The sequence below is a fragment of the Pseudomonas sp. B1-22 genome (assembly GCF_050474425.1).
In the GTDB taxonomy this organism is placed as follows: Bacteria; Pseudomonadota; Gammaproteobacteria; order Pseudomonadales; family Pseudomonadaceae; genus Pseudomonas.
This window is the reverse complement of record NZ_JBCHVH010000004.1, coordinates 558,312-670,471: the sequence shown is the minus strand read 5'-3', so window position 1 is coordinate 670,471 and position 112,160 is coordinate 558,312. Positions and strand designations below refer to the sequence as shown.

The window sequence follows — 112,160 nt, the reverse complement described above, 5'->3', positions numbered from 1 at the left end:
GCGCCGTGTGCACCGGAAGCTGGGCCCTGGCCCGCGCCGGCCTACTCGACGGCTACGACTGCTCCGTGCACTGGGAATGCCTGGCCGCCATGCAGGAAGCCTTCCCCCGCGTGGCCATGAGCACCCGCCTGTTCTCCATCGACCGCAACCGCTTCACCTCCTCCGGCGGCACCGCGCCGATGGACATGGTGCTGCACCTGATCGGTCGCGAGCACGGCCGCGAACTCTCCGCCGCTATCTCCGAGATGTTCATTTACGAACGCATCCGCAACGAACAGGACCACCAGCGCGTGCCGCTCAAGCACATGCTCGGCACCAACCAGCCGAAGCTGCAGGAAATCGTCGCGCTGATGGAAGCCAACCTCGAAGAGCCCATCGACCTTGACGAACTGGCCGTCTACGTCAACGTCTCGCGCCGCCAGCTCGAGCGCCTGTTCCAGAAGTACCTGCACTGCTCGCCGTCGCGCTACTACCTGAAGCTGCGCCTGATCCGTGCGCGCCAGCTGCTCAAGCAGACCTCCATGTCGATCATCGAAGTCGCCTCGGTCTGCGGCTTCGTCTCCACTCCGCACTTCTCCAAGTGCTACCGCGAATACTTCGGCATCCCGCCGCGCGACGAGCGCCAGGGCCAGCCGATCGGGCAGCCGGTCATGGTCATGCCGATCCCGCAGGACCTGGCGCTGATGCCCAACTCCTCGGCCATCTCCGCCCTCAGCCAGGCCCAGGGCGAATCCACCTTCGCCAGCGTACGCGTGCTCTGAGTACCACCGGCTAACGCCTGGGCAACCCCTCACACCGAACAGCTCCCTCTCCCTTCGGGAGAGGGTTGGGGTGAGGGCCGCCCGTACGCAAGACGCCCCCTGTAGGAGCGGGCCATGCCCGCGATCGCGCCCATGGGGCGCTCCTACAGGCCAACTCCGCTGCGCCTACCGCCCCTCCGACTCCATCAACCGCGCCGCATCCACCACCCGCATCCACAGCCGCCCTTGCCAATCCAGCACCGCCACCTCCTGCCCCTGCATCTGCCGGAACTGATGGCGCGGCAACAGCGCATTGTGCTGCTCCGCCTCGCGCAACACCGGCACCACCTCATTGCTCAGCCATTGCCGCAGGCTGCGGTTCTCCGGGTGATAGAAGTGCAGCATCAGCAACGCATACACACCGCTCTCGCTCACCAGCAGCTCATCCTCCTCCGCCCCCGCCAGCCGCTCCCAGCGCGACTGGTCCGGGTCCAGCTTCTGCGCCACGCGCGGGCCCAGGTGGCTGGCCGTGAGCTTGGCCAGGTCGCGCAGGACGAACCACGCCTGCTGATCGAGCAGCACGCCGCGCAGCCGCCGGCTGTAACGTACGAAGGAATGGGTTGTCAGGCCGTCAGCGGCCGGGGAAGACATCGAAGTGTTCATGCCGTAGCTCCTTGCTCATGAAAGAAGCCGCCGCCCGAAACATCCGAAAGAGGGAGGCGGACCGTGCAAGGGTGGAAAACCGGCTACCGCAATAGGACCGGCCGGGCCGAAGCCCGCCTTACACGGTCCGCCATAGACAACCAGAGCCGATCAGGCCCCGGTGGGCCTGATCTTCTCTGCTACGGCGATATTGCGGTAAGGGCAGGTTTCCACACCTGACCACGCCGAGACGTGGTGCCAGGAACGCTACGCAGAGGGCTTGTAAGACCGCAACGCCGGCGCAGTGTAGGGCGTTTCCCGAATCCTCCAAGGCAACAAGCCAAGACCGGAAAGGATTTGGCGCGCCGGGAGAACCCCGTCTCAGCAGAACACCGAATGCCCTTGTAGGAGCGGGCCATGCCCGCGATCGCGCCCATGGGGCGCTCCTACAGGTCAGCTCCGCGCTTGATCCCGTAGGAGCGGACCTTGTCCGCGAAATCCATCGCGGAAGAATCCTTGGCCAAAGGAGATCGCCGCCGTACGGCGCCCGCTCCTACAGCCCAACCCCACCGCCTACAGCGCCAGGCTCAACTGCCACGACACCCCGAACCTGTCGCTCACCCAGCCAAAGCGCCGGCTGAAACCGTAGTCCCCGAGCGGCATATAGACCCGCCCACCCTCGGCCAGCACATCGAAGATCCGATCCAGCACATCCTGCGAATCGAACTCCACGAAGATCGAACTGGCCGGCGTGAAATCGAAGTCATGCTTCACCGGGCTGTCCGAGCACATGAACGCCTGCCCGCACACCTGAAAGCGCGCTACCTTGATCGTCCCCTCCGGCCCTGGATCACCGGCGGCGTAACGCTCAACGTGCAACACGCGGGAATCAGGAAAGGTGGCGAGATAAAGGTCCAGCGCCGACTGCGCGACGCCGCCCTGGAACATGAGGAAGGGGGTGGCTCTGGTCATGACGGCTCTCCTTCGGTTGAAGGGGGCAGTCTAGGTCACCACGCGATTGGCGCAGAAAGACGTGATAAGCGGGGATGGAAACAGCCAGGAGGAATTCCCGGTAGGCCGTTTGCGAAACGATGCGTTTGCCATCGGTCCACTACTTCAGGGAGTCCTTCATGAGTTGCAGTCTCTCGACAATCCCCTGGCTGGCACCAGGCCCGGCCGCCAGGTCGCATTCATCCCAAGGCACCACCCTGCCGTCCACTTCATCGACCATCATGGGGCGCAGCGGCCTTCCTGAAGCCCTGTCCACAACCTGTACGGCGATCTCATCCGAGACGAAGTGCTGATTGCCCCAGGCAATCAATGCATAAAGCACGACCTGGAGATCCCTCCCTTTTCCGGTCGGGATGTACTCATGTCGGAGCGGTTTGACGCAGTAGGCGCGGCGCTCCAGCAGCCCGGCCTCCACGAGCGCGTTGAGCCTGCGGGTCAGCATGTTGGGAGCGATGTTCAGGCTCCTGGAGAACTCGTCGAACCGGGACACCCCCTGCAGCGCATCGCGCATGATCAGCAGGCTCCACCATTCGCCAACCTGCTCCAGGCTGAGGGCGATCGGACATAGGGAGTCAGAGAAGGTCTTACGCTGCATAGGCATCGCTCATGGTTGTCCGGAAAAAATCCGCTCCGGATGTGACTTTCATTATGATAGTAACTTCCTTTACCCAGGTATTTAACCGCAAAGGAGCGAAGCCTTCATGAGAAAGCGTGTCGTCGTTACCGGAATGGGGGCGGTTACACCGCTCGGTCGGGGTGTTGAGCTCGTATGGGAGCGGCTGCTGGCGGGTGCCTCGGGTATTCGCGCGCTGCCAGAAGAGCTGATCGGCGACCTGGCCGTGCGCATCGGCGGTCAGGTCCCCGGGCTTGAGGCAGACCCTCTGGGCGGGTTTGACCCTGACAGCGTTCTCTCCCAGAAGGAGCAGCGCAAGGTCGATCGCTTCATCCTGTTCGCCTTGGCCGCAGCAGAAGACGCCCTGACCCAAGCCCGATGGGCGCCGACCTCCGCCATCGAGCAGGAGCGTACTGCCACGATCATCGCCTCGGGCATCGGCGGCTTCCCGGCCATTGCGGACGCGGTGCGTACCACGGACAGCAAAGGCCCACGGCGTCTATCGCCCTTCACCATACCGTCCTTCCTCTGCAACCTCGCCGCCGGCCAGGTCTCCATTCGCCACCAGCTGAAAGGTCCCCTCGGGGCGCCGGTCACGGCCTGTGCCGCTGGCGTACAGGCCATTGGCGACGCGGCTCGCATGATCAGGTCGGGCGAAGTGGACGTCGCGCTGTGCGGGGGCGCGGAAGCCGCCATTCACAGAGTCAGCCTCGCGGGTTTTGCCGCCGCGCGAACCTTGGCGAGCGCCTTCAACGACACCCCTGAAAAAGCCTCTCGCCCCTTCGATAGCGCGCGGGACGGCTTCGTCATGAGCGAGGGCGCGGGCCTTCTGGTGATCGAAGAACTCGAGCACGCCCTGGCACGCGGAGCCACGCCCATTGCAGAACTGATCGGCTATGGAACCAGCGCCGACGCCTACCACATCACCTCCGGGCCGGAAGATGGAGACGGGGCCCAACGGGCCATGCGCCAGGCACTGCAACAAGGAGGCGTCGCACCGGACCAGGTCGGCCACCTGAACGCACATGCCACGTCGACGCCTGTTGGCGACAACGCCGAGCTGGCGGCGATAAAGGCCGTCTTCGGAGACACGTCGCCCGTCATCAGCGCCACCAAATCCTCCACGGGCCACCTGCTCGGCGCGGCGGGAGGGATCGAGGCCATCTTCACGGTGCTGGCCCTGCGGGACCAGGTAGCACCCCCGACACTGAACCTGGAGAACGCCGATCCCTCCTCCGCGGGCTTGAACATCGCCCGCACAAGCACAGCGCTGGCGACCGAATACGCGCTGTCGAATGGGTTTGGTTTCGGCGGTGTAAACGCCAGCGTTCTGTTCAGGAAATGGCAGGGTGAATAACGGGCGCTAGCGGTCAGGTGGACGGTGGGGAGGGGAGTTTCGGCGGCTCGTCCGTGGGCACTTCTCCATCTCCGATCGGGCAATTGATTGGGGCGCTTGGACGGACCATGGAAATCGGCGCACAGGAGCGATCTCCCGTGCGCCCGATCAGGCTCAGGGCCTGGGCACCAGCGCCGGCAGCAGCTGGCGGGAGATCGCCTCGCGCACGGCGGGCAGCAGGGTGGCGTTGCCGACCAGCAGCTCTTCCACCAGGCGGCGCAGCGCCATGGAGCGCTCCGGGGTCAGCGCGCGCACGGCATATTCGCAGGCTTGCTCCGCGGTCACGTCCGGCGGTACGGCAAAGCCCAGTGCCTGCAGGCGTTCACGGAAATCGTCCTGGTCGATCAGGTCGGCGTGCATCATGGCAGTTCTCCTGGAGCGGCTTGGGTTTTCCCCGATTCTGGTAAGCCCGGCGAGGGGCGGCAAGCACCCGGCCGGCGGAATGTCCTCAACGGGCACGCGCAGGTCGCTTTCGGCTAACCGCACCGGCAACCCGACAGGCAGACTCCAATCCATGCACAACCCGCATGCCTTGCCGGCCCGGGTTTTGAACACACTGAGAGCCCGTTCCCGGCTCGCTTTGTCCCCTGTCACGCGTCGGGCGTCCCAGGGGATTTTTTTTGCCCGCGCGACGGCCATCCCCGATGGCTAGACGCCCGTGCGGCAGTGCTGCCAGAAGGCTTCGAACCCCGGCGAAAGGAACTTGCAGCGCTGGCGCAGCATGTAGAAGCGCCGCCGCAGCGGCGGCAGGCTGCTGCGCAGCTCCACCAGCGCACCCGACGCCAGCTGTTCCTCCACCACCCAGCGCGACAGGCAACTGATCCCCAGCCCGGCGGCGACGCTGTGCTTGATGGCTTCGGAGCTGCCCAGGTCCAGGCTGTCTTCCAGGTAGTGCAGGTGGCCCAGCAGGGCGTGGCTGACCTCCTCGCGCGTGCCCGAGCCCGGCTCGCGCAGCAGCCAGCGGGTGCGGCGTAGCGCCTCGCGGGAGACCTGCGTGCGCGACGCCAGCGGATGCCCGGGCGCCGCCACCACGATGAGGCAGTCCTCCAGCCAGGGTTCCACCAAAAGGCCCGGCTCGTGGCAGGGGCCTTCGATCAGGCCGATGTCCGCGGAAAACGCCACCACCTCGGCCACCGCCGCGCCGGTATTGCCGATGTGCGCGTTCACCCGCACGCCCGGCTGCACCTGGTCGAACGACGCCAGCAGGCGCGGCAGCACGTAGTTGCCGATGGTGCTGCTGGCGGCCACCGTGATACTCGCCTGGGGATTTTCGGACGCGGTGAACTGCTGTTCCAGCTGGGTCATGGCATCCAGCAGGCGTTGTGCCTGGGGCAGGAAGCGGCGGCCTACCTCGCTCAGTTGCAGGCGTTTGCCGACCCGGTCGAATAGCTGTGTGGAGAGTTGCGCTTCCAGCTCGTTGAGGGCCGCGCTGGTGGCCGACTGCGACAGCGAAATGGATTCCGCCGCCGCCGTGGTGCTGCCGGTGCGGGCCACCGCACAGAAGATCTGGAGCTGGCGAAAGCTAAGGGCCATGGGCTTATCTACCTGTTTTTCAGGTATTTAATACAGGAACTATTCGTTTAACAAATTAAAACCCGGCACTTACCGTGCTCCCGTGACCTCACCTGAGGAGCGAAGGATGCACACCCTCACTGCCGGGATCCGACCACGGAACCGGAACCTGCTGTTCTGCCTGCCCCTGGGCGCCGCCCTTGCCTGCGCGGCGACCCTCCCCGGAATGCTCGCCTGGCCGTCCTGCAACGGCGTCTGCGTTCTGCTCCGACTCGTCCTGGTATGAAGGAGCCAACCGTATGAGCGATTTCCGGCAGCGCGGCGGCTTCGATCGCCGCCAGTTCCTCCAGGCCGCCCTGCTCGCGGGCGCGGGCCTGGCCACCCAACCGCTCCAGGCCCTGGCGGCGAACCTCGCCCGGCAGCCCTTCGGCAATGGCGACCGGGAGTTGGTCGCCTATCCGCAGAAGCGCCCGCTGATGCGCATCACCACGCGCCCCCCGCACCTGGAGACGCCGCTCGAGGTGTTCAACGAAAGCCTGCTGACGCCCAACGACGCCTTCTTCGTGCGCTATCACCTGGCGAACATTCCCACCCGCATCGACCCGGCCGCCTACCGCCTGCGCGTGCACGGCCAGGTGCGCCAGGCGCTGGACCTCGACCTGGCGACGCTGAAGTCGCTGGGCGAGGCCGTGACCGTGGTCGCAGTCAACCAGTGCTCCGGCAACAGCCGCGGCTACTTCGAGCCGCGCGTCTTCGGCGCCCAACTGGGCCACGGCTCGATGGGCAACGCGCGCTGGCTCGGCCTGCCGTTGCGCACGCTGCTGAACCACGCCGGTGTGCTGGACGGTGCCCGCCAGGTCACCTTCCGGGGGCTGGATCAACCGGTGCTGCCGGCCACCCCGAGCATGACCAAAGCCATCGACATCGAGCACGCGCTGAGCGCCGAGCCGCTGATCGCCTGGAGCATGAACGGCGAGGACCTGCCCCTGCTCAATGGCTATCCGATCCGCCTGGTGCTGCCGGGTTACTTCGGCACCTACTGGATCAAGCACCTGAGCGAGATCGAGGTCATCGACCATGAGTTCGACGGCTTCTTCATGCAGAAGGCCTACCGGGTCCCCGACAACGACTGCCAGTGCCTGCCGGCCGGCAGCGCGCTGACCGGCAGCCGCCCCATCGGCCGCCTGCCGGTGCGTTCGTTCGTGACCAGCCTGCACGAGGGCCAGACCCTGCAACTGGGGCAGAACCAGGCCCTGCGCGGGATCGCCTTCGACGGCGGCAGCGGCATCCACAGCGTGGAAATCTCCGATGACGGCGGGCGCAGCTGGCTGCCCACGCGACTCGGCGAAAACCTGGGCAACTACTCGTTCCGCGAATGGCGCACCGAGTGGGCGCCGCGCCAGCGCGGGGTCGTTCACCTGCTGGTGCGCGCCCGCAATGCGCGGGGCGACACGCAGCCGGCGCAGCCGACCTGGAACCCCGGCGGCTATGCCCGCCACTCCATCGAATCACTGCCGCTGCACATCATCTAGAACAGGGAACGCCTGCTATGCCTGCAATCAGATTCCTGCTCGCGCTCGCCTGCTCCGGCCTGCTGGCGGCAACGGCCGTCGGCGCCGAGCCGGTGAGCATCGAGTTGCCCAGGGAAACCGCGCGCCTAACGCCGTCGGACCTGCCCGGCTACGCCATCGCCAACCAGAAATGCACCATTTGCCATTCGGCGGACTACATCCAGCTGCAGCCTCCGGGCATGAGCGAAAGCCAGTGGCGCGGCGAAGTGGCGAAGATGCAGCACGCCTACGGCGCGCCGGTCGACGACCCGCAGGCCGATGCGATCGCGGCCTATCTGGCCGACGCCTATTCCGGCAAGCCCCACGCACAGACCGTCGCCGCGCAGGCGGTGCCGGCCAGCCCGGCGAAACAGGATGCCCGCAGCCTGCTCGACGCCAACGGTTGCCTGGGCTGCCATGCGCTCGACCGTACGGTGGTGGGCCCGGCCTACCAGGCGGTGGCCGGGCGCTACCGGAACGATCCGCAGGCGCTACGGAGCGTGACCGAGCACATTCGCCAGGGCGGGGTCGGGCGCTGGGGGCAGATCCCGATGCCGCCCTTCCCGGCGCTGGACGATGCGCAATTGAAGACGCTGGCCGAGTTCATCCTCGGCCAGCCAGCGCCCTAGCGGAGGAAGCGTCGCAGCGCCTGGTAGAGCTCCCGGTACAGGGCCTCCACCTCCTCCACGCCGCGAGCACGCAGAGCGCCGTGCACCAGGCCATGGCCGGGGAAGAATTCGCACTCGACTCCTGCCTCGCGCAAGGCCATGCAGTAGCGCTCACCGTCATCGCGCAGCGGGTCGAACTCGGCGACGGCGACGAATGCCGGCGGCAGGCCACGGAAATCGCCCGAGCGCAGCGGCAACGCCAGCGGATCACGCCAATCGCCGGCATGCGGCAGGTAGGCCGCCAGGCAAGCGTCGAGGTCCGCCCGCGACAACAGCGGCGCATCGGCACAGGACTTCCGCGAGGGTGTCTCGCCATCCCCCAGTGCGGGGTAGATCAGCAGTTGCCCGGCGGGTTGCGGCTCGCCCGCCTCACGCAGGGCCAGGCACAGGCCAGCGGCAAGGTTTCCGCCCGCGCTGTCGCCCATCACCAGCAGCCGTGAGGTATCGACCGGTTCGCCCAAGGTGCCATTGCGCAGGCGCCGCCAGACGGCGAGGCAGTCATCCAGCGCGGCGGGGTACGGATGCTCCGGCGCCAGCCGATAGTCCACCGCCACCACCAGCGCGCCCAGCTCGGCAGCCAGCTCGGCGGTGATGAACTCATGGGAGCCCAGGCCACCCAGCATCCAGCCGCCGCCGTGCAGGTAGAGCACGGTGGGCCAGCCGGTATCGGGAGGTAGACCGGCCGGACGGTACAGGCGTACGGCGGGCAGGCGGTCCAGGCACAGCTCGCTGATACGCAGGCCCGGCGGACGCGGCGGGGTGAAGTCGGCCGCCATGCGCTCGTAAGCCGCGCGCTGGGCTGTGATGGAAGGGTCCTTCGCGGCATAGGACTGGGTCCTCGCAACGAAGGCTTGCATGGCGTCAGACAGCGGATAGCGCCGCGTCATCGGCGATCAACCCGGTAGGCCGATGGTGCGTCCGACGTAGTCCGGGCGCGGCAATGTGCGGTGTGCCTCGGCCAGTTGCAGCACGCGCTCCAGCACCACACCTTCGAAAGGTGCCGAGCGTGCGCCGCCTTCGAGATTCACGTGCAGCAACATCTGTTCGCTGGCGGCCAGGGCGAGGTCTTCACCGGCGCGGTGCAGGCTGTGGAAGATATGCAGGCGCTTGCGGTCATGGGCGATCAGCTGGGTGCGCACTTCGACCTTCTCGCCTTCCTTCACTTCGTGCAGGTAGTTGAGGTGGACCTCGAGGGTGAACAGCGAGTCGTTCGTCGCGGCGCGGTGCTCGGCGTCGAGGCCCAGGTGGTCCATCAGGGCGTCGGTGGCGTAGCTGAACAGCAGCAGGTAGAAGGCGTCGCGCAGATGGCCGTTGTAGTCGGTCCACTCGGCGAGGATGGGGGTTTCGTAGGTTTTCAGGGCGTGGGTCATGTTCGCGTCCGAAGAGCCCCTCTCCCCGGCCCTCTCCCTGAAGGGAGAGGGGGTGGTTTGGAGCGAATGATGAACCGTGAGGTTAGTCGGCGAAGGCGAAGCCGTGCTTTGACTTGGTTTCCTTGATGGCGCCGAGCACCGCCAGCAGGCAGTCGTCGCGGTAGCGTTCCAGCTCGGCGATGCTGCGGCTGCCCTGCTGTTCGGAGGTGCCTTCCACCACGCGGTCGATCAGGGTGTCGGTCAGCTCGGGGGCCGGCAGGTAGGTCCAGGGCAGTTGCAGGGCCGGGCCGAACTGGGCCATGAAGTGGCGCATTCCGGCGTTGCCGCCGGCCAGTGTGTAGGTGAGGAAGGTGCCCATGAAGGACCAGCGCAGGCCGGCGCCGAAACGGATCGCATCGTCGATCTCGCCGGTGCTGGCGACGCCGTCGTTGACCAGGTGCAGCGCTTCGCGCCAGAGGGCTTCGAGCAGGCGGTCGGCGATGAAGCCGGGCACTTCCTTGCGCACGTGCAGCGGGCGCATGCCGAGGGATTCATAGACCTTGATGGCAGCCTGCACCGCTTCCGGCGCGGTCTTCTCGCCGCCCACCACTTCCACCAGCGGCAGCAGGTACACCGGGTTGAACGGGTGGCCGACCACGCAGCGCTCGGGGTGGGTGGCGTCGGCGTAGAACTCGCTGGGCAGCAGGCCCGAGGTGCTGGAGCCGATCAGGGCGTTGGGCTTGGCGGCGGCGCTGATTTTGGTGTGCAGCTCGCACTTGAGGTCGAGGCGTTCGGGGGCGCTTTCCTGGATGAAGTCGGCGTCGCGTACGCATTCTTCGATGGTGGCGACGAAGCGCAGGCGATCCTGCGAGGCGCCGGGGGCCAGGCCGGCCTTTTCCAGCGCCGGCCAGGCATTGGCGACGCGGGCGCGCAGCGCGGCTTCGGCGCCGGGGGCCGGGTCCCAGGCGATGACGTCGAGGCCGTGGGCCAGGGCGCGGGCGACCCAGCCGCTGCCGATGACGCCGCTGCCGAGGGCGGCGAAGGTTTTGATTTGGGTGATGAAGGACATGGAAGGCACTCCAAAGAAGGGCGATGGCAGCTGTAGGAGCGAGCTTGCTCGCGAACGGGGTCTGCACCGGGGGCAGGTTCGCGAGCAAGCTCGCTCCTACGAAGAGCAGTTGGTTAACGGGCCTTGAGGTTCATCTTCTTGCGCCCTTCGGCCGGGGTCAGGGCACGGCCGCCGAGGCGTTCGATGATCTCGATGGCGCGTTCGACCAGTTGGCCGTTAGTGGCATGCACGCCACGGTCGAGCCAGATGTTGTCTTCCAGGCCGACGCGAACGTTGCCGCCCAGCAGCATGGCCTGAGCGACCATGGGCATCTGCGAGCGGCCGATGCCGAAGCCCGCCCAGGTCAGGCCCTCGGGAATGTTGTCGGCCATGGCCTTCATGGTGGTGGTGTCGGCCGGCGCGCCCCACGGGATGCCCAGGCAGATCTGGATCAGCGGGTCCTCCAGCAGGCCTTCCTTGAGCATCTGCTTGGCGAACCAGAGGTGGCCGGTGTCGAAGATTTCCAGCTCGGCCTTCACGCCCAGCTCGGTAATGCGCTTGGCGCCGGCGCGCAGCTGGGCCGGGGTGGAGACGTAGATGAAGTCGCCGTCGCCGAAGTTGAGGGTGCCGCAGTCCAGGGTGCAGATTTCCGGCAGCAACGCCTCGACATGGGCCAGGCGCTCGATCGGGCCGACCAGGTCGGTGCCGGCGCCGAATTCCAGCGGCCGATCGCCCTTGCCGATCTCAAGATCCCCGCCCATGCCGGCAGTGAGGTTGATGATGACGTCGGTGTCGCTCTCGCGGATGCGTTCCACCACTTCGCGGTAGAGGTTCACGTCGCGGCTGGGCTTGCCGGTCTGCGGATCGCGCACGTGGCAGTGGGCGACGGTGGCCCCGGCCTTGGCGGCCTCGATGGCGGCGGCGGCGATTTCCTTGGGGGTTACGGGGATGGCCGGGTGCTTGCCGACGGTGTCGCCGGCGCCGGTCACTGCGCAGGTGACGATGACTTCGTAGTTCACGATAGGGCTCCTTCGTGTGGGCGAGCGGAACCCCTGCGCGGCGGCGCGCAGGGCGTCCTCTGGAGAGGAGTTACTTGAGCGAGGCCTGGACAGCGCCGAGGCCATCCTTGCCGTCGAAGGTGGTCACGCCGTCGAGCCACTTCTGCAGGGGCTCGGGGTGTGCCTTGAGCCAGGCCTTGGCGGCGTCGACCGGCTGGGTGCGGTCGAGGATCGGCTCCATCACCTGGCTGACCTGTTCGCTGGTGAAGCTCAGGTTGTGCAGCAGCTTGGCAACGTTGGTGCACTGCTGCTGGTAGCCGCCGGCGGTCATGATGGAGACGGTGGCGGCGCCTTCGTTGGGGCCGAACACGTCGTCGCTGCCGGTGAGGTACTTCATGTCGATCTGCAGGTTCATCGGGTGCGGCTTCCAACCGAAGAACACCACCCACTGCTTGCGCTTGATGGCGCGCTTGACCGCGGTGAGCATGCCGGCCTCGCTGGACTCGACGATCTGGAAGCCCTTCAGGCCGAACTTGTCGTCGGCGATCATCTTCGCGGTGATGCGGTTGGAACCGCTGCCCGGCTCGATCAGGTAGATCTTGTTGTCGAGCTTGTCCTTGAACTTGGCGATGTCGGCGAAGGTCTTCAGCCCGCCGTCATACACGTAGGTCGGTACGGCGTAGGTGGACTGTGCGTCGCCCAGGGTGGCCGGGGTGATGACGTCGATCTGCTGCTTGTCGAGGTAGGGCTTGGCGACCGGTTGCATGGTCGGCTGCCAGTAGCCGAGGAAGACGTCCAGCTGCTTGTCGGCCATGCCGGCAAGAACGATCTGCTGCGAGGCGCTGGTCTGCTTGACCTTGTAGCCCAGGCCGTCGAGCACGGCTTCGGCAATTGCACTGCTGGCCACCACGTCGGTCCAGTTCACCGACCCCATGCGTACGTTCTGGCATTGCGCGGGCTCGGCGGCCCAGGTGGTGTTGGCGGCGACTAACAGCGCGGCGCAGCCGACCGCTTTGATCATTGACTTCATGACATCTCCCACAAGGCCTTTGCGGCGTTGGTTATCGTTGTTGTTTGTCATGCGGTCCCACACGGCGGGACTGGTGTTCACGTTACGCAGCCGAAGACCCCGCGAATCGCACTGGGGCGACCAGCTCTTGCACAGCAGCGACCACCCCGATTGCCAGCGCCGGCGAATTGCACTATGCCAATCGAACGCGCCAATCGAACGCCTCCCGGCTGCCTTGAATCGCACGGTACCCACCATGTCCCAAGACTTCTGGTTCCTGCTGTTGCCCGGTTTTTCCGTGATGGGTTTCGTCTCCGCCGTGGAGCCGCTGCGCGTGGCCAACCGCTTCCGCGGCGAGCTCTACCGCTGGCACCTGATGAGCCTGGATGGCGGACCGGTGCTGGCCAGCAACGGCATGTCGATGAACGCCGACAGCGGCCTGGAGGCGCTCAAGCGCGGCGACACGCTGCTGGTGGTGGCCGGCTTCGAGCCGCTGCGCGCCTGCACCCCGGCATTGCTGCACTGGCTGAAACGACTCGACCGTGACGGCGTGACCCTGGGCGGTATCGACACCGGCAGCTTCGTGCTGGCCGAGGCCGGGTTGCTCTCGCGCCAGCGCTGCACCGTGCACTGGGAGGCGCTGGAGGCCTTCCGGGAGACTTATCCACAGGTGGAGGCGACCCAGGAGCTGTTCGAGATCGACGGCCCGCGCATCACCTCCGCCGGCGGCACGGCGTCCATCGACCTGATGCTTGACCTGATCGCCCAGGACCACGGCCCGGAGCTGGCGGTGCAGGTCTCCGAGCAGTTCGTGGTCGGCCGCATCCGCACCCGCCAGGACCACCAGCGCCTGCAGGTTGCCAGTCGCTACGGGGTGAGCAACCGCAAGCTGGTGCAGGTGATCGGCGAAATGGAGCGCCACACCGAACCGCCGCTGTCCACGCTGGAACTGGCCGAGCACATCCGGGTCACCCGGCGCCAGCTGGAGCGGCTGTTCCGCCTGCACCTGCACGACACGCCATCGAACTTCTACCTCGGCCTGCGCCTGGACAAGGCGCGCCAGCTATTGCGCCAGACCGACATGAGCGTGCTGGAGGTCGGCGTGGCCTGCGGCTTCGAGACACCCTCCTACCTGTCGCGCAGCTACCGGGCGAAGTTCGGGGTATGTCCGAGCCAGGACCGGGTGGGGTTGCGCAAGACGACGGCCAAGGCAGCTTCCCCGCCGGTCTGACGCCCTTGTAGGAGCGCGCCATGCGCGCGATTCGCGGGCATGGCCCGCTCCTACAGGGGGCATTGCCGTACGGAAAGAGCGCCAACGCATGATTGGCAATATCTGTGGGATTACCGTCATTTACCCCATTCGGGGCCGGGCGGAGTATGGAGATCAGGTTGCCACCCTCACTGCCTCATTCCTCACTGCCTACCGGAGACCATCATGAGCGAAGCCCGTCCCCCTCTCCCGCCCTTCACCCGGGAAACCGCCATCCAGAAAGTCCGCCTCGCCGAGGACGCCTGGAACAGCCGTGATCCACAGCGCGTGTCGCTGGCCTATACCCCGGACAGCCATTGGCGCAACCGCGCGACCTTCATCGAAGGCCGCGAGCAGATCGTCGAGTTCCTAACGGCCAAGTGGGTCCGCGAGCTGGAGTACCGGCTGATCAAGGAACTCTGGGCCTTCACCGACAACCGCATCGCCGTGCGCTTCGCCTACGAGTGGCACGACGACTCGGGCAACTGGTTCCGCTCCTATGGCAACGAGAACTGGGCGTTCGATGAGAACGGACTGATGTTCGAACGGCGCGCCAGCATCAACGACCTGCCGATCCGCGAGGACCAGCGTCTGTACCGTTGGCCGCAAGGGCGCCGCCCGGACGATCATCCGTCGCTCAGCGAGCTGGGGCTGTAGCGACGGAAACGACAGGGGCCTAGTAGCGCATCTAACTCTGCGGTCACAACGCGGGAATCTGTTCGCCTGCTCACGAAATTGCGCCAGCATGGCGCAACGTGAATTGAAGGCTCCGCGCAGATCAGCGCCGCTGCACTATCGTTGACCGCAGTACTCTCAAGGAAGGTTCCCAGCAAGGCTCTCCGCCCGCTCCTGTCATCCCTCGCCATTGCCGTTGGCATGGCCCTCGGCCATCCCGTCGCCATGGCGGCCGTTACCCCGTCGTCTACCGCGCAGGCTTCCGCCGCCACCGAACTGACGTGGCCCCGCGACTTCGCCCTGGGCGAGCAGCACGTGCAGATCTTCCAGCCGCAGATCGAAGCCTGGGACGGCACCCGCATGAGCGGCCGCGCGGCGATTGCCGTGGGCGCCGCCAACGGCGCGCCGACCTATGGCGTGGCGCTGTTCTCCGCTGCCGCCACCATCGAGAAGGACGCCGGCCTGGTACAGCTCACCGATATCCGTGTTGACAAGGTAGAGGTCCCCACCGAGCCGGACAGTGCCGGCAAGGTGCGCGACGTTCTGATGGCGCATCTGCCCCAGAACGGCCTGACCGTCTCCCTCGACCAACTGCAGGCCAGCTATGCGGTGAACCAGCAACTGGACAAGCTGCGCCACGTCGAAGTGAAGAACGACGCGCCGCAGATCGTCTTCGCCGCCACCCCGACGGTGCTGGTAATGATCGATGGGCAACCGGACTGGCAGTCGCTCCCGGGCAGCGATTTCGAGCGGGTGGTCAACAGCCGTGTGCTGATCCTGCGCGATGCCCAGGGCAACAACTACCTGCATGCGGCGGGCAGCTGGTACACCTCCCAGTCGCTGGATGGCAGCTGGCTGGTGTTGAGCCAGCCGCCCCAGGCATTGGTCAACGCCCAGCAGGTCGCCGCCAAGGCCGGCCCGGTGGACGCGCTGCTGCCCAAGGGCGGCAAGCCGCCGGCCAAGGCGCCGGCGGTGCTGGTCGCTACCCAGCCCACCGAACTGATCGTCAGCGATGGCACCGCACAGATGGCGCCGGTGGATGGCGTCGGCCTACTGACCATGCAGAACGCCGACCACGCGGTGTTCGTCGATCCCATGCACAACACCTGGTACGTGCTGGTCTCCGGTCGCTGGTTCAGTGGCCCCGGTGAAAAGGGACCGTGGCGCTTCGTCGAGGGCAAGGACCTGCCCGCCGATTTTGCCAAGATTTCGCCCAAGGACCCGAAGGCCAACGTGCTGGTCTCGGTACCCGGCACGCCGCAGGCCAAGGAAGCCGCCATCGCTGCGAGCATCCCGCAGACCGCCACCGTCTCGCGCAGCAAGACGACGCTGAAGGTGAACTACGACGGCGCGCCGAACTTCCAGCCGATCTCCGGCACCCGCCTCAGCTATGCAGTGAATACCCCGACGCCAGTGATCGAAGTGGCGCCCAACCAGTTCTATGCGGTGAGCAACGGCGTCTGGTTCGTCGCTCCCGCCGCCACCGGTGCCTGGCAGGTGGCGACCGAAGTACCGGCGGCGATCTACGGCATCCCGCCGAGCTCGCCGGTGTACTACGTGACCTACGTGCACATCTACTCGGTCACTCCGCAGACCGTGGTGGTGGGCTACACGCCCGGCTACCTGGGCGTGGTGGTGAACAGCGCCGGCACCGTGGTCTACGGCACCGGCTACACCTACCCGGCGTACGTCAGCAACACCGTGTACTACGGCTACCCGCCGACCTACGGCTACGGCGCCGGCTTTGCCCTGGGGACGCTGACCGGGTTCGCCTTCGGGTACGCCGCCGGCGCCTCCTGGGGCGCACCGGAACCCTACTGGGGACCATACTGGGGCCCCTACCCGGCCGGCGGCTGGAGCTACACCAATATCAACCAGGCGAACTTCTACGGGCGCTGGGGCCAGGGCTCGGTCACCCACGCCTACGGCTACAACGGCTGGACCGGCACCCAATGGCAGGGCAGCTCGGCGGTGGGCTACAACCCGCGCACCGGCACACGCTTCCAGGGGGCCCAGGGCGCGGCCTTCAACCCCTACACCGACCAGGGCGCCGCCGGCCGCCGGGGCGCCTACGCCAATGCCTCCACCGGGATGTCCGGCGCGGGGCGCAGTGGCGTGGCCTATGACGCCGACAGCGGCGACTTCAAGGCTGGCCAGCAGGGCATCCAGCACAACGCCCAGACCGGCCGCACCACCATTGCCCAACGGGGCGTCTCCGGCGACGTGGACGACGGTCGCGGCAGCTACGACCACCAGAACCAGGGCATCAGCTACAACCGCCGCACCGGCAACTCGGTGGCCTGGAACAACGGCGACATCTATGCCGGCCATGACGGCAATGTCTACCAGCACACCCAGGATGGCGGCTGGCAGCAGCACACCAGCAACGGCTGGCAGACCGTGCAGCCGAACCAGGCCAACGTGCGCAGCCAGCTCGACCAGCAATGGCAGTCGCGCCAGCTGGGCCAGCAGCGTTTCGACCAGACCCAGCGCCAGTGGGGCGGTGGCGGCTTCGGCGGCGGACATTTCGGAGGTGGGCGCTTCGGCGGCTTCCGCCGCTGACGCTGTGGACAAGGTTTTCCACACCCTGAACGGCTGTGGAAAACCTGGCGGGCAGGGCTGAGAAACTTATCCACACGCCTTGCCCTCGCCCTCTCAGGCTCGGCAAGATGCCCGCTTCCATCCAACCCGCGGGGTTGCCGTGACCGCTCTGTTCCAGGCCCTCTGGCCGTTGTTCGCGCTGATCGTCGGCGGCTACGTGCTGCGTCGCAAGGGGTTCCCCGGCGAGGCGTTCTGGCCCGCCGCCGAGCGGCTCAACTACTTCCTGCTGTTCCCCGCGTTGCTGGCCAGCAGCCTGGCCAATGCGCCGCTGAACGATCCCGGCCTGGCCCGTCAGGCGCTGGCGGTGATCCTCGGTCTGGGCGTCGCCTGGGGCGCCCTGCTGGTGGTCAAGCGCCTGCGCGGCTGGAGCGCGGCGCGCTTCGGCGCCATCGCCCAGGGCGTGCTGCGCTTCAACACCTACCTGGGGCTGGCCGCCGTGGGCAGCCTGTACGGCAAGCCGGGGCTGACCCTGGCCGCGCTGATGCTGGCTTTGATGGTGCCGACGGTGAACGTGATGTCGGTGTGGGCGCTGACCGCCGAGCGCGGTATCAGCCTGCGCGGGCTGTTGCTGCCGATCATGAAGAACCCGCTGATCCTCGCCTGCGCGGTCGGCGCGCTGCTCAATGTGAGCGGCATCGGCCTGCCCGGTGGCAGCGACCGGCTGCTCAACCTGCTGGCGGTGGCGAGCCTGCCGCTGGGCCTGCTGTGCGTGGGCGCGGCGCTGCAGCCGCAGGAGCTGCGCGCGGAAGTCGCGGCGCTGGGCTGGAACTGCGCGGTACGCCTGCTGGCGATGCCGCTGCTGGCCTTCGTCATCGCCCGCCTGCTGGCCCTGCCGGCGCTGGAAAGCGCGCTGCTGGTGCTGTTCTTCGCCCTGCCCACCGCGCCGACGGCCTATGTGCTCACCCGCCAGCTGGGCGGCGAGAGCCATCTGATGGCGGGGATCATCACCCTGCAGACACTGCTGGCCGGCGCCAGCCTGCTGGTGGTGATGGGGGCGATTCAGGCGCTGGGCTGAGCTGCATCCCGGCCAAGCCGGAAACTTATCCACATGGCACGACGCTTCCGTAGGAGCGGATCTTATCCGCGATCCGGCCCGCAGGCCGGTGCAAAGCGAAGGATTCGCGGACAAGGTCCGCTCCTACAACGGACGCCGCCGTTCAACCTGCAACTTACCCACACGGCCTGACATCGGTTCGCGAGCAAGGACTGGGCGTCCCCCTCGCTCCTACAAAGAACCGCTCCCGATCAACGGCAACACCCCGCGAAAGCCTGCTGAAAGCTTGACCTCCTAGCATCGCCGCCTCGGCCCTACCGGCCACACAAAAACAACAATCGGTGAATGCCATGTTCCGTTGCCTGTCCTCCCCCGCTCCGTTCGCGCTGCGCCCGTTTATTCACAGCTGCCGCTGATCCCCGCGCCGAATCGGAGTTATCCCCATGCTGACTTTCCTCGCCTTCGCCATGGTGGCGACCTTCATGTTCCTGATCATGACCAAGCGGCTGTCGGCGCTGATCGCGCTGATCCTGGTCCCGATCTCCTTCGCCGTGCTCGGCGGTTTTGCCGCAGGGCTCGGGCCGATGATGCTGGACGGCATCCGCACCCTGGCGCCGACCGGCGTGATGCTGATGTTCGCCATCCTCTACTTCGCCATCATGATCGACTCGGGCCTGTTCGACCCGGCGGTGCGCAAGATCCTCAAGCTGGTGAAAGGTGACCCGCTGAAGGTCTCGATGGGCACCGCCGCGCTGGCGATGATCGTCTCGCTCGATGGCGACGGCTCGACCACCTACATGATCTGCGTGGCCGCCGTGCTGCCGCTGTACGGCCGGCTGGGCATGAGCCCGCTGCTGATGGCCTGCCTGATCATGCTCTCCAGCGGTGTGCTGAACATGACGCCCTGGGGCGGCCCCACCGCCCGCGCCGCCAGCGCGCTGCACGTGGACCCGGCGGATATCTTCGTACCGATGATCCCGGCCATGCTGGTCGGCATCACGGCGATCTTCGCCATCGCCTGGATCTACGGCAAGCGCGAGCGCGCGCGCCTGGGCGAGCTGCACCTGCCGACCGACCACGAAGCGCTGGCCGAGGTCAGCGTCTCGCAGTACCCCGAGGCACGCCGGCCGAAGCTGCTGTGGTTCAACGGCGCGCTCACGGTGACGCTGATGGCGACCCTGATCGCCGGCCTGCTGCCGATGCCGGTTCTCTTCATGATCGCCTTCGGTATCGCGATGATCGTGAACTATCCTTGCATCATCGAGCAGAAGAAGCGTATCGGCGCCCACGCCGAGAACGTCCTGGCGGTGGTTTCGCTGATCTTCGCCGCCGGGGTCTTCACCGGCATCCTGCAGGGCACCGGCATGGTCGAGGCGATGTCCAAGGGCCTGCTGGCGGTGATTCCGCCGTCCATGGGGCCGTATCTGGCGACCATCACGGCGCTGGTGAGCATGCCGTTCACCTTCTTCATGTCCAATGACGCTTTCTACTACGGCGTGCTCCCGGTACTCTCGCAGGCCGCCGCGCAGTACGGCATCGCCCCGGTGGAAATGGCCCGTGCCTCCATCGTCGGCCAGCCGGTTCACCTGCTCAGCCCACTGGTGCCTTCGACCTACCTGCTGGTGGGCCTGGCCAAGGTGGACTTCGGCGACCACCAGCGCTTCACCCTGAAATGGGCCGTGCTGGTGTGCCTGGCGATCCTTGCCGCCGCGCTGGTGCTGGGCCTGTTCCCCCTGTTCAATAAATGAACAGTTCAACCATCGACTTCGAGTAACTGCTAAATGGAATGGCTGACCAGCCCCGAAATCTGGATTGCGTTCTTCACCCTGACTGCCCTGGAGATCGTCCTGGGCATCGACAACATCATCATGATTTCCATCCTGGTCGGCCGCATGCCCAAGCACATGCAGCCGCGCACGCGCTTCTTCGGGCTGGCGCTGGCGATGGTCACGCGCATCCTGCTGCTGTTGTCGATCACCTGGGTGATGCGCCTGACCGCCGACCTGTTCCACGTCTTCGACCAGGGCATTTCCGGGCGTGACCTGATCCTGTTCTTCGGCGGCCTGTTCCTCCTGTGGAAAAGCAGCAGCGAGATCTACCACGGCCTGGAAGGCGAGGACGAGTCCGAAGGCGAACCCAAGAGCATGATGGGCGGCTTCGTCGGCACCATCATCCAGATCGCCATCATCGACATCGTGTTCTCGCTGGATTCGGTGATCACCGCCGTGGGCATGGTCTCCAACGTGCCGGTGATGATCGCCGCGATCGTCGTCGCCGTACTGGTGATGATGCTGGCGGCCGGTACCATCAGCGACTTCATCGACAAGCACCCGTCGCTGAAGATGCTGGCGCTGTCGTTCCTCATCGTGGTCGGCACCGTGCTGATCGCCGAGGCCTTCGAGGTCCATGTACCCAAGGGTTACGTCTACTTCGCCATGGCCTTCTCGCTGGCGGTGGAAGCGCTGAACATCCGCATGCGCACCCTGCGCGGGCGCAAGGACGTGGAGCCGGTGAAGCTGCGCAAGGACATTCCTGGCCAGTGATCCCGCCGCGACAACCGGTCGCGACTGGAGGCAATCGGTGCCGGGCTATGCTCCCGGTGCGGCAAGCACGCCGCACCGGGAGAACGAGCTCATGGAAGAAGTCATCAACAAGGCATTGCTGGTCGGCGCCGCCCTGAGCGCCCTGGCGGCGCTGCTGCATGTGGCGATCATCTTCGGCGGCGCCCCCTGGTACCGCTTCTTCGGCGCCGGAGAAAGCATGGCGCGGATGGCGGAAGCCGGTCGTCTTCGACCCACCCTCATCACCCTCGGCATCGCCTCGGTACTTGCGCTGTGGTCTGTCTACGCACTGTCCGGTGCCGGACTCATCGCCCCGCTGCCCCTGCTGCGTAACGGGCTCTGCCTGATCACCGGCATCTACCTGCTGCGTGGCCTGGCTATCCTGCCCCTGCTGACGGTCGCCCGCGCCCACTCCACCCCGTTCCTGATCTGGAGCTCGCTGGTCTGCCTGGGCTTCGGCCTGGTCCACCTGCTTGGCCTGGCACAACGCTGGAACAGTCTGTAGGCCGGTTTATCCACAGCCCACCTCAGCGCGGCACCTTGGGGGCCGGCCAGTTCAGCACGCCCTTGTCATTGAAGCGCACCGTACCGAACAGCCCGCCGGCCAGCTTGCCGTTGATCTCGTAGGGCATGCCCTGGCGCGGCGGCCCGCCGGACAGGCCCCAGGCCTGGCGGAAGGCGGAGAACGCCGAGATGCTGATCGGCACGCTGATCACTTTTTCGCCAAAACGCGGAATCTGGCCGCTGGCATCGCTCACCCCGCTGGCCAGCGGCTGGCCGTTCACCGCCAGGTCGAGGGCGACGCCGTTGTAGTCAATGGCTTCCTCGTTGGGGTTCTGCACCCGCAGCTTCACCGCGAAGCGCGCCTCCATGCCCTGACCGGTGACCGGCTCCAGCCCGACCAGGTCGACCCGCAGCGGATCGCGCAGGCCGAACAGGCTGCTGCAGGCACCCAATGCCAGCACCACGGCGATCAAGCCGGCACACCGGGCGATCTGTCGAATTCCTCGCATGCACACTCCTTGCTGGTGGTGGGTTCGTCCCCGGCGGATTTTATCCACAGGGCATGGCGGTCCACTCTGTTCCAGATCAGGCCAAACGCCGTGAAACGTCCGCCGGTTCATGCTCACATCATCCCGCACGATGGCTCCGGATCAGCTTTACTCAAGCACAGGAACCCCAGCGAATCAGGCATTTGGCGAACCCACAGGGAAAAACGCGGGTCTACCAAGACATTGGATGACAACGCCTGAACGCTGCCGTGTCCTTATCGGCCTACCGCGCTATCGGGTTGCGGGCGAGGTCGTCAGGGGCTGTTGAGGTCAGCGGCCCCGAAAAAGCGTGAGGGGGCCCGACATGCTCAAACTGCTCGATCTGCTCTCCGCCGTCGCCCTGTTGGTGTGGGGCACTCATATCGTCCGCACCGGCATCCTCAGGGTCTACGGCACTCATCTGCGCCGCGTGCTGAGCCACAGCGTACAGAAACGGCCGCTGGCCTTCGCCGCCGGCATCGGCGTGACGGCGCTGGTGCAGAGCAGCAACGCCACCGCCTTGCTGGCCACCTCCTTCGTCGCCACCGGCCTGATGGCGCTGGCCCCGGCCCTGGCGATCATGCTTGGCGCCGACGTCGGTACGGCGCTGATGGCGCGGGTGCTGACGCTGGACCTGTCGTGGCTCTCACCGCTGCTGATCTTCTTCGGGGTGATCCTGTTCCTCAGCCGCAAGCAGACCCGCGCGGGCCAGCTCGGCCGGGTGTTCATCGGCCTGGGACTGATCATCCTGGCACTGCAGCTGATCGTCGCCGCCGCCGAGCCGATGACCCAGGCCAAGGGCGTGAAGGTGCTGTTCTCCAGCCTGACTGGCGACGTGATGCTCGACGCCCTGACCGGCGCGCTGTTTGCCATGATTTCCTACTCCAGCCTGGCTGCCGTGCTGCTCGCCGCGACCCTCGCCACTTCCAAGGTGATCTCGCTGAAAGTGGCGCTGTGCCTGGTGGTCGGCGCCAACCTCGGCAGCGGTATCCTCGCCCTGATCAGCTCGGCCTCGCAGAATGCCGCCGGCCGCCGCGTGGCCCTGGGCAGCCTGCTGTTCAAGTTCGCCGGCTGCCTGCTGGTGTTGCCGCTGGTGGGCCCGGTGGCGACCTGGATGGACGACTGGCCGTTCCGCACCCAGGAGCTGGTGATCGCCTTCCACGTGCTCTACAACGCCACCCGCTGCCTGGCCTGCCTGCCGCTCACCGAGCAGATGGCCCAGCTGTGCACGCGGCTGATGCCTGACCGGCAGTCCCCCGAAGACACCGTGCGCCCGCGCCACCTCGACCCGGCGGCACTGGACACGCCGAGCCTGGCGCTGGTCAACGCGGTGCGCGAGACCCTGCGCATGGGCGACATCGTCGAGCAGATGCTGAACCACTTGATGCAGGTTATCCACAGCGGCGACCCGCTGCTGGCCAAGCAGATCCGCAAGCAGGATGACGACGTCGACGCGCTCTATACCGCGATCAAGCTGTACCTCGCGCGCATGCCCCGTGAGGACCTGGGCGAACGCGACAGCCGCCGGTGGGCCGAGATCATCGAGCTGGCGATCAACCTGGAGCAGGCCGGCGACATCATCGAGCACATGCTCGGCGCCGTGCAGGACAAGAAGACCTCGCGCAGCCGCTCGTTCTCCGACAACGGCCTGGAAGAGATCACCGTGCTCCACGGGCAACTGGTCAGCAACCTGCGCCTGGCCCTGTCGGTGTTCCTCAACGGCGACCAGGAAGGCGCCCGGCGCCTGCGTCGCGCCAAGCAGCGCTTCCGCCTGCAGGAGCGCCACTATGCCCATGCCCATGTCGACCGCCTGCGCCAGCAGGTGGTGCAGAGCATCGAGACCAGTTCGCTGCACCTGGACCTGATCAGCGACATGAAGCGCCTGAACTCGCTGTTCTGCGCCATTGCCTATGCCGTGCTGGACAACCCGGACGCCAGCCTCGGCGATGTCCACGGTGAAGATGCGGACTTCGTCGAGCATGAAGTCGGGCAGGCGCAGCAATCCCCGACACCTGGCTCGCGCGCGACGGGATGAAGCCGGGCGCCGCAGGAAGCCGCGAACAACGGGTTACCCCCGGCCCGGGGTTAGGGCAGAATCGGGCGCCATGGACGAAAGCTCTCAAACACATCGCACGCCCTCGGTCAGCGCCAGCCTGACCCAGGCCGTGCTGCTGGCCGCGGCCCGCCTGGGCCTCGACCGCGCTGCTCTGCTCACGGCCAGCGGCCTGCAGGAAGCCCAGCTCGGCGATCCCGACGCGCGCATCGACTTCCCTCACCAGGAACGGCTGTGGGACGCGATCCAGGCCCGCCTGCCCAATCCCGAGCCCGGCCTGGCACTGGGCCGCGCGCTGTCGCCGGCTTCCTTCAGCGCCCTGGGTTACCTGCTGCAAAGCAGCACGACGCTGGGCGAGGCCCTGGAGTCGGCCCTGCGCTATCAGCGCCTGGTCGGTGAAGGCGGCCACGTAACGATCGAGGCCCAGCCCGAGGTCATCTGGGTCGCCTATCGCCCGCTCAATCCCGAGCAATCCGCCACCCGCCCGCGCGCCCTGGCCCTGCTCGGCTTCTGGGCGCGCCAGCTGAAGGCCCTGCTGCCCGGCCTGCAGCTGGTCGGCTGCCGCTTCATGCACCGCCAGCCGGAACACGTAGACGACTACGCGGCAGCCTTCGCCTGCCCGCTGCATTTCGAGGCCCAGGACTATGCCCTGGGCCTGCCCAAGGCGATGGTCGGCGTGGCGCTGCCACAGGCCAATGCGCCCTTGCGCGACCTGCTGCGCCAGCACGCCGAAGGGCTGCTGGCGCGCCTGCCCAGCGCCAGCGTCAGCGGCCGGGTGGTGGCGCTGCTGGGCGAACAGCTCACCCGTGGCGAACCGGGCCGCGCGGCCCTGGCCAGCGAACTGGGCCTGAGCGAACGTACCCTGCAACGTCGCCTGGCGGAGGAAGGCAGCAGTTATCAACAGCTGCTCGCCGACACCCGCCGGCAACTGGCGGAGCGCTACCTCGGCGAAGGCAACCTGCCAGCCACCGATATCGCCGCGCTGCTTGGCTACTCCGAGCCCAGTGTGTTCTTCCGCGCCTTCCGCCACTGGACGGGCCTGACGCCGGGCGAATACCGCCAGCGCCGTCGCCACTCGGGTAGCTGATACCCGACGGTCGCAGTGTCGCGCCAAGGCTGGTTTTTCACAGGCTTGTCTACAGGTTTTCCACAGGCCGGACGAAACGTCCTGGCATCAACCGTTCATCCCGCGGGTATCGAGGAACGCCAGGAACGCCTCCCGGCTGGAGTAACGCGGCTGATAGCCGAACTCCTCCTTGAGCCGCCGGTTATCCAGCACCGGCCGATAGCGCAGGAAGTCCACCTGCTCCGGACCATAGGCCGACAGCCCCAGCGGCTTGAGCAGGCCAAGCCCGGCGCGCAGCAGGGGAGCCGGCCAGGCCTGGTAGGGTTTGCCGAGCAGTTCGGCGATCTCGCGCAGCGACAACGCCCCGTCGCCCGCGAGGTTGTAGATGCCCTCGCTGCCCTGCTCCAACCCCTGGCGGATGACGTTCACCACGTCCTGGTCCCAGATGAACACGAAGCGGCTGGGATGACCGGCGACCCCCAGGAGCTTGCGCCGGCCGAACAGTTCGATGAGCGGGTTATGCACACGCCGGCCGAGGATGGTACCCGGCCTCAGGATCAGTTGCTTGAGCTGTGGATAACGTATCCGCATGTCGGCCAGCAACCGCTCGATTTCCTGCTTGTGGCGGACATGCAGGAAGCGTGGATGGCAGCGCAGCGGCTGGCTCTCGTCGATCCATTCGGCGTTGTCGGGGTGATAGCCGTAGGCGGCGCCGGAACTGGTGACGATCAACTGCTGGACGCCGGCCTCGCAGGCGGCTTCGATCAGCGTCCTGGTGCCTCCGACCTCGATGGCATGCAGTTGCGCCTCGGTCATCTCACGCGGGGGGTTGATCACCGCGGCAAGGTGGACGATGGCCTCGGGTCGCCATTTGTCCAGGCAATGCCTCACCTTGGCGGGCACGCTGATATCCAGTTGCAGCGGTTCGATGTTCGGACGCAGGCCGTTCGAGCTCAGGCAGCGGACATCGGCGGCAATCAGTGTCCAGTCGAGATGCTGCACGGCCAGGTCGCTGAGCAGACTCTGGCCAAGGAAACCGGCCGCACCGGTAATCAGGACACGCATTCAGCCTCCGAATCTCTACATCCACGGCGACGGCATGATCCGCCATCGTCAGAGGGTAAACCCGCCCGTGCCCCCACAATGACGATAGAAGCCGCAGGCGATGATGCAAGGCGCCAAACCGTAGGGCGGATAACGGGTAGGTTCGCGCCGGTCAATCCGCTATCCTCGTCGCTTTGCGTTCAGGCTCTCCCAGGCTTTCCGCCCATGCGTTGGTTGTTGTTTCCCCTGCTGTCCCTGCTGCTCGCTGGCTGGTCGTACGCCGATCAGCGCCAGACGGTGGAGGCGTATCAGCTGGAAAACGGCATGGGGGTACTGTTCAAGCCCACCCGCGAGAAAGGCCACGTCTCCATTCGTCTGATTGTCGGCGTAGGCTTCAGCGACTTTTCCTGCCACGACCGCCAACTGCCGCACCTGATGGAACACCTGTTCTTCAGCGGCCTGGACGGCGGCGACGAAGCCGACCTGGAAGCCCGCATGCAGGCCCTGGGCGGCCAGTGGAACGCGTACACCAGTGAAGGCGATACCGCCTTCGTCGTCGAGTCACCGGCCGCCACCCAGCGCCAGGTGCTCGACCTGCTGCTGGAAGCCATCACCCGCACCCACCTGGACGCACCGAAAATCGCCTCGGCCAAGCAGGTGCTGGTACGCGAGGACGGTGGCCACTATTCGCACCTGCAGCGCTGGCTCGACCACCAGAACGTCAGCCGCGCCGGCCAGGAACAGCTTGCCGTGGAACTGGGGCTGGCCTGCGCCGAGCGGGCGCCGGTCGGCCACCTGAGCCAGGCCCAGCTGGACCAGCTGCGCAAGGACTGGTACGTGCCGAGCAACATGACGCTGATCATCGTCGGCGACCTCGATCCGCGCCTGCCGGCATACCTGACCCGCACCTATGGCGCCCTGGCCGATCACGACACTCCGGAACGCCGCGAGCTGCCAGTGATGAAGGGGCCCGCCGAACGCCAGCGCACGCTGACCACCAGCCTGTTCGGCGAGAGCGCGGTGCTGCACTGGATATTTCCCGAGCCGGGGGATGCCGATGGCGCGTCCCTGGACCTGCTGCAGGCCTACATGAACGACGTGCTGTACACCGAATTGCGGGTGCGCCGCGAACTGTCGTACGGCCCATGGAGCGAGCGCAGTGCGTGGGCCAACCAGGGATTCCTCAGCCTCAACGCCGATATCGAGCGTGACGACCAGGACGCCACGCTCAAGGCGTTGCACGAGGTGGTGGACAGGATTCGCCACGACGGCCTGGACCCGGCGCGTTTCAGCCGCATCCAGCGTGTGGCCAGGGCCCAGCTGGCCTGGAGCACACCGGGCAACTCGACGCTGGCGGACTATTACTGGGGTGCGCTGGCGGACTTCGACGACGGCAAGTTCCCCGACGAGGACAAGCGCCTGGCGAAGGTCAGCCTGCAACAGGTGAACGAGCTGGCGCAGCAGTTGTTCAAGGACGATGGTTACCTGCGCATCGAGAAGCCGCTGCTCGACGACGATACCGTCTATCCGCTGGCGGCCGTGGCTGCGCTGCTGATCGCCGGGCTGCTGGGCCTGGCGTTGTGGCGCCGGCGAGGCTGAGCCCCGCCGGACCAGAGGACTTACAGAGCCAGGCGACGAACCACCTGGCAGGCGTCATCCGGATCGGGTTGGGCGCGGAAGCCCAGCTCCCGGGACATGTCGCGCATGTCGCGGTCCATGGACGAGTCGATCGAGTACATCTGGCGGAAGCCGTTGCGCTTGGCGACGTCGATCAGATGGCGCATCAGCGCGACATCCAGACCCAGTTGCTTCCACTCGTCGGCAATGGTCACCGCGCATTCGCACTGCTGACCATCCACCGCCGCATAGCGGCTGATGCCAATTTCGCGCAGCTCGCCGTCGACATGGGTCAGCGCGATGAACGCCATGGTGCGCTGGTAATCCACGTCCATCAGGTGATCGAGCAGCTTGTCGTCGATCTTCACCTCGCCGTGGAAACGGAACTTGCGGGTCAGGGGCGAGAGGCGTTCGAGGAACAGGCGCTCGCGCTCGCGATCTTCCGCACGCAGCGGGCGGATCAGCACGTGGCTGCCATCGTCGAGGGTTTCTATCCAGTGATCGGCGCCAACAGCCCCGAGGGCTGCGAGCTCGGCTGAGGAGTGGGTGATCATGACGCGGTCTCCGCTGGCGAAGAGGAATTGGGATGACCCTATCCTTCTCCCTCCCTGCCCGGACGAGCCTGACTTGAGTCAAGGCAGTCCGGGACCACACTGAGGCGGAACGCCGCAGGTAGCGTGAAGCGGGGTCAGGCGAAGAACCAGTAGCAGACGCCGATCGAGGCCAGCACGCCGGCGAGGTCTGCCAGCAGCGCGCAACCCACCGCATGGCGGGCGCGCTGGATGCCCACCGCGCCGAAGTACACGGCCAGCACGTAGAAGGTGGTCTCGGTACTGCCTTGCACCGTGGCCGCCACCAGCGCCGGGAAGCTGTCCACACCGTGCGACTGCATGGTCTCCAGCAGCATGGCCCGCGCCGCGCTGCCGGAGAACGGCTTGACCAGCGCCGTGGGCAGCGCGTCGACGAAGCGGGTGTCCCAGCCCAAGCTATCCACGACCCAGCGGAGGCCATCCAGCGCCATTTCCAGCGCACCGGAGGCCCGCAGTACGCCCACAGCGCAGAGCATCGCCACCAGGTAGGGCAGCAGGCTTTTGGCGACGTCGAAGCCTTCCTTCGCGCCTTCGACGAAGGTTTCGTACACCGGCACCTTCTTCAGCCAACCGACGAGGAGGAACAGCATGATGATGCCGAACAGCGTCACGTTGCCCAGCAGCGAGGACAGTTGCGCCAGCGCGGTGGCGGACAGGCCGGCGAGCAACGCCATGAAGGCGCCCAGCGCCAGCGCGCCGGGGATCAGGTAGGCCAGCACCACAGGGTCCCACAGTCGCAGGCGCTGCATCACCGACACACTCAGCAGGCCCACCAGCGTGGAGGCGCTGGTGGCCAGCAGTATCGGCAGGAACACCAGGGTCGGGTCGGCGGCGCCCTGCTGGGCGCGGTACATGAATATGCTCACCGGCAGCAGGGTCAGCGATGAGGCATTGAGCACCAGGAAGAGGATCTGCGCGTTGCTCGCGGTGGTGCTGCTGGGGTTGAGCTCCTGCAGCGCCTTCATGGCCTTCAGGCCGATAGGCGTGGCGGCGTTGTCCAGCCCCAGGCCGTTGGCGGCGAAGTTCAGGGTGATCAGGCCGATGGCGGGGTGGCCGGCGGGTACGTCCGGCATCAGGCGACGGAACAGCGGGCCGAGCAGGACCGCGAGCTTCTCCACCAGACCGGCCTTCTCGGCGATGCGCAGGAAGCCGAGCCAGAGGGTCAGGGTGCCGAACAGCAGCACCATCACGTCCACCGACAGCTTGGCCATGGCGAACAGGCTTTCCACCATGGCGGCGAAGACGGTCGCCTCGCCTCCGAGCAGCCAGCGGGAAAGCGCGGTAACCGCCGCGACGATGAAAAAGCCCAGCCACAGGCCATTGAGCATGGAAAGTCCCCCTTGGAATGGCCCGGATGATAGCGGCACGGGCACACCCGGCGCCAGAAACGACAAGGCCCCGGACAATGCCGGGGCCTTGTGGATAACCCTCTGGAATCAGCGGGTGGCGGCGCTTTCCTTGCCGTCCAGCAGCGCTTCCGCACGGCCCTCCTGCATGGCTTCCCAGTAACGGGCGCCCTTCTGTGCGTCGTACACGCCTTCCCACTTGGAGATCACCAGTACGGCCAGGGCATTGCCGATCACGTTCAGCGCGGTCCGCGCCATGTCCATGATGCGGTCGACGCCGGCGATGAAGGCCAGGCCTTCCAGCGGAATCCCCACGCTGCCCAGGGTCGCCAGCAGCACCACGAAGGAAACGCCCGGCACGCCGGCGATGCCCTTGGAGGTGACCATCAGGGTCAGCACCAGCATCAGCTGCTGGCCGATGGACAGGTCGATGCCGTAGAGCTGGGCGATGAAGATCGCCGCGATGCTCTGGTACAGGGTCGAGCCGTCGAGGTTGAAGGAGTAGCCGGTGGGCACCACGAAGCTGCTCACCGCCTTGGGCGCGCCATAGGCTTCCATCTTCTCGATGATGCGCGGCAGCACGGTCTCGGAGCTGGCGGTGGAGTAGGCCAGGATCAGCTCGTCCTTGAAGATGCGCATCAGCTTGATGATGGAGAAGCCGAACAGGCGCGCGGCCAGGCCCAGCACCATGAAGGCGAAGAAGGCGATGGCGAAGTACACCAGCACCACCAGCTTGGCCAGCGGCAGCAGCGAGGCGAATCCGAAGTTGGCGACGGTCACGGCGATCAGCGCGAACACGCCGATGGGGGCGTAGCGCATGATCATGTGGGTGACGCGGAACATGGCCTCGGCTACGCCCTGGAACATCTTCACCAGCGGCTCGCGGGTCGGCGCCGGCAGCGAGGACAGCCCCAGGCCGAACATCACCGAGAAGAAGATGATCGGCAGCATCTCGCCACGGGCCATGGCCGCGAAGATGTTCGACGGGATCAGGTTGAGGAGGGTCTCGACGAACGCATGGTGGTGCTCGACTTCCTTGGCGGTCTGCGCGTACTGGGAGATATCCACAGTGCCCAGGGTGCTCATGTCGATGCCGGCGCCGGGCTGGAAGACGTTCGCCAGCAGCAGGCCGACCACGATGGCGACAGTGGTGATGATTTCGAAGTAGACGATGGTCTTCAGGCCGATCCGACCGAGTTTCTTCGCGTCCCCCATGCCGGCGATGCCGACGATGAGCGAGGAAATCACGATCGGCACCACGATCATCTTGATCAGGCGAATGAAGATGTCGCCGGCTGGCTGGAGGAAATTGCTGATCCACCAGGCCTTGTCCGCGCTGAAGTGATTGAGCGCGGCGCCCAGTGCAATTCCGAGTACCAGGCCGATGAGGATCTGCCAGGCGAGGCTGAGCTTGGCTTTGCCCATAGTTGAGTCACCCTTGATTCTTGTGGAAGTCGGGGTTCCGCTTCGCCACCGGGGTACCGATGGCCAGCGAAAAGGGGGCGCATGATTCCTACACCCTCATCCCTCGTCTAATGCCGGAGCCGCCTACCCCATGCACAATCGGCATAGGAAAAGGCATCTGAAACCTTGGTTCCAGGTCCATCGCCCCTTGATTTATTGCATGAGGCAGGCTCCTCAATGCCCGTCACGCAGCGATCTGCAAAGCCGGCTAGGCTTGTTGCATTCATGCCTTCAATGGCGTGGGTTGAACGAATCAGCCGTCCGGAATCGAGACACCCGGGCTTCCTGTTACCGGATGTACGGTCGCGTCGAAGGACCATTTCGGAGGGCCATGGCCACGGAAGGGGCCACTGACTGCAAGGGGGCAGGAACGCGGGCGCTTGTGGATAAGTCGCCGGAGACCGCCCTTCATTATTGAGGTCAGTGCGCCGAGAGGAATCGGCGGGGCATTGTAGATCGATTCCTGACCACTTCGGATTGACCGATATCAGTGAAGTTCGAGCCGGTTCGAAACAGCGTGCGGCTACCCTGCCGCCTCTGATCCGCGCCAGCCGAACATGCGAACGACGCGGTGAACCTTCAGAGACAGGACACTCTATGACGCGACTCTCGGTAGTACCCACCCTGCTGTTGGCCGGCACCCTGGCGCTGGCCGGATGCTCCAGCCAGAAGCCCGATGCCTCGCAGTATTCCGGCTTCCTCGACGACTACTCCCAGCTCAAGCCGGCGACCTCGCCCAGCGGGCAACCGGTGCTGCGCTGGGTGGACCCGAACCTGAAACTGGATAACTACAGCTCGGTACTGGTGGAACGGCCGGTGTACTTCCCGCAGCCCAAGCCGACCGAGAACGTCGATCAGACGACCCTGAATGCCATTCCCGACTACCTGAAACAGCAGATCGAGCGACAGCTGAGCAGCCGCTACCGGGTGGTGCAGCAGGCCGATCGCGACACCCTGGTACTGAAGACTGCGATCACCGGAGTGAACGTTTCGACCGAGGGCCTGCATGCCTACGAGGTCATCCCGATCGCCCTGGTGGTCGCGGCCACCACCACCGCCATCGGCACACGGGACCAGGAAACCGAGGTCTATGTGGAAATGGAGGCCCTGGACGGCGCCACCAGCAAGCCTGTGGCCAAGGTGGTACGCAAAGGCGCCGGCAAGTCGCTGGAGAACAAGAGCACACACCTGACACTCAACGACCTGAAACCGGTGATCGACGGCTGGGCGCGCGACGCCGCCAACTTCAAGCCGTAAGCGGCCCGGCTCTGCGGAACCGAAGTGAGGCGAACCACTGTCTCGTCCTCACGCCGGTTCCGCCGCAGCCTTTTCCCCCTGACCCGGTCCGCCGTTGCGGAGGTACTCCCTGTACCCCTGGGTCGCTCAGGGCCTGAATCACCCCGAACATCCCGGCCCCCTGGTCATGCGCGGGCCGTCGGCCACGCGCGATCAAAACCAGCTCGGATCGCTCTTGAGCTCCTCATCCAGAATACCTTTCACCGTGTCGTCGGGCTCGCCCAGCCAGCGCAGGCGGGCATGCCGGCTAGGCGCCTGGTCCGGCGGCAGCCCTTCGGGCACCTTCACGTAAAGGGCATAGGCCTTCTGCTTGTCCCAGCTGAACGCGACATAGAGCCGATGCCTGGTGCAGTCGTAGGCTTCGCACAGTTCGCCCACCAGATACTTGCCACTGGGTTTGTCCACCGAGTGCATCGGCATCGAGGTGCCGCTGAGGCTCGTCACCCAGTCGGGCAAGCTGTCTTCATTCTGGACCATGGAGTGCCAGGTCTGCCGGTACTGCTGATCGGATGCCATCAGCTGGTCGACCCGGTACCGGGATATCTTGTCCGGCCCCAGCGCCAGGGCCTGGGTCCCGACACCGGCCAGCAGCAGGAGACCGATCAGCAGGTTGCGGATGACGCCCATGGCCACACACCTCGTCCGCAGTGGAGAAGGGCGTCAGCCCCGCCAGCGTCCGGCGATGAACGACACGATGAACAGCACCAGGAACAGTACGAACAGGATCTTGGCAATGCTGGTCGCGGCGCCTGCAATGCCGCCGAAACCCAGCACGCCGGCGATGATGGCGATGATCAGGAATGTCAGAGCCCAACTGAGCATGGGATTTCTCCTCTTCTCGTGGTCGATTCGGCAGCACTGCCGGAGTAGCCGTCGGGATGACCTTTCTCCCGATGTTCAAGCCACCTGAGGTGTGGACAGTCCACGAATTCAGAACACCCAGCCCCCCTGACGGGCGGTTGCCGCCTGCGGTTCGTGGGACCTCGTGTCCAGGTGCCGGTTGATGTCATCCCTGGCCGGAAGCATCTGTGGATAACTCGGGGTGTCCGAGAGCACGCTGGTTGCGCTGGGGATAAGTACGCGGGGATAACCCAGGGACGGCGACACCGATTGCACCTGGTGGATCAGCAACAGCAACAGGGCTATGGCCAGCAGGACCCGGCTCCAGACATCGACACGCGTTTCATGGCTATTCATCCCGACTCTCCTGGCCGTCGCGAGCATCCTTGCCCATGCAGGCGGCGTGGACCGATTTTCCTTGGGAGTCTGCACGCCACATGCCAGGCTGCTTTTGTATTTTTTATCCTTTAAAAACAATCAGTTGAATAATTCGTGCTGAGGGGTTGCGTCGGCATCCTGCACGATTGCCAGGCTTTCACCGTGCGTTTTGCAACCGCGGAACGGTCGATGCCGTCAGGTGGCCTGGCCGGCCACCTTCAGGGCGCTGGCATCCACTTCATGCACACCACGGGTCTTGCGAGCGGTGTCGATCAATTGCTGGCGCTCGGCATTGCTGGGCACCACGCCGCTGAGGCTGACCACCCCATCGCGGGTCGATACGCCGATGGACAGCCCGCTCAGCGCATGGCGCGCCAGCACGTCGGCCTTGATCTGGCTGGTGATCCAGGCATCGCTGACCGCAGCCTGCGCATCGTTCACGGAATCCTCCAGCTTCTTGGTCGAGGCGCCATCGGGCATCACCTTCAGGCGGTTATCCACAGAGGCGACCCCTTCGGTCTGTGCAGCGAGGTGGGAGGCCTGCTGGCTGGCCTCCTCGCTGGGCACAGTGCCTTCCAGGGTGACCGCACCCGCCTTGCTGGACACCTTGATGTCCAGGCCTTCGGCCGGCTTGTCCAGCAGCAGCTTGGCCTTGACTCGGGCGGCCAGCGCCGCGTCGTCCCAGCGCTGCACGGCATCGCTGCGGGGTGCCTCGCCGCTGGCCAGTGCCGGATCGACGGTAATCCGGTTATCCACAGAGGTGATGCCTTCGACACTCAGCGCAACCTGCGCTGCCAGTTCACGCTGTTCTTCACTGGCGACCTTGCCACCCAGCACGGCGCGGCCCTTTTCCACATCCACGCTGAGCTTGAAGGGCTTCAGGTCGCGGTTGAGGTTGATGGCGGTCCAGATCGAACCCTCCTGGCGCGCCTCGACCAGCTGTTCGGTAAGCGTGGATTCCTCGGCCTGGCCGACCAACGGCGCAGTGGCCAGCAGCAGGCTGCCGAGGGCCAGGACAAGCAGCTTCGGGGTGGGCATGGGTTACTCCTTGGCAATTTTCTGTACTGCCTGTAAAGACAGCAAAATGCCCATGGCAGTGCCATTCTGTTGATAAGTCCTTTTATTTCAACGCATTACCCGTCATGTGGATAACTCTGCCGTTGCACCCTGCCCGACGCTCTGGGTAGCGCCTTTGCAACTTGCACGAAAATTCCTGGACTAAGAATTTACCCACGACAAATTATGAGGATCACCTTGAATGGACGCTCCGCCTGAACAACTGGGCCGCATCCTTCTGGTCGATGACGAGCCCGCCATCCTGCGCTCGTTCCGCTATTGCCTGGAAGATGAAGGCTATAGCGTGGCAACCGCCAGCAGCGCTGCCCAGGCCGACACTCTGCTGCAACACCAGGTCTTCGACCTGTGTTTCCTCGATTTGCGCCTGGGCGAGGACAACGGCCTGGATGTGCTCGCGCAGATGCGCGTACAGGCCCCCTGGATGCGCGTGGTCATCATTACCGCCCACTCTGCGGTGGACAGCGCAGTGAACGCCATGCAGGGCGGCGCCGCCGATTACCTGGTGAAACCCTGCAGCCCCGACCAGCTGCGCCTGGCAGCCGCCAAGCAACTGGAAGTCCACCAGCTCACCGCCCGTATCGAGGCGCTGGAAGGCGAGGTACGCAAGCAGGGCGACCTGTTCGAATCACAGAGCCCGGCCATGGCCGCGGTGCTGGAAACCGCCCGCCAGGTGGCTGCAACCGACGCCAACATCCTCATCCTGGGCGAGTCCGGCTCCGGCAAGGGCGAGCTGGCGCGGGCCATCCATGGCTGGAGCAAACGGGCAAAGAAATCCTTCGTGACCATCAACTGCCCATCGCTGAGCGCCGAGCTGACCGAGAGCGAGCTGTTCGGGCACAGCCGTGGCGCCTTCACCGGCGCCACCGAGAACACGCTCGGGCGCATCAGCCAGGCCGATGGCGGCACCCTGTTCCTCGACGAGATCGGCGATTTCCCCCTGGCCCTGCAGCCAAAACTGCTGCGTTTCATCCAGGACAAGGAATACGAACGAGTGGGCGACCCGGTGACGCGCACCGCCGACGTGCGCATCCTCGCCGCCACCAACCGCGATCTGGCCGGCATGGTCGCCCAGGGCAGTTTTCGTGAGGACCTGCTGTACCGCCTGAACGTCATCGTGCTGAACCTGCCGCCATTGCGCGAGCGCGCCGAAGATATCCTCAGCCTTGCCGAGCGCTTCCTCGCCCGCTTCGTCAAGGATTACGGCCGCCCGGCCCGCGGCTTCACCGACGAGGCACGAGACCTGCTGCGCCGCTATGGCTGGCCCGGCAATGTTCGCGAGCTGAGAAACGTTATCGAACGTGCGAGCATCATCTGCAATCAGGAGGTAATTGGTATCGAACACCTTGCCCCCGGCGAGCATTCGGCCAACGCCGCCCCACGCATCGGCGAAGCACTCAGTCTGGAGGAACTGGAAAAAGCCCATATCGCCGCCGTGATGGCCACCAGCGCAACCCTCGATCAGGCTGCCAAGACCCTGGGCATCGACGCGTCCACGCTGTACCGCAAGCGCAAGCAATACAGCCTGTGAAACTGCGCCTGCCGCTGACATTGCGCACCCAGCTCTTCCTGAGCATCTCGGCGCTCATGACGGTGGCCCTGCTGGGGCTGCTGCTGGGGCTGTTCAGCGTGGTGCTCACCGGCCGCGAGCAGGCGGGTCTCATCCAGCGCAACTTCGACACCATCGAAGTCAGCCAGCAGTTGCACCAGGCCCTGGGTGACGAGCTGGTCCAGGTACTCAGCACGGAACCGGACATCCAGCGTCTGGCGGCGGCCCGCCAGTACTTCCGCGACTCGCTGGAGCGTGGCCAGAAGCGCGCCTCCAGCGACACCGAACAGCAATTGCTGGAACAGATCGCCAACGCTCACCGGCAGTTCGTCGCAACCACGGAAAACCCGGGGCCCGGCCGCACCGAGCTGCTCGACGACAGCGACCTGAGCCGCAACCTGGACGCGCTCCGGCAACAAATGCTCGCCCTGCACGAGTTCGCCATGCGCAACATCGGCACCCAGGAAAGCGACACCCGCACGCGGACCCTGTTGATCAGCGGGCTGCTCGGAATGGTGGGCCTGGCCATTCTGGTGATCGGCTTCATCACCGCCCACAGCATCGCCCGCCGCTTCGGCGCGCCCATCGAAGCCCTGAGCAGGGCCGCGGACAAGATCGGACGCGGTGATTTCGACCTGACCCTGCCCATATCCCCGGTGGCCGAGATGACCACCCTGAGCCGCCGATTCGGCCTGATGGCGGAGGCCCTGCGCCTTTACCGGGAAACCAATACCGAGGCCATCGGCTATGGACGCCGGCGCCTGCAGGCGGTGCTCGACAGCATCGACGACGGCCTGGTGATCCTCGATCGCGAGGGCCGCATCGAGCACGCCAATCCGGTCGCCAGCCGCCAGTTGTTCTCCAGAAGCGATCCGCATGGCCAGGACCTCGGCGCGCTGCTGGACAACCCGGAGCTGACCCAGGCCACCCAACGGGTCCTGGCGGGTAACCTTCTGGAAGAAACGCCCCAGGATCTGGTGGTAGAGGTGAACGGGGAGCAACGGCTACTGACCTGGGGCATGTCGCCGGTCACCCACGACGACGGACGCAACATCGGGGCGGTGATGGTGCTGCGCGATGTCACCGAACAACGCGCCTTCGAACGGGTGCGCAATGACTTCGTGCTGCGCGCCTCCCATGAGCTACGCACGCCGGTGACCGGCATGCACATGGCCTTCGGCCTGTTGTCCGAACGCCTGGCCTTCCCCAAGGGGTCTCGCGAGTACGATCTGATGAGTACGGTCGACGAGGAGATGCGCCGGCTGGTGCTGCTCATCGGCGACCTGCTGAATTTCTCCCGTTACCAGAGCGGCACGCAGAAGCTCGACCTGCAGCCGTGCGACATCGCCGAAATCCTCGGGCAGGCCCGGCAACGCTTCGAAGGGCAGGCGCGCAGCCAACTCATCGAGCTCCAGCTGGAGACCGCCACGGACCTGCCGCCACTGAACCTCGATCGCCTGCAGATCGAGCGGGTCATCGACAACCTGATCAGCAATGCCCTGCGCCACACCCCCGAGGGTGGGGTGATTCGGCTACAGGCGCGTTGTCATGATGAGCGGGTGGCGATCGCCGTGGAGGACAGCGGCGATGGGATTCCCTTCAGCCAGCAGAGCCGCATCTTCGAACCCTTCGTCCAGGTCGGGCGCAAGAAGGGTGGCGCGGGCCTCGGCCTGGCCCTGTGCCGGGAGATCGTCCAGTTGCACGGCGGACGCATCGTGCTGCACTCGCAGCCGGGCAAGGGCTCGCGCTTCTACGTACTGCTGCCGCTTTAGCTGGTCGGTACGGCCAGCAACAGCGCTGCAGTCTCCAGATCCGGCTCGCCGTCGAAACGGTCCGGGCGGAAGCGCATCTGGAAGGCCGCGATCACGTTGCGCGTCTCATCATCGAGCACGCCGTTGAGCGGTACCGCGTAGCCGTGGCGCGCCAATTGCTGCTGGAACCACCCCGGGGCGGGCAACTGGCCGTTCAGCTCGCCCAGGCGGCGGGCGATCTCACCCGGCTTGGGCCAGGGGATCAGCCCGGCATCAGCGAGCTTCTTCCAGGGAAACAGCGGGCCCGGGTCGACCTTGCGCTGCGGAGCGATGTCGCTGTGCCCGAGGATATGGTCCGGGGTGATGCCCTGGCGTTTGCTGATGTCCTTGAGCAGGGCGATCAGCGCATCGATCTGCCCATCCGGATAGGGGTACCAGATCTTGCCGCTGGGAGTTTCACGGTAGCCGGGATTGACCAGCTCGATGCCGATCGAGGTGGAGTTCAGCCAGGTACGGCCCTGCCATTCGCTCTGCCCGGCGTGCCAGGCGCGGCGGTTCTCGTCCACCAGCTGGTAGATGGTCGGCGGCTGGTCGCCGATCAGGTAATGAGCGCTGACCTCGCCGCGCGTCAGGACCCGCAGCGAACCCGGCAGGCTCTCCGACGTGTAATGGATGATGATGTACTGGATGCGGCTGTCCTGGTTGCGTGAGACATGCGTGCGATCGATCTGCAGCCCCTGCTCGGCGCAGCCGGCGAGCAGCAAGGCGGACAAGGCGAGACAGAGGGCACGAAGGGTCATGGACTCACTCACGCTGCAATGTGCAGGACGCTGCGCAGATTCTGCAGGAGCATGTTCACGCTGAGCATGATCAGCAGCATGCCGGCCAGTCGCTCCACTGCGGTCAGCCCGCGCGGACCGAGGAAGCGCTGGAGGAACGAGGCCTGCAACAGGATCACGGCCGTCGCCGCCCAGGCCAGGATCACCGCCAGATACAACTCCCACAAGGGACCAGTGTAGGTGGTGCGCAGGGTGATCAGCATGGCCAGCGCCGAGGGGCCCGCCACCGCCGGGGTGGCCAGGGGCACCAGCAGCGGCTCGCTGTCGGGCATGTCGCCGAGCACGCCCTGCGGGGTCGGGAAGATCAGGCGCATGGCGACCACGAAGAGAATGATGCCGCCGGCGATCCCGGTAGCTTCCTTGGTCAGCCCGAGGCCGGTGAGGATGTGCTCGCCCAGCGTGAGAAAGATCAGCAGCAGACCGAGGGCGAGCAACAGTTCACGCAGGGCGACCTTGAGCCGGCGTTCGGCCGGGACGGATTTCAGGGCGGCGAGGAACACCGCGATGTTGCCGAACGGGTCGGTGATCAGGAAGATCAGGACGGCGACGCCGAGCATGATCGGGAAACTCCGGCAGGAAAGACGCCCCGGCCCGAGCGGCGCGCGGTTCGGGAATCGTCTGTGGATAACGAGATAGCGTAGTCCCGCCTGTGAATAAAAACTTACCCACAGGCGGATTTGCGAAGCGTCAGGACTTCTTGATCTTTTCCGGACGCTTCCAGCCTTCGATCACGCGCTGCTTGGCGCGACCCACCGCCAGGGTGCCGGCCGGAACCTCTGCGGTCACGGTGGAACCTGCGCCAGTCGTAGCGCCGGCGCCGATATCCACAGGTGCTACCAGCGAGTTGTTGGAGCCGATGAAGACGTCCTCGCCAATGGTGGTGCGCCACTTGTTGGCGCCATCGTAGTTGCAGGTGATGGTGCCGGCACCGATGTTGGTGCGCGCACCGACTTCGGTGTCGCCCAGGTAGGTGAGGTGACCGACCTTCACGCCGTCCTGCAGGTGGGCGTTCTTCAGCTCGACGAAGTTACCCACATGCACCTTGCGCTCCAGCACGCTGCCCGGACGCAGGCGGGCGAACGGGCCGACATCGCTGTCCGGACCGACATGGGCGCCTTCCAGATGCGAGTTGGCCTTGATGATGGCGCCGCGGCGCAGGGTGCTGTCCTTGATATAGCAGTTCGGGCCGATCTGTACGTTGTCCTCAATTTCCACCTGGCCTTCGAGAATCACGTTGATGTCGATCTGCACGTCGCGGCCGACACTGACCTCACCACGCACATCGAAGCGCGCCGGATCGATCAGGGTCACGCCCTGGGCCATCAGGCGGCGCGCCACACGCTGCTGGAAGAAGCGCTCCAGCTCGGAAAGTTGCAGGCGATCGTTGGCGCCCTGGACTTCCATGGCCGCCTGCGGCTGCGCGGTGGCGACGCGCAGGCCATCGGAGACCGCCATGGCGATCACGTCGGTGAGGTAATACTCGCCCTGGGCGTTGGCATTGGACAGGCGCGACAGCCAGCCGGCCAGACGCTCGCGCGGCACGGCGAGGATGCCGGTGTTGCCTTCGCGGATGGCGCGCTGCTCGGGGGACGCGTCCTTCTGCTCGACGATGGCCTGTACCTCGCCAGCGGCGTCACGAATGATGCGGCCGTAGCCGGTTGGATCGTCCAGTTCGACGGTCAGCAGCGCCAGCTGTTCAGCACTGGCCTGGGCCATCAGACGCTCCAGGGTCGGCTGCTCGATCAGCGGCACGTCGCCGTAGAGGATCAACACCTTGTCCGCACTCAGGAAGGGGGCAGCCTGGGCTACGGCATGGCCGGTGCCGAGCTGCTGCTCCTGGATCACGAAATTCAGGTCGTCCGCCTGCAGTCGTTCCCGTACCAGCTCCGCACCGTGCCCGATCACCACATGGATACGGGAAGGGCTGAGCGTGCGCGCGGTATCGATCACATGGGCGAGCATCGGCTTGCCAGCGACCGGGTGAAGGACTTTCGGCAGGGCCGAACGCATACGCGTGCCCTGGCCAGCGGCGAGAATGACGATTTCGAGGGACATGAATGACAGACCGTCCTGGTGAGCGGGGAGAACCCCGGGTGTAGAAAAAGAAAAAGGGTAGCCAAGGCTACCCTTTTCCCATTTGTCGCTAAAGCCCGAGGGCTTCGCGCCGGCTTAGCCGCCGAACTTCTTGCGAACCTGCTGGACCGTGCGCAGTTGCGCTGCGGCTTCGGCCAGGCGGGCTGCGGCGGAGCTGTAGTCAAACTCGGCACCTTTGGAGTGCAGAGCCTTCTCAGCTTCCTTCAGTGCGGTCTGGGCAGCCGCTTCGTCGAGGTCGCCTGCGCGAATCACGGTGTCGGCGAGAACCTTGACCATGTTCGGCTGCACTTCGAGGAAGCCGCCGGAGATGTAGTACACCTCCTGCTCGCCACCCTGCTTCACCAGGCGGATCGGACCCGGCTTGAGCTCGGTGATCAGCGGCGCGTGGCCCGGAGCGATACCCAGATCACCCAGGGCGCCGTGCGCGACGACCAGCTCGACCAGACCGGAGAAGATCTCCGCTTCGGCGCTGACGATGTCGCAGTGGACTGTAATAGCCATACCCTTGCCTCACGTAAGCGCCCGTTGCCGGGCGCACGGATTACAGCTTCTTCGCTTTCTCGATGGCTTCTTCGATGCCGCCGACCATGTAGAACGCCTGCTCGGGCAGGTGATCGTAGTCGCCGTTGAGGATGCCTTTGAAGCCAGCGATGGTGTCCTTCAGGGAGACGTATTTGCCCGGCGAGCCGGTGAATACTTCAGCCACGAAGAACGGCTGGGACAGGAAGCGCTGGATCTTACGAGCACGGGCCACCAGCAGCTTGTCGGCTTCGGACAGTTCGTCCATGCCGAGGATCGCGATGATGTCCTTCAGCTCCTTGTAGCGCTGCAGAACGTACTGCACGCCACGAGCGGTGTCGTAGTGATCCTGGCCGATGACCAGCGGGTCCAGCTGACGGGAAGTCGAGTCCAGCGGATCGACGGCCGGGTAGATACCCAGCGAGGCGATGTCACGGGACAGTACGACGGTGGCGTCCAGGTGGGCGAAGGTGGTCGCCGGGCTCGGGTCGGTCAGGTCGTCCGCGGGAACGTAGACGGCCTGGATCGAGGTGATCGAGCCTTTCTTGGTGGAGGTGATGCGCTCTTGCAGAACGCCCATCTCTTCGGCCAGGGTCGGCTGGTAACCTACTGCGGAAGGCATACGGCCCAGCAGTGCGGATACTTCGGTACCGGCGAGGGTGTAACGGTAGATGTTGTCGATGAACAGCAGTACGTCACGGCCTTCGTCACGGAACTTCTCGGCCATGGTCAGGCCGGTCAGTGCAACGCGCAGACGGTTGCCCGGCGGCTCGTTCATCTGGCCGTAAACCAGGGCTACCTTGTCCAGTACGCCGGAATCCTTCATCTCGTGGTAGAAGTCGTTACCCTCACGAGTACGCTCACCCACACCCGCGAACACAGAGTAACCGCTGTGCTCCATGGCGATGTTACGGATCAGCTCCATCATGTTTACGGTCTTGCCTACACCGGCACCACCGAACAGACCGACTTTACCGCCCTTGGCGAACGGGCAGACCAGGTCGATAACCTTGATGCCGGTTTCGAGCAGGTCGTTGCCGCCAGCCTGGTCAGCGTAGGACGGAGCGTCGCGGTGAATACCCCAGCGCTCTTCTTCGCCGATGGGACCGGCTTCGTCGATCGGGTTGCCCAGCACGTCCATGATACGGCCCAGGGTCTTGGTACCGACCGGGACGGAGATGGCTGCGCCGGTGCTTTCCACGTTCAGGCCACGCTTGAGGCCTTCGGTGGAACCCATTGCAATGGAACGAACCACGCCGTCGCCCAGCTGCTGCTGAACTTCCAGGGTGGTTTCGACGCCCTGAACTTTCAGGGCCTCGTAGATGCTCGGCACGGCATCGCGCGGGAATTCCACGTCGATCACGGCGCCGATGATTTGAACGATACGTCCGCTACTCATGTCTGGTTCCTCTGAATTTTGAACCTGTTCTTACACCGCGGCAGCGCCGCCGACGATTTCCGAGATTTCCTGGGTGATCGCCGCCTGACGTGCCTTGTTGTAGATCAGTTGCAGACCACTGATCAGATCACCGGCGTTGTCGGTAGCGTTCTTCATTGCAATCATCCGGGCCGCCTGCTCACAGGCGTTGTTCTCAACCACGGCCTGGTACACTTGGGATTCCACGTAGCGCACCAGCAGGCCGTCGAGGAGGGCCTTGGCGTCGGGTTCGTAGAGGTAGTCCCAGTGGTGCTTCAGCTCGGCATTGTCCTCGGCCACCAGCGGAATCAGCTGTTCCACGGTCGGCTTCTGGGTCATGGTGTTGACGAACTTGTTGGAAACCACGTACAGGCGATCGATACGACCTTCCAGGTAGGCATCCAGCATGACCTTGACGCTGCCGATCAGATCGTTGATCGACGGCTCTTCGCCCAGGTGGCTGATAGCTGCAACCACGTTGCCGCCATAGCTCTTGAAGAAGGATGCACCCTTGGAGCCGATCACGCAGAGATCGATCTCCGCGCCACGATCGCGCTGCCCGCCCATGTCCTTGACGAGAGCCTTGAACAGGTTGATGTTCAGGCCACCAGCCAGGCCACGGTCGGAGCTCACCACGATGTAGCCGACGCGTTTTACTTCACGCTCGACCATGAACGGGTGACGGTATTCCGGGTTGGCGTTGGCCAGATGGCCGATCACCTGGCGAATGCGCTCCGCGTAGGGACGGCCGGCCGCCATGCGCATTTGTGCCTTGCGCATCTTGCTCACCGCCACCTTTTCCATGGCATTGGTGATTTTTTGCGTGCTTTTGATGCTCGCAATCTTGCTGCGAATCTCTTTTGCGCCTGCCATTTCACACCTATCGGTTTAGCAGGCGGGGGCCGCTAGCGACCCCCGCTGCGGCTTACCAGGTTTGGGTGGCCTTGAACTTCTCGATGCCGGCCTTGATGCCTGCGTCGATTTCGTCGTTGAAGTCACCCTTCTCGTTGATCTTCGCCAGCAGAGCGGCGTTCTCACGTTGGAAGTAGGCGATCAGCGCTTGTTCGAAGGCGCCCACCTTGGCGATCTCGACGTCCTGCAGGAAGCCACGCTCGGCGGCATACAGGGACAGCGACATCTCGGCGATGGACATCGGCGCGTATTGCTTCTGCTTCATCAGCTCGGTAACGCGCTGACCATGTTCCAGCTGCTTGCGGGTCGCGTCGTCCAGGTCCGAGGCGAACTGGGCGAAGGCCGCCAGTTCACGGTACTGGGCCAGCGCGGTACGGATGCCGCCGGACAGCTTCTTGATGATCTTGGTCTGGGCCGCGCCACCTACACGGGATACCGAGATACCGGCGTTGACGGCCGGACGGATACCCGAGTTGAACATGGCCGATTCCAGGAAGATCTGACCGTCGGTGATGGAGATCACGTTGGTCGGAACGAACGCGGAAACGTCGCCAGCCTGGGTTTCGATGATCGGCAGGGCGGTCAGAGAACCGGTCTTGCCTTTCACTTCGCCGTTGGTGAACTTCTCTACGTACTCTTCGGAAACGCGGGAAGCGCGCTCCAGCAGACGGCTGTGGAGATAGAACACGTCGCCCGGGTAAGCTTCACGGCCCGGCGGACGGCGCAGCAGCAGGGAGATCTGGCGGTAGGCTACGGCCTGCTTGGACAGGTCGTCGTACACGATCAGGGCGTCTTCACCGCGGTCGCGGAAGTATTCGCCCATGGTGCAGCCGGAGTACGGAGCCAGGTACTGCAGAGCAGCGGATTCGGAAGCGCTGGCAACAACCACGATGGTGTTGGCCAGGGCGCCGTTTTCTTCCAGCTTGCGAACGACGTTGGCGATGGTCGATTGCTTCTGACCGATGGCAACGTAGACGCAGCGGATGCCGCTGTTCTTCTGGTTGATGATGGCGTCGATGGCCAGAGCGGTTTTACCGATCTGACGGTCACCGATGATCAGCTCGCGCTGGCCACGGCCTACCGGGATCATGGCGTCGACCGACTTGTAACCGGTCTGAACCGGCTGGTCTACCGACTTACGCCAGATCACGCCCGGTGCCACTTTCTCGACGGCGTCGGTCAGCTTGGCATCGATCGGGCCTTTGCCATCGATCGGGTTACCCAGGGCGTCGACGACGCGACCCAGCAGTTCCGGACCAACCGGTACTTCCAGGATGCGGCCGGTGCACTTGGCGTTCATGCCTTCTTTGAGGTCCTGGTATTCACCCAGTACCACAGCACCGACGGAGTCTTGCTCCAGGTTCAGCGCCATACCGTAGACGCCGCCCGGGAATTCGATCATTTCGCCGTACATGACGTCGGCCAGACCGAAGATGCGCACGATGCCGTCGGAGACGCTGACGATGGTGCCTTCGTTACGCGCTTGCGAAGCGACATCGAGTTTCTCGATGCGCCCCTTGATGATTTCACTAATTTCGGAAGGATTGAGTTGCTGCATGCCGCTGCCCCTTCAAACTCAAGATTTCAACGCTTCGGCCAGTTTCGCGATTTTGCCGCGCACCGAGCCATCGATTACCAAGTCACCGGCGCGGATCACCACGCCGCCGATCAGGCTCGCGTCTTCCGACGCATGAAGTCGCACTTCGCGACTGAGCCGGGCGCTGAGAGCCTTGGCGAGTTTGTCCTGCTGTTCCTGGTCCAGGGCGAAGGCACTGGTGACCTCGACCTCGACCAGCTTTTCCTGCTCGGCCTTGAGTTGCTCGAACATCACGAAGATGGTCGGCAGCAGGTCGAGCCGCTTGTTTTCAGCCACAGTCCGGACGAAGTTCTGGGCCGGAGCATTGAGCTTGTCGCCACACACGTCGATCAGCGCGTCAGCTTTCGCTGCCGCGGTCAGCTGGGGCTCCTTGAGCAGCTGGCGCACGGTGTCGTCCTGCGACACTGCAGCCAGCACACCCAGAGCAGCGGACCAATCGGCCAGTTGCTGATGAGCCTGGGCGTACTCGAAAGCCGCCTTCGCGTATGGACGAGCCAATGTGGTCAGTTCTGCCATATCGCCCTCTGCTTAGATCTCGGCGGCCAGTTGATCAACCAGCTGCTTTTGCGCGTTGGCATCGATCGAAGCACCCAGGATCTTCTCGGCGCCGGAGACAGCCAGGGCACCCACTTGGGCACGCAGGGCGTCTTTGACGCTGTTCAGTTCCTGTTCGATCTGGGCCTTGGCCTGGGCGATCATGCGATCACCTTCGGCACGGGCCTGATCACGGGCTTCGTCAACGATCTGGTTAGCGCTCTTCTTCGCCTGCTCGATGATTTCGGCTGCCTGAGCCTTGGCTTCGCGCAGTTGCTGACCCGCTTTCTCGTGGGCCAGTTCCAGGTCACGAGCCGCGCGGTTGGCAGCGTCCAGGCCGTCGGCGATCTTCTTCTGACGCTCGTGCAGAGCCGCGATGACCGGCGGCCACACGAACTTCATGCAGAAGAGGACGAAGATGGCGAACGCGATGGCCTGGCCGATCAGAGTTGCATTAATGTTCACGCCAATACCTCGCTCGTTCGTTGTTCAGTCACAGATTTCCGCTGTTCGGAAATTAGTGGGCAACCTGAGCAATGAACGGGTTAGCGAAGGTGAAGAACAGAGCGATACCAACACCGATCATGGTCACGGCGTCGAGCAGACCGGCGACGATGAACATTTTCACCTGCAGCATCGGGACCATTTCCGGCTGGCGAGCAGCGCCTTCCAGGAACTTGCCGCCCAGCAGGCCGAAGCCGATGGCGGTACCCAGAGCGCCCAGACCGATCAGCAGAGCAACGGCGATAGCAGTGAGTCCAACTACAGTTTCCATTTTTCCTCCCGACTTTTTTGTCGTGTTGGTTAAAGGTGAAGCAAGTTAAGGTGGTGAAGCTCTTCTTTCACCCCTTCCCGCGAGGGAAGGGGCGTACAGAATCTTTGGATCAGTGGCTGTCTTCGTGGGCCATCGACAGGTAGACGATGGTCAGCATCATGAAGATGAAGGCCTGCAGGGTGATGATCAGGATGTGGAACACCGCCCACGCCCAGTTCAGCACGACGCCCATGCCGCCCAGCCAGAGGATGCCGGAACCGAACATCACGGCGATCAGGATGAAGATCAGCTCGCCGGCGTACATGTTGCCGAACAGACGCAGTGCCAGGGATACCGGCTTGGCGATCAGGGTCACGAACTCCAGCAGGAAGTTCACGGGGATCAGGATGATCTGAACCGCCATGTTGCTGCTGTGGAACGGGTGCAGGGTCAGTTCGCCGAGGAAGCCGCCGATGCCCTTGACCTTGATGCTGTAGAAGATGATCAGCGCGAAGACCGCGATCGACATGCCGAAGGTGGCGTTCGGATCGGTGGTGGCCACGGCGCGGAAGAACAGGTGCTCGTTACCGGTGGCCGCCTGAGCCGCCAGCGGCAGGAAGTCCACGGGCACCAGGTCGATCAGGTTCATCAGGAAGATCCAGACGAACACGGTCAGCGCCAGCGGTGCGATGAGCGGGTTACGGCCGTGGAAGGTGTCCTTCACGCTGCCGTCGACGAACTCCACGAGAACTTCGACGAAGTTCTGCAGGCCGCCAGGTTGACCGCTGGTGGCCTTCTTGGCTGCCATGCGGAAGATAAGGATGAACACCAGGCCGAGGAATACGGACCAGCCCAGGGTATCAACGTGGAATGCCCAGAAGCCCATTTCCTTGGCTTGTTCGGCGGTGTGGGCGAACCCCCAGGAACCATCCGGCAGACGACCCAGGGTCAGGTTCTGCAAGTGGTGCTGGATGTAACCCGAAGCGCTTTCTGCTGCCATGTTTGCCTCAATCGCTCTAAGGTCTTGTAAATGTGTTTCGCATCAGCAGGGGTGCAAACCAGCTGACTACCAGAGTCAGCAGGTAGATGCCGAACAGCGCCAGGGGCGCCAGCGGCTTCACACCTGCGAACGTCAGTGCGAAGAGCACTGCCGTCAAAATCAGTTTTCCCGCCTCACCGGCATAAAAGGACCGGACTATCAGCTGGGCTGAACGGGCGCCGCTGTAGCGGAACGCCTTGCGAGCAAAGTACAGATTCGGCAACCACGCAATCAGGCCACCCAGCAGGCCGGAATAGCCCGCGACCGATCCCTGGGCAAACCACAGGGCCGCTGCACCGATAAGCAGCACCACCAGTTGGACGAGCAACAGGCTGAAAGCCGGTTGGCGATGGAAGGGCAGGCGATTGGGCTTGCGGGGTTCCATCTGTCTCACAGTCCTCTGGCGTCGGCTTCGCAAATCAACAACTTGGCATAGTTTGTGCCGACAAAATTGCGCGCAGAGTATAGGGGGCGCCGCATACCCGTTCAACCGTCGGGTAGTGATTTCCGACGACCCCTACATGCTACGTTCGTATCAGCGTATGTGGGCGAGAACGCCCTGGAGTTCGTCGAGGGAGTTGTAGCGGATCACCAGCTGTCCCTTGCCTTTCTGGCCGTGGCGAATCTGCACCGGAGCCCCCAGGCGCTCAGCCAGGCGCTGTTCCAGCCGGCTGATGTCCGGATCACTCTTGACCGGTTTGACAGGTTCGCTGGGGGCATTGAGCCACTGGCGCACCAGTGCTTCGGTCTGACGCACCGTGAGCCCGCGTGCGACAACATGTCGCGCACCTTCCACCTGCCGATTTTCCGGCAAACCGAGCAGTGCACGGGCATGGCCCATTTCCAGGTCGCCGTGGGACAGCAGGGTCTTGATCTCGTCCGGCAGGGCGATCAGGCGCAGCAGGTTGGCCACGGTCACGCGGGATTTGCCCACGGCGTCGGCGACCTGTTGCTGGGTCAGCTGGAATTCCTGCTGCAGGCGTTGCAGCGCGGCGGCTTCCTCGATGGGATTGAGGTCCTCGCGCTGGATGTTCTCGATCAGCGCCATGGCGATGGCAGCTTCGTCCGGCACTTCGCGAACCATGGCCGGGATCTTGTCCAGGCCGGCCTGCTGGCTGGCGCGCCAGCGGCGCTCGCCGGCGATGATCTCGTAGCGGCCCTTGTCGATCGGGCGCACCACGATCGGCTGCATCACGCCCTGGGCCTTGATCGACTGGGCGAGCTCTTCCAGGGCCTGCGGGTCCATGTCGCGGCGGGGCTGGTACTTGCCGCGCTGGATCAGGTCCAGCGGCAGGTGTTGCAGCTCCTTGCTGTCCACCTGAACGGCTTCTTCCTGCAGCGTAGCGGCGCTGGAGCCACTGAGCAGGGCGTCCAGCCCGCGTCCGAGACCTCGTTTCTTGGCGGCCATGCGGGTTCCTTAATCGTTTAGGCGGTGGCGGTGCTGCGGGCGGAACGCTGGCGGCGCACCAGCTCGCCGGCCAACGCCAGGTAGGCGAGGGCACCGCGGGATTGCTTGTCGTAGACCAGCGCCGGCATGCCGAAGCTGGGTGCTTCGGCCAGTCGCACGTTGCGCGGGATCACGGTGGTGTAGAGCTTGTCGCCGAAGTGTTCCTGCAGCTGCGCGCTGACGTCATTGGTCAGGCTGATGCGCGGGTCGTACATGGTACGCAGCAGGCCTTCGATCTTCAGCGCCGGGTTCAGCCGCTCGGCGATGCGCTGGATGCTGTTCATCAGGTCGGTCAGACCTTCCAGTGCGTAGTACTCGCACTGCATCGGAATGATCACGCCGTCCGAAGCGGACAGGGCGTTGACCGTCAGCATCGACAGCGACGGCGGGCAGTCGATGAGGATGAAGTCGTAGTTCTCGCGGATCGGCGCCAGCGCGTGGCGCAGGCGGTGCTCTTTCATGTCCATCTCCAGCAGCACCACTTCCGCCGCGGTGAGATCGCGGTTGGCGGGCAGCAGCTGGTAGCCGCCGTGCTCGGAGAACTGCATGGCCTGGGCCAGATCGCATTCACCGGTGAGCACGTCGTAGATGGAATGGTCCAGGGACAACTTATCCACACCGCTGCCGGTGGTGGCGTTGCCCTGTGGATCGAGGTCGATCATCAGCACGCGACGCTTGGTGGCGACCAGCGAAGCGGCGAGGTTGATGCAGGTCGTGGTCTTGCCGACGCCGCCTTTCTGGTTGGCGATCGCGAATACCTTAGCCATGGTTTCCCCCACTCCCCGTCATGCAGTGCGGCGCAGTATCAGCAGATGGCGCTGGCCTTGGCAACCCGGCACCGCCAGAGCGTGTTCGGCTTCGACCCGGAAATCCTCCGGGAGTGCCGCGAGCTCTTCGCTGGGGTGTACGCCTTTCATGGCCAGCCAATTGGTGCGGCCGTCGCCGAGGTGGCGCGTCCAGTTCGTGAAGTCTTCGAGGCTACTGAAAGCCCGGGAGACGATGCCGTTGAACGGCTGTTCGGGCTGGAAGGCTTCGACCCGGCTGTGGATAACCTGCAGGTTATCGAGCTTGAGCTCCAGCTTCACCTGAGTGAGGAAGCGGGTCTTCTTGCCGTTGCTGTCCAGCAGGGTCAGGGACTTGCCGGGGAACAGGATGGCCAGCGGAATGCCGGGCATGCCGCCGCCACTACCGACGTCCAGCCAGCGCTCGCCGCCGGCGGCTTCGAACTGGGCGACGATGCTGAGGCTGTCGAGCAGATGGCGCGAGACCATTTCATCCACATCGCGCACAGCGGTGAGGTTGTAGGCCTTGTTCCACTTGGCCAGGAGGGCCAGGTAATCCAGCAGTCGCTGCTGGGTGGCGACGTCGATCTCCAGGCCGAGCGCCTGGATGCCACGCGCGAGTTCGTCGGCGTGGCGGGCAGTGACCAGGGACATCAGGCGCTTTGCTCCAGCTGACGGCCGGAGGAGCGCTTCTTCAGATGGATCAGCAGCAGGGAGATCGCCGCAGGGGTCACACCCGGAATGCGGCCGGCCTGACCGAGAGTTTCCGGCCGGGCGTTGCCCAGCTTGAGCTGGATCTCCTTGGAGAGACCGGAAATGCTCTGGTAATCGATATCCACAGGCAGCTGGGTGTCTTCACTGGCGCGCAGGCGAGCGATCTCTTCCTGCTGGCGGTCGATGTAGCCGGCGTACTTGGTTCGAATTTCCACCTGTTCAGCGACCTGCGGATCTTCCGCGCAGGCGCCGGTCACTTCGGCCAGGCTGAAATAGTCGATTTCCGGACGGGCCAGCAGGTTCAGCAGGTTGTATTCGTGAGCCAGCGGAGTGCCGAAGCGCTCGGCGATGGCATCGCCCTGCGGCGTGTTCGGGCGAACCCATGTGCTCTTCAGGCGCTGTTCTTCCTTCTCGATGCCTTCGCGTTTGGCTTCGAAGACCGCCCAGCGCTCGTCGTCGATCAGGCCCAGTTCGCGCCCCTTCTCGGTCAGGCGCAGGTCGGCGTTGTCTTCGCGCAGGATCAGCCGGTACTCGGCACGCGAAGTGAACATGCGGTACGGCTCCTGGGTGCCGAGGGTGATCAGGTCGTCGACCAGCACGCCAATGTACGCCTCGTCACGACGCGGGCACCAGCTGTCGCGGCCTTGCGAACGCAGTGCGGCGTTGGTGCCGGCGAGCAGGCCCTGGGCGCCGGCTTCTTCGTAGCCGGTGGTGCCGTTGATCTGGCCGGCGAAGAACAGACCGCCGATGACCTTGGTCTCCAGGCTGTACTTCAGGTCGCGCGGATCGAAGTAGTCGTACTCGATGGCGTAGCCCGGACGCACGATGTGTGCGTTTTCCATGCCACGGATCGAGCGGACGATATCCAGCTGCACATCGAAGGGCAGCGAGGTGGAGATGCCGTTCGGGTACAGCTCATGGGTGGTCAGGCCTTCGGGTTCGAGGAAGACCTGATGGCTGTCCTTGTCGGCGAAGCGATGGATCTTGTCTTCGATCGACGGGCAATAGCGCGGGCCGACACCTTCGATCACGCCGGAGTACATGGGCGAACGATCGAGGTTGGAGGCGATGATCTCGTGGGTCCGCGAGTTGGTGTGGGTGATCCAGCAGCTGACCTGGCGCGGGTGCATTTCCTTGGAGCCGAGGAAGGACATCACCGGGATCGGCGTATCGCCGGGCTGCTCGGTCATCACGCTGAAGTCGACGCTGCGGCCATCGATGCGTGGAGGGGTGCCGGTCTTCAGTCGGCCGACACGCAGCGGCAGTTCGCGCAGGCGCTTGGCCAGGGCGATGGATGGCGGATCACCGGCGCGGCCACCGGAGTAGTTCTCCAGACCGATGTGGATAAGTCCACCGAGGAAGGTTCCGGCGGTGAGGACGACGTTATCTGCATGGAATTTCAGACCCATCTGAGTCACCACGCCGCGCACCTGGTCCTGTTCGACGATCAGGTCGTCGCAGGACTGCTGGAATATCCACAGGTTGGGTTGGTTTTCCAGGATCTCGCGTACCGCCGCCTTGTAGAGGATGCGGTCAGCTTGCGCGCGAGTTGCACGCACTGCCGGGCCTTTGCGGCTGTTCAGAACGCGGAACTGGATGCCGCCTTTATCGGTGGCCAGTGCCATGGCGCCGCCCAGCGCATCGATTTCCTTCACCAGATGGCTTTTGCCGATCCCACCGATAGCGGGGTTGCAGCTCATCTGGCCAAGGGTTTCCACATTGTGGGTGAGCAGCAGCGTCTTCACGCCCATGCGTGCAGCCGCGAGCGCGGCCTCAGTGCCGGCATGGCCGCCGCCGATCACGATCACGTCAAAACGGGAAGGGAAATCCACCACGCACCTCGTGCCTGTTGATCAAGGAGAAATAAGAGAGCCGGACAGTATAGGGGCTTAGGGCTCTCGATTGAAGGTACCTGAACAAAAAATAGCCAATCGGTGCTGTGAGCTTCTATAGAAAATAAAAGAGAGGGAATTTTTTAAATCTTTTTAGAGCTTGTGTTTATGTATGGTGAAGCCGTTTTCTGTGGATAACCGTCTGCAGCTCATGTTTCATCGATGTTTGAAGGGATAACAACCCTGTGTCGATGCTGTCAGGTGACGGGGGATGTCCGGTTTTCAGCCTGTGGATTAAGGATGATGTTATCAACAGGTGGATTTATCCACGGCTTGCGACAGGTGTTGTCAACCTAGCTGTACGCGAGTTTTCCACAGGGTTCACGGAGGCCTGTGAAATTCCGCTTTTTCGTCCTGAAAGCTAGATATGACGGGGGTTATGCCGCTAAGGACGCTGTGGATAGATATTTCGCGGAGATAGTTGCAGGCAGAGGGAGGCGCGGCGACGGAATGGCTCCGTCACCGGCGAGGAAGGCGGGTGTTGTGGATTACTTGCCGATGCAGAAGCTGGAGAAGATGCGCCCCAGCAGATCATCCGGCGTGAAGGCGCCAGTGATTTCGCCCAGGGCTTGCTGGGCCTGACGCAGGTCCTCGGCCAGCAGTTCGCCGGCGCCGCTCAGGGTGAGCTGGGCGCGGCCGTGCTCGAGGCTGTCGCCGGCCTGCCGCAGGGCTTCCAGATGGCGCCTGCGGGCGCTGAAGCTGCTTTCCGCTGTCTGTTCGAAGCCCATGCAGGCCTTGAGATGTTCACGCAGCAGGTCCAGGCCATTGCCGGAGCGGGCGGACAGGGTGATGGTGACGTGGCCGTCCGCGCTTTCTTCGAGACCGACGACCTCTGTGGATAAATCCGACTTGTTGCGAATCAGCGTGACGTGGGCCGGATCGGGCCGGCTGTCGAGGAATTCCGGCCACAGGGCGAAGGGATCGCTGGCCTCCGGTGCGGTGGAGTCGACCACCAGGAGTACGCGATCGGCTTCGTTGATGGCTTTCAGGGCGCGTTCAACGCCGATCTTTTCCACATGGTCGTCGGTGCTGCGCAGGCCGGCGGTATCGATGATGTGCAATGGCATGCCGTCGATGTGGATATGTTCGCGCAGGACGTCACGGGTCGTGCCGGCGATATCGGTGACGATGGCGGCTTCACGGCCCGCCAGGGCGTTCAGCAGGCTCGATTTTCCGGCGTTGGGACGGCCGGCGATGACCACGGTCATGCCGTCGCGCAGCAGAGCACCCTGGCCTGCCTCGCGCAGCACCGCGGCCAGTTCGGCGCGTACGGCATCCAGTTGCGAGAGGACGTGGCCATCCGCGAGGAAGTCGATTTCTTCTTCGGGGAAGTCGATGGCGGCCTCGACGTACATACGCAGCTGGATCAGTTGGTCGGTCAGATGGTGCACGCGGCGCGAGAATTCGCCTTGCAGCGAACGCACGGCATTGCGTGCTGCCTGGGCCGAGCTGGCCTCGATGAGGTCGGCAATGGCCTCGGCCTGGGCCAGGTCGAGCTTGTCGTTGAGGAAGGCGCGCTCGCTGAACTCGCCGGGGCGTGCCTGGCGTGCGCCCAGCTCCAGGCAGCGCTGCAGGAGCATGTCCATCACCACGGGACCGCCGTGCCCCTGCAGTTCCAGCACATCTTCGCCCGTGAAGGAGTTGGGACCGGGGAAATACAGCAGCAGGCCTTCGTCGATCACGTCGCCGTCGTCGGCGTGGAACGGCCCGTAATGGGCGTAACGCGGCTGCGGCTCGCGACCGCTGAGGGTGATGGCCATGGCGCGGGCGCGTGGCCCGGAGACGCGGACGATGCCGACCCCGCCACGGCCCTGGGCGGTGGCGACGGCGGCGATGGTTTCACGGGCTGCATTCATGTCGGCGGTCTCGCGGTGTTCTCGGGAGGGCAGAATTATCCACATAGCAAAACGCCCCACGAGGGGGCGTTTTGGCTATCGGCGGGAGGGGCGATCAGGCAGAGGCCTTCTTCGCCGAACCCTCGATCTGACGGGTAATGTACCACTGCTGTGCGATGGACAGGCAGTTGTTCACAACCCAGTACAGCACCAGGCCGGCCGGGAACCACAGGAAGAAGAAGGTGAAGATGATCGGCATCAGCTTCATCACCTTGGCCTGCATGGGGTCCGGCGGCGTCGGGTTGAGCATCTGCTGAACCAGCATGGTGGCGCCCATGATGATCGGCAGGATGAAGAACGGATCCTTCACCGACAGGTCGACGATCCAGCCCAGCCAGGGGGCCTGGCGCATCTCGACGCTTTCCAGCAGTACCCAGTAAAGGGACAGGAAGACCGGCATCTGCACCAGGATCGGCAGGCAGCCGCCCAGCGGATTGATCTTCTCCTTCTTGTACAGCTCCATCATCGCCTGGGACATCTTCTGGCGATCGTCGCCATGCTGCTCCTTCAGAGCCTGCATCTTCGGCGATACGGCGCGCATGCGGGCCATGGAGCGGTAGCTGGCGGCGGACAGCGGGAAGAAGGCCATCTTGATGACGATGGTCAGCAGGATGATCGACCAGCCCCAGTTACCCACCAGGTTGTGGATATGTTGCAGCAGCCAGAAGATCGGCTGGGCGATGAACCACAGCGGGCCGTAGTCGACGGTCAACTCCAGGCCCTTGGACAGCTCGCCCAGGTAGGTCTGCAGCTTCGGACCGGCATACAGGGTCATGCTGGTTTCGCCCTTGGCACCCGGCGCAACTGTGATGTTCGGACCGGTGAAGCCGACGATGTAGTTGCCCTGGGCGTCCTTGCGGGTCATCACGTTGTGGGTGTCGCCCTTGGCGGGTACCCAGGCGGTGACGAAGTAGTGTTGCAGCCAGGCTACCCAGCCGCCCTGTACGGATTCCTTGAACTGCTCCTTGTCCATGTCCTTCATGGACACTTTCACGTAGGGCTTTTCAGGGGTCCAGACCGCAGCGCCGAGGTAGGTCGACACGCCGGTGGCGGTAGTGGAGGACGGATCGACGCTGGCGTCACGCTTGAGCTGGGCGAACAGCGAAGCGCTCCAGGGTTTGCCGCTCTGGTTGTCGATCAGGTAGCTCACACCGACCTGATAGGCATTGGGGTTGATGCACTCGAGCTTCTTCTGCGCTTTTTCCTTGTCGCTGCAGTCGCCTTTCAGGCCGCGATGGAAGGTGAAGCGCTTGATGTAGCTGACGCCATCCTGTGCATAAGTCAGGTCGACGACCATCTGGTCCTGGCCGTCAGCCAGTTCGTAGACGGTTTTGGCCGATGCATAGAGCGGGCGACCGCTGGCGGCAGCATCCGGACCATTGGCGCCGGTCAGGCCGCTCTGGGCCAGGTAGGTGCGCTGGTTGTCACGCTCGAACAGCGGGAACGGTACGTCCGGACGATCCTGGCGCAGCGGGTACTGGGTCAGGCCCAGTTTCACCACGTCGCCACCGCGCGGGTCGATGGCCAGGTCCAGTACGTCGGTCTTCACGCGGATCAGCTGGTCGCTGACGGCTGCCGGCTTCTGCTCGGTGGGCAGGCCCGCCTGGGCATTCTGGGCGGTCGGTACGTCGGCATTGCTGGCCGCGCCGCCGGCAGGCACGGAGGTATCCGGCAGGCCTTCGTTCTGGTTGAAGGTCGCGGTCTGCGCTGGCAGTTCAGGCTGGCCGTAGTCCTTGTTCCACTGGAGGACCAGCGCATAGGACACGATTGCCAGGGCGACGAATAGGATTGAACGTTTGATGTCCATGATTACTCGGCCGTCGAGGAAGGGGCGGTCTTGGATGGGGCTGGCGGTACCGGATCATAACCACCGGGGTGCCAGGGGTGGCAGTGGCCGAGGCGACGAGCGGCCAGCCAGCCACCACGCAGGAAGCCATGGATTTCGATGGCTTCCTGCGCGTAGCAGGAACAGCTGGGATAGAAACGACAGTGCCTGCCCATCATGGGACTGATGGCGTAGCGGTAAAACTGGATCAGTAGAAGCGCCAGTCTACGCATGGGAACTGTCGGCCACTCCCGGAGATTCTGTCGTAGGTTCCGGGCTGGGCCGATTGCGCAACAGGCGCTTCCAGAGTTTGCCGAACTGCTGGTGCAGTTCTTCATTCTCCAGATCGCCGAGGCCCTTGCGCGCGATGACCACGATATCCAGGCCGGCCAGTTTTTGCTGGTTGTGGCGGAAGGATTCGCGGAGAAGGCGTTTGAGGCGGTTACGCTCGACGGCGAGCTTGACGTTCTTCTTGCCGATCACCAGGCCGAGGCGGGGGTGATCGAGACCGTTTTCGCGCGCCAGCAGCAGGATGTGCTTGCCGGGAACCTTGGAGGTGGGGGAGTCGAAGACTGCTGTGAAATGCCGGGCTGTCAGTAGACGCTTATCCCGGTCGAAGCCTTGACTCACCACCTGTGTCGGACAAATCAGACGGTCAGACGCTTACGGCCCTTGGCGCGACGACGCGACAGAACCTGACGACCGTTCTTGGTGGCCATGCGAGCGCGGAAACCGTGGACGCGAGCGCGCTTGAGGGTGCTGGGTTGGAAAGTACGTTTCATGATTCGGTACCTGGGTTGACGACTTGAGGTCGCAGTGACCCCGTTTAAAGAGACCGGCGATTCTAGAGAAATCGCGCGGTCAGGTCAATTTCCAACCAGCACCGGATACAAATTGAATTAAGAAGAGGCGAAATTCTTTTTTGAAAGATTGAAGCGGTGATTATGACTGTTGGAGGCTTTTCCTGTGTATAAGTCGTTGCAGGCCTTTACTAGTCGAGCTTCTGGTCAATGAAAACCCTGTCCGGAACGGGTGGGCGGCTTGTGTTTCGACGGTTGGAAAGCTGGGGACAGAACCTTGGTTTTTCCACAACCATTTTTTCCACAGCCTGATCACCAGGCTCATCCCCTGCCTCATCCAGCTGTTATCCACAAGGCTCACGGCCCGCTTACCCGACAATCGGCGCATTCATTAACATCTTGATTTTGCTTGTGTCCGCCCTCGTTTCTCATGTGGATAAGTTCTCCCGGCACGGCTACAATATCGACCTATTTTCGCTTTGCGCCTTCTTTGGGGGATATCCGTGTCCGTGGAACTTTGGCAGCAGTGCGTGGAGCTTCTGCGCGATGAGCTGCCGTCCCAGCAATTCAACACCTGGATCCGACCTCTACAGGTCGAGTCCGAGGGTGAGGAGCTGCGCGTTTACGCACCCAACCGCTTCGTGCTCGATTGGGTCAACGAGAAGTACATGGGGCGCATGCTCGAGCTGCTCAGTGAGCGTGGCAACGGCCAGATCCCGGCCTTGTCACTGCTGATCGGCAGCCGTCGCAGTCGTACGCCGCGTGCGGCGTTGGTTCCGCAGCCCCATGTCAGCGTGCCGTCGGCGCCCGCTCCCATTGCCGCCGTGGCACCGGCTCCGATTGCTCCCGTGGCCGTTGCACCGGCGATCCCGGAGCCGCAACCGACGCCGGCTCAGCCGGTTGCCCAGCCGCTGCCTGACCTCGATGAGTCCAGTCCGGGTATCGATCCGCTGGCCGCGGCAATGCCCGCGACTGTGCGTACCGAACGCAACGTGCAGGTGGAAGGCGCGCTCAAGCACACCAGCTATCTCAACCGCACCTTTACCTTCGAGAACTTCGTCGAAGGCAAGTCCAACCAGCTGGCCCGCGCGGCGGCCTGGCAGGTGGCGGACAACCTCAAGCACGGCTACAACCCGCTCTTCCTTTATGGTGGCGTCGGCCTGGGCAAGACCCACCTGATGCACGCTGTGGGTAACCATCTGCTGAAGAAGAATCCCAATGCCAAGGTCGTGTACCTGCATTCGGAGCGTTTCGTCGCGGACATGGTGAAGGCGCTGCAGCTGAACGCCATCAACGAATTCAAGCGCTTCTACCGTTCGGTGGACGCGTTGCTGATCGACGACATCCAGTTCTTCGCCCGCAAGGAGCGTTCCCAGGAAGAGTTCTTCCACACCTTCAACGCCCTTCTTGAAGGCGGCCAGCAGGTCATCCTGACCAGCGACCGCTATCCGAAGGAAATCGAAGGCCTGGAAGAACGCCTGAAGTCGCGCTTCGGCTGGGGCCTGACGGTGGCCGTGGAGCCGCCGGAACTGGAAACCCGCGTGGCGATCCTGATGAAGAAGGCCGAGCAGGCCAAGGTCGAGCTGCCGCATGATGCGGCGTTCTTCATCGCGCAACGCATCCGCTCCAACGTGCGCGAGCTGGAAGGTGCGCTCAAGCGCGTGATCGCCCACTCCCACTTCATGGGCCGCCCGATCACCATCGAGCTGATCCGCGAGTCGCTGAAGGACCTGCTGGCCCTGCAGGACAAGCTGGTCAGCATCGACAACATCCAGCGCACCGTCGCCGAGTACTACAAGATCAAGATCGCCGACCTGCTGTCCAAGCGCCGTTCGCGCTCGGTGGCACGTCCGCGTCAGGTTGCCATGGCACTCTCGAAGGAACTGACCAACCACAGCCTGCCGGAAATCGGCGTGGCCTTCGGTGGTCGGGACCACACGACTGTGTTGCACGCCTGCCGCAAGATTGCTCAACTCAAGGAATCCGACGCGGATATCCGCGAGGACTACAAGAACCTGCTGCGTACTCTGACCACCTGACGCAGCCTCACGAGGCAAGGGACTAGACCATGCATTTCACTATTCAACGCGAAGCTCTGTTGAAACCCCTGCAACTGGTCGCTGGCGTTGTCGAGCGCCGCCAGACGCTGCCGGTTCTTTCCAACGTCCTGCTGGTTGTCGAAGGTCAGCAGCTGTCGCTGACCGGTACCGACCTTGAAGTCGAACTGGTTGGCCGCGTGACCCTGGAAGATGCCGCCGAACCGGGCGAAATCACCGTACCGGCGCGCAAGCTGATGGACATCTGCAAGAGCCTGCCCAGCGACGCCGTGATCGACATCCGCGTCGACGAGCAGAAACTCCTGGTGAAGGCCGGCCGCAGCCGCTTCACCCTCTCCACCCTGCCGGCCAACGACTTCCCCACCGTGGAAGAAGGTCCGGGTTCGCTGACCTTCAGCCTGGTGCAGAGCAAGCTGCGTCGTCTGATCGACCGCACCAGCTTCGCCATGGCGCAGCAGGACGTGCGTTATTACCTCAACGGCATGCTGCTCGAAGTGGGCGGCGGCACCCTGCGCGCCGTCGCGACCGACGGTCACCGCCTGGCTATGTGCTCGCTGAGCAACGGTGTGCCGGAAGCCCAGGATCGCCACCAGGTGATCGTGCCGCGCAAGGGCATCCTCGAATTGGCTCGCCTGCTCACCGAGCAGGACGGCGAAGTGTCCATCGTCCTCGGCCAGCACCACATTCGTGCGACCACCGGCGAGTTCACCTTCACCTCCAAGCTGGTCGACGGCAAGTTCCCGGATTACGAGCGTGTGCTGCCCAAGGGCGGCGACAAGCTGGTACTCGGTGATCGCCAGGTGCTGCGTGAGGCCTTCAGCCGTACCGCGATCCTCTCCAACGAGAAGTACCGCGGCATTCGTCTGCAGCTCTCCAACGGCCTTCTGAAAATCCAGGCGAACAACCCGGAGCAGGAAGAGGCGGAAGAAGAAGTGCAGGTCGACTACAACGGCGGCAGCCTGGAGATCGGCTTCAACGTCAGCTATCTGCTGGACGTCCTGGGGGTGATGGGTACCGAGCAGGTACGCATGATTCTCTCCGACTCCAACAGCAGTGCGCTGGTGCAGGAAGCGGACAACGACGACTCCGCCTACGTCGTCATGCCGATGCGCCTCTGACGCGTATCGATGTCCCTGACCCGCCTTTCGGTCACCGCGGTGCGCAACCTGCACCCGGTGACCTTCTCCCCCTCCTCCCGCATCAACATCCTCTACGGCGAAAACGGCAGCGGCAAAACCAGCGTGCTGGAAGCCATTCACCTGCTCGGTCTCGCCCGCTCCTTCCGCAGCCTTCGCCTGCAACCGGTTATCCAGTATGACGAACCCGCTTGTACCGTTTTCGGGCAGGTTCGCCTGGGCAACGGCTTCGACAGCAGCCTGGGTGTTTCGCGGGATCGTCAGGGCGAGTTCCAGATTCGTATAGACGGACAGAATGCGCGCAGTGCTGCGCAGCTGGCTGAAACGCTGCCGCTGCAGTTGATCAACCCGGACAGCTTCCGCCTACTGGAAGGTTCGCCCAAGGTTCGTCGGCAGTTCCTCGACTGGGGAGTGTTCCACGTGGAACAACGCTTCATGGTCGCCTGGCAAAGACTGCAGAAGGCCTTGCGGCAGCGGAACTCGTGGCTTCGACATGGTAAACTGGACGGTGCTTCGCAGGCTGCGTGGGACCGCGAGTTATGCTCGGCGAGCGACGAAATCGACGGGTACCGACGGTCCTATATCCAGGCTCTCAAGCCCCAGTTCGAGCGCACTCTTGCCGAGCTTATCCAGCTCGATGACCTGACGCTCAGCTATTACCGGGGATGGGACAAGGAGCGTGACCTGAGTGAAGTACTGTCTTCCAGCCTGCTGCGCGATCGGCAGATGGGGCATACCCAGGCAGGACCGCAACGGGCGGATTTGAGAATTCGCCTGGGGGGACACAATGCCGCGGAGATTCTATCCCGTGGCCAACAGAAACTGGTGGTCTGCGCATTGCGGATCGCCCAGGGGCATCTCATCAATCAGGCCAAGCGCGGTCAGTGCGTGTACCTGGTGGATGACCTCCCCTCCGAATTGGATGAGAAGCATCGGTTGTCTTTGTGCCGGCTTCTCGAAGATCTGGGTTGCCAGGTATTCATCACCTGCGTCGATCCGCACTTATTGAAAGACGGCTGGCGAACGGAAACGCCGGTGTCGATGTTCCACGTGGAACATGGGCGCGTCTCTCAGGACACTACCATCGGGAGTGAAGAATGAGCGAGAACACCTACGACTCTTCCAGTATCAAGGTACTGAAGGGGCTGGACGCCGTACGCAAGCGTCCGGGCATGTACATCGGCGATACCGACGACGGTACTGGCCTGCACCACATGGTATTCGAGGTGGTGGACAACTCGATCGACGAAGCGCTGGCCGGCTACTGCAGCGAGATCAGCATCACCATTCACACCGATGAATCCATTACCGTCCGCGACAATGGCCGTGGCATTCCGGTGGATATCCACAAGGAAGAAGGGGTCTCCGCAGCCGAGGTCATCATGACCGTGCTGCATGCCGGCGGTAAGTTCGACGACAACAGCTACAAGGTCTCCGGTGGCCTGCACGGCGTGGGTGTGTCGGTGGTGAACGCCCTCTCCAACGAGCTGCGCCTGACCATCCGCCGCGAAGGCAAGGTCTGGGAGCAGGTCTACCACCACGGCGTGCCACAGTTCCCGCTGCGCCCGGTGGGTGACACCGAGGGCTCGGGCACCGAGGTGCACTTCAAGCCCTCTCCCGACACCTTCCACAACATCCACTTCAGCTGGGACATCCTGGCCAAGCGGATTCGCGAGCTGTCCTTCCTGAACTCCGGCGTCGGCATCGTTCTGCGCGACGAGCGCACCGGCAAGGAAGAGCTGTTCAAGTACGAGGGTGGCCTGCGGGCCTTCGTCGAGTATCTGAACACCAACAAGACCGCGGTGAACCAGGTCTTCCACTTCAACTGCCAGCGTGAAGAAGACGGCGTGGGCGTGGAGATCGCCCTGCAGTGGAACGACAGCTTCAACGAGAACATCCTCTGCTTCACCAACAACATTCCCCAGCGTGACGGTGGTACCCACCTTGCGGGCTTCCGCTCGGCCCTCACCCGTCACCTGAACAACTACATCGAGCAGGAAGGCCTGGCGAAGAAGTTCAAGATCGCCACCACCGGCGACGACGCCCGTGAAGGTCTGACCGCGATCATTTCGGTGAAGGTGCCGGATCCGAAGTTCAGCTCGCAGACCAAGGACAAGCTGGTTTCCTCGGAGGTGAAGACCGCCGTGGAACAGGAGATGGGCAAGTACTTCGCCGACTTCCTGCTGGAAAACCCGAACGAAGCCAAGGCCGTGGTCGGCAAGATGATCGACGCCGCCCGTGCTCGCGAGGCCGCGCGCAAGGCCCGTGAGATGACCCGCCGCAAGGGCGCGCTGGACATCGCCGGCCTGCCGGGCAAACTCGCCGACTGCCAGGAGAAGGACCCCGCCCTCTCCGAACTGTACATCGTGGAGGGTGACTCCGCGGGCGGTTCTGCCAAGCAGGGCCGTAACCGCAAGACCCAGGCGATCCTGCCGCTCAAGGGCAAGATCCTCAACGTCGAGAAGGCTCGCTTCGACAAGATGCTGTCCTCCCAGGAGGTCGGCACCCTGATCACCGCGCTGGGCTGCGGTATCGGTCGCGAGGAGTACAACATCGACAAGCTGCGCTACCACAACATCATCATCATGACCGATGCTGACGTCGACGGTTCGCACATCCGTACCCTGCTGCTGACCTTCTTCTTCCGTCAGTTGCCCGAGCTGGTCGAGCGCGGCTACATCTACATCGCCCAGCCGCCGCTGTACAAGGTGAAGAAAGGCAAGCAGGAGCAGTACATCAAGGACGACGTGGCCATGGAGGAATACATGACCCAGTCGGCCCTCGAGGAAGCCAGCGTGCACGTCAACGAAAGCGCCCCGGGCCTGTCCGGCGAAGCGCTGGAGAAGCTGGTCAACGAGTACCGCGGCGTGATGCGTACTCTCGCCCGCCTGTCCCGTCTGTACCCGCAGGACCTGACCGAGCAGTTCGTCTATCTGCCCCGCATCGAGGTGGAGAAGCTGGGCGACCAGGCCGCCATGCAAAGCTGGCTGGAGCAGTACCAGGCCCGTCTGAAGTCCGCCGAGAAGTCCGGCCTGGTCTACAAGGTCAGCCTGCGCGAAGACCGCGAGCGTCACCTGTGGCTGCCGGAAGTCGAGATGGTCGCCCACGGCCTGTCGAGCTACGTCACCTTCAACCGCGACTTCTTCGCCAGCAACGATTACCGCGCGGTAACCGAGCTGGGCGCCAAGCTGAACAGCCTGATGGAAGAAGGCGCCTACGTGCAGAAGGGCGAGCGCAAGAAGACCGTGGCGAGCTTCAAGGAAGCCCTGGACTGGCTGATGGCCGAAGGCACCAAGCGCCACAGCATCCAGCGATACAAAGGTCTGGGCGAGATGAACCCGGAGCAGCTGTGGGAAACCACCATGGACCCGAACGTGCGTCGCATGCTGAAGGTGACCATCGAAGACGCCATCGCTGCCGACCAGCTGTTCAACACCCTGATGGGCGATGCCGTGGAGCCGCGCCGCGACTTCATCGAAAGCAACGCCCTGGCGGTGTCCAACCTGGACGTCTGATCCGCAGGCAAAAAGAAAGGGCCCTTCGGGGCCCTTTTCTTTTGTCCGGCTTTTATCCGGAGCCGCCTCAGGAGGCTTCGGCGACCGTTTGAGGCGTGGCCTCGGCAGGCAGCTCGCCCATATCGCGCAGGGTCTGCACGACCCAGTTCTCGGCGCGCTGGTTGAGCTCGGTGATGGCGCGTGCGCCCTCCCCCTCGGCATACATCGCCGGGCCGATCACGACCTGAATGGTGCCGGGGTATTTCGCCCAGCCGTTCTTCGGCCAGCAGTGCCCGGCGTTGTGCGCGATCGGCAACACCGGCAGGTTGGCGTTGACCGCCAGGGCCGCGCCGCCGCGGGAGAACTTGCCGATCTGGCCGGTGGGCACGCGGGTGCCTTCCGGGAAGATCAGCACCCAGGCGCCCTGCTTCAGGCGTTCGTCACCCTGCTTGGCCATCTGCTTGAGGGCCACCTTGGGTTGGTCGCGGTTGATGGCGATAGGCTTGAGCAGCGCCATGGCCCAGCCAAAGAAGGGCACGAACAGCAGTTCGCGCTTGAGCACCTGGCTCAGCGGCTCGAAGTAGCCGGTGAGGAAGAAGGTTTCCCAGGTGCTCTGGTGCTTGGCCAGAATCACGCAGGGCTGCTCGGGGATGTTCTCCACGCCCTTGAGCTCATAACGCACGCCCACCATCCAGGTCGCCAGCCAGACGGCGAACTTGCACCAGGCCTGGGCGATGAAGCGATAGCGCGCGCGGAACGGCAGGAAGGGGGCGATGACCAGGCTGAGGGTGCCCCAGACGAAGGCGCTGAAGGACAGCAGCAGGTAGAAGAGAACGGTTCTGATGGCCTGCACTGTGATGAATCCTCAGGAAAGTAGATGGGCAGCAACGGCTGCCAGATCGTCGAATACCAGGGTGCCCTCGGGCAAGGCTTTGCCCAGGGTGCGTTCGCCCTTGCCGGTCTTTACCAACACGGGCTGACAATCGACGGCCAGCGCGGCGTCCAGGTCACCCCGGCTGTCTCCCACGAACCAGATGCCGTGGAGCTCGACGCCGTAGTGGCGGGCGATTTGCTGCAGCATACCGGGTTTCGGCTTGCGGCAGTCGCAGCCGTCGTCGGGGCCGTGCGGACAGTAGACGATCACCCCGAGTTCACCCCCCTGCTCCGCCACCAGCTCGCGCAGGCGCTGGTGCATGCTTTCCAGCGTCGCCAGGTCATAGTAGCCGCGGGCGATGCCCGACTGGTTGGTGGCCACCGCGACGGTCCAGCCAGCCTTGCTCAGTTGGGCGATGGCGGCGATGGCGCTGGGGATCGGAATCCACTCGTCGAGGGACTTGATGTAGTCGTCGGAGTCCTGGTTGATGACACCGTCGCGGTCGAGGATCAGTAGCTTCATGCTTCGATAAGTCACGGGCTTCGATAAGTCGGAAATGAAAAAGCCGGGAGTCCGTTACGGCGAACCGTTGCGAACTCCCGGCTTTCAGGCGGGCATCAGCCCAGCAGCGAGATGTCGGCGACGCCGAGGAACAGCCCGCGCAGCTTGGCCAGCAACGCGTAGCGGTTGGCCTTCACGGCGTTATCGTCCGCGTTGACCAGCACTTCCTCGAAGAAGGCATCGACCGGCGCGCGCAGGGCCGCCAGACGGGCCAGGGCTGCGCGATAGTCGCGAGCCGCGGCTAACGGAGCCACTTCGCCTTCGGCAGCCGCCACGGCGCTGCCAAGGGCCTTCTCGGCGGTCTCGGCGAACAGGCCGGCATTGACGGCGGCAGGTACCTCGCCTTCGGCCTTGGCCAGGATGTTCGACACACGCTTGTTGGCGGCGGCCAGAGCCTCGGCTTCCGCCAACTGACGGAAGGCCTGCACGGCCTGCACGCGCTGGTCGAAGTCCAGCGGCGCGGTAGGCTTCAGGGCACGCACGGCCTGGTACACGGCCACGTCCACGCCTTCGTCCTCGTAACGGGCACGCAGACGGTCGAAGACGAAGTCCTGCACCTGCTCGGACAGGCCCGCAGCCTTCACCTTGTCGCCGTACTGGGCCACGGCCACGCCGATGGCGTCGGCCAGGTCCAGGTCCAGCTGCTTCTCGATGAGGATGCGCAGCACGCCCAGGGCGGCGCGACGCAGGGCGTAGGGGTCCTTGCTGCCGGTGGGCAGCATGCCGATACCGAAGATGCCGACCAGGGTGTCGAGCTTGTCGGCCACGGCGACGGCAGCGCCGGTCAGGGTGGTCGGCAGCTCGGCGCCAGCGCCGCGCGGCATGTACTGCTCGTTCAGCGCCAGGGCGACGTCCTTGGCCTCGCCACCGGCGGTGGCGTAGTAGTAACCGGCGATGCCCTGCATCTCCGGGAACTCGCCGACCATCTCGGTGGCCAGGTCGCACTTGGAGAGGATGCCGGCGCGGGCCGCGTTGGTCGCGTCACCGCCAATGCGCTCGGCGATGTAGGCGGCCAGCTTGGAAACGCGCTCGGCCTTCTCGTACACGGTGCCCAGCTGGGCCTGGAACACCACGTTCTTCAGGCGGGCGTTGAAGGCTTCCAGCGGCTGCTTCTGGTCCTGCTTGAAGAAGAACTCGGCGTCGGTCAGGCGCGGACGCACGACCTTCTCGTTGCCGGAGATGATGTGCTCCGGTGCCTTGCTCTCGACGTTGGCCACGGTGATGAAGCGCGGCAGCAGCTTGCCGTTGGCGTCCAGCAGGCAGAAGTACTTCTGGTTGTCCTGCATGGTGGTGATCAGGGCTTCCTGTGGCACGGCGAGGAAGCGCTCCTCGAAGGAGCACACCAGCGGCACCGGCCACTCGACCAGCGCGGTCACTTCGTCCAGCAGGTCGGCCGGCACTACGGCGGTGCCCTTCTGCTCGGCGGCCAGCTCGGCGACGCGCTTGGAAATGATCTCGCGGCGCTCGGCGAAGTCGGCCAGCACGTGGGCGCTGCGCAGGTCTTCCAGGTAGTTGGCCGGGCTGGAGATGCGCACGTTGTCCGGATTGTGGAAACGGTGGCCACGGGATTCGCGGCCGGCCTTTTTGGTCAGGATCTCGCAATCGACGACGTCGTCACCGAACAGCATCACCAGCCACTGGGTCGGGCGCACGAACTCTTCGCGACGGGCCGCCCAGCGCATGCGCTTGGGAATCGGCAGCTCGTTCAGCGAGGTTTCGACGATGCCCGGCAGCAGGTCCACGGCCGGCTGGCCGGCGATGGTCTGGCTGAACTTCAGCTTCGGGCCGCTCTTGTCGATCTGTTCCAGGTCCACGCCGCACTTCTTGGCGAAGCCGAGGGCGGCCTGGGTCGGGTTGCCGCTGGCGTCGAAGGCTGCTTGCAGTGGCGGGCCGTCGAGGTTCACGGTGCGGTCGGGCTGCTGCACGGCGAGCTGGTCGATCTGCACCGCCAGGCGGCGCGGAGCGGCATAGCAGCGCGCGGCGGCGTAGGTCAGGCCGGCGGCCTTGAGGCCCTTCTCGATGCCGGCCAGGAAGGCTTCACCGAGGCTTTTCAGGGCCTTGGGTGGCAGCTCTTCGGTGCCCAGTTCGACGAGGAAATCCTTCGCGCTCATTATTCGGCCTCCTTCAGCTTGGCCAGTACTTCGTCACGCAGTTCGGGGGTGGCCATCGGGAAGCCGAGGCGGGCGCGGGCCTGCAGGTAGCTCTGCGCCACGTTACGGGCCAGGGTGCGCACACGCAGGATGTAGCGCTGACGCTCGGTCACCGAGATGGCACGGCGGGCGTCCAGCAGGTTGAAGGTGTGCGAGGCCTTGAGGACCATCTCGTAGGTCGGCAGCGGCAGCTGCAGCTCGATCAGGCGGTTGGCTTCGCTTTCGTAGAAGTCGAACAGTTCGAACAGCTTCTCGACGTTGGCGTGCTCGAAGTTGTAGGTCGATTGCTCCACTTCGTTCTGGTGGAACACGTCGCCGTAGGTGACCTTGCCGAACGGGCCGTCGGCCCACACCAGGTCGTACACCGAATCGACACCCTGAATGTACATGGCCAGGCGTTCCAGGCCGTAGGTGATCTCACCGGTGACCGGGTAGCACTCGATGCCGCCGACCTGCTGGAAGTAGGTGAACTGGGTGACTTCCATGCCGTTCAGCCAGATTTCCCAGCCCAGGCCCCAGGCGCCGAGGGTCGGCGATTCCCAGTTGTCCTCGACGAAGCGGATGTCGTGGACCAGCGGGTCGATGCCGATGGCCTTCAGCGAGCCCAGGTACAGCTCCTGGAAGTTTTCCGGGTTGGGCTTGAGGACCACCTGGAACTGGTAGTAGTGCTGCAGGCGGTTGGGGTTCTCGCCGTAGCGGCCGTCGGTGGGACGGCGGCTGGGCTGCACGTACGCCGCGTTCCAGGTTTCCGGGCCGACGGCACGGAGGAAGGTGGCGGTGTGGAAGGTGCCGGCGCCTACTTCCATGTCGTAGGGCTGCAGCACCACACAGCCCTGATCGGCCCAGTATTTTTGCAGGGCGAGGATCAGGTCCTGGAAGGTGGGCACGGCGGGCGTAGTCTGGCTCACGAATTTCACCTGTGCTGGATATGCGACTAAAACCCGGCAGTATACCCCAGGACGCTTGCGGCTTGGGCCTCACAGCGATTTCCAGGCGCCCGGCGGAAGTTCGCGAATCCACAGGAAAATCCGCCGGATGACTGTGTTTTCATACAGTGGATTGGCTATAGTCGGACTTTTCCTGTCAGGACGACCGCCATGCCCCGCTGCTTCTGGTGTAACGACGACCCGCTGTACATCGCCTACCACGATGCCGAGTGGGGTGTACCCCAGCGTGATGCACGGGCGCTGTTCGAGATGCTGATCCTCGAAGGCGCCCAGGCCGGTCTGTCCTGGATCACCGTGCTGAAGAAGCGCGAACGCTACCGCGAGGTGCTGTTCGGCTTCGACCCCGAGCGCCTGGCGCGGATGAGCGACGAGGAAATCGAACAACGCATGCAGGACCCGGGCATCATCCGCAACCTTGCCAAGCTCAAGGCGGCGCGGCAGAACGCCCGGGCCTGGCTGGAGCTGGAGGACCCGGTGGGCTTCCTCTGGTCCTTCGTCGGCGGCCGGCCCAAGGTCAATCACTTCAGCGAACGCGGCCAGGTCCCGGCGGTGACGCCCGAGGCCGAAGCCATGAGCAAGGCCCTGCGCAAGGCCGGCTTCACCTTCGTCGGCCCAACTATCTGCTACGCCTTCATGCAGGCCACCGGCATGGTGATGGACCACACCACCGACTGCGATCGTTATGCCGAACTCTCCTGATCACGGACGGGGAAGTAACTTGTAGGAGCGAGCTTGCTCGCGAACAGCCCAACGCCGATGCCGCCGGAAACTCTGTTCGCGAGCAAGCTCGCTCCTACCGGGGATCAGCAGGGTGCGCTGATTCAGACGATTGAGATGCGTCTTTCGCCTTCACTCTGCGCCACTGGTTAGAATGTGCGCCTCTGAATGAAGGAGTTTCCCGTGGAGAAATTCAAGGGCGCACTGGTGGTGGGCTTCCTGCGGTTGTTCGCCATGCTGCCGTGGCGCGCGGTGGGGGCCTTGGGCGCGGGTATCGGCTGGCTGATGTGGAAGATTCCGAACCGCTCCCGCGAGGTGGCGCGGACCAACCTGGCGCACTGCTTCCCCGAGCTGTCGCAGGCGGAGCTGGAGAAGCTGCTTGGCCAGAGCCTGATGGACATCGGCCGCACGCTCACCGAAAGCGCCTGCGCCTGGATGTGGTCGCCGCAGAAGTCGCTGCAGTACATCCGCGAAGTGGAAGGCATGGACGTGCTGGAAGAGGCGCTGGCCTCCGGCGACGGCCTGGTCGGCATCACCAGTCACCTGGGCAACTGGGAAGTGCTCAACCACTTCTACTGCTCCTACGCCAAGCCGATCATTTTCTACCGGCCGCCCAAGCTCAAGGCGGTGGACGAGCTGCTGAAGAAGCAGCGCGTGCAACTGGGCAACCGCGTCGCGCCGTCGACGCCCGAAGGCATCAAGAGCGTGATCAAGGAAGTGAAGAACGGCGGCTGCGTCGGCATTCCCTGCGACCCGGAGCCGGATCTGGGCTCGGGCCTGTTCGTGCCCTACCTGGGCACCACCGCGCTGACCAGCAAGTTCGTGCCTTCCCTGCTCGCGCGCGGCAAGGCTCGCGGCGTGTTCTTCCACGCGGTGCGCCTGCCCGATGGCAGCGGCTACAAGGTCATCCTCGAAGCGGCGCCGGCGGATATGTACGACAAGGACATGGAGGTCTCGGTCGCCGCCCTGAGCCGTGAGCTGGCCAAGTACGTGCGCGCCTACCCGAGCCAGTACATGTGGACCATGAAGCGCTTCAAGAAACGCCCGGAGGGCGAGGCCCGGTGGTACTGAACCAGGCGCTCCGATCGTTATCACGCCCCTGGATCCCTGACCCAGGGGCTTCCGGCTCGGCTTCTCCAGCCCCCGCCCCATACGCCATGCGCGTCCTGCAGTTGCCTTCCCCGTCGTGCCATGCATTTGCCGGCTTGACCTGACCCCCTGGTTTCAGGCCCATTAGTGCGCTGACATTCAGGACGGATGCCACCCATGGCCAACCAACGGCAACACCCACGAACCCCGATGAAGTGCCGGATCAAGATCAGCCATCCCAGCTTCGGCGAGGTGTTCGGCCATACCCGTGATCTGTCCGACGGCGGCGTCTACGTGCGTCACGAGGCGCTGGCCGGGTTGCCGGAAGGCACCCAGGTCAGCGGCCAGGTGCAGGACCTGCCGATGGAAGCGCCGGTTCTGCTGATGGAAGTGATACGCACCGACGCCGAAGGCGCCGGCCTGCGTTTCGTCGAAGAGGACTAGCTCGCCTCGTTCACCGCACTGAGGAACGCCCGCGTCCGCTCATGCTGCGGATGCCCGAACAGCTGCTGTGGGCTGCCCTGCTCCAGGATGTTGCCCTGGTGGAAGAAGCACACCCGGTCGGCGAACTCACGGGCGAAGCCCATCTGGTGAGTGACCATCAGCATGGTCAGGTTGTGCTCGGTGCCCAGCCGGCGCACCACGTTGAGCACCTCGCCGCACAGCTCCGGGTCCAGCGCCGAGGTCACCTCGTCGAACAGCATCACCTTCGGCCGCATCGCCAGCGCGCGGGCGATGGCCACCCGTTGCTGCTGGCCGCCGGAGAGCTGCGAGGGATAGTGGTCGAGCTTTTCGCCCAGGCCGACCATTTCCAGCAACTCCACCGCACGCTCGCGGGCTTCGTCGCGGCGCATGCCCAGCACCTGCACCGGCGCCTCCATCACATTGCGCAGCGCCGTCATGTGCGGGAACAGGTTGAAGCACTGGAAGACCATGCCGATCTTGCTGCGCACCCGGCGCACATGGCTTTCCGGCGCGCGCACCAGGCTGTCGTTGCGCATCAGATGGGTCAGCGGTTCGCCGTCCACCGAGATCACGCCGCTGTCGATGGTCTCCAGGGTCATCAGCGCGCGCAGCAGGGTCGACTTGCCGGAGCCGCTGGGGCCGATGATGGCGACCTTCTCGTTGGCGCCGACTTCCAGGTTGAGGTCCTTGAGCACGCTGAAGCTGCCATAGCTCTTGCACACGTTGCGGAAGCTCACCATCGGCTGGGCCGTCTCGGCGCGCGCGGTCGGCGCCTCCTGGCCGGTCTTGCGGGGCGACATGGCCCCGGCAGCTTGCAGGGAGTGAACGGACATCGGAGTACCTCCAGAGGATTCAGTCATGGCAGCGCCGTGCGTTTTTCCACCTGGCGGACCACACCGGCCAGGCTGATGCTGATGAGCAGGAAGAACACCCCGACCAGGGTGATCGGCTCCAGGTAGCGGAAGCTGTCGGAGCCGATGTTCTTGGCCTGCTGCATGATTTCCACCACGGTGATCGCGGAGAGCACCGGGGTGTCCTTGAACATGGCGATCAGGTAGTTGCCCAGCGCCGGCAGCACCGGACGGATGGCCTGGGGCAGGATCACCTCGCGGTAGGCCTTGAACGGCGAGAAGTTCAGCGCCGTCACCGCCTCCCACTGCCCGCGCGGCACCGCCTCAAGGCCCGCGCGGTACACCTCGGCGGTGTAGCAGGCATAGTGCAGGGCGATGCCCAGCGTGCCGGCCACCAGCGCGGTCATGTTCAACCCGTAGGTCGGCAGCACGTAGAACAGGAAGTACACCTGGATCAGCAGCGGCGTGCTGCGGATGAACTCGATCAACCAGGCCGCCGGCCACGACAGCCAGAAGTGCCGGCTGCGCCGGGCGATGGCGAACAGCAGGCCGAACACCACCGCCAGGGCGAAGCCCACCAGGGTGATGGCGATGGTGCGCAGCGAGGCGTGCAGCAGTTGCGGCAGGATCTGCCAGGCGAAGTGCCAGTCGAAGAGTTTCATCACAGGCCTCCGCGGATTCGGCCATGCCCCAGCCAGCGCTCCAGGCGCCGCATGAGGAAGACGATGATCTGGGCCATGACGAAATACAGCACCAGGGTGAGGACGAAGATCTTCAGCGTCTCGAAGGTCGCCTGGTCGAGCTGGCGGGCGCGGAAGGTCAGGTCGGAGAGGGTGATCAGCGACACCAGCGAGGTGTTCTTCAGCAGCTCGATCAGCAGGTTGGTGCCCGGCGGGATTGCACAGAGCAGCGCCTGCGGCAGGATGATCCGGCGAAAGCGCGTGAAGGGCGTCATGTTCAGCGCCAGCGCCGCCTCGTACTGCCCCTTGGGCACCGAGCCGATGGCGCCGCGCATCACCTCGGCCCCATAGGCGCCGATGTGCAGGCCCAGGCCGATGATCGCCACGCTGTAGGCGCTCATCTCCAGGTTGAAGGGTGGCAGCGGCAGCACGAAGTACAGCCAGAACAGCTGCACCAGCAGCGAGGTGCCGCGGAACAGCTCGATGTAGCTGATCGCCAGCCAGCGTACCGCCGGCCACGGCGAGAGCCGGCCGAGCGCGGCGATGACGGCGGCGACGACCGCCAGCAGGGAGCCGAAGACGGTCACCTGGATAGTGACCCAGGCGCCCTCCAGCAGCAGAGGAAGCAACTCACCCATGATACGCATCCCGTAACGACAGGTTCGACGGAACGGCCAGGCGGGCGCGCTCTAAGGCAGAGCCGCGCCCTGCCCGGTCACTGTTTGCAGAGCTCGGCGGCGGTCTTGTCGGTGACGTTGGACTTGTCGAAGCCGAACGGCTTGACCGTCGCCAGGTGCTCGGCGCTGCCCAGCCACTGCTTGAGCTGTGCGTTCACCGCGTCGCGCAAATCCTTGTCGTCCGGGCGGAAGGCCAGGGCGCCGTAACCGATGTGCGACGGGTCGTCCTTGAAGTCGGCGATGGCTTCCACCGAATCGCCGCCTTTCGCCGCGAGGCCCTTCATGGTCAGCGCGGTGCCGACGCTGGCATCGGCGCGGCCGGCGCGCACGGCTTGCAGCTGGGCGGTGGTGTCGGGCACCTGGACGATCTGCTCCTCTGCCACACCCTCGGCGCGGGCATAACCCAGCTCGGCGGTACCGGACATGATCGCCAGCTTCACGTCCGGGGCGTTCTTCACGTCGGCGTAGCTGTGCAGGTTCTTCGGGTTGCCCTTCTTCACCAGCAGCGAATCGGGGATCTGGTAGTGCGGGTCCGTGAAGATCACCTGCTGGCAGCGCGGCGGGGTGATGTACATGCCGGCGGCGATCACGTCGAAGCGGCCGGCGCGCAGGCCGGGGATCAGCGCGCCCCATTCGGTGAGCACCGGCTCGATCTTCTTCACGCCCATCTTGGTGAAAATCTGCTTGGCGATTTCCGGGGATTCACCGGTGACCTTGCCGGAGGTCTCGGTGTAGGCGAAGGGCGCTTCGTTGGCGTAGCCGATGCGCACGGTGCCTGTGCTCTGGATGCGTTCGAGGGTGGTCTCGGCGTAGCTGCCGGCGCTGGCCAGCGCGCAGGCGACGAGGGTACAGGCGAGGCTCAGGCGGTGCAGCAAAACAGGGGCGGTACTCATCTTCGGATCTCCTGATCTTCTCTTGCCGCACACGTTCGGCGGGCGGCGATGGATGGCAGGTAGCAATGTCGTACGACTATTGTTCTTGTTGGCAGGGCCCCTGCGGGGCCTTCCGAAGTTCACTCGCCAGGCGAGGTGATGGGGCAACGACGCCAGACTAAGCCCGGCTGCCTTGCGGCTCTTACCGATCGACAACCCCGCGGCGGGAAAAAGCCACCGTTGCGACGAACGCATCCGCTGGTTTTTTCTGCGCGGGCCTGACAATGCGGCCCGGTGTCCTGCAACCGAGCATACAAAGCGGGTGTGCGTGTCGACATTGCACTAGGACAATTGCTGCCCGTGTGCTGGTCGGTCACTCTGAGCTCCTGACCAGACGGAGCGCTGAAGATGGAAGCCTGGCGTCGCGCCCTGACCGACCTGCGGGTCGGCGAATCCAAGTACAAGACCCTGGTACAGGCCATTGCCGGCGACATCGAGCAAGGCCTGCTCAGCGACGGCCAGCGCCTGCCGCCGCAGCGTCAGGTCGCCGACGGCCTGGGCATCAGCGTGCAGACCGTGACCAACGCCTACAAGGAACTGGAGCGCCAGGGCCTGGTGCGCTGCGAGGTGGGCCGCGGCAGCTTCGTCTCGCGACGCATGACCGAAGGCATGGCGCACTACATGGTCGACCACCCCGAGCGTGCCCTGGTGGACTTCTCCATCGCCAGCATCGTCCATACCCGCGAGCACGATCGCCTGTGGCAGGACACCTGCCGCGCGCTGGCGCAGGAAAGCGACCAGCCCTGGATGCGCGCCTGCCGCCCGGTGGCCGGCTTCGACGCGCACCGCGACGCCGGCGTGCAATGGCTGGCGCAGCAGGGCCTGCAGCGTGAGCGAGACGATGTGCTGATCACCAACGGCGCCGCCCACGGCATCTTCCTTGCCCTGGCCTCCCTCGCCGGGCCGGACGACGTGGTGCTCTGCGAACAGCTCACCGACCACGGCGTGATCGGCAACTCCCAGGTGCTCGGCTTCACCCTGAAGGGCGTGGAGATCGACCGCGAAGGCATCGACCCGGAACACTTCGAGGACCTCTGCGCCAACGAGCGCATCACCGCGCTGGTGTGCACGCCGAACTTGAACAACCCCACGTCGAGCCTGATGCCCGACTCGCGCCGCCGCGAGATCGCCGCCATCGCCCAGCGCTACGGCGTGCACGTGATCGAGGACGACGTCTATGGCCCGCTGCTTGGTGAGCAGCGCCCGCCGCCGATCAGCCACTACCTACCGGACCTGTCGTTCTACTGCACCAGCTTCACCAAGAGCGTGCTCACCGGCCTGCGCATCGGCTACCTGGCCATGCCGCGCCGGCTGGCGCTGCGCACCGAAAGCATCCTGCGGGTGAACAGCTGGATGGCGACGCCGCTGCTGGCCGAGGTGGCCTCGCGGTGGATTCACAACGGCAACGCCCAGGCGCTGATCGGCTTGCAACGGCGGGTACTGGAGAAGCGCCAGGAACTGGTGAAGGACTGGCTCGGCGACTACCTGCTGGGCTGCGACCCGCATTCCCTCAGCACCTGGATCGGCATTCCCGAACACTGGGAGCTGGACAGCCTGGTGCGCGAGTTGCGCCACCGGCACATCGCCGTGACGCCACCCGACCCCTTCATGGTTCGCGGCACCCCGCGCCCGCGGGCGGTGCGCCTGTGCATGGGCGCCGAATGCAGCGACGAGCGCATGGCCAGCGCCCTGGAAGACATGCGCGAACTGTTCGGGCAGTACCCGAAGATTCACGATTTCTGACGCCGAAATCTCCCCTGTAGGAGCGGGCCATGCCCGCGATCGCGCGCATGGCGCGCTCCTACAAGTTGGCTCCGATCCTGGCATGCGAAATACATCGTCCTAGTACATTCATCGCGACAATTTCCCGCCCCTACACTCGGCCCCTACTGCAACCCGGAGGCCGAGATGGACCCGATTCCCCTCGTCGAACTGTACCGCGCACGCCAGCGCATCCAGGGCCTGGTGCGGGAGACGCCGCTGGCGCATTCGCCCAGCCTGTCCAACCTGCTCGGCGCCCCGGTTTACCTCAAGCTCGAATCCCAGCAGATCACCGGCAGCTTCAAGCTGCGCGGCGCGAGCAACGCCATTGCCCAGCTCAGCGACGAGCAGAAGGCCAAAGGCGTGGTCGCCGCCTCCACCGGCAACCATGGCCGGGCGCTGGCCCACGCCGCCCGCGTACTCGGCGTTCCGGCGACCATCTGTCTGTCGCAGTTGGTGCCGGCGAACAAGGTGCAGGGGATCCGCGAACTCGGCGCCGAAGTGCGCATCGTCGGAAACAGCCAGGACGATGCCCAGGCCGAGGCCGAACGTATCGCCCGCGATCATGGTGCGGCCCTGCTGCCGCCCTTCGACCATCCGCAGATCATCGCTGGCCAGGGCACTCTCGGCCTGGAAATCCTCGAACAGCTGCCGGACGTGCGCCAGGTGCTCGTACCGCTGTCCGGCGGTGGGCTGTTCGGTGGCGTGGCCCTGGCGCTCAAGCACGCCGATCCAACTATCCGCGTCCACGGCATCAGCATGCGCCGTGGCGCCGCCATGGCCGCCAGCCTCGCCGCCGGCCACCCGGTGGAAGTGGAAGAGCTGCCGACCCTGGCCGACTCCCTCGGCGGTGGCATCGGCCTCGCCAACCGCTACACCTTCGCCCTGGCCCGCGACTACTGCGACCAGCTGCACCTGCTCGACGAAGACTCCATCGCCGCCGGCATCCGCCACGCCTACCGCGAGGAGCGGCAGGTAGTGGAAGGCGCAGCCGCGGTCGGCATCGCCGCGCTGCTGGACGGCCTGATCGCCCCGGTCGGCCCGGTGGTGGTGATCGTCAGCGGCCGCAACATCGCCATCGAACAACACCAACGCGTTATCGAGGAGTCCACACATGGCTGATGTCACCCTGCTCAGCGAAGCCGACCTGCGCGCCTGCGTGGCGATTGACCAGGAAAGTCTCGACGCCGTCGAGCACGCCTTCCGCCTGCTCGCCACCGCGCCCGTGGCGATGCCGCCGATCCTTCGCCTGGACGTGCCCGAGCACAACGGCGAAGTGGACGTGAAGACCGCCTACCTGCCCGGCCTGCCGCGCTTCGCCATCAAGGTCAGCCCCGGCTTCTTCGACAACCCCAAGCTCGGCCTGCCCAGCCTCAACGGCATGATGATGCTGCTCTCCTCGCGCACCGGCCTGCTCGACGCGCTGCTGCTGGACAACGGCTACCTCACCGCCGTGCGCACCGCCTGCGCCGGCGCGGTGGCGGCCAAGTGGCTGGCCCGCGAGGACTCCCGCCAGGTCGCGCTGATCGGCGCTGGTGAGCAGGCGCGGCTGCAGCTCAAGGCACTGTGCCTGGTGCGCCCCATCAAGGCCGCCAGCGTCTGGGCGCGGGACATCGCCAAGGCACGCGAGTGCGCCAGCGATTTGTCCACTCGCCTGGGTATCCCGGTGACCGCCTGCGCCAGCATCGACGAAGCGCTGGAAGGCGCCGACATCGCCATCACCACCACGCCCAGCCGCGAGCCACTGATCCAGAAACATCACCTGCGCCCCGGCCTGCACATCACCGCCATGGGCTCCGATGCCGAGCACAAGAACGAGATCGCCGCCGACGCCCTGGCGGCGGTGGACAGCTATGTCGCCGACCGTCTCAGCCAGACCCTGGTACTGGGCGAGCTGCACCACGCGGTGGAGGCCGGCAACGTCAGCCTGGACGCCGACTTCGCCGAGCTCGGGCAGGTCATCGCCGGGCAGCGCGAAGGCCGTCGCCGCGCCGAAGACATCACCCTCTGCGACCTCACCGGCACCGGCGCCCAGGACACCGCCATCGCCGGCCTGGCCTTCCAGCGGGCGCAGCGGATGGGCAAGGGCTTTCGCTTCAGCAGCTGATCCAACACACCCTGTAGGAGCGCCCCATGGGCGCGATCGCGGGCATGGCCCGCTCCTACAAGAACAAGAAAACCCGAAAGAGGATTTCCGCATGTCCGAAATCGTCGTCAAACTCCCCTTCAGCCGGGAGGAATATGCCCAGCGGATCGCCAAGGTCCGCGCCAGCATGCAGGAGCGTGGCATCGAGCTGCTGCTGGTCACCGACCCGTCGAACATGGCCTGGCTCACCGGCTACGACGGCTGGTCCTTCTACGTGCACCAGTGCGTGCTGCTGGCGCTGGACGGCGAGCCGGTCTGGTACGGCCGCGGCCAGGACGCCAACGGCGCGCGGCGCACGGTGTTCATGCAGGCGGACAACATCGTCGGCTACCCCGACCACTACGTGCAGTCCACCGAGCGCCACCCGATGGACTACCTGTCCCGCGAGGTGATCGCCGCGCGCGGCTGGGCGAGCAAGACCCTCGGCGTGGAGATGGACAACTACTACTTCAGCGCCGCCGCCTTCCGCTCGCTGCAGGCCAACCTGCCGACCGCGAGGTTCGTCGACGCCACCGCCCTGGTGAACTGGCAGCGCGCGGTGAAGTCCCCGCGCGAGATCGAGTACATGCGCGTCGCCGCGCGCATCGTCGAGAAGATGCACGCGCACATCGTCGAACGCATCGAACCGGGCATGCGCAAGAACGAGCTGGTGGCGGAGATCTACAGCACCGGCATCCTCGGTGCCGACGGCCACGGCGGCGACTACCCGGCCATCGTCCCGCTGCTGCCCACCGGCGCCGATGCCAGCGCGCCGCACCTGACCTGGGACGACACGCCCTTCGAGCGCGGCGCCGGCACCTTCTTCGAGATCGCCGGCTGCTACAAGCGCTACCACTGTCCGCTGTCGCGCACCGTGTTCCTCGGCACGCCGCCGCAGCATTTCCTCGATGCGGAAAAAGCCGTGGTCGAAGGCATCGCCGCCGGCCTGGACGCCGCCAAACCCGGCAACACCACCGGCGACATCGCCCGCGCCTTCTTCCGCGTGCTGGAGAAGTTCGGCATCCACAAGGACAGCCGCTGCGGCTACCCCATCGGCATCAGCTACCCGCCGGACTGGGGCGAACGCACCATGAGCCTGCGCCCGAGTGACAACAGCGTGCTGGAGCCGGGCATGACCTTCCACTTCATGCCCGGTCTGTGGATGGACGACTGGGGCCTGGAGATCACCGAAAGCATCCTCATCACCGAGCGCGGCGTGGAGACCTTCTGCGACTACCCGCGCCAGTTGTTCGTGAAGGAGTGAAGCGATGACCCATGCACTCGACAAGCCGCTTCGTGAAAACCCCATCTCCGCCAGCGTCGACTTCCAGCGAGACGGCGTGCAGCACGGCCACCTCAAGCTGCCCTACTCGCGAGACGATTCGGCCTGGGGTGCGGTGATGATCCCGATCTGCGTGGTGAAGAACGGCGAAGGCCCCACCGCGCTGCTCACCGGCGGCAACCACGGCGACGAGTATGAAGGCCCGGTGGCGCTCAGCCGCCTGGCCCAGGAACTGCGCGCCGAGGACGTGCGCGGCCGGGTGATCATCGTACCGTTCATGAACACCCCGGCGTTCCTCGCCGGCAAGCGCACCTCGCCGATCGATGCCGGCAACCTCAACCGCAGCTTCCCCGGCCGCCCCGACGGCACGGTGACGCAGAAGATCGCCGACTACTTCCAGCGCACCCTGCTGCCGTTGGCGGACGTGGTGCTGGATATCCATTCCGGTGGCCGCACCCTCGACTTCCTGCCCTTCGCCGCCTGCCACGTGCTGCCGGACAAGGCCCAGCAGGAGGCCAGCGAGGCGCTGATGCGCGCCTTCGCCGCGCCCTATTCGATGCGCATGCTGGAGCTGGACGCGGTGGGCATGTACGACACGGCGGCCGAGGAGCAGGGCAAGCTGTTCGTCACCACCGAACTGGGGGGCGGCGGCAGCAGCAGCGCGCGCAGCGTGGCCATCGCCCGGCGCGGCGTGCGCAACGTGCTGGTGCAGGCCGGCATCCTGCGTGGCGAAGTCGAGCCGTCGAAGTCGGTGATGCTCGACATGCCCGACGGCGACTGCTTCGTCGCCAGCCAGCACGGCGGCCTGCTGGAGATGTGCCGCGACCTGGGCGACCGGGTCGAGCGCGGCGAAGTGCTGGCGCGGGTCCACGACGTGCTGCGCACCGGCGCCGCGCCGGTGGAGTACCGCGCCAAGCGCAGTGGCATCCTCGCCGCGCGGCATTTCCCCGGACTGGTGCAGAGCGGCGACACCCTCGCCGTGGTCGCCGAGGTGCTGGACTGAACGGGAGCCCGTCATGATCAAGCTCGACCGCTATGACCTGAAGATCCTGCGCATCCTCGCCGGCGACGGGCGCATCACCAAGTCGAGTCTGGCCGAGGCGATCAACCTCTCGGTCAGCCCGGCCTGGGAACGCGTGCGCAAGCTGGAGGAGGCCGGACTGATCAAGGGCTACCGCGCGCAGATCGACTGGCCGGCGCTGTTCAGGCAGCAGCAGGTGCTGGTGGAGATCACTCTGGCGCGCCACACCGCGCAGGACATGAAGCGCTTCGAGCAGCGCCTGCAACAGGCGCCAGAGGTGGGCTTCTGCTACGCCACCGGCGGCGGGGTGGACTACATCGCGATGATCCAGGCGCGCGACATCGACCACTACCAGCGCTTCATCGACCAGCTGCTGCTGGAGGATGTGGGCATCGAGCGTTACTTCACCTACATCGTCACCAAGGTGATCAAGACGCTGGATGCGGCAATCCCCGCCGAGGCGCTGGAGCCGGGTTCTGCGTAGGGAGAATAACCTGGAACAGGTTATCCGCCGTTGCCCTTGTGGCGGATAACGCTGGCGCGTTATGCACCCTACGACGTGCCGTCTTTGTAGGAGCGAGCTTGCTCGCGAAGCCGCCAGCGCCGATGCGGCCGGGGAATCTGTTCGCGAGCAAGGGCTAGGCGCCCCCCTCGCTCCTACAGCTCCCGGTTTGCGCGGGTGTCGAACTGTACGTAGGAGCGGACTCCGTCCGCGATGATTTCCGGCGCGATGCGGGGCCGATCGCGGACGGAGTCCGCTCCTACGAATATGCAAACATCGAGCTGAACAAAAAACACTCAATAAATCCTGACTTCCCGGTCCGATTCGTATAAACTGCGCGCCGCTCGGCATGGTGCCGGGCATGGGTTCCCTCACCCCATCGACGAAAAAGGCCCTGAGCATGTCGGCATCCCTTCCGGCGGCACGGCGCGGCGCACTCGCCGGCCTGGTCGCGTTCCACATCCTGATCATCATCGCCAGCAACTACCTGGTGCAGCTGCCCATGACCCTGTTCGGCTGGCACACCACCTGGGGCGCGTTCAGCTTCCCGTTCATCTTCCTGGCCACCGACCTCACCGTCCGCCTGCTCGGCAAGCGCCCGGCGCGGCTGGTCATCGCGCGGGTGATGATCCCGGCGCTGCTGGCTTCCTACGTGATCTCGGTGATCTTCCAGGAAGGCGCCTTCCGGGGCGTCGCCGCCCTGGGCGACTTCAACACCTTCGTCGCGCGGATTTCCCTGGCCAGCTTCCTGGCCTACGTGTTCGGCCAGATCCTCGACATCCAGGTCTTCGACCGCCTGCGCCGCATGCGCCAGTGGTGGATCGCCCCGGTGGTCTCGACCCTGTTCGGCAATCTGCTGGACACCTTCACCTTCTTCTCCATCGCCTTCTGGCACAGCGACAACGCCTTCATGGCCGAACACTGGGTGGAGATCGCCTGGGTCGACTACGGCGTGAAGCTGGTGGTCATGCTGATGCTCTTCGTGCCGCTCTACGGCATGTTGCTGAGCGCCATCACGCGGAATCTGCGCCGCCAGCCCGCCGTCATCTGACGCCACCCGAAAAAGCCCAACAGCGGCGGCAGAACTGCGAAAAGATTTGCCGCCGCCATCCCCCGCTTAGGAAAAAACCGCGCGCCTCCGGCCCCTAGCATGGTCTCCATGCCAACCGTCCGGGAGCCGCCGCCATGTCCTTTGCCCATCCCCTGCTGTTCAAGTCGCTCTGCTATGTGAATGGCCACTGGCTGCACAGCGCGAGCGGCACCAGCATCGCCGTCGACAACCCCGCCACCCGCGAACCCATCGGCCACGTGCCGTTGCTCGATCGCGAGCAGATCGTGAGCGCCATCGACGCCGCCGCAGCCGCCTTCCCCGCCTGGCGTGCGCGCAGCCTGGATGACCGTGGCGCATTGCTGCGCCGCTGGGCCGAGCTGATCCGCCAGCACCGCGAAGACCTCGCGCAGATCCTCAGCCTGGAGCAGGGCAAGCCGCTGGCCGAATCCCTCGGCGAGATCGACTATGCCGCGAGCTTCATCCCCTGGTTCGCCGAGGAAGCGCGCCGCCTGAACGGCCGCAACATCCCCAGCCACATCCCCAACGCGCACCTGGGGACGGTGGTCGAGCCGGTCGGCGTCGCCGCCCTGCTCACGCCGTGGAACTTCCCCAGCGCGATGATCACCCGCAAGGCCGCCGCTGCTCTCGCCGCCGGCTGCAGCGTGGTGGTCAAGCCGGCCCACGAGACGCCCTACTCCGCCTTCGCCCTCGCCCAACTGGCCGAGGAAGCCGGCTTCCCTGCCGGCGTGTTCAACGTGGTGCTGGGCGAGCCGCAGATGGCCATGGAAACCCTGGTGGGCGACAGCCGCGTACGCGCCGTGAGCTTCACCGGCTCGACCCGCGTAGGGAAGCTGGTCCTGCAGGCCGCCGCCCGGGACGTGAAGAAAGTCGCCCTGGAGCTGGGCGGCAATGCGCCCTTCATCGTGCTGCCCGATGCCGATCTGGAGCAGGCGGTGCGGTTCGCCATCGACGCCAAGTTCCAGACCTCCGGGCAGGACTGCTGCGCGGCCAACCGCATCCTGGTCGCCCGCGAGCTCTATGAACCCTTCCTGCAGCGTTTCGCCCGCGCCGTGCGTGAACTGCGCGTCGGCCCGGCCAGCGATTCGCGCAGCCAGATCGGCCCGCTGATGCACCAGGGCGCCTTCGACGTCACCTGCGAGCGCGTGCAGGACGCCATCGCCCAGGGCGCGCGCCTGCTCGCCGGCGGTGAGCCCCATGCGCTGGGCGGCTGGTTCCACCAGCCCACCGTGCTGGCCGACGTCACGCCGCGGATGCGCATCTGGCGCGAGGAGAACTTCGCCCCCATCGCTGGCGTGAGCGCCTACGACGACCTGGACGAAGCCGTCCGGCTGGCCAACGACACCGAGTACGGCCTGGCCGCCTACCTGTGTGGGCAACGCCTGGATCACATCTGGCCGCTGATGCGGCGCCTGGAGTTCGCCATGGTGGCGGTCAACGGCGCCAAGTTCACCGGCCACCCCATTCCCTTCGGCGGCATGAAGGCTTCGGGCCTGGGCCGCGAAGGCGGCAGCGAGGGCTTCGAGCCCTTCGTCGAAACCAAGTACTTCGCCCTGCACCACGGCGCCATCTGACCGGGAGACCACCGCCATGACCGACTACGCCAAGCTGTTCGAAGAAGATCGTGCCCATTTCATGCACCCCTCGACCCACGCCCACGACCACGCCAGTGGCGCGCTGCCGGGGCGGATCATCACCGGTGCCTCCGGCGTGCGCATCCGCGACCACCAGGGCCGCGAGCTGCTCGATGCCTTCGCCGGCCTGTACTGCGTGAACATCGGCTATGGCCGCACCGAAGTCGCCGACGCGATTTATGCCCAGGCCACGCAGCTGGCCTACTACCACACCTACGTGGGGCACTCGTCCGAGGCGATCATCGAGCTGTCCGCGCGGATCATCCGCGACTGGGCGCCAGCGGGCATGAAGAAGGTCTACTACGGCCTCTCCGGTTCCGACGCCAACGAGACCCAGGTCAAGCTGGTGCGCTACTACAACAACGTGCTGGGCCGGCCGCAGAAGAAAAAGATCATCTCCCGCCAGCGCGGCTACCACGGTTCGGGCATCGTCACCGGCAGCCTCACGGGGCTCGCCAGCTTCCACCAGCACTTCGACTTGCCGGTGGAAGGCGTCAAGCACACCCTCTGCCCGCACTTCTACAAGGCCCCGGCCGGCATGGACGAAGCCAGCTTCGTGCGCCACTGCGCCCAGGAGCTGGAGAACCTGATCCTCGCCGAAGGGCCGGACACCGTGGCCGCCTTCATCGGCGAGCCGGTGATGGGCACCGGCGGCATCATCGTCCCGCCCAAGGGCTACTGGGAGGCGATCCAGGCGGTGCTGGCGAAATACGACGTGCTGCTGATCGCCGACGAAGTGGTCTGCGCCTTCGGCCGCCTCGGCGACAAGATGGGCAGCCAGCGCTACGGCATGCGCCCGGACCTGATCACCACCGCCAAGGGCCTGACCAGCGCCTACGCGCCTCTGTCGGCGGTGATCGTCGGCGAGAAGGTGTGGGACGTGATCGACAGCGCCTCCAGCCGCGAAGGCGCCATGGGCCACGGCTGGACCTACTCCGGCCACCCGATCTGCGCGGCGGCGGCGCTGGCCAACCTGAACATCCTCGAAAGGGAAAACATCACCGCCAACGCGGCGGAGGTCGGCGGCTACCTCAACCAGCAGCTGCGCCAGACCTTCGAGGGCCATCCGTTGGTGGGCGAGGTGCGCGGCGACGGCATGCTGGCGGCGCTGGAGTTCATGGCCGACCGCGAGGCGCGCACGCCATTCGATCCGGCGCTGAAGGTCGGTCCGAAGGTTTCGGCGGCGTGCCTGGAACGCGGCATGATCGCCCGCGCCATGCCCCACGGCGACATCCTCGGCTTCGCCCCGCCGCTGGTGCTGACCCGCGCCGAGGCGGATGAGATCGTCGGCACCGCCAAGGCGGCGGTGGATGCGGTGGCGGCGGAGGTGCTGTAAAGGCTCTTCGTAGGAGCGGACTCTGTCCGCGATGTGCCACCGGCCAGCTCGGAGCGGCCGGCAATCGATCGCGGACGGAGTCCGCTCCTACGAGATCAAGAGCCCCTCACCCTAACCCTCTCCCGCGAGCGGGAGAGGGGACCGTTCGGAGCAGGGAGCAATCAAAGCGTCAGCCGGTACGGACGGCTCCCTCTCCCTGAGGGAGAGGGCTGGGGTGAGGGGGAATCGCAGGCACGGACTTATCCGGTAGAAGACAGTTGCTCCTACGTAACCTTCAAGGTCGGTGAGTGGCGATAAAAAGGGCGCTTACGCGCCCTTTGTCTTGTCCAGCTTGCGCAGGAATACCGTCATCTCCTTCTCCGCCTGCTTGTCGCCATGGGCCTGCGCGGCGGCCAGGCCATCGGTCCAGGCGGCGCGAGCGCCGTCGAGGTCATCCTGGGCCTGCAGCGCCTTGCCCAGCAGCTTCCAGGCGGCGGAGTACTTCGGGTCCTGCTCCACGCAGCGGCGCAGGTGTTCGGCGGCCTTGGCGGCATCGCCGGCATCCAGGTAACCCTTGCCCAGGCCAAAGCGCAGCAATGGGTTATCCACGCCCTTGGCGAGCATCTTTTCCAGCGAGTCGATCATGGCGGGCCTCCGGTTGCGTCGCCCATCATTGTGCCTCAACTGCGCCAGAACGCGGGCGTCAGCAGGATCAGCAGGGAGAACACCTCCAGCCGCCCCAACACCATGGCCAGGCTCAACACCAGCTTGGCGCTGGCCGGCAGGTTGCCATAGTGCACGGCGGCTTCGCCCAGCGCCGGGCCCAGGTTGTTCAGGCAGGAGGCCAGGGTGGAGAAGGCGGTGAGCTGGTCCACGCCCAGGGCCAGCAGCACCAGCATCAGGCTGACGAAGGTCACCAGGTAGATCGAGAAGAACGCCCACACCGATTCCACTACGCGGTCCGGCACCGTGCGCCGGCCCAGCTTCACCAGGAATACCCCGTTGGGATGCAGCAGACGCAGGAATTCGCGCATGCCCTGGCGGTACACCAGCAGCACGCGCATTACCTTCATGCCGCCGCCGGTGGAGCCGGCGCAGGCGCCGATGAAGGTGCTGTAGAGCAGCAGGTAGGGCAGCAGCGTCGGCCAGGTACTGAAATCCGCCAGACCGAACCCGGTGGTGGTGGCCACCGAGATCACCATGAAGGCCGCGTAGCGGATCGATTGCAGCGGCGACTCGTAGTGATGGTGGAGGAGCAGCGTTGCCGAGGTGATCAGGAACAGCGCCAGCAGGATACCCAGATAAGCCCGGCACTCGGGATCCTTCAGGTAATGGCTGACCCGGCGCTGGCGCCAGGCGAGGAAGTGCAGGCTGAAATTGATCCCGGAGATCACCAGGAAGGCCATGCAGATCAGCTCGATCAGCGGGCTGTCGAAGTAGCCGATGCTGGCGTCGTGGGTGGAGAAGCCGCCGATGGCGATGGTCGAGAAGCTGTGGCCGATGGCATCGAACAGGCTCATGCCGGCCGCCCAGTAGGCCAGCGCGCAGGCGGCGGTCAGGCCGCAGTAGAGGAACCAGAGGGTCTTGGCCGTATCGGCGATGCGCGGCGAGAGCTTGTGCTCCTTCAATGGGCCGGGCATTTCCGCGCGATACAGCTGCATGCCGCCGATGCCGAGCATCGGCATCACCGCCACCGCCAGCACCACGATGCCCATGCCGCCCAGCCATTGCAGCTGCTGGCGGTAGTAGAGGATCGCGTGGGGCAGTTTATCCAGGCCGGTGAGGACGGTGGCGCCGGTCGTGCTCAAGCCGGAGAAGGCTTCGAACAGCGCGTCGGCCACGCCCATGTGCGGTGCGTCCGACAGCGCGAAGGGCAAGGCGCCGAAGGAGCCGAGGACGATCCAGAACAGCGCGGTCACCAGGTAGCCATCGCGGATGCGCAGGTCCTGCTTGTGCTGGCGGCACGGCCACCAGATGGCGAAGCCGGTCAGCAGGGTGACCAGGAACGACAGCGCGAAGGGCTGCCAGGCGTGCTCGGCGTAATGAAGGTCCACGAGCAGCGGCGGCAGGTGCGTGGCGCTGAACAGCATCAGCAGCACGCCGAGGATTCGACCGATGGAGGAGTAGCGCATGACCGTAGGCAGACAAGCTGGAACAGGCCACGCAGGGTGACAAGGGAGGGGCGGCGGCGCTGTAGGAGCTGTCTGAAAGCGCTGCGGACTTGACTGGCAAGGCCGCCCGAGGGCGGCCCGGAGGGCTTAGAAGAAGGTCAGCCCCGCCTGGAACAGCCGCTCCACGTCGCGGATACGCTTCTTGTCGACCACGAAGAGGATCACGTGGTCGCCGGTTTCGATCACCGTCTCGCCGTGGGCGATCAGCACGTCGTCGTCGCGGATCACCGCACCGATGGTGGTACCCGGCGGCAGGTGCACGTCGCTGATCCTGCGGCCGATCACCTTGCTCGATTTGGCATCGCCATGGGCGACCACCTCGATGGCCTCGGCGGCACCGCGGCGCAGCGAGTGCACGCTCTCGATGTCGCCGCGGCGCACGTGGGTCAGCAGGGTGCCGATGGTCGCCAGCTGCGGGCTGATGGCGATGTCGATGTCGCCGCTCTGCACCAGGTCCACGTAGGCGGGGTTGTTGATCAGCGTCATCACCTTGCGCGCGCCGAGCCGCTTGGCCAGCAGCGACGACATGATGTTCGCCTCGTCGTCGTTGGTCAGGGCGAGGAACAGGTCGGTGTCGCCGATGTTCTCTTCCATCAGCAGGTCGCGGTCGGAAGCGCTGCCCTGCAGCACGATGGTGCTGTCCAGGTGGTCGGAGAGGTGCCGGCAACGCGCCGGGTTCATCTCGATGATCTTCACCTGGTAGCGGCTCTCGATGGCCTCGGCCAGGCGCTCGCCGATGTTGCCGCCGCCGGCGATGATGATCCGCTTGTAGCTGTCCTCGAGCCGGCGCATCTCGCCCATCACCGCACGGATGTGGGCCTTGGCGGCGATGAAGAACACCTCGTCGTCGGCCTCGATCACCGTGTCGCCCTGGGGGATGATCGGCCGGTTGCGCCGGTAGATCGCCGCCACGCGGGTATCGGCGTTGGGCATGTGCTCGCGCAGCTGGCGCAGCTCCTGGCCCACCAGCGGGCCGCCGTAGTAGGCGCGGATGCCCACCAGCTGTGCCTTGCCCTCGGCGAAGTCGATCACCTGCAGGGCGCCGGGGTATTCCACCAGGCGCTTGATGTAGTTGGTCACCACCTGTTCGGGGCTGATCAGCACGTCGACCGGGATCGCCTCGTTGTCGAACAGCCCGGCGCGGGTCAGGTACGCCGCCTCGCGCACGCGGGCAATGCGGGTGGGGGTGTTGAACAGGGTGTAGGCGACCTGGCAGGCGACCATGTTCACCTCGTCGCTGTTGGTTACCGCCACCAGCATGTCGGCGTCGTCGGCGCCGGCCTGGCGCAGCACGGTGGGGAACGAGGCCTTGCCGTGGACGGTGCGGATGTCCAGGCGGTCGTTGAGGTCGCGCAGGCGTTCGCCGTCGGTGTCGACGACCGTGATGTCGTTGGCTTCGCTGGCGAGGTGCTCGGCCAGAGTACCGCCGACCTGGCCGGCGCCGAGGATGATGATCTTCATGGAGCGGCGTGCTTTCCGTTTCGATCCGTAGGGAGTCGGCGCCTGTTACTTGGCCGAAATCTTGATGAGCTTGGCATAGTAGAAGCCGTCATGCCCCCCTTCCTGGGGGAACAGCTGGCGGCCATGGGGCTGCTTGATACCCCAGGGACCGGGCAGGTCCAGCTCGCGGGCACCGGGGGTGCGACCGAGGAACGCGGCAATCTGCTCGCTGTTCTCCTGCGGCATCACCGAGCAGGTCGCGTAGACCATTACGCCGCCCACTTCGAGGGTCGCCCATAGCGCGTCGAGCAGTTCGCCCTGCAGTTGCGCCAGCGCCTCGATGTCCTCGGCGGTGCGTGTCAGCTTGATGTCCGGGTGACGGCGGATCACTCCGGTGGCGGAACACGGCGCGTCCAGCAGGATGCGCTGGAACGCCTTGCCGTCCCACCATTTGGCGGTGTCGCGGGCGTCGGCGGCGAACAGCTCGGCCGTCAGCTGCAGGCGGGCGAGGTTCTCGCGTACGCGCACCAGGCGGCTTTCTTCCAGGTCCACGGCGACCACGCCGGCCAGTGTGGGCTCGGCCTCCATCAGGTGGCAGGTCTTGCCGCCGGGGGCGCAGCAGGCGTCCAGCACGCGCTGGTTCGGCGCCAGCTCCAGCAGGTCTGCCGCCAGTTGCGCGGCCTCGTCCTGCACGCTGACGCGGCCTTCGGCGAAGCCCGGCAGGTCGCGCACGTCGCACGCCTGCACGAGGTTGATGCCATCGCGGCTGAACGCGCAGGCGGTGGCTTCGAAGCCGACGCGGTTCAGCTCTTCGAGATAGGCATCGCGGCTGCCGTGGCGACGGTTCACCCGCAGGGTCATCGGCGGGTGGGCGTTGTTGGCGGCGCAGATGGCTTCGAACTGCTCCGGCCAGGACTTCTTCAGTGCCTTCTGCAGCCAGCGCGGGTGCGCCAGGCGCGCGGCCGGGTCCTTGTCGACCTCGGCCAGCAGGGTTTCGCTCTCGCGCTGGGCGCGGCGCAGCACGGCGTTGAGCAGGCCCTTGGCCCAGGGCTTCTTCAGCTTGTCCGCGCAGCCGACGGTCTCGCCGATGGCCGCGTGCGGCGGAATGCGGGTGTAGAGCAGCTGGTACAGGCCGACCAGCAGCAGGGCCTCGACGTCACGGTCGCCGGCCTTGAACGGCTTCTGCAGCAGGCGCGCGGCGAGGGTGGACAGGCGCGGCTGCCAGCGGGCGGCGCCGAAGGCCAGCTCCTGCACCAGGCCACGGTCGCGCGGCTCGACGTTCTCCAGCTGGGTCGGCAGCGAGCTGCCCAGCGAGGCGCGCCCGGCGAGCACGGCGGCCAGCGCACGGGCCGCCGCCAGACGTGGATTGGTACTCATGCGCCCAGCACCTGGCCTGGTGCGAACTGCTCGCGGCGGCTGTTGAACAGGTCGGCGAAGGCCAGCGGCTTGCCGCCGGGCAGCTGCAGGCGGGTCAGCAGCAGCGCGCCTTCACCGCAGGCGACCAGCAGGCCGTCACGGCTGGCGTCGAGGATCCTGCCGGGCTCGCCCTTGCCCTGCGCCGGCCTGGCGCCGAGCACCTTCAGCGCGGCGTCGCCCAGGGTGGTGTGGCACACCGGCCTGGGCGTGAAGGCGCGGATGCGGCGCTCCAGCTCATCGGCCGGGCGCGACCAGTCGATGCGCGCCTCTTCCTTGTTCAGCTTGTGCGCGTAGGTGGCCAGGGCATCGTCCTGCACCTCGCCCTTGAGCGTGCCGGCGGCGAGGCCAGCGATGGCCTCGACCACGGCTTTGGGGCCCAACTCGGCCAGGCGGTCGTGCAGGCTGCCGCCGGTGTCTTCAGCAGAAATCGGCGTGCTGACCTTGAGCAGCATCGGCCCGGTGTCCAGGCCCGCTTCCATCTGCATCACGGTCACGCCGCTCTGCGCATCGCCCGCCTCCACCGCGCGCTGGATCGGCGCGGCGCCGCGCCAGCGCGGCAGCAGGGAGGCGTGGCTGTTGATGCAGCCCAGGCGCGGGATATCCAGCACCACCTGCGGCAGAATCAGCCCGTAGGCCACCACCACCATCAGGTCCGGCTTGAGCGCGGTCAGCTCGGCCTGGGCGGCGGGATCGCGCAGGGTCGGCGGCTGCAGCACGGTCAGGTCGTTTTCCAGAGCGAGCTGCTTGACCGGGCTGGGCATCAGTTTCTGGCCACGGCCGGCCGGACGGTCCGGCTGGGTGTAGACGGCGACGATCTCGTGGGGAGTATCGAGCAGGGCCTTGAGGTGTTCGGCGGCGAATTCCGGGGTGCCGGCGAAGACGATGCGCAGTGCTTGGCTCATATCGGGCTCACAAAAAAACAAAAGGCTTGCCGGGGCAAGCCTTTGGGGATGGGGTTACGCCTGTTGCCGGTGCTGCTTTTCCAGCTTCTTGCGGATGCGGTCGCGCTTGAGGTTGGACAGGTAGTCGACGAACAGCTTGCCGTTCAGGTGATCGCACTCGTGCTGGATGCACACCGCGAGCAGGTCCTCGGCGATTTCCTCGAAGGGCTTGCCGTCACGATCCAGCGCCTTGATGCGAACGCGCAGAGGACGGTCTACATTTTCGTAGAAGCCAGGCACCGACAGACAGCCTTCCTGGTACGGACCCTTCTCTTCGGTCAGCTCTTCCAGCTCGGGATTGATGAACACGCGCGGCTCGGATTTGTCCTCGGAGAGGTCCATCACGATGATCTGCTTGTGCACGTTCACCTGGGTGGCGGCCAGGCCGATGCCAGGTGCCTCGTACATGGTCTCGAACATGTCGTCGATCAGCTGGCGAACGCTGTCATCGACCTCGGTGACCGGCTTGGCGATCGTGCGCAGGCGCGGATCGGGGAATTCGAGAATGTTCAGAATGGCCATATACGTTTGTGATGCACTTGTGGAATAAAGTCAAAATCGACTGCTAATATGCTGAGCAGCATCGAAAAACGGCTGGAAAGCGCGGTAGGGGCGGCTTCCAGGCGTTTCATGTGTACACATAATAAAGGGATTCACCGCATGAGGAAAACACTACTCGCCCTGCTGCTGCTGGCCGCAGGCGGGATGGCTCAGGCTGCCGTGCAGCTCAAGGAAGGCCACCCGGACCGCTATACCGTAGTGAAAGGCGACACCCTCTGGGACATCTCCGGCAAGTTCCTCAGCAAGCCATGGAAGTGGCCGGAAATCTGGCACGTGAATCCGCAGATCCAGAACCCGCACCTGATTTACCCGGGTGACGTGCTGAGTCTGGTGTACATCGATGGCCAGCCGCGCCTGATGCTCAACCGCGGCGAGTCGCGCGGGACCATCAAGCTGTCGCCGCGGGTGCGCAGCACCCCGATCGCCGAGGCGATCCCGACCATTCCGCTGGACAAGATCAACGCCTTCCTGCTCTCCAACCGCATCGTCGATGACGAGGCCGCGTTCACCGATGCGCCCTACGTGGTCGCCGGCGACCAGGAGAGCGTGATCAGCGGCGCCGGCGACCGCGCCTATGCCCGCGGCATGTCGCTGACCGAGCAGAACAGCTACGGCATCTTCCGCCAGGCCAAGGTCTACTCCGACCCGCAGACCGGCGAAGTGCTCGGCATCGACGCCATGGACATCGGCGGCGCCAACGTCACCGCCAAGGAAGAGGACGTCGCCACCCTCCAGCTGACCCGCACCACCCAGGAGGTTCGCCCGGGCGACCGTCTGTTCCCCACCGAGGAACGCGCGATCACCTCGACCTTCATGCCCAGCGAGCCGTCAGCCCAGATTCACGGCACCATCATCGACGTGCCGCGCGGCGTGACCCAGATCGGCAAGTACGACGTGGTCACCCTCGACAAGGGTTCCCGCGACGGCCTGGCCGAGGGCAACGTGCTGGCGATCTACAAATTGGGCGAAACCGTGCGTGACCGGGTGACCGGCGACATGGTGAAGATCCCCGACGAGCGCTCCGGCCTGCTGATGATCTTCCGCACCTACAACCGCCTGAGCTATGCGCTGGTGCTGACCGCCAGCCGTTCGCTGGAAGTGAACGACAAGGTGCAGAACCCCTGAGTTCGCCCCTTGCTCGAAGAAAACCCCGCCTCGGCGGGGTTTTTTATTGGGTGCGTTTCGGAACCGTCCGACAGCGGCGGCGCGCTTCTGACGGCACAGTCGGGCGAACCCTCCCTGTTCGCCGCAAAGGACTGCCGCCATGGTCATCGAAGTGTCTCCCGCCGAAATCGAGGCGCGCCTGCGCCTGCACGCCCTGCCCGAGCTCGGCCCTCGGCGCTTCCAACGCCTGATCTCGGCATTTGGCTCGGCCTCCGCTGCCCTGAGCGCGCCGGCCGCCGCCTGGCGCTCGCTGGGGTTGCCGCAGGCGTCCGCCGACCAGCGCCGGGATGCCGGCATCCGCGAGCAGGCCGCCGCTGCGCTGCGTTGGCTGGAGGAGCCCTCGCACCATTTGCTGGCCTGGGACGACCCCGCCTACCCTGCCCTGCTGGCCGAGCTGAGCGATGCCCCGCCGCTGCTGTTCGTGGCAGGCGATGTGGCATTGCTGGAGCGCCCGCAGCTGGCCATGGTGGGCAGCCGCCGGGCCAGCAAGCCGGGGCTCGACACGGCGCGGGCCTTTGCCCGCAGCCTGGCCGGTGGCGGTTTCGTGATCACCAGCGGCCTGGCGCTGGGTATCGACGGCGCGGCCCATGACGGCGCGCTGGAGGCGGGCGGCGACACCGTGGCCGTGCTCGGCACCGGCCTGGAGCATCTCTATCCGCGTCGGCACCTCGGGCTGGCGCGGCGCATCGTCGAGCAGGGCGGCGCCCTCGTATCGGAACTCCCCCTGCACTGCCCGCCCCAGGCGGCGAACTTCCCCCGGCGCAACCGGATCATCAGCGGTCTGTCGCTGGGCGTACTGGTGGTGGAGGCCAGTCCTTCCAGCGGCTCGCTGATCACCGCCCGCCTCGCCGCGGAGCAGGGGCGCGAGGTCTACGCGATTCCCGGCTCGATTCACCATCCCGGCGCGCGCGGCTGCCACGAACTGATCCGCCAGGGCGCCACGCTGGTGGAAAGCATCGAGCATATCCTCGACGGCCTGCGCGGCTGGACCGCCCAGGCCGTGCCGGCGACGCCGGCGCAGCCGGCACCCGCGCACGCCCTGCTCGATCTCCTGCGCGCCGCGCCCCAGAGCAGCGAGCAGCTGGCGTTGAGCAGCGGCAGCGAGCTGCCCGAAGTCCTGGCGGCGCTGACCGAACTGGAGCTGGACGGATGGGTGGCCTGCGAGGCCGGCGTCTGGGTGCATCGCGCCCCCTGAGCACGTAAACTGCCGCGCATCGCAGATCCGAGGATTTTTTCGATGTACAGCAACTGGCGTACCCAGCGCATGGCCCAGGTCGTGCGCGATGGCGGCGTGATCGCCTACCCGACCGAAGCCGTCTGGGGCCTGGGCTGCGACCCGTGGAGCGCCGACGCGGTGTACCGCCTGCTGGCGATCAAGGCGCGGCCGGTGGAGAAGGGGCTGATCGTGGTGGCCGGCGATATCAGCCAGTTCGACTTCCTGCTGGAGGACCTGCCGGACGCCTGGCGGGAGACGCTCGCCGCCAGCTGGCCCGGCCCGAACACCTGGCTGGTGCCGCACCAGGACCGCCTGCCGGAGTGGGTGACCGGCCAGCACGACACCGTCGCCCTGCGCGTCACCGACCACCCGCTGGTGCGCGAGCTGTGCCGCTACACCGGCCCGCTGATCTCCACCTCCGCCAACCCCGCCGGCCGCCCGGCCGCGCGCACGCGTCTGCGCATCGAGCAGTACTTCCATGATGAGCTGGACGGCGTGCTGGGTGGCGCCCTGGGCGGGCGGCGCAATCCGAGCCTGATCCGCGATTTGCGTACCGGCGAGACCGTCAGACCTTCCTGACCCTGTAGGAGCGGGCCATGCCCGCGATCGCGCCCATGGGGCGCTTCTACGGAGGGTTACGGCAGCAGGATGGTCGACCCGGTGGTGCGTCGCGCTGCCAGCTCGGTCTGTGCCTTGGCGGCGTCGGCCAGGGCGAAGCGCTGGTTGATCTCCACCTTCACCTTGCCGCTGGTGATCATGCCGAACAGATCGTCGGCCATGGCCTGCAGGCGCTCCGGCGTATTGGCATAGCCGAACAGCGTCGGCCGGGTCACGTAGAGCGAACCCTTCTGCGAGAGAATGCCCAGGTTCACCCCGTCCACCGGACCGGAGGCATTGCCGAAGCTCACCACCAGGCCGCGCTGAGCGGTGCAGTCCAGCGAGGTCAGCCAGGTGTCCTTGCCCACCGAGTCGTAGACCACCGGGCACTTGCGGCCCTCGGTCAGCGCCAGCACGCGCTCCACCACGTTCTCATGGCTGTAGTCGATGGTCGCCCAGGCGCCGTGGGACTTGGCCAGCTCGGCCTTGGCGGCGGAACTGACGGTGCCGATCAGGTGCGCGCCGATGGCTTTCGCCCACTGGCAGGCAATCAGCCCGACCCCGCCGGCGGCGGCGTGCCAGAGGATGGTCTGGCCGGGCTGCACGTTGTAGGTCTGGCGCAGCAGGTACTGCACGGTGAGGCCCTTGAGCATCACCGCGGCGGCCTGCTCGAAGGTGATGGCGTCCGGCAGCTTCACCACATTCGCCGCCGGCAGCACGTGCAACTCGCTGTAGGCACCCAGCGGGCCGGTGGCATAGCCGACGCGGTCGCCGACCTTCACATTGGTCACCGCGCTGCCCACCGCTTCCACTTCGCCGGCGCCCTCGGTGCCGACGCCCGACGGCATCGCCGGCGCGGGATACAGGCCGCTGCGGTAGTAGGTGTCGATGAAGTTCAGGCCGATGGCGCGGTTGCGCACGCGCACCTCGTTGGGGCCGGGTTCGGCGGGGGTGTAGTCGACGAGTTCGAGGACTTCCGGGCCGCCGGTCTTGGCGAATTGAACACGCTTGGCCATGTCGATCTCCTGAATGACGGGGCGCCGACAGGGCCGACACCGCTCTGGGAAAAGACTTTCATCCAAGCCGGACGCTTGACGGCCGTCAAGGCCAGCTTTCCCAGCGGGGGTGGTATGCTTGCCCGCACATTCCGCTCCGGCCCGCGCCACGCGTGGCTTTCCCGCTCCAAGGTGATTCTCGTGACCGATCGCATCGAGGCCGTGAAGGCCTACCTGCTCGACCTGCAAGACCGCATCTGTGCCGCACTCGAAGCCGAGGACGGCAGCGCCCGTTTCATCGAGGATGCCTGGGAGCGTCCGGCGGGCGGCGGGGGTCGTACCCGGGTGATCGGTGACGGCGCGCTGATCGAGAAGGGCGGCGTGAACTTCTCCCACGTCTTCGGCAGCGGCCTGCCGCCGAGCGCCAGCGCGCATCGTCCCGAGCTGGCCGGGCGTGGCTTCCAGGCCCTGGGCGTGTCGCTGGTGATTCACCCGACCAACCCCCACGTGCCCACCTCCCATGCCAACGTGCGCTTCTTCATCGCCGAGAAGGAAGGCGAGGAAGCGGTCTGGTGGTTCGGCGGCGGCTTCGACCTGACCCCCTACTACGCCCATGAGGAAGACTGCGTGCTCTGGCACCAGGTGGCCCGCGATGCCTGCGCGCCCTTTGGCGAGGACGTCTACCCGCGCTACAAGGCATGGTGCGACCGCTACTTCCACATCAAGCACCGCAACGAACCGCGCGGTATCGGCGGCCTGTTCTTCGACGACCTGAACGAGTGGGACTTCGACACCAGCTTCGCCTTCCTGCGCGCCATCGGCGATGCCTACATCGATGCCTACCTGCCCATCGTGCGCAAGCGCAAGCACACCCCGTACACCGAGCAGCAGCGCGAGTTCCAGGCGTTCCGCCGGGGGCGCTATGTCGAGTTCAACCTGGTCTACGACCGTGGCACCCTGTTCGGCCTGCAATCGGGCGGGCGCACCGAGTCGATCCTCATGTCGCTGCCGCCGCAGGTACGCTGGGGCTACGACTGGAAGCCGGAGCCGGGCAGCGAGGAAGCGCGCCTGACCGAGTACTTCCTCACCGACCGGGACTGGCTGGCGCAGGCCTGACCATCGTCCGGCTGTAGGAGCGGATCTGATCCGCGATCCGGCCGCCAGGTCGGTGGTGCAGGATTGCACCGCTATCGCGGTGATCGCGGAGAAGCTCCGCTCCTACGAGAGCCTATCCCCGCACATCTGTAGGAGCGGGCCATGCCCGCGATCGCGCCCATGGGGCGCTCCTGCAGGCTTGGCACCGAGGGGGGAAAACGGCAATCTCTGCGCCTTCCCGTTCTTCACGTCCCAGGATTCCCCATGGACCGCTACTGCGTCTTCGGCAACCCCATCGGCCACAGCAAGTCGCCGCAGATCCACCGCCTGTTCGCCGAGCAGACCGGCCAGGCGCTGAGCTATGACGCGCGGCTGGCGCCGCTGGACGACTTCGCCGGGAATGCCCGCGAGTTCTTCGAGCAGGGGTTGGGTGGCAACGTCACCGTGCCGTTCAAGGAAGACGCCTACCGCCTGGCCACCGAGCTGACCGAGCGTGCGCGCCGGGCCGGCGCGGTGAACACCCTGAAGAAGCTCGAAGGCGGCGGCCTGCTGGGCGACAACACCGATGGCGCCGGGCTGACCCGCGACCTGACGGTGAACCACGGCGTCGTGCTGCGTGGCGCACGTATTCTGGTGCTGGGCGCCGGCGGCGCGGTGCGCGGCATCCTCGAACCCTTCCTCGGGCAGCAGCCGAACTGCATCGTCATTGCCAACCGCACGGCATCCAAGGCCGAGCAACTGGCGGAAGAATTCAAGGACCTGGGCCCGGTGAGCGGCGGTGGCTTCGACCTGCATGCGGAGCCTTTCGACCTGATCGTCAATGGCACCTCGGCCTCCCTGGCCGGCGAGCTGCCGCCCATCGATCCGGCGCTGATCAAGTCGGGGCATACCGTTTGCTACGACATGATGTATGGCAAGGACGAGACCGCCTTCAACCGCTGGGCCGCCGAGCACGGCGCGGCGCGCTGCATCGACGGGCTGGGCATGCTGGTGGAGCAGGCGGCGGAGGCCTTCCTGCTGTGGCGTGGCGTGCGACCGGATTCGGCGCCGGTGCTGGACGAGTTGCGCCGTCAGCTCAAGGGCTGATCGGCGGCGTACACCTGTAGGAGCGGGCCATGCCCGCGATCGCGCGCATGGCGCGCTCCTACAACGGCAATTACCGGTCACTGTGGAATTGGTGCGAGGGCCTCGGTTTTATTCCTCGACCTGCAACACCCCGCCTTTCCCCATCTGCTTTTCCAACTCCGCCCTTACCCGCGGCCGCGCGTTGCGCAGCACCAGGCTGCGGCCTTCGCCGGCGAGGCGGCGGGCTTCCTGCTGGAGCATCTGCGCGCCGGCGAAGTCGATGAAATTCACATGGTGGGCATCCAGCACCAGCCGTTCGCCCCGGCTGCGTTGCATCAGTTTCTGCAGGTAGTCGCAGGCGCCAAAGAAGATCGAGCCTTCGATGCGCAGCACTTCCTCGTCTTCCTTCTCCCACTGCTGTACGCGCGGCTGCGAGGTGCGTTTGAGGTAGAAGAACAGCGAGGCCAGCACGCCCGCGTAGATGGCGTTCTGCAGCGGCAGCAGCAGTGTGGCGGCGAGGGTCAGGAGCATCACCAGGGATTCCGCGCGGCTGCCTTTCCACAGCGCGCGCAGGGCCGGGCGGTCGACCAGGTTCCAGCAGATCAGCAGGATGCCGGCGGCCATGGCCGGCAGCGGGATGTGGGTGATCAGCCCGGCGCCGGCCATCGCCAGCAGTGCGACCCACAGCGCCGAAAACACCCCGGCCAGCGGCGTGCGTGCGCCGGCGTTCTGGTTCAGCCCGGAGCGGGTGAAGGAACCGGCGGACAGCGTGCCGGACAGCCATGGCCCGATCAGGTTGGACAGCCCCTGGGCGCGCACCTCCTGGTTGGCGTCCAGCGGCTGGTGCGTGCGAATGGCCAGTGCGCGGGCAATCGACAGGCTGGTAACCAGCCCGAGCATGCCGCAGGCCACGGCGGCGGGGAGCAACTGGGCGATGGCGGACAGATCGAACGACAGCGGACTGAGCGGCGGCAAAGCGCTGCGGAAGGCCGCCACCTTGGCGACACCGGCAAAGGTCGCCGGCATCGTCCAGACCAGCGTGCTGGCGCCGATCAGGCCGACCAGCAGCGCCGGCCCGCGCCGCCAAAGGCGCTTCACGATCAGGCTCAGCGCGAGACTGAACAGCCCGACCAGCAGCGATGGCCCATGGAACTGCGCCAGTTTCCCCCACAACGCGATAGCGCTGGTCAGCGCCGTGCCCTGCCCGCCCGCCGGGATGCCGAGCAGGTAGGGCAACTGGCCGATCACGATGACCAGCGCGGCGCCGCAGGTGAAGCCGAGCAGCACCGAGTGCGAGACGAAGTTCACCAGCACACCGAAGCGCAGCATTCCCAGCAGCCATTGGAACAGCCCGGCGAGGAAGGTCAGCAGCAGCGCGTACTGGATGAACGGCGTGCTGCCCGGTGGCGCCAGCGGGGCGATGGCGGTGAACAGCACCACCGAGATCGCCGCCGTCGGTCCGCCGACCATGTGCTTCGACGAGCCCCACAGGCAGGCGATCAGCACCGGCAGCATCGCCGCATACAGGCCGTATTCCGCCGGTAGCCCGGCGATCAGCGCGTAGGCCATGGACTGCGGCAACGCGAGCACCGCGCCGGAAAGGCCGACGCCCAAGTCGCGGCGCAGGTCGCGTCCCGTGACCTGCGGCAGCCAGACGAGAAAGGGCAGCAGGCGGATCAGGCGCTCCATTGACGGACTACAGCTTGGCCTTCACGGCAGCCAGCGCGTCGCCGCGGTCGCGGGTTTTCACGCCGGCCAGCCATTGGTCGAGGCGCTGCGGGTTGGCCTTGATCCAGGCTTTCACCGCGTCGGGGTTCTTCACATTCTTCTCCAGCACCTCGGCCATGATGGCGTTCTCCATCGGCAGGTCGAAGGACAGGTTGGCCAGCAGCTTGCCGCTGTTCGGGCACTGCTCGGCGTATCCGTTGCGAGTCAGGGTGAACACGCTGCCGGTGCTGCCGAAGTACTTCTCGCCGCCGGTGAGGTACTTCATGTCGTACTTCACGTTCATCGGGTGCGGCGTCCAACCGAGGAACACCACCCAGCGTTCGCGCTTCACCGCGCGGCCGACCTCGGCGAGCATCGCCTGCTCGCTGGATTCCACCAGCTTCCAGTCGCCGAGGCCGAACTCGTCGCCGCCGATCATCTTCTGGATCGACTGGTTGGCTGGCGCGCCCGAGCCGATGCCGTAGACCTTCCGGTTGAACTGCTCGGCGTGCTTGTCGAGGTCGGCGAAGGTCTTCACCCCGGCGTTCCACACGTAGGCCGGCACCGCCAGGGTGAACTCGGTGCCCTGGAGGTTCTTCGCCAGCTGGGTGACCTGCTTGCTGGCGATGAACTGGTCGTAAAAGCCCTGCTGCGCCGGCATCCAGTTGCCGAGGAAGGCGTCCACCTGGCCGTCGCGCAGGCCGCCGTAGGTGATGGGCACCGAGAGGGTGTCGATCTTCACGGAGTAGCCCAGGCCCTCGAGCAGGAAGGCGGCCACGCCGTTGGTCACGGCGATGTCGGTCCAGCCCGGATCGGCCAGCTTCACCGTACTGCAGGCTTCGTTTTCGGCGTGGGCCAGCGGCCCGCCCAGCGCCAGTGCGCCGGCCAGCAACAGCGTTGATGCGGTTCGTACGGTGTTCTTCATGCTCCCATCCCCTTCGGCTTGTTGTGGTTGTCGTTACGGTTGCGGATAGCGGGCGCGGCGCTCCAGATCGTCGAGGTCGATGTGGTTGCGCATGTACTGCTGGCTGGCGTCGACCAGGGGCTGGTGGTCCCAGCTTTTCAGGTGGCCGCGGGTCAGCGCGTCGGCCACCAGGCGACGGCAGCGCTGGCTGGCCAGCACCCGTTCGGTGATGGCGGGCACGTCCCAGCGCGCACGGGCTTCGTCGAGCAGGTTGCGCGCCAGCTCGGCGTGGGCCGGCGAGTCCATGAGGTTTTCCAGCTCGCGCGGGTCGTTGGCCAGGTCGAAGAGCAGGCACGGGTCCTGCTCGGAGTAGATGAACTTGAAGTTGCCGCGGCGGATCATCATCAGCGGGCTGACGGTGCCTTCGGCGGTGTATTCGCCGATCACCTCGTCGTGGCCGCCGTGGCCTTGCAGGTGCGGCAGCAGCGAGCGGCCGTCCAGGTGCAGGCCCGGCTCGACGGTGCCGCCGGCCAGCTCCACCAGGGTCGGCAGCAAATCCACGGTGGACACCGACTGGCTGACCCGGTGCGCGGCAAAGCGCTTGGGCGCGTGCACCAGCAGCGGCACGCGGGCGGCCATCTCGAACCAGTGCATCTTGTACCAGAGGCCACGCTCGCCCAGCATGTCGCCGTGGTCGCCGGAGAACAGGATCAGGGTGTCTTCAGAGAGGCCGCAATCCTCCAGGGTGCGCAGCAGCGCGCCGATCTGCGCGTCGACATAGCTGCAGGCGCCGAAGTAGGCGCGGCGGGCGGCGCGGACCTTCTCCTCGGGCATTTCCTGGCCCCACAGGTCGATCACCTTGAGCAGGCGCTGGGAGTGCGGGTCCTGTTCGTCCTGGGCGATCCGCACCGAGGGCAGCGGGATGTCCTCGTCGCGGTACAGGTCCCAGTACTCGCGCGGGATGGTGTAGGGGTCGTGCGGGTGGGTCATGGACACGGTGAGGCAGAACGGCTGCCCGGCGTGTTCGCGCACGTGGTCGTAGAGGTACTGGCGCGCCTTGAATACCACCTCCTCGTCGAAATCGAGCTGGTTGGTGCGCACGCACGGGCCGGCCTGCAGCACCGAAGACATGTTGTGATACCAGCTCGGGCGCACGTCCGGCGCGTCCCAGTTCACCGCCCAGCCGTAGTCGGCGGGGTAGATGTCGCTGGTCAGGCGCTCCTCGTAGCCGTGCAACTGGTCCGGGCCGCAGAAGTGCATCTTGCCCGACAGCGCCGTGCGGTAGCCCAGGCGGCGCAGGTAGTGCGCGTAGGTGGGGATGTCGGCGGCAAAATCCGCGGCGTTGTCCCAGGCGCCGATCCTGGTCGGCAACTGGCCGCTGACCAGGGTGAAGCGCGACGGTGCGCAGAGCGGGCTGTTGCAGTAGGCCGAATCGAACACCACGCCTTCGCCGGCGAGGCGCGACAGGTTGGGCAGCTTGATCGGCGACTGGGCGTCGTAGAAGGGCAGGAGCGGCGCGGCCATCTGGTCGGCCATGATGAAGAGGATGTTCGGGCGCTTCATGGCGTGGGCTTATCCTGTTGGCGCTGTTATGGAATAGTGTCTGGACGAGTCTCTTCCTCGCTGGAAATGGGGTAAAGCGCATGCCGGAACATGCTTCGGATAACACGGGCTTATGTGAGCGCAGGGCATGAGCGTGCCGCTGGAACTGCTGCGCGTGTTCGAATCCGCCGCACGCCTGCTCAGCTTCACCGCCGCCGCGGGCGAGCTGGGCACCACCCAGCCGGCGGTCAGCCAGCAGATCAAGCGCCTGGAGAAGCTGCTGGCGGTGCGCCTGTTCGACCGCATCCACCGGGGCATCGTCCTTACCGAAAGTGGACAGGTCCTGCAGCAGCACGTTCAGGCGGGACTGGAGAGCATCGACGCGGGCATCGCTGCCGTCACCGCGAAGAATCCCCACGAGGTGCTGCAGGTCGCCACCGACTTCGCCTTCGCCGCCTACTGGCTGATGCCGCGCCTGCCGCGCTTCCGCCAGGCACACCCGGAACTGGATGTCGGCCTGATCAGCAGCGATCGCAGCCCCATCGCCCTGCGCAGCGACATCGACGTCGCCGTCGCCTTCGGCGATGGGCGCTTCAAACACGGCGAGGCACTGCGCCTGTTCAGCGAGGAAGTCTTCCCCGTGTGCAGCCCGCGGCTGGTCGAGGGGCGCGATCTGCCGTTGTCGCCCGAAGCGCTGACCGGCTTGCCGTTGCTGCACCTCAAGCCCGAGGCGCACAGCCGCTGGTTCGACTGGGCCGGCGTCTATCGCGCGCTGGGCATCGACGGGAAGCCCGCGCCCGCCGGACTACGCTTCGATAACTACACCCTACTGGTGCAGGCGGCCATCGCCGGGCAGGGCGTGGCCATTGGCTGGCGGCACCTGGTCGACGAACTGCTGGAGCAGGGGTTACTGTGCCGGCCCATCGCCGGATCGCTGGAGTCGCGCTTCGGCTATTACGCCGTGCTGCCCGAGCGCAAACGGCGCATGCGCCTGGTGCAGCGCTTCGTGGACTGGCTGCAGGCGGAACTGGAGCAGGATCGATGAACGAAACCACCATCCGGGGCTACCACGCCCACGTTTATTTCGACGCCGGCAGCCTCGCGCGCGCCCGCGCCTTGTGCGAGGAGGCGGTGCGCCGCTTCGGCGTGCAGATGGGGCGTGTGCATGAGCGCCCGGTCGGCCCGCATCCGGACTGGAGCTGCCAGCTGGCGTTCGATAGCGAGACCTTTGCCAAGGTGGTGCCCTGGCTGGCGCTGAACCGCGATGGCCTGGTGGTGTTCATCCACCCGGACACCGGCGATGACCTGCGCGACCACCGTGACCACGCCATCTGGATGGGCGCGGTGCGGCCGCTGGACCTGTCGCAGTTCACGAGCTGACACCTTTTTGCATTCGATAATAGTTCTCGATTCGGTGTATTCTGCCGACCCTCCTTATCGGCCTGACAGACGTTGGCCGGTTTTCCAGGGTATTTCGGCCACCATGCGGCGCTTCGCTTCCTCCTCCCTGCTGCAGAGCTTCCAGGCGCATTACGCGGACCTGATGCGCTTTCTCGCCCGCAGGCTGGGCGACCAACAGCGCGCCGCCGACGTGGCCCAGGACACCTGGCTGCGCTTGGCCGACCACCCCGCCGAAGCCGAGGTGCAGGACCCGCGTGCCTACCTGTTCCGCGTGGCCGGCAACATCGCCATCGACAACCTGCGCCGCGAGGGCCGGCTGGCGGAGCTGCACGTCGACGAAACCGCCGCCAACGACCTGAGCGACCCAGGGTCCGGACTGGAGCACCGCCTGCTCGCCCATGAGGCGCTGGAGCATCTGGACGCGGCCCTCGACCAGTTGCCGGCGAACGCCCGCGAGGCGCTGCTGATGAACCGCCTCGACGGCCTCACCCACGCGCAGATCGCCCGGCGCCTGGGGGTGTCCGAGAGCATGGTGGGCAAGTACATCGTCCAGGCCATGCGCCATTGCCGCGACTGGGCGCAGCGCCAGGAGGGCACGCCATGAATCGCGTGGACCTTTCGGATGAGGCCATCGAGCGTCTGGTACAGCTGCATTCGGGGAGTGCCGACGCCGCCGAGCGCATGGACTTCCTGCGCTGGCGCGGGCAGAGCCCGGAGCACGAGCGCGCTGCCTGCGAGGCCGAGGCGCTCTGGGGCGCCCTGCCGGAAACCCACAGTGCCCAACGTTATCGCCAGCGTGCACGGCGTCGCCGTCGCCTGATGGCGCTGGCGGCCGCTGCGTGTGTCGCCGCTATCGCGGTGACCCTCGCCCTGCCCGAACCGCTGGCCGGGCTGTATGCCGATTACGCCACCCGCACCGGCGAGCGGCGGATGCTGGAGCTGGCCGACGGCAGCCGCGTGTGGCTCAACAGCGACAGCGCGCTGTCCGTGGACTTTGGCCCGCAGCAACGGCGCTTGCGCCTGCACAGTGGCGAGGCCTTGTTCGAAGTGGCCAAGGATGCTGCACGGCCCTTTATCGTCGAGGCGAGGGGTGGCGAAGTGCGTGCCGTGGGCACGCGGTTCGACGTGGACAGCCGTGGGCCGCAGGTGCGTGTGGACGTGACCGAAGGCGTGGTGCAGGTGAACAGCGCCGGCAGCGCGCCGGTGCGGCTGTCCGCCGGCGAGCGCCTGAGCTACCGCGACAGCAGCGCGCCCGAGCCGGTGCAGCCGCTGGACCTGTCCAGCGCCAGCGCCTGGCAGCGCGGCAAGCTGATCTTCAACCAGCGCCCGCTGGGCGAAGTGCTCGATGAACTGGAGCGCTACGTGCCCGGTCGCATCGTGCTGACCGACAGCGCGCTGCGCCAGCACAAGGTCAGCGGCGTGTTCGACCTGCGGGACCCGGACGCGCTGCTCAAGACCCTGGAGCGGTTGCAGCCGGTGACGGTCACGCATCTGCCCTGGCTGGTGCTGATTCACCCCGCGCCCAAAGCCTGACCCATTTCTTTTCGTAGGATGGCGTGGAGCGAAGCGATACCCATCAATGCCGTGCACGATCAGCATGGGTATCGCTTCGCTCCACCCATCCTACGGCCCACCGGGATGGTCGGCTGCTCCTACACGGGGACGCCAGCGCTGGGCGGTTCGCGAGCAAGCTCGCTCCTACAGGTACGGGGAACCTCGGAGCAGGCCGTCTCGCAAGAAAATGAAAATTTTTTGCATTGGCACTGCAAGGTTCGGATGGCCGTTTCGTCGTAGGCATGAACGCGAAAAATTCTCAATACGCGACCCTGCCCAGACAAGAACGGATTTCACCCGCATGCATTACCGTCCTTCCCCGCTGCACCGCGCGGTCCTGCTCGCTTCCCTGCTCGGCGCCGCCGTGCCCGTCGTCCACGCTGCCGGCAATGCCGCCGTCGAGCTGCACATCGCTCCGCGCAGCCTGGACAGCGCGCTGACCCAGTTTGCCGATCAGGCCGGGCTGCACCTGCTGTTCAACTCCGAGGACATCCAGGGCCTGCAGAGCGAAGGGCTGGACGGCACCTACAGCACCGAGGAGGCGCTCAACCAGCTGCTGTCCGGCAGCGGTGTGAGCTGGCGCTTCACCGACGAGCGCACCGTGCTGCTCAAGCGCGAGCAGGACGACTCCGCCGCCCTCAGCCTGGCGCCGATGCAGATCAGCGTGGCGGCGCGTACGCCCACCGAGATCAGCTCGATTCCTGGCACCGTGTGGGTGGTCGACCAGACCCAGCTGCGCGAACAGCTGGATACCGGCGTGAGCCTGAAGGAAGCCGTGGGCAAGCTGGTACCCGGCCTCGACCTGGCGCCCGAAGGCCGCACCAACTACGGCCAGAACATGCGCGGACGCAACGTGCTGGTTATGATCGACGGCGTCAGCCAGAACAGCTCGCGCGGCCTGTCGCGCCAGTTCGACAGCATCTCGCCGTTCAACGTCGAGCGTGTCGAAGTGCTCTCCGGCGCCAGCGCCATCTACGGCGGCGGCGCCACCGGCGGCATCATCAACATCATCACCAAGAAGGGCGCGGCCGGCGATGCGCGCTTCGAGACGCAGCTGGGCGCCACCAGCGGTTTCAACAACAGCGACGACCTCACCACCCGCGCCGCCCAGTCCATCAGCGGCGGCACCGACCGTGTGGTCGGTCGACTGGGCGTCTCGGCGGAGAAGAACGAAGCCTTCTACGACGGCGCCGGCAACCAGATCTTCATCGACAACACCCAGACCGACCTGCAGTACAACCGCACCGTCGACGTGATGGGCAACCTCACTGCGCAGTTCACCGACGAGCAGAGCCTTGACCTGCTGGCGCAGTACTACGACTCGGGCAACGACGGCAGTACCGGCATCTACTTTCCCAACCTGAAGTACCAGGGCCCGTCGAACCTGGAGGATGCGCAGATCCGCAGCGGCCTGGATACCGATCTGGAACCGCGCACCCGCCGCGTCCTGCTCAACGCCAACTATCACCACAGCAACCTGCTGGAGCAGGACTTCTACCTGCAGGCCTACTACCGCAAGGAAGACGACAACTTCTATCCCTTCCCCTACTACAACGCCGGCAAGCCCACCGGCTCCAAGGGCGTGTACTTCGCCGCCTCGCAGCAGAACTTCGAGGTCAGTGGCCTGAAGGGCCTGTTCAGCAAGCAGTGGGATTCGCTGAAGTTCACCTACGGTGTGGACTTCGACCACGAGCGCTTCAACGCCGAGCAGAAGGTCTTCGACCAGCGACTGTCCTCCGAGAGCGGCGGCCTGGACCTGGAAACCGCCAGCAGCGCGCCGCGCTACCCCAGCTACATCGTCGACGGCCTGTCGGTGTACGGCCAGCTGGACTGGAAGGTCACCGACAACCTCACTCTCTCCGGTGGCGCGCGCCACCAGAAGATGGATGTCGAGGTGGACGACTTCAAAGGCGTGCCCGGCGGCAGCAACGACTACCAGGTCAACCTGTTCAACCTCGGCGCGATCTATGACTTCAAGAACGGCCACCAGGTCTGGACCAACTACAGCGAAGGCTTCGACCTGCCCGACCCGGCCAAGTACTACGGCAAGGCCGGCCTGTCGGTGGACGACAACCCGCTGGCCGGCATCAAGAGCCGCCAGGTCGAGACCGGCTGGCGCTACAGCGACCTGCAGTGGCAGGCGCAGGCGGCGGTCTACTACATCTGGTCGGACAAGATCATCACCACCGACCAGGCGACCCTGACCATCGACGTGCAGGACCAGAATAGCCGCGACTTCGGCTTCGAGGGCGCGCTCACCCGCTACTTCGAGAGCGGCTGGCAGGGCGGCACCACGCTGCACCTGGTGCGTTCGGAAGAGGAAGATGCCGACGGCGACTGGATCAAGCGCGATGCGCGCTATGCGTCGCTGTCCAAGTCCACCGCCTTCGTCGGCTGGGGCGATGGCGAGCGCAGCGCCCGGCTGCAGGCCCAGCATGCGTTCAACCTGAAGGACGACGCGGACCACGAGATCGACGGCTACACCACCTTCGACCTGATGGGCGAGCAGAAGACCGGCTTCGGCACCTTCAGCGCCGGTATCCAGAACCTGCTGGACAAGCAGTACAGCACCGTCTGGGGCCAGCGTGCCGCGCTGTTCTATTCGCCGACCTACGGGCCGGCCTACCTGTACGACTACCAGGGCCGCGGACGGACCTTCACCCTTGGCTGGAGCCTGGAATACTGAGGGCCTGAAAACCCTCTACCTGAAAACTCTCTACCCAAAAAGATTCAGGCCACCTTTCCGGTGGCTTGATCGAGAGTTTCCACCATGCCGCCACTCAGGCTGCGGCAGTGGCCAAAGAGTGCTTCACCCAGCAGATGCAGCGAAGGTGGGGCGAAGTAGTCCATCAGCGCCTCCTCATTGCGCCATTGGCTGAGCAGCAGCCAGGGCCGCTCCGCCCCCTGGATGACCAGCCGGCATTCCAGGCAACCGGGCGCGTGGCGGGCGCCATCCACCAGGCTGTCGATCAGGGCGCCGAGCTGCGCTTCGTGCCCGCTGCGGGGATGAATCTGCAATTCATGTTCGATGGTTGTATGCCAGGGCATGTCCTGTCCTCCGCGTGACATCGAAGCAGTCCGAGGGGGCTCCTCGGACGACTGACAGGAAGATTACGGGCCGGGAAGCGCCTGGCGTTATCCGGATGCTGCCGGCTTCTTGCCTGATCCTGCGCAGCCCTCGCCAGGGCGCCGGAAGCCGCGTATTTGCACCCTGCACCGTCACGGTGCGTGTACCGATGCCGATACGGCTTGTCCATTTCTGCCGATTGCTTGCCTGATCCTCCAGCGGCTGCCTTACTGTCACACTCGCGCGCGCACCGCGGGCGTAAGCTGCGTGCGCCGCCACTGGAGGTCCCGCATGTCCCAGTCCTACGATCCCGTCGCCGCCGGCCGCCAGGAGCTGGCCGACATCATCCAGCGCCATTGCCAGGGTGAAGGTGTCTTCGAAACCGCCATCGATTCGCTGCTGCTGGCGCGCAGCGACTGCCCCAGCGAGGGGCGCATGCCGACCCTCTACCGCCCTGCCCTGTGCGTCATCGCCCAGGGCAGCAAGGATATTCGCCTGGGCAGCGAGGTGTACCGCTACGACGAACTCAACCTGCTGGTGGTGTCGGTGACCCTGCCGGTTTCCGGACAGGTGATCGAGGCGTCGGAAGAGAAACCCTACCTGTCGATCCGCCTGGACATCGATCCGGGCGAACTCACCCGGCTGATCGCCGAGGCCGGCCTTGCCGGCAGCACGCCGCGTCCGGCGGGACGGGGCATCTACCTGCAGCGGGTGGATTGCACCGTGCTCGATGCCCTGCTGCGCCTGATGCGCCTGCTCGACACGCCGCGGGATATCCCGATGCTGGCGCCGCTGTTCGTCCGCGAGATTCTCTACCGCCTGCTGCGCGGCCCGCAGGGACACCTGCTGCACGACCTGGCGATGACCGACAGCCAGACCCACCGCGTCACCCGCGCCATCGAATGGCTCAACCGCAACTACGACAAGTCCCTGCGCATCGAGGAGCTGGCGCGTGAGGTGAACCTCAGCGTGTCCACCCTGCACCACCGCTTCAAGGAGGTGACCGCGCTGAGCCCGCTGCAGTACCAGAAGCAGCTGCGCCTGCAGGAAGCGCGGCGGCTGATGCTGTCGGAGGGGCTGGAAGTGGCGGTGGCCGGGCATCGCGTCGGTTACGAGAGTCCGTCGCAGTTCAGCCGCGAATACAGCCGGCTGTTCGGCGCGCCGCCGCTGCGGGATCTGGCGAGTCTGCGCGGGGCGCTGGGTAGCGAGGCCGTGCCGGCGTAATCCGCTGTTCCGATTTCGCGTAGGAGCGGACTTCGTCCGCGATCGATTTCCGGCCGCTCCGAGTTGGCCGGCTGGACATCGCGGACAGAGTCCGCTCCTACGGGTACTTCAACCGGTGCGGGATTTTTCCCTCGCCCCGGGAACGTAGGATGGGTATCGCTTCGCTCCACGCCATCCTACAAAGGCGTTAGTCGGCCTCAGCGCTCGTAAAGCTCCAGCGGCAACCCATCCGGATCGGCGAAGAAGGTGAAGCGCTTGCCGGTCAGCTCGTCCTCGCGGATCGGCTCGCAGGCCACGCCATGGCCCTCCAGATGCGCCACGGCAGCCTCCAGGTCATCCACCGCAAACGCCAGGTGACGCAGCCCCTGCGCCTCGGGATAGGACGGCCGGGGCGGTGCGCCGGGAAACGAGAACAGCTCCAGCTGCGTCTCCCCCAGCGCCAGGTCGAGCTTCCAGGAGTCGCGCGCCTCGCGGTAGGTCTCGGCGATCACCCGCAGGCCCAGTACCTGGGTGTAGAAGTGCCGGGAGCGCGGGTAATCCGAGCAGATCAGGGCGATGTGGTGGACGCTGTGCAGCAGGGGCATGACGGCTGGCTTCCGCGAGTGGTCGGTCGATCCATCCTGCCACTCATCCCCCATGGGTCAATGCTGGCTGTATGAATCTGCCGGCTGGAGTGTAGGCATCGTGCCTGCTAGCATCGCGCCGCCAACCCAAACGGTCGACAGGATGTCCCCCGTACGGCCGCACACGAAAGGAAGCAGCATGAAGAAAACCGCCCTGGCCATCGCCATTCCCCTGGCTGTCGTCGGCATTGCCGTCGCTGGCGCCTGGTACACCGGCTCGCGCGTCGAGCAGGAAATCACCCGCGGCATCGAACAGGCCAACACCCTCCTCAAGACCGACGCCCCCGACCTGGGCATGAGTGTCTCCCTGCTCGGCGTGGAGCGCGGGCTGCTCTCCAGCAGCGCACGCTACCAGGTGACCATCGCCGGCGACGACGGCGAAGCGCCCACCACCCTGGTGTTCACCGACCGCCTCGAACACGGCCCCTTCCCGGCGTCGCGCCTGGCGGCCGGCAAGCTGGCGCCGGTCATGGCGCAGAGTCATTTCGCCCTGGAACAGAACGAATTCACCGCGCCGCTGTTCGCTGCCGCCGCCGGCAAGTCGCCGATCAGCGGTGAGCTGGCGATTCATTATGATCAGCGCCAGGAAGGCGTCTTCGAAAGCGCCGCCCTGCAGTTCGCCCAGAACGGCGAGAGCCTGCGCCTGTCGCCGGCCACGGTGAACTTCAGCGTCTCCGGCGACCGCAAGGACGTGCGCGCCGACGGCCAGCTGGCCGAGGCCGACCTGGTGTTCCTCGACGCGCAAAGCGGCCAGCCGGTGCAGGTCCAGCTGCGCGGCGTGGGCATCGCCGGCGACAAGAAGGAAAACACCAACGGCTTTGCCCTCGGCCCCAGCTCGGTCAGCCTGACGAGCCTGCGCGTGAAGGCGCCGGGCAGCCCGGAGGTGGAGCTGCGCCAGACGGTCGGCGAGGAAGTGCTCAAGCAGGGCGAGAAGGGGCTGGACCAGACCCTGTCCTATCGTGTCGGCCAGGTGGTGGTTCAAGGCCAGGAAATCGGCGGCCTGAAGCTCGACACCAGCCTGCGCAACCTCGACGAAGGCACCCTCAAGTCCATCAAGGACACCTACAACCAGTACGGCATGAGCAGCGTCGGCGACACCGGCGAGCTGACCCCGGAGCAGGAAGAGGCGCTCAAGGGCCAGTTCCTGCAACTGCTCAACAGCTCGCCGAAGCTGGCGCTGGACGAGCTGTCGCTGCAGACCGCCCACGGGGTGGCGAAGGTGTCCCTGGCCGTGGACCTGCGCAAGCCCGACCAGGCCGCACAGACTCCGGATGAGATGGCTCGCAGCGTGCTGGAGTCGCTCAAGGCCAACCTGAAGGTGGACAAGGCGGTGATTGGCGACGTCGTCGCGTTGCAAGCCTCGCTGGGCGGCGCGCCGGCCGGCAGCGTCGATCCGGTGGCGCTCAAGCAGCAGACCGACGCCATGACCGACCTGTTCAGCGGCATGGCCCTGCAATCGGAGTGGGCCGTGCTGGACGGCAACAGCCTGAGCAGCTCGCTGGCCTACGCCGACGACAAGGTGAAGTTCAACGGCAAGGACATGACCACCGAGGAGTTCGTCGCCTTCGCGATGGGCTCCGTGCAGGGGCTGGGCTTGGGCGGCGGCGCGGAAGAAGAGGCGCAGGAAGAAAGCGTGGAATAAGCCGCGCCTGAAATGAAAAAAAGCCCGGCGAATGCCGGGCTTTTTGGTAGGAGCGAGCTTGCTCGCGAACAGGCTCGGCTCCGGAGTTACTTGTAGGAGCGGGCCATGCCCGCGATCGCGCGCATGGCGCGCTCCTACAACGGCGCGCGACTCAGCGAGCGTTCCGCACGCCGTCGGCCAGTTCGCGGCACAGGCCGAGCACGCTCTGCACCGCGTCGGCGGAGCTGGTGGCCTCGGCGATCTTGTCGATCAGCGCCGAACCCACCACCACGCCATCGGCCAGGCGGGCGATGCTCGCCGCGTGTTCCGGGGTACGGATGCCGAAGCCGATGGACACCGGCAGGTCGGTGTGGCGGCGCAGGCGCGCCACGGCTTCCTCGACGTGGTCCAGGGTTGCCGCGCCGGCACCGGTCACGCCGGCCACCGAGACGTAGTAGACGAAGCCCGAGCTGCCGTTGAGTACGGTCGGCAGGCGCTGGTCGTCGGTGGTCGGGGTGGTCAGGCGGATGAAGTCCAGGCCGGCGGCCTGGGCCGGGTGGCAGAGGTCTTCGTTGTGCTCCGGCGGCAGGTCCACCACGATCAGGCCGTCGACGCCGGCTTCTTTCGCGTCGGCGATGAACTTGTCCACGCCGTAGTAGTGGATCGGGTTGAAGTAGCCCATCAGCACCAGCGGCGTGGTGCTGTCGTCCTGGCGGAATTCGCGGACCATCTTCAGGGTCTTGGCCAGGTTCTGGCCGTTGCCCAGGGCGCGGATGTTGGCCAGCTGGATGGCCGGGCCGTCGGCCATCGGGTCGGTGAAGGGCATGCCCAGCTCGATCACGTCGGCGCCGGCGGCCGGCAGGCCCTTGAGGATGTCCAGCGAGGTGGAGTAGCCCGGGTCGCCGGCGGTGATGAAGGTCACCAGGGCGGCGCGGTTCTGCTGTTTGAGTTCGGCGAAGCGGGTCTGCAGGCGGCTCATGCTTTCTGCTCCTGTTGCATGTGGTGCATGACGGTCTGCATGTCCTTGTCGCCACGACCGGACAGGTTCACCACCATGATGTGGTCCTTGGGCAGGTTCGGCGCGCGCTTGAAGACTTCGGCCAGCGCGTGGGAGGACTCCAGCGCGGGGATGATGCCTTCCAGGCGGCAGCACTGGTGGAAGGCTTCCAGCGCCTCGTGGTCGGTGATCGAGGTGTACTCGACGCGACCGATGTCATGCAGCCATGCGTGTTCCGGGCCGATGCCGGGGTAGTCCAGGCCGGCGGAGATGGAATGCGCGTCGATGATCTGGCCGTCCTCGTCCTGCAGCAGGAAGGTGCGGTTGCCGTGCAGCACGCCCGGCACGCCGCCGTTCAGGCTGGCCGCGTGCTTGCCGGTCTCGATGCCGTGGCCGGCGGCTTCGACGCCGACGATCGCAACGCTCTTGTCATCCAGGAACGGGTGGAACAGGCCCATGGCGTTGGAACCGCCGCCGATGCAGGCGACCAGGGAATCGGGCAGGCGCCCTTCCTTCTCGGCCAGCTGCTCGCGGGTTTCCTTGCCGATCACCGCCTGGAAGTCGCGGACCATCGCCGGATACGGGTGCGGGCCGGCCACGGTACCGATCAGGTAGAAGGTGCTGTCGACGTTGGTCACCCAGTCGCGCAGGGCTTCGTTCATCGCGTCCTTCAGGGTGCCGGTGCCGGCGGTGACCGGGATCACCTCGGCGCCCAGCAGCTTCATGCGGAACACGTTGGCCTGCT

The 112,160-nt window shown here is 65.6% G+C and carries 106 protein-coding genes and 1 pseudogene (2 of these 107 cut by a window edge); 45 read left to right on the top strand and 62 right to left on the bottom strand.

Annotated elements, in window-relative coordinates; all coding sequences use genetic code 11:
• Positions 1-761 carry the 3' portion of a GlxA family transcriptional regulator gene (locus ACQ5BL_RS18670; RefSeq protein WP_152227726.1) on the top strand. 346 nt of this gene lie to the left of the window's left edge, so only the last 761 of its 1,107 coding nucleotides appear in the window; its start codon lies beyond the left edge, outside the window; it ends in the stop codon at positions 759-761.
• A 165-nt stretch (positions 762-926) separates the two neighbouring features.
• Here the strand turns inward: ACQ5BL_RS18670 and ACQ5BL_RS18665 are convergent, their stop codons facing one another.
• The 3 genes from ACQ5BL_RS18665 to ACQ5BL_RS18655 all read right to left on the bottom strand — a co-directional run bounded on the left by ACQ5BL_RS18665 (position 927) and on the right by ACQ5BL_RS18655 (position 2,988).
• On the bottom strand, positions 927-1,403 hold the full coding sequence (locus ACQ5BL_RS18665) for a BRO-N domain-containing protein (protein WP_243807418.1): 477 nt from the start codon (positions 1,401-1,403) through the stop codon (positions 927-929).
• A 552-nt stretch (positions 1,404-1,955) separates the two neighbouring features.
• Positions 1,956-2,354, bottom strand: a complete 399-nt coding sequence (locus ACQ5BL_RS18660; RefSeq protein ID WP_243807416.1) for a VOC family protein — start codon at positions 2,352-2,354, stop codon at positions 1,956-1,958.
• 139 nt (positions 2,355-2,493) lie between these two features.
• Positions 2,494-2,988, bottom strand: coding sequence for a winged helix-turn-helix transcriptional regulator (locus tag ACQ5BL_RS18655; RefSeq protein ID WP_243807414.1), 495 nt, complete (start codon positions 2,986-2,988; stop codon positions 2,494-2,496).
• 106 nt (positions 2,989-3,094) lie between these two features.
• On the opposite strand from ACQ5BL_RS18655, the gene fabF reads away from it, so the two are divergent.
• Entirely contained in the window at positions 3,095-4,363 is a 1,269-nt protein-coding gene (fabF, locus tag ACQ5BL_RS18650) for a beta-ketoacyl-ACP synthase II (protein WP_243807412.1), read from the top strand.
• Positions 4,364-4,516: 153 nt separating this feature from the next.
• Here the strand turns inward: fabF and ACQ5BL_RS18645 are convergent, their stop codons facing one another.
• Together ACQ5BL_RS18645 and ACQ5BL_RS18640 are read right to left on the bottom strand one after the other, a co-directional pair.
• Positions 4,517-4,765, bottom strand: a complete 249-nt coding sequence (locus tag ACQ5BL_RS18645; protein ID WP_207884921.1) for a hypothetical protein — start codon at positions 4,763-4,765, stop codon at positions 4,517-4,519.
• 285 nt (positions 4,766-5,050) lie between these two features.
• The gene (locus ACQ5BL_RS18640; protein WP_243807410.1) at positions 5,051-5,935 is read right to left on the bottom strand and encodes a LysR family transcriptional regulator; all 885 of its coding nucleotides are present in this window, start codon (positions 5,933-5,935) and stop codon (positions 5,051-5,053) included.
• A 278-nt stretch (positions 5,936-6,213) separates the two neighbouring features.
• Here ACQ5BL_RS18640 and ACQ5BL_RS18635 point away from each other — a divergent pair, with 278 nt between their 5' ends.
• Both ACQ5BL_RS18635 and ACQ5BL_RS18630 read left to right on the top strand, forming a co-directional pair.
• Positions 6,214-7,446, top strand: a complete 1,233-nt coding sequence (locus ACQ5BL_RS18635) for a molybdopterin-dependent oxidoreductase (RefSeq protein ID WP_243807407.1) — start codon at positions 6,214-6,216, stop codon at positions 7,444-7,446.
• A gap of 17 nt (positions 7,447-7,463) precedes the next feature.
• Positions 7,464-8,093 carry a c-type cytochrome gene (locus ACQ5BL_RS18630; protein ID WP_243807405.1) on the top strand — a complete coding sequence of 210 codons (630 nt, stop codon included), beginning with the start codon at positions 7,464-7,466 and terminating at the stop codon, positions 8,091-8,093.
• On the opposite strand, the gene ACQ5BL_RS18625 is transcribed toward ACQ5BL_RS18630, so the two are convergent.
• The 5 genes from ACQ5BL_RS18625 to ACQ5BL_RS18605 all read right to left on the bottom strand — a co-directional run bounded on the left by ACQ5BL_RS18625 (position 8,090) and on the right by ACQ5BL_RS18605 (position 12,557).
• Positions 8,090-9,019: an alpha/beta hydrolase gene (locus ACQ5BL_RS18625; protein WP_243807403.1), complete on the bottom strand. Its 930-nt coding sequence runs from the start codon at positions 9,017-9,019 to the stop codon at positions 8,090-8,092. The genes ACQ5BL_RS18630 and ACQ5BL_RS18625 overlap by 4 nt on opposite strands.
• 6 nt (positions 9,020-9,025) lie before the next feature.
• Complete coding sequence (locus ACQ5BL_RS18620) at positions 9,026-9,502, bottom strand: thioesterase family protein (RefSeq protein ID WP_243807401.1); 477 nt, start codon at positions 9,500-9,502, stop codon at positions 9,026-9,028.
• Between the two features lie 82 nt (positions 9,503-9,584).
• Positions 9,585-10,550 (bottom strand): L-carnitine dehydrogenase, encoded by a 966-nt coding sequence (locus tag ACQ5BL_RS18615; protein WP_243807398.1) that lies wholly within the window; start codon positions 10,548-10,550, stop codon positions 9,585-9,587.
• Between the two features lie 113 nt (positions 10,551-10,663).
• Positions 10,664-11,548 (bottom strand): 3-keto-5-aminohexanoate cleavage protein, encoded by an 885-nt coding sequence (locus tag ACQ5BL_RS18610; protein ID WP_243807389.1) that lies wholly within the window; start codon positions 11,546-11,548, stop codon positions 10,664-10,666.
• Positions 11,549-11,618: 70 nt separating this feature from the next.
• The gene (locus ACQ5BL_RS18605; RefSeq protein WP_207884913.1) at positions 11,619-12,557 is read right to left on the bottom strand and encodes a choline ABC transporter substrate-binding protein; all 939 of its coding nucleotides are present in this window, start codon (positions 12,555-12,557) and stop codon (positions 11,619-11,621) included.
• A gap of 235 nt (positions 12,558-12,792) precedes the next feature.
• Here ACQ5BL_RS18605 and ACQ5BL_RS18600 point away from each other — a divergent pair, with 235 nt between their 5' ends.
• The 7 genes from ACQ5BL_RS18600 (at position 12,793) to ACQ5BL_RS18570 (ending at position 21,121) form a co-directional block, all read left to right on the top strand.
• Positions 12,793-13,767, top strand: a complete 975-nt coding sequence (locus ACQ5BL_RS18600) for a GlxA family transcriptional regulator (protein WP_243807386.1) — start codon at positions 12,793-12,795, stop codon at positions 13,765-13,767.
• Between the two features lie 204 nt (positions 13,768-13,971).
• Positions 13,972-14,442: a DUF1348 family protein gene (locus tag ACQ5BL_RS18595; protein WP_207884911.1), complete on the top strand. Its 471-nt coding sequence runs from the start codon at positions 13,972-13,974 to the stop codon at positions 14,440-14,442.
• Positions 14,443-14,661: 219 nt separating this feature from the next.
• A complete protein-coding gene (locus ACQ5BL_RS18590) occupies positions 14,662-17,022 on the top strand; it encodes a carbohydrate-binding family V/XII (protein ID WP_243807376.1) in 2,361 nt (786 codons plus the stop codon).
• Between the two features lie 79 nt (positions 17,023-17,101).
• The gene (locus ACQ5BL_RS18585; protein ID WP_243807374.1) at positions 17,102-18,076 is read left to right on the top strand and encodes an AEC family transporter; all 975 of its coding nucleotides are present in this window, start codon (positions 17,102-17,104) and stop codon (positions 18,074-18,076) included.
• A 422-nt stretch (positions 18,077-18,498) separates the two neighbouring features.
• Positions 18,499-19,803 carry a CitMHS family transporter gene (locus ACQ5BL_RS18580; protein ID WP_243807371.1) on the top strand — a complete coding sequence of 435 codons (1,305 nt, stop codon included), beginning with the start codon at positions 18,499-18,501 and terminating at the stop codon, positions 19,801-19,803.
• A 33-nt stretch (positions 19,804-19,836) separates the two neighbouring features.
• The gene (locus ACQ5BL_RS18575; protein ID WP_207884907.1) at positions 19,837-20,598 is read left to right on the top strand and encodes a TerC family protein; all 762 of its coding nucleotides are present in this window, start codon (positions 19,837-19,839) and stop codon (positions 20,596-20,598) included.
• Between the two features lie 91 nt (positions 20,599-20,689).
• Entirely contained in the window at positions 20,690-21,121 is a 432-nt protein-coding gene (locus ACQ5BL_RS18570; protein WP_243807360.1) for a hypothetical protein, read from the top strand.
• A gap of 22 nt (positions 21,122-21,143) precedes the next feature.
• Here the strand turns inward: ACQ5BL_RS18570 and ACQ5BL_RS18565 are convergent, their stop codons facing one another.
• Positions 21,144-21,629: an LEA type 2 family protein gene (locus ACQ5BL_RS18565; RefSeq protein ID WP_207884906.1), complete on the bottom strand. Its 486-nt coding sequence runs from the start codon at positions 21,627-21,629 to the stop codon at positions 21,144-21,146.
• Positions 21,630-21,972: 343 nt separating this feature from the next.
• Between ACQ5BL_RS18565 and ACQ5BL_RS18560 the strand changes: the two genes are divergently transcribed.
• Both ACQ5BL_RS18560 and ACQ5BL_RS18555 read left to right on the top strand, forming a co-directional pair.
• Positions 21,973-23,682 carry a Na/Pi cotransporter family protein gene (locus ACQ5BL_RS18560; protein WP_207884905.1) on the top strand — a complete coding sequence of 570 codons (1,710 nt, stop codon included), beginning with the start codon at positions 21,973-21,975 and terminating at the stop codon, positions 23,680-23,682.
• Positions 23,683-23,752: 70 nt separating this feature from the next.
• Positions 23,753-24,787 (top strand): AraC family transcriptional regulator, encoded by a 1,035-nt coding sequence (locus ACQ5BL_RS18555; RefSeq protein ID WP_243807358.1) that lies wholly within the window; start codon positions 23,753-23,755, stop codon positions 24,785-24,787.
• Between the two features lie 87 nt (positions 24,788-24,874).
• On the opposite strand, the gene ACQ5BL_RS18550 is transcribed toward ACQ5BL_RS18555, so the two are convergent.
• The gene (locus tag ACQ5BL_RS18550) at positions 24,875-25,831 is read right to left on the bottom strand and encodes an NAD-dependent epimerase/dehydratase family protein (RefSeq protein WP_207884903.1); all 957 of its coding nucleotides are present in this window, start codon (positions 25,829-25,831) and stop codon (positions 24,875-24,877) included.
• Positions 25,832-26,035: 204 nt separating this feature from the next.
• On the opposite strand from ACQ5BL_RS18550, the gene ACQ5BL_RS18545 reads away from it, so the two are divergent.
• Entirely contained in the window at positions 26,036-27,409 is a 1,374-nt protein-coding gene (locus ACQ5BL_RS18545) for a M16 family metallopeptidase (protein ID WP_243807356.1), read from the top strand.
• Between the two features lie 20 nt (positions 27,410-27,429).
• Here the strand turns inward: ACQ5BL_RS18545 and ACQ5BL_RS18540 are convergent, their stop codons facing one another.
• The 3 genes from ACQ5BL_RS18540 to gltP form a co-directional block, all read right to left on the bottom strand.
• Positions 27,430-27,981, bottom strand: a complete 552-nt coding sequence (locus ACQ5BL_RS18540; RefSeq protein WP_243807352.1) for a GNAT family N-acetyltransferase — start codon at positions 27,979-27,981, stop codon at positions 27,430-27,432.
• 134 nt (positions 27,982-28,115) lie between these two features.
• Positions 28,116-29,345, bottom strand: a complete 1,230-nt coding sequence (locus ACQ5BL_RS18535) for a nucleoside recognition domain-containing protein (protein WP_243807350.1) — start codon at positions 29,343-29,345, stop codon at positions 28,116-28,118.
• 108 nt (positions 29,346-29,453) lie between these two features.
• Positions 29,454-30,788, bottom strand: a complete 1,335-nt coding sequence (gene gltP / locus ACQ5BL_RS18530) for a glutamate/aspartate:proton symporter GltP (RefSeq protein ID WP_243807347.1) — start codon at positions 30,786-30,788, stop codon at positions 29,454-29,456.
• 636 nt (positions 30,789-31,424) lie between these two features.
• On the opposite strand from gltP, the gene ACQ5BL_RS18525 reads away from it, so the two are divergent.
• Complete coding sequence (locus ACQ5BL_RS18525) at positions 31,425-32,084, top strand: DUF3313 domain-containing protein (protein WP_243807345.1); 660 nt, start codon at positions 31,425-31,427, stop codon at positions 32,082-32,084.
• Between the two features lie 192 nt (positions 32,085-32,276).
• Here the strand turns inward: ACQ5BL_RS18525 and ACQ5BL_RS18520 are convergent, their stop codons facing one another.
• The 4 genes from ACQ5BL_RS18520 to ACQ5BL_RS18505 all read right to left on the bottom strand — a co-directional run bounded on the left by ACQ5BL_RS18520 (position 32,277) and on the right by ACQ5BL_RS18505 (position 34,379).
• Positions 32,277-32,750, bottom strand: coding sequence for an inhibitor of vertebrate lysozyme family protein (locus ACQ5BL_RS18520; protein ID WP_243807342.1), 474 nt, complete (start codon positions 32,748-32,750; stop codon positions 32,277-32,279).
• Positions 32,751-32,783: 33 nt separating this feature from the next.
• On the bottom strand, positions 32,784-32,945 hold the full coding sequence (locus ACQ5BL_RS18515) for a DUF1328 domain-containing protein (RefSeq protein WP_207884896.1): 162 nt from the start codon (positions 32,943-32,945) through the stop codon (positions 32,784-32,786).
• Positions 32,946-33,053: 108 nt separating this feature from the next.
• Positions 33,054-33,320, bottom strand: a complete 267-nt coding sequence (locus tag ACQ5BL_RS18510; RefSeq protein ID WP_243807340.1) for a hypothetical protein — start codon at positions 33,318-33,320, stop codon at positions 33,054-33,056.
• A 216-nt stretch (positions 33,321-33,536) separates the two neighbouring features.
• On the bottom strand, positions 33,537-34,379 hold the full coding sequence (locus tag ACQ5BL_RS18505; protein ID WP_243807338.1) for a BON domain-containing protein: 843 nt from the start codon (positions 34,377-34,379) through the stop codon (positions 33,537-33,539).
• 220 nt (positions 34,380-34,599) lie between these two features.
• Here ACQ5BL_RS18505 and algB point away from each other — a divergent pair, with 220 nt between their 5' ends.
• Both algB and ACQ5BL_RS18495 read left to right on the top strand, forming a co-directional pair.
• The gene (gene algB, locus ACQ5BL_RS18500; protein WP_243807329.1) at positions 34,600-35,946 is read left to right on the top strand and encodes a sigma-54-dependent response regulator transcription factor AlgB; all 1,347 of its coding nucleotides are present in this window, start codon (positions 34,600-34,602) and stop codon (positions 35,944-35,946) included.
• Positions 35,943-37,736 (top strand): ATP-binding protein, encoded by a 1,794-nt coding sequence (locus ACQ5BL_RS18495; protein WP_243807311.1) that lies wholly within the window; start codon positions 35,943-35,945, stop codon positions 37,734-37,736. Before algB ends, ACQ5BL_RS18495 begins: the two co-directional genes overlap by 4 nt.
• On the opposite strand, the gene ACQ5BL_RS18490 is transcribed toward ACQ5BL_RS18495, so the two are convergent.
• From ACQ5BL_RS18490 to rpmH, 21 genes are all read right to left on the bottom strand, one after another.
• On the bottom strand, positions 37,733-38,515 hold the full coding sequence (locus ACQ5BL_RS18490; protein WP_207884891.1) for an N-acetylmuramoyl-L-alanine amidase: 783 nt from the start codon (positions 38,513-38,515) through the stop codon (positions 37,733-37,735). The two genes, ACQ5BL_RS18495 and ACQ5BL_RS18490, sit on opposite strands and share 4 nt — an antisense overlap.
• 8 nt (positions 38,516-38,523) lie before the next feature.
• Positions 38,524-39,111 (bottom strand): MarC family protein, encoded by a 588-nt coding sequence (locus ACQ5BL_RS18485; protein WP_207884890.1) that lies wholly within the window; start codon positions 39,109-39,111, stop codon positions 38,524-38,526.
• Positions 39,112-39,241: 130 nt separating this feature from the next.
• Entirely contained in the window at positions 39,242-40,609 is a 1,368-nt protein-coding gene (gene glmU / locus ACQ5BL_RS18480) for a bifunctional UDP-N-acetylglucosamine diphosphorylase/glucosamine-1-phosphate N-acetyltransferase GlmU (protein ID WP_243807302.1), read from the bottom strand.
• Positions 40,610-40,723: 114 nt separating this feature from the next.
• Complete coding sequence (locus ACQ5BL_RS18475; protein WP_207884888.1) at positions 40,724-41,149, bottom strand: F0F1 ATP synthase subunit epsilon; 426 nt, start codon at positions 41,147-41,149, stop codon at positions 40,724-40,726.
• 40 nt (positions 41,150-41,189) lie between these two features.
• Complete coding sequence (atpD, locus tag ACQ5BL_RS18470; RefSeq protein ID WP_017518838.1) at positions 41,190-42,566, bottom strand: F0F1 ATP synthase subunit beta; 1,377 nt, start codon at positions 42,564-42,566, stop codon at positions 41,190-41,192.
• Positions 42,567-42,596: 30 nt separating this feature from the next.
• Entirely contained in the window at positions 42,597-43,457 is an 861-nt protein-coding gene (gene atpG / locus ACQ5BL_RS18465) for a F0F1 ATP synthase subunit gamma (protein WP_152227811.1), read from the bottom strand.
• A gap of 52 nt (positions 43,458-43,509) precedes the next feature.
• Complete coding sequence (gene atpA, locus ACQ5BL_RS18460) at positions 43,510-45,054, bottom strand: F0F1 ATP synthase subunit alpha (protein ID WP_017518840.1); 1,545 nt, start codon at positions 45,052-45,054, stop codon at positions 43,510-43,512.
• A gap of 18 nt (positions 45,055-45,072) precedes the next feature.
• A complete protein-coding gene (locus ACQ5BL_RS18455; RefSeq protein ID WP_152227812.1) occupies positions 45,073-45,609 on the bottom strand; it encodes a F0F1 ATP synthase subunit delta in 537 nt (178 codons plus the stop codon).
• 12 nt (positions 45,610-45,621) lie between these two features.
• Complete coding sequence (locus tag ACQ5BL_RS18450; protein ID WP_017518842.1) at positions 45,622-46,092, bottom strand: F0F1 ATP synthase subunit B; 471 nt, start codon at positions 46,090-46,092, stop codon at positions 45,622-45,624.
• Positions 46,093-46,144: 52 nt separating this feature from the next.
• Positions 46,145-46,402, bottom strand: coding sequence for a F0F1 ATP synthase subunit C (gene atpE / locus ACQ5BL_RS18445; RefSeq protein ID WP_043256731.1), 258 nt, complete (start codon positions 46,400-46,402; stop codon positions 46,145-46,147).
• A gap of 109 nt (positions 46,403-46,511) precedes the next feature.
• Positions 46,512-47,381, bottom strand: coding sequence for a F0F1 ATP synthase subunit A (gene atpB, locus ACQ5BL_RS18440; RefSeq protein ID WP_207884886.1), 870 nt, complete (start codon positions 47,379-47,381; stop codon positions 46,512-46,514).
• 16 nt (positions 47,382-47,397) lie between these two features.
• Positions 47,398-47,805 (bottom strand): F0F1 ATP synthase subunit I, encoded by a 408-nt coding sequence (locus ACQ5BL_RS18435; RefSeq protein ID WP_207884885.1) that lies wholly within the window; start codon positions 47,803-47,805, stop codon positions 47,398-47,400.
• 150 nt (positions 47,806-47,955) lie between these two features.
• A complete protein-coding gene (locus ACQ5BL_RS18430; RefSeq protein ID WP_207884884.1) occupies positions 47,956-48,828 on the bottom strand; it encodes a ParB/RepB/Spo0J family partition protein in 873 nt (290 codons plus the stop codon).
• A 17-nt stretch (positions 48,829-48,845) separates the two neighbouring features.
• Positions 48,846-49,634, bottom strand: coding sequence for a ParA family protein (locus ACQ5BL_RS18425; protein WP_207884883.1), 789 nt, complete (start codon positions 49,632-49,634; stop codon positions 48,846-48,848).
• 18 nt (positions 49,635-49,652) lie between these two features.
• Positions 49,653-50,303 (bottom strand): 16S rRNA (guanine(527)-N(7))-methyltransferase RsmG, encoded by a 651-nt coding sequence (gene rsmG / locus ACQ5BL_RS18420; protein ID WP_243807286.1) that lies wholly within the window; start codon positions 50,301-50,303, stop codon positions 49,653-49,655.
• Entirely contained in the window at positions 50,303-52,195 is a 1,893-nt protein-coding gene (gene mnmG / locus ACQ5BL_RS18415; protein ID WP_243807275.1) for a tRNA uridine-5-carboxymethylaminomethyl(34) synthesis enzyme MnmG, read from the bottom strand. Before mnmG ends, rsmG begins: the two co-directional genes overlap by 1 nt.
• Positions 52,196-52,743: 548 nt before the next feature.
• On the bottom strand, positions 52,744-54,111 hold the full coding sequence (mnmE, locus tag ACQ5BL_RS18410) for a tRNA uridine-5-carboxymethylaminomethyl(34) synthesis GTPase MnmE (RefSeq protein WP_243807264.1): 1,368 nt from the start codon (positions 54,109-54,111) through the stop codon (positions 52,744-52,746).
• A 94-nt stretch (positions 54,112-54,205) separates the two neighbouring features.
• Positions 54,206-55,957 carry a membrane protein insertase YidC gene (gene yidC / locus ACQ5BL_RS18405; RefSeq protein WP_243807262.1) on the bottom strand — a complete coding sequence of 584 codons (1,752 nt, stop codon included), beginning with the start codon at positions 55,955-55,957 and terminating at the stop codon, positions 54,206-54,208.
• A 2-nt stretch (positions 55,958-55,959) separates the two neighbouring features.
• Complete coding sequence (gene yidD / locus ACQ5BL_RS18400) at positions 55,960-56,208, bottom strand: membrane protein insertion efficiency factor YidD (RefSeq protein WP_207884878.1); 249 nt, start codon at positions 56,206-56,208, stop codon at positions 55,960-55,962.
• Positions 56,201-56,608 (bottom strand): ribonuclease P protein component, encoded by a 408-nt coding sequence (gene rnpA, locus ACQ5BL_RS18395; RefSeq protein ID WP_207884877.1) that lies wholly within the window; start codon positions 56,606-56,608, stop codon positions 56,201-56,203. Before rnpA ends, yidD begins: the two co-directional genes overlap by 8 nt.
• Before the next feature lie 14 nt (positions 56,609-56,622).
• The gene (gene rpmH, locus ACQ5BL_RS18390; protein WP_003100258.1) at positions 56,623-56,757 is read right to left on the bottom strand and encodes a 50S ribosomal protein L34; all 135 of its coding nucleotides are present in this window, start codon (positions 56,755-56,757) and stop codon (positions 56,623-56,625) included.
• A 521-nt stretch (positions 56,758-57,278) separates the two neighbouring features.
• Between rpmH and dnaA the strand changes: the two genes are divergently transcribed.
• From dnaA to gyrB, 4 genes and pseudogenes are all read left to right on the top strand, one after another.
• The gene (gene dnaA / locus ACQ5BL_RS18385; protein ID WP_243807260.1) at positions 57,279-58,814 is read left to right on the top strand and encodes a chromosomal replication initiator protein DnaA; all 1,536 of its coding nucleotides are present in this window, start codon (positions 57,279-57,281) and stop codon (positions 58,812-58,814) included.
• 29 nt (positions 58,815-58,843) lie between these two features.
• Complete coding sequence (gene dnaN, locus ACQ5BL_RS18380; RefSeq protein ID WP_243807258.1) at positions 58,844-59,950, top strand: DNA polymerase III subunit beta; 1,107 nt, start codon at positions 58,844-58,846, stop codon at positions 59,948-59,950.
• A 9-nt stretch (positions 59,951-59,959) separates the two neighbouring features.
• A pseudogene (recF, locus tag ACQ5BL_RS18375) lies at positions 59,960-61,062 on the top strand (DNA replication/repair protein RecF).
• 3 nt (positions 61,063-61,065) lie between these two features.
• Positions 61,066-63,483: a DNA topoisomerase (ATP-hydrolyzing) subunit B gene (gyrB, locus tag ACQ5BL_RS18370; protein ID WP_243807226.1), complete on the top strand. Its 2,418-nt coding sequence runs from the start codon at positions 61,066-61,068 to the stop codon at positions 63,481-63,483.
• Positions 63,484-63,550: 67 nt separating this feature from the next.
• On the opposite strand, the gene ACQ5BL_RS18365 is transcribed toward gyrB, so the two are convergent.
• The 4 genes from ACQ5BL_RS18365 to glyQ all read right to left on the bottom strand — a co-directional run bounded on the left by ACQ5BL_RS18365 (position 63,551) and on the right by glyQ (position 67,955).
• Positions 63,551-64,321, bottom strand: coding sequence for a lysophospholipid acyltransferase family protein (locus ACQ5BL_RS18365; protein ID WP_243807529.1), 771 nt, complete (start codon positions 64,319-64,321; stop codon positions 63,551-63,553).
• 6 nt (positions 64,322-64,327) lie between these two features.
• Positions 64,328-64,858 (bottom strand): D-glycero-beta-D-manno-heptose 1,7-bisphosphate 7-phosphatase, encoded by a 531-nt coding sequence (gene gmhB, locus ACQ5BL_RS18360; protein WP_207884871.1) that lies wholly within the window; start codon positions 64,856-64,858, stop codon positions 64,328-64,330.
• A 95-nt stretch (positions 64,859-64,953) separates the two neighbouring features.
• Positions 64,954-67,008, bottom strand: coding sequence for a glycine--tRNA ligase subunit beta (gene glyS, locus ACQ5BL_RS18355; RefSeq protein WP_243807223.1), 2,055 nt, complete (start codon positions 67,006-67,008; stop codon positions 64,954-64,956).
• A complete protein-coding gene (gene glyQ, locus ACQ5BL_RS18350; protein ID WP_207884869.1) occupies positions 67,008-67,955 on the bottom strand; it encodes a glycine--tRNA ligase subunit alpha in 948 nt (315 codons plus the stop codon). The genes glyS and glyQ overlap by 1 nt, the downstream gene beginning before the upstream one ends.
• Positions 67,956-68,144: 189 nt before the next feature.
• Here glyQ and ACQ5BL_RS18345 point away from each other — a divergent pair, with 189 nt between their 5' ends.
• The 3 genes from ACQ5BL_RS18345 to ACQ5BL_RS18335 all read left to right on the top strand — a co-directional run bounded on the left by ACQ5BL_RS18345 (position 68,145) and on the right by ACQ5BL_RS18335 (position 70,244).
• Positions 68,145-68,693: a DNA-3-methyladenine glycosylase I gene (locus tag ACQ5BL_RS18345; RefSeq protein WP_207884868.1), complete on the top strand. Its 549-nt coding sequence runs from the start codon at positions 68,145-68,147 to the stop codon at positions 68,691-68,693.
• 201 nt (positions 68,694-68,894) lie between these two features.
• The gene (locus ACQ5BL_RS18340; protein WP_207884867.1) at positions 68,895-69,782 is read left to right on the top strand and encodes a lysophospholipid acyltransferase; all 888 of its coding nucleotides are present in this window, start codon (positions 68,895-68,897) and stop codon (positions 69,780-69,782) included.
• A gap of 195 nt (positions 69,783-69,977) precedes the next feature.
• The gene (locus tag ACQ5BL_RS18335; RefSeq protein ID WP_207884866.1) at positions 69,978-70,244 is read left to right on the top strand and encodes a PilZ domain-containing protein; all 267 of its coding nucleotides are present in this window, start codon (positions 69,978-69,980) and stop codon (positions 70,242-70,244) included.
• Here the strand turns inward: ACQ5BL_RS18335 and ehuA are convergent.
• The 4 genes from ehuA to ehuB all read right to left on the bottom strand — a co-directional run bounded on the left by ehuA (position 70,241) and on the right by ehuB (position 73,366).
• On the bottom strand, positions 70,241-71,065 hold the full coding sequence (gene ehuA / locus ACQ5BL_RS18330) for an ectoine/hydroxyectoine ABC transporter ATP-binding protein EhuA (RefSeq protein ID WP_279381558.1): 825 nt from the start codon (positions 71,063-71,065) through the stop codon (positions 70,241-70,243). The genes ACQ5BL_RS18335 and ehuA overlap by 4 nt on opposite strands.
• 56 nt (positions 71,066-71,121) lie before the next feature.
• Positions 71,122-71,778, bottom strand: coding sequence for an ectoine/hydroxyectoine ABC transporter permease subunit EhuD (ehuD, locus tag ACQ5BL_RS18325; RefSeq protein WP_207884865.1), 657 nt, complete (start codon positions 71,776-71,778; stop codon positions 71,122-71,124).
• Positions 71,778-72,434, bottom strand: coding sequence for an ectoine/hydroxyectoine ABC transporter permease subunit EhuC (ehuC, locus tag ACQ5BL_RS18320; protein WP_207884864.1), 657 nt, complete (start codon positions 72,432-72,434; stop codon positions 71,778-71,780). Before ehuC ends, ehuD begins: the two co-directional genes overlap by 1 nt.
• A gap of 77 nt (positions 72,435-72,511) precedes the next feature.
• Positions 72,512-73,366, bottom strand: a complete 855-nt coding sequence (gene ehuB, locus ACQ5BL_RS18315) for an ectoine/hydroxyectoine ABC transporter substrate-binding protein EhuB (protein WP_243807190.1) — start codon at positions 73,364-73,366, stop codon at positions 72,512-72,514.
• A 387-nt stretch (positions 73,367-73,753) separates the two neighbouring features.
• Between ehuB and ACQ5BL_RS18310 the strand changes: the two genes are divergently transcribed.
• The 9 genes from ACQ5BL_RS18310 to ACQ5BL_RS18270 all read left to right on the top strand — a co-directional run bounded on the left by ACQ5BL_RS18310 (position 73,754) and on the right by ACQ5BL_RS18270 (position 84,135).
• The gene (locus tag ACQ5BL_RS18310; protein ID WP_243807187.1) at positions 73,754-75,148 is read left to right on the top strand and encodes a PLP-dependent aminotransferase family protein; all 1,395 of its coding nucleotides are present in this window, start codon (positions 73,754-73,756) and stop codon (positions 75,146-75,148) included.
• A 165-nt stretch (positions 75,149-75,313) separates the two neighbouring features.
• Positions 75,314-76,288, top strand: a complete 975-nt coding sequence (gene eutB / locus ACQ5BL_RS18305; RefSeq protein ID WP_243807185.1) for a hydroxyectoine utilization dehydratase EutB — start codon at positions 75,314-75,316, stop codon at positions 76,286-76,288.
• The gene (locus tag ACQ5BL_RS18300) at positions 76,281-77,273 is read left to right on the top strand and encodes a cyclodeaminase (RefSeq protein ID WP_243807183.1); all 993 of its coding nucleotides are present in this window, start codon (positions 76,281-76,283) and stop codon (positions 77,271-77,273) included. The genes eutB and ACQ5BL_RS18300 overlap by 8 nt, the downstream gene beginning before the upstream one ends.
• A 91-nt stretch (positions 77,274-77,364) precedes the next feature.
• A complete protein-coding gene (gene doeA / locus ACQ5BL_RS18295; protein ID WP_243807181.1) occupies positions 77,365-78,555 on the top strand; it encodes an ectoine hydrolase DoeA in 1,191 nt (396 codons plus the stop codon).
• Between the two features lie 4 nt (positions 78,556-78,559).
• Positions 78,560-79,576, top strand: coding sequence for a N(2)-acetyl-L-2,4-diaminobutanoate deacetylase DoeB (doeB, locus tag ACQ5BL_RS18290; protein WP_243807179.1), 1,017 nt, complete (start codon positions 78,560-78,562; stop codon positions 79,574-79,576).
• A 13-nt stretch (positions 79,577-79,589) separates the two neighbouring features.
• Positions 79,590-80,078: an Lrp/AsnC family transcriptional regulator gene (locus ACQ5BL_RS18285; RefSeq protein WP_243807177.1), complete on the top strand. Its 489-nt coding sequence runs from the start codon at positions 79,590-79,592 to the stop codon at positions 80,076-80,078.
• Positions 80,079-80,496: 418 nt separating this feature from the next.
• A complete protein-coding gene (locus ACQ5BL_RS18280) occupies positions 80,497-81,147 on the top strand; it encodes a 7-cyano-7-deazaguanine/7-aminomethyl-7-deazaguanine transporter (protein ID WP_243807167.1) in 651 nt (216 codons plus the stop codon).
• Between the two features lie 134 nt (positions 81,148-81,281).
• A complete protein-coding gene (locus ACQ5BL_RS18275; protein WP_243807164.1) occupies positions 81,282-82,739 on the top strand; it encodes an NAD-dependent succinate-semialdehyde dehydrogenase in 1,458 nt (485 codons plus the stop codon).
• A gap of 16 nt (positions 82,740-82,755) precedes the next feature.
• Positions 82,756-84,135, top strand: coding sequence for an aspartate aminotransferase family protein (locus tag ACQ5BL_RS18270; protein ID WP_243807162.1), 1,380 nt, complete (start codon positions 82,756-82,758; stop codon positions 84,133-84,135).
• 306 nt (positions 84,136-84,441) lie between these two features.
• Here the strand turns inward: ACQ5BL_RS18270 and ACQ5BL_RS18265 are convergent, their stop codons facing one another.
• The 6 genes from ACQ5BL_RS18265 to def form a co-directional block, all read right to left on the bottom strand.
• Complete coding sequence (locus ACQ5BL_RS18265; RefSeq protein WP_243807159.1) at positions 84,442-84,759, bottom strand: tetratricopeptide repeat protein; 318 nt, start codon at positions 84,757-84,759, stop codon at positions 84,442-84,444.
• A 35-nt stretch (positions 84,760-84,794) separates the two neighbouring features.
• Positions 84,795-86,246 (bottom strand): TrkH family potassium uptake protein, encoded by a 1,452-nt coding sequence (locus tag ACQ5BL_RS18260; protein ID WP_243807157.1) that lies wholly within the window; start codon positions 86,244-86,246, stop codon positions 84,795-84,797.
• 126 nt (positions 86,247-86,372) lie between these two features.
• Positions 86,373-87,746 (bottom strand): Trk system potassium transporter TrkA, encoded by a 1,374-nt coding sequence (gene trkA / locus ACQ5BL_RS18255; RefSeq protein WP_207884851.1) that lies wholly within the window; start codon positions 87,744-87,746, stop codon positions 86,373-86,375.
• 45 nt (positions 87,747-87,791) lie between these two features.
• Complete coding sequence (rsmB, locus tag ACQ5BL_RS18250; RefSeq protein WP_243807155.1) at positions 87,792-89,102, bottom strand: 16S rRNA (cytosine(967)-C(5))-methyltransferase RsmB; 1,311 nt, start codon at positions 89,100-89,102, stop codon at positions 87,792-87,794.
• Positions 89,099-90,043, bottom strand: a complete 945-nt coding sequence (gene fmt / locus ACQ5BL_RS18245; protein ID WP_243807152.1) for a methionyl-tRNA formyltransferase — start codon at positions 90,041-90,043, stop codon at positions 89,099-89,101. Before fmt ends, rsmB begins: the two co-directional genes overlap by 4 nt.
• Positions 90,044-90,097: 54 nt before the next feature.
• Positions 90,098-90,604, bottom strand: a complete 507-nt coding sequence (gene def / locus ACQ5BL_RS18240) for a peptide deformylase (protein ID WP_207884848.1) — start codon at positions 90,602-90,604, stop codon at positions 90,098-90,100.
• Positions 90,605-90,742: 138 nt separating this feature from the next.
• On the opposite strand from def, the gene ACQ5BL_RS18235 reads away from it, so the two are divergent.
• The 3 genes from ACQ5BL_RS18235 to ACQ5BL_RS18225 all read left to right on the top strand — a co-directional run bounded on the left by ACQ5BL_RS18235 (position 90,743) and on the right by ACQ5BL_RS18225 (position 93,602).
• Positions 90,743-91,768 (top strand): LysM peptidoglycan-binding domain-containing protein, encoded by a 1,026-nt coding sequence (locus ACQ5BL_RS18235; RefSeq protein WP_207884847.1) that lies wholly within the window; start codon positions 90,743-90,745, stop codon positions 91,766-91,768.
• Between the two features lie 139 nt (positions 91,769-91,907).
• The gene (dprA, locus tag ACQ5BL_RS18230; protein ID WP_243807149.1) at positions 91,908-93,002 is read left to right on the top strand and encodes a DNA-processing protein DprA; all 1,095 of its coding nucleotides are present in this window, start codon (positions 91,908-91,910) and stop codon (positions 93,000-93,002) included.
• Between the two features lie 42 nt (positions 93,003-93,044).
• A complete protein-coding gene (locus ACQ5BL_RS18225) occupies positions 93,045-93,602 on the top strand; it encodes an L-threonylcarbamoyladenylate synthase (RefSeq protein WP_243807146.1) in 558 nt (185 codons plus the stop codon).
• 56 nt (positions 93,603-93,658) lie between these two features.
• Here the strand turns inward: ACQ5BL_RS18225 and ACQ5BL_RS18220 are convergent, their stop codons facing one another.
• On the bottom strand, positions 93,659-94,636 hold the full coding sequence (locus tag ACQ5BL_RS18220) for an NADPH:quinone reductase (protein ID WP_243807144.1): 978 nt from the start codon (positions 94,634-94,636) through the stop codon (positions 93,659-93,661).
• 180 nt (positions 94,637-94,816) lie between these two features.
• On the opposite strand from ACQ5BL_RS18220, the gene hemF reads away from it, so the two are divergent.
• Positions 94,817-95,731 carry an oxygen-dependent coproporphyrinogen oxidase gene (gene hemF, locus ACQ5BL_RS18215; protein WP_243807141.1) on the top strand — a complete coding sequence of 305 codons (915 nt, stop codon included), beginning with the start codon at positions 94,817-94,819 and terminating at the stop codon, positions 95,729-95,731.
• 243 nt (positions 95,732-95,974) lie between these two features.
• A complete protein-coding gene (gene aroE / locus ACQ5BL_RS18210; protein WP_243807139.1) occupies positions 95,975-96,796 on the top strand; it encodes a shikimate dehydrogenase in 822 nt (273 codons plus the stop codon).
• Positions 96,797-96,904: 108 nt separating this feature from the next.
• Here aroE and ACQ5BL_RS18205 read toward each other — a convergent pair whose 3' ends face one another.
• From ACQ5BL_RS18205 to betC, 3 genes are read right to left on the bottom strand one after another with little or no spacing between them, the layout of a single operon-like run.
• Positions 96,905-98,464: a SulP family inorganic anion transporter gene (locus tag ACQ5BL_RS18205; RefSeq protein WP_243807129.1), complete on the bottom strand. Its 1,560-nt coding sequence runs from the start codon at positions 98,462-98,464 to the stop codon at positions 96,905-96,907.
• Positions 98,465-98,471: 7 nt separating this feature from the next.
• On the bottom strand, positions 98,472-99,407 hold the full coding sequence (gene choX, locus ACQ5BL_RS18200; protein WP_243807119.1) for a choline ABC transporter substrate-binding protein: 936 nt from the start codon (positions 99,405-99,407) through the stop codon (positions 98,472-98,474).
• 33 nt (positions 99,408-99,440) lie between these two features.
• Positions 99,441-100,949: a choline-sulfatase gene (betC, locus tag ACQ5BL_RS18195; protein ID WP_243807117.1), complete on the bottom strand. Its 1,509-nt coding sequence runs from the start codon at positions 100,947-100,949 to the stop codon at positions 99,441-99,443.
• 127 nt (positions 100,950-101,076) lie between these two features.
• Between betC and ACQ5BL_RS18190 the strand changes: the two genes are divergently transcribed.
• From ACQ5BL_RS18190 to ACQ5BL_RS18170, 5 genes are all read left to right on the top strand, one after another.
• Complete coding sequence (locus ACQ5BL_RS18190; protein WP_430293202.1) at positions 101,077-101,973, top strand: choline sulfate utilization transcriptional regulator; 897 nt, start codon at positions 101,077-101,079, stop codon at positions 101,971-101,973.
• On the top strand, positions 101,970-102,308 hold the full coding sequence (locus ACQ5BL_RS18185; protein ID WP_243807113.1) for a DOPA 4,5-dioxygenase family protein: 339 nt from the start codon (positions 101,970-101,972) through the stop codon (positions 102,306-102,308). Before ACQ5BL_RS18190 ends, ACQ5BL_RS18185 begins: the two co-directional genes overlap by 4 nt.
• A gap of 103 nt (positions 102,309-102,411) precedes the next feature.
• A complete protein-coding gene (locus tag ACQ5BL_RS18180; protein ID WP_207884836.1) occupies positions 102,412-102,933 on the top strand; it encodes a sigma-70 family RNA polymerase sigma factor in 522 nt (173 codons plus the stop codon).
• Positions 102,930-103,862: a FecR family protein gene (locus tag ACQ5BL_RS18175; RefSeq protein WP_243807112.1), complete on the top strand. Its 933-nt coding sequence runs from the start codon at positions 102,930-102,932 to the stop codon at positions 103,860-103,862. Before ACQ5BL_RS18180 ends, ACQ5BL_RS18175 begins: the two co-directional genes overlap by 4 nt.
• Before the next feature lie 322 nt (positions 103,863-104,184).
• Complete coding sequence (locus ACQ5BL_RS18170) at positions 104,185-106,569, top strand: TonB-dependent receptor (protein ID WP_243807111.1); 2,385 nt, start codon at positions 104,185-104,187, stop codon at positions 106,567-106,569.
• Positions 106,570-106,613: 44 nt separating this feature from the next.
• On the opposite strand, the gene ACQ5BL_RS18165 is transcribed toward ACQ5BL_RS18170, so the two are convergent.
• Positions 106,614-106,931 (bottom strand): putative quinol monooxygenase, encoded by a 318-nt coding sequence (locus ACQ5BL_RS18165; protein WP_243807110.1) that lies wholly within the window; start codon positions 106,929-106,931, stop codon positions 106,614-106,616.
• A 310-nt stretch (positions 106,932-107,241) separates the two neighbouring features.
• Here ACQ5BL_RS18165 and ACQ5BL_RS18160 point away from each other — a divergent pair, with 310 nt between their 5' ends.
• Positions 107,242-108,174 (top strand): AraC family transcriptional regulator, encoded by a 933-nt coding sequence (locus ACQ5BL_RS18160; RefSeq protein ID WP_243807109.1) that lies wholly within the window; start codon positions 107,242-107,244, stop codon positions 108,172-108,174.
• A 197-nt stretch (positions 108,175-108,371) separates the two neighbouring features.
• Here the strand turns inward: ACQ5BL_RS18160 and gloA2 are convergent, their stop codons facing one another.
• Positions 108,372-108,758, bottom strand: coding sequence for an SMU1112c/YaeR family gloxylase I-like metalloprotein (gene gloA2 / locus ACQ5BL_RS18155; protein WP_243434573.1), 387 nt, complete (start codon positions 108,756-108,758; stop codon positions 108,372-108,374).
• Positions 108,759-108,936: 178 nt separating this feature from the next.
• Between gloA2 and ACQ5BL_RS18150 the strand changes: the two genes are divergently transcribed.
• The gene (locus ACQ5BL_RS18150; RefSeq protein ID WP_243807108.1) at positions 108,937-110,439 is read left to right on the top strand and encodes a YdgA family protein; all 1,503 of its coding nucleotides are present in this window, start codon (positions 108,937-108,939) and stop codon (positions 110,437-110,439) included.
• Between the two features lie 151 nt (positions 110,440-110,590).
• Here the strand turns inward: ACQ5BL_RS18150 and trpA are convergent, their stop codons facing one another.
• Complete coding sequence (gene trpA / locus ACQ5BL_RS18145; protein WP_243807107.1) at positions 110,591-111,397, bottom strand: tryptophan synthase subunit alpha; 807 nt, start codon at positions 111,395-111,397, stop codon at positions 110,591-110,593.
• Positions 111,394-112,160, bottom strand: partial view of a tryptophan synthase subunit beta gene (gene trpB, locus ACQ5BL_RS18140; RefSeq protein WP_207884829.1) — the 3' portion only. 442 nt of this gene lie beyond the right edge of the window; the window shows 767 of its 1,209 coding nt (coding positions 443-1,209); its start codon lies beyond the right edge, outside the window; the stop codon is at positions 111,394-111,396. The genes trpA and trpB overlap by 4 nt, the downstream gene beginning before the upstream one ends.

Bases quoted from the DNA above. Each gene is read 5' to 3' on its own strand.
- ACQ5BL_RS18665 (WP_243807418.1), bottom strand. From the start codon at position 1,403: ATGAACACTTCGATGTCTTCCCCGGCCGCTGACGGCCTGACAACCCAT.
- ACQ5BL_RS18660 (WP_243807416.1), bottom strand. From the start codon at position 2,354: ATGACCAGAGCCACCCCCTTCCTCATGTTCCAGGGCGGCGTCGCGCAG.
- ACQ5BL_RS18655 (WP_243807414.1), bottom strand. From the start codon at position 2,988: ATGCAGCGTAAGACCTTCTCTGACTCCCTATGTCCGATCGCCCTCAGC.
- fabF (WP_243807412.1), top strand. From the start codon at position 3,095: ATGAGAAAGCGTGTCGTCGTTACCGGAATGGGGGCGGTTACACCGCTC.
- ACQ5BL_RS18645 (WP_207884921.1), bottom strand. From the start codon at position 4,765: ATGATGCACGCCGACCTGATCGACCAGGACGATTTCCGTGAACGCCTG.
- ACQ5BL_RS18640 (WP_243807410.1), bottom strand. From the start codon at position 5,935: ATGGCCCTTAGCTTTCGCCAGCTCCAGATCTTCTGTGCGGTGGCCCGC.
- ACQ5BL_RS18635 (WP_243807407.1), top strand. From the start codon at position 6,214: ATGAGCGATTTCCGGCAGCGCGGCGGCTTCGATCGCCGCCAGTTCCTC.
- ACQ5BL_RS18630 (WP_243807405.1), top strand. From the start codon at position 7,464: ATGCCTGCAATCAGATTCCTGCTCGCGCTCGCCTGCTCCGGCCTGCTG.
- ACQ5BL_RS18625 (WP_243807403.1), bottom strand. From the start codon at position 9,019: ATGACGCGGCGCTATCCGCTGTCTGACGCCATGCAAGCCTTCGTTGCG.
- ACQ5BL_RS18620 (WP_243807401.1), bottom strand. From the start codon at position 9,502: ATGACCCACGCCCTGAAAACCTACGAAACCCCCATCCTCGCCGAGTGG.
- ACQ5BL_RS18615 (WP_243807398.1), bottom strand. From the start codon at position 10,550: ATGTCCTTCATCACCCAAATCAAAACCTTCGCCGCCCTCGGCAGCGGC.
- ACQ5BL_RS18605 (WP_207884913.1), bottom strand. From the start codon at position 12,557: ATGAAGTCAATGATCAAAGCGGTCGGCTGCGCCGCGCTGTTAGTCGCC.
- ACQ5BL_RS18600 (WP_243807386.1), top strand. From the start codon at position 12,793: ATGTCCCAAGACTTCTGGTTCCTGCTGTTGCCCGGTTTTTCCGTGATG.
- ACQ5BL_RS18595 (WP_207884911.1), top strand. From the start codon at position 13,972: ATGAGCGAAGCCCGTCCCCCTCTCCCGCCCTTCACCCGGGAAACCGCC.
- ACQ5BL_RS18590 (WP_243807376.1), top strand. From the start codon at position 14,662: ATGGCCCTCGGCCATCCCGTCGCCATGGCGGCCGTTACCCCGTCGTCT.
- ACQ5BL_RS18580 (WP_243807371.1), top strand. From the start codon at position 18,499: ATGCTGACTTTCCTCGCCTTCGCCATGGTGGCGACCTTCATGTTCCTG.
- ACQ5BL_RS18575 (WP_207884907.1), top strand. From the start codon at position 19,837: ATGGAATGGCTGACCAGCCCCGAAATCTGGATTGCGTTCTTCACCCTG.
- ACQ5BL_RS18570 (WP_243807360.1), top strand. From the start codon at position 20,690: ATGGAAGAAGTCATCAACAAGGCATTGCTGGTCGGCGCCGCCCTGAGC.
- ACQ5BL_RS18565 (WP_207884906.1), bottom strand. From the start codon at position 21,629: ATGCGAGGAATTCGACAGATCGCCCGGTGTGCCGGCTTGATCGCCGTG.
- ACQ5BL_RS18560 (WP_207884905.1), top strand. From the start codon at position 21,973: ATGCTCAAACTGCTCGATCTGCTCTCCGCCGTCGCCCTGTTGGTGTGG.
- ACQ5BL_RS18555 (WP_243807358.1), top strand. From the start codon at position 23,753: ATGGACGAAAGCTCTCAAACACATCGCACGCCCTCGGTCAGCGCCAGC.
- ACQ5BL_RS18550 (WP_207884903.1), bottom strand. From the start codon at position 25,831: ATGCGTGTCCTGATTACCGGTGCGGCCGGTTTCCTTGGCCAGAGTCTG.
- ACQ5BL_RS18545 (WP_243807356.1), top strand. From the start codon at position 26,036: ATGCGTTGGTTGTTGTTTCCCCTGCTGTCCCTGCTGCTCGCTGGCTGG.
- ACQ5BL_RS18540 (WP_243807352.1), bottom strand. From the start codon at position 27,981: ATGATCACCCACTCCTCAGCCGAGCTCGCAGCCCTCGGGGCTGTTGGC.
- ACQ5BL_RS18535 (WP_243807350.1), bottom strand. From the start codon at position 29,345: ATGCTCAATGGCCTGTGGCTGGGCTTTTTCATCGTCGCGGCGGTTACC.
- gltP (WP_243807347.1), bottom strand. From the start codon at position 30,788: ATGGGCAAAGCCAAGCTCAGCCTCGCCTGGCAGATCCTCATCGGCCTG.
- ACQ5BL_RS18525 (WP_243807345.1), top strand. From the start codon at position 31,425: ATGACGCGACTCTCGGTAGTACCCACCCTGCTGTTGGCCGGCACCCTG.
- ACQ5BL_RS18520 (WP_243807342.1), bottom strand. From the start codon at position 32,750: ATGGGCGTCATCCGCAACCTGCTGATCGGTCTCCTGCTGCTGGCCGGT.
- ACQ5BL_RS18515 (WP_207884896.1), bottom strand. From the start codon at position 32,945: ATGCTCAGTTGGGCTCTGACATTCCTGATCATCGCCATCATCGCCGGC.
- ACQ5BL_RS18510 (WP_243807340.1), bottom strand. From the start codon at position 33,320: ATGAATAGCCATGAAACGCGTGTCGATGTCTGGAGCCGGGTCCTGCTG.
- ACQ5BL_RS18505 (WP_243807338.1), bottom strand. From the start codon at position 34,379: ATGCCCACCCCGAAGCTGCTTGTCCTGGCCCTCGGCAGCCTGCTGCTG.
- algB (WP_243807329.1), top strand. From the start codon at position 34,600: ATGGACGCTCCGCCTGAACAACTGGGCCGCATCCTTCTGGTCGATGAC.
- ACQ5BL_RS18490 (WP_207884891.1), bottom strand. From the start codon at position 38,515: ATGACCCTTCGTGCCCTCTGTCTCGCCTTGTCCGCCTTGCTGCTCGCC.
- ACQ5BL_RS18485 (WP_207884890.1), bottom strand. From the start codon at position 39,111: ATGCTCGGCGTCGCCGTCCTGATCTTCCTGATCACCGACCCGTTCGGC.
- glmU (WP_243807302.1), bottom strand. From the start codon at position 40,609: ATGTCCCTCGAAATCGTCATTCTCGCCGCTGGCCAGGGCACGCGTATG.
- ACQ5BL_RS18475 (WP_207884888.1), bottom strand. From the start codon at position 41,149: ATGGCTATTACAGTCCACTGCGACATCGTCAGCGCCGAAGCGGAGATC.
- atpD (WP_017518838.1), bottom strand. From the start codon at position 42,566: ATGAGTAGCGGACGTATCGTTCAAATCATCGGCGCCGTGATCGACGTG.
- atpG (WP_152227811.1), bottom strand. From the start codon at position 43,457: ATGGCAGGCGCAAAAGAGATTCGCAGCAAGATTGCGAGCATCAAAAGC.
- atpA (WP_017518840.1), bottom strand. From the start codon at position 45,054: ATGCAGCAACTCAATCCTTCCGAAATTAGTGAAATCATCAAGGGGCGC.
- ACQ5BL_RS18455 (WP_152227812.1), bottom strand. From the start codon at position 45,609: ATGGCAGAACTGACCACATTGGCTCGTCCATACGCGAAGGCGGCTTTC.
- atpE (WP_043256731.1), bottom strand. From the start codon at position 46,402: ATGGAAACTGTAGTTGGACTCACTGCTATCGCCGTTGCTCTGCTGATC.
- atpB (WP_207884886.1), bottom strand. From the start codon at position 47,381: ATGGCAGCAGAAAGCGCTTCGGGTTACATCCAGCACCACTTGCAGAAC.
- ACQ5BL_RS18435 (WP_207884885.1), bottom strand. From the start codon at position 47,805: ATGGAACCCCGCAAGCCCAATCGCCTGCCCTTCCATCGCCAACCGGCT.
- ACQ5BL_RS18430 (WP_207884884.1), bottom strand. From the start codon at position 48,828: ATGGCCGCCAAGAAACGAGGTCTCGGACGCGGGCTGGACGCCCTGCTC.
- ACQ5BL_RS18425 (WP_207884883.1), bottom strand. From the start codon at position 49,634: ATGGCTAAGGTATTCGCGATCGCCAACCAGAAAGGCGGCGTCGGCAAG.
- rsmG (WP_243807286.1), bottom strand. From the start codon at position 50,303: ATGTCCCTGGTCACTGCCCGCCACGCCGACGAACTCGCGCGTGGCATC.
- mnmE (WP_243807264.1), bottom strand. From the start codon at position 54,111: ATGAATGCAGCCCGTGAAACCATCGCCGCCGTCGCCACCGCCCAGGGC.
- yidC (WP_243807262.1), bottom strand. From the start codon at position 55,957: ATGGACATCAAACGTTCAATCCTATTCGTCGCCCTGGCAATCGTGTCC.
- yidD (WP_207884878.1), bottom strand. From the start codon at position 56,208: ATGCGTAGACTGGCGCTTCTACTGATCCAGTTTTACCGCTACGCCATC.
- rpmH (WP_003100258.1), bottom strand. From the start codon at position 56,757: ATGAAACGTACTTTCCAACCCAGCACCCTCAAGCGCGCTCGCGTCCAC.
- dnaN (WP_243807258.1), top strand. From the start codon at position 58,844: ATGCATTTCACTATTCAACGCGAAGCTCTGTTGAAACCCCTGCAACTG.
- gyrB (WP_243807226.1), top strand. From the start codon at position 61,066: ATGAGCGAGAACACCTACGACTCTTCCAGTATCAAGGTACTGAAGGGG.
- gmhB (WP_207884871.1), bottom strand. From the start codon at position 64,858: ATGAAGCTACTGATCCTCGACCGCGACGGTGTCATCAACCAGGACTCC.
- glyS (WP_243807223.1), bottom strand. From the start codon at position 67,008: ATGAGCGCGAAGGATTTCCTCGTCGAACTGGGCACCGAAGAGCTGCCA.
- ACQ5BL_RS18345 (WP_207884868.1), top strand. From the start codon at position 68,145: ATGCCCCGCTGCTTCTGGTGTAACGACGACCCGCTGTACATCGCCTAC.
- ACQ5BL_RS18335 (WP_207884866.1), top strand. From the start codon at position 69,978: ATGGCCAACCAACGGCAACACCCACGAACCCCGATGAAGTGCCGGATC.
- ehuA (WP_279381558.1), bottom strand. From the start codon at position 71,065: ATGTCGCCCCGCAAGACCGGCCAGGAGGCGCCGACCGCGCGCGCCGAG.
- ehuD (WP_207884865.1), bottom strand. From the start codon at position 71,778: ATGAAACTCTTCGACTGGCACTTCGCCTGGCAGATCCTGCCGCAACTG.
- ehuC (WP_207884864.1), bottom strand. From the start codon at position 72,434: ATGGGTGAGTTGCTTCCTCTGCTGCTGGAGGGCGCCTGGGTCACTATC.
- ehuB (WP_243807190.1), bottom strand. From the start codon at position 73,366: ATGAGTACCGCCCCTGTTTTGCTGCACCGCCTGAGCCTCGCCTGTACC.
- ACQ5BL_RS18310 (WP_243807187.1), top strand. From the start codon at position 73,754: ATGGAAGCCTGGCGTCGCGCCCTGACCGACCTGCGGGTCGGCGAATCC.
- eutB (WP_243807185.1), top strand. From the start codon at position 75,314: ATGGACCCGATTCCCCTCGTCGAACTGTACCGCGCACGCCAGCGCATC.
- ACQ5BL_RS18300 (WP_243807183.1), top strand. From the start codon at position 76,281: ATGGCTGATGTCACCCTGCTCAGCGAAGCCGACCTGCGCGCCTGCGTG.
- doeA (WP_243807181.1), top strand. From the start codon at position 77,365: ATGTCCGAAATCGTCGTCAAACTCCCCTTCAGCCGGGAGGAATATGCC.
- doeB (WP_243807179.1), top strand. From the start codon at position 78,560: ATGACCCATGCACTCGACAAGCCGCTTCGTGAAAACCCCATCTCCGCC.
- ACQ5BL_RS18285 (WP_243807177.1), top strand. From the start codon at position 79,590: ATGATCAAGCTCGACCGCTATGACCTGAAGATCCTGCGCATCCTCGCC.
- ACQ5BL_RS18280 (WP_243807167.1), top strand. From the start codon at position 80,497: ATGTCGGCATCCCTTCCGGCGGCACGGCGCGGCGCACTCGCCGGCCTG.
- ACQ5BL_RS18275 (WP_243807164.1), top strand. From the start codon at position 81,282: ATGTCCTTTGCCCATCCCCTGCTGTTCAAGTCGCTCTGCTATGTGAAT.
- ACQ5BL_RS18270 (WP_243807162.1), top strand. From the start codon at position 82,756: ATGACCGACTACGCCAAGCTGTTCGAAGAAGATCGTGCCCATTTCATG.
- ACQ5BL_RS18265 (WP_243807159.1), bottom strand. From the start codon at position 84,759: ATGATCGACTCGCTGGAAAAGATGCTCGCCAAGGGCGTGGATAACCCA.
- ACQ5BL_RS18260 (WP_243807157.1), bottom strand. From the start codon at position 86,246: ATGCGCTACTCCTCCATCGGTCGAATCCTCGGCGTGCTGCTGATGCTG.
- trkA (WP_207884851.1), bottom strand. From the start codon at position 87,746: ATGAAGATCATCATCCTCGGCGCCGGCCAGGTCGGCGGTACTCTGGCC.
- rsmB (WP_243807155.1), bottom strand. From the start codon at position 89,102: ATGAGTACCAATCCACGTCTGGCGGCGGCCCGTGCGCTGGCCGCCGTG.
- fmt (WP_243807152.1), bottom strand. From the start codon at position 90,043: ATGAGCCAAGCACTGCGCATCGTCTTCGCCGGCACCCCGGAATTCGCC.
- def (WP_207884848.1), bottom strand. From the start codon at position 90,604: ATGGCCATTCTGAACATTCTCGAATTCCCCGATCCGCGCCTGCGCACG.
- ACQ5BL_RS18235 (WP_207884847.1), top strand. From the start codon at position 90,743: ATGAGGAAAACACTACTCGCCCTGCTGCTGCTGGCCGCAGGCGGGATG.
- dprA (WP_243807149.1), top strand. From the start codon at position 91,908: ATGGTCATCGAAGTGTCTCCCGCCGAAATCGAGGCGCGCCTGCGCCTG.
- ACQ5BL_RS18225 (WP_243807146.1), top strand. From the start codon at position 93,045: ATGTACAGCAACTGGCGTACCCAGCGCATGGCCCAGGTCGTGCGCGAT.
- ACQ5BL_RS18220 (WP_243807144.1), bottom strand. From the start codon at position 94,636: ATGGCCAAGCGTGTTCAATTCGCCAAGACCGGCGGCCCGGAAGTCCTC.
- aroE (WP_243807139.1), top strand. From the start codon at position 95,975: ATGGACCGCTACTGCGTCTTCGGCAACCCCATCGGCCACAGCAAGTCG.
- ACQ5BL_RS18205 (WP_243807129.1), bottom strand. From the start codon at position 98,464: ATGGAGCGCCTGATCCGCCTGCTGCCCTTTCTCGTCTGGCTGCCGCAG.
- choX (WP_243807119.1), bottom strand. From the start codon at position 99,407: ATGAAGAACACCGTACGAACCGCATCAACGCTGTTGCTGGCCGGCGCA.
- betC (WP_243807117.1), bottom strand. From the start codon at position 100,949: ATGAAGCGCCCGAACATCCTCTTCATCATGGCCGACCAGATGGCCGCG.
- ACQ5BL_RS18190 (WP_430293202.1), top strand. From the start codon at position 101,077: ATGAGCGTGCCGCTGGAACTGCTGCGCGTGTTCGAATCCGCCGCACGC.
- ACQ5BL_RS18185 (WP_243807113.1), top strand. From the start codon at position 101,970: ATGAACGAAACCACCATCCGGGGCTACCACGCCCACGTTTATTTCGAC.
- ACQ5BL_RS18180 (WP_207884836.1), top strand. From the start codon at position 102,412: ATGCGGCGCTTCGCTTCCTCCTCCCTGCTGCAGAGCTTCCAGGCGCAT.
- ACQ5BL_RS18175 (WP_243807112.1), top strand. From the start codon at position 102,930: ATGAATCGCGTGGACCTTTCGGATGAGGCCATCGAGCGTCTGGTACAG.
- ACQ5BL_RS18170 (WP_243807111.1), top strand. From the start codon at position 104,185: ATGCATTACCGTCCTTCCCCGCTGCACCGCGCGGTCCTGCTCGCTTCC.
- ACQ5BL_RS18165 (WP_243807110.1), bottom strand. From the start codon at position 106,931: ATGCCCTGGCATACAACCATCGAACATGAATTGCAGATTCATCCCCGC.
- ACQ5BL_RS18160 (WP_243807109.1), top strand. From the start codon at position 107,242: ATGTCCCAGTCCTACGATCCCGTCGCCGCCGGCCGCCAGGAGCTGGCC.
- gloA2 (WP_243434573.1), bottom strand. From the start codon at position 108,758: ATGCCCCTGCTGCACAGCGTCCACCACATCGCCCTGATCTGCTCGGAT.
- ACQ5BL_RS18150 (WP_243807108.1), top strand. From the start codon at position 108,937: ATGAAGAAAACCGCCCTGGCCATCGCCATTCCCCTGGCTGTCGTCGGC.
- trpA (WP_243807107.1), bottom strand. From the start codon at position 111,397: ATGAGCCGCCTGCAGACCCGCTTCGCCGAACTCAAACAGCAGAACCGC.